Genomic DNA, 115,343 nt, shown 5'->3' on the forward strand with positions numbered 1-115,343 from the left:
GCAATGACCAGGATCTCAGGCCTGATCGCCTATGCCCTTTTTGGTGCATTGGCCCTGTTGTTATTCTCAAACGCATTACAGCATCAATTGGGGCGGAGCACATTGGATGATAAACAGAAGACAATGGTAATGGAACAGGCCGCCAATCTGGGAAATGCCACTACCCCACCCGCGCTTAAAAAGGAAGAACCGGAAATTGAACAGCTGTATCATGAAAGCTTTATTGCTGCCTATTCGAAGATCATGCGGACCTGCGCTGGATTAAGCTTTTTCTCGGCCATTATGACGATTGTGTTTATAAAGAACAAGAAAGTTAACCAGTTAACCAGTTGACCAGGAAGGCAAGTTATTGGGTTATTGGGTTATTGGGTTATTGGGTTTAGACTTGCGACAACTTATAAACTTAATAACTTAAAAACCTAATAACTTAACAAGCGACAGCTTATAACCGTACGGCTTCTTTCATAACCAATTGCCTATTACCTATTGCCATATCTCCCCAAACAAGGCTCCGAAAACAAATGATATCGATCAAAACAATTGGTGCTTTAACGGTTAATCGTCTTTACAACCTATGATCCTGAATAGTGTAGGCATATAGTAGCGACCGATTCTTCTACCTTGTTTTATAAACGTTAATTATGAAACAAAATCTTTCCTCTGTCGCTATCATGCTGATTCTTTCTTTTTTTGTTTCCTGTAAAAAAGACAGTGACTGTAAATTATGTTCACCACCAACGGACAAGAGACCAATGGCTGATTTTACGTTCAGTCTGGATAACAACGGGCAGGTGCCATGCACTGTAACATTCACCAATACGTCTAAAAACAGCAGCGGGTACACCTGGTATTTTTCCAATACCGACAGTTCAAATCTTAGAGATGAACAACGTATTTTCAAAATACCGAGAACCTACTCCGTAAAATTAATAGCATTGAATGCTGAAGGCAGCGATACAATTACAAAACAAATAACCATTGCGCCTATTATGTATTCAGTAGTTGTTTATCTTATTACCCCCAGAGACAAGTCCTTTAATCCCAGCTACTATAAGGCCTTAAAAAATGCCACTACGAACATACAATCCTGGTATAGATCACAAATGGGGAACAATAAAACTTTCGTGCTAAACCCGCTCGTTCTTGATACATTAACAGGGTTACATGACAGCACCTGGTATAATAGCTATGGAAGTACCAGTGGTACAGACCCACGTTATTATGCTTTTTATAATACGCAATATGAATTGCAACAATTATTAGGCAGTTCTTATAATACTACCAACTATGCCTATTTTGTTTATGTGGCTGCACCGGGTGGCGGGGCTGGCATTCCAGGTTTTTGCGCAATGGGTGATCAGGACTTAAAGGGACTTTTAGGAATAAATCCAGAAAACCCAGATCCCAACAGGTGGATTGGTGGTGGTGGTCATGAATTAGGTCATGCATTTGGACTGCCTCATCCGGATAATCAAAATGGATTGGCTATTATGTGGACGGGCTATCTGATCTACCCCAATTGTATACTTCAACAAAGCGACCGGGATATTTTAAACGCCAGTTCATTTTTCAGATAAACTTAAATAAGAACATTCAGAACAAAAAAAGCGTATCATTAACGAAAAAGCTGCCTCAGAAATAAATCTAAGGCAGCTTTATTTTTTACTAACCTATTTTATCACACTGAACTTCCCCGATTCACTCCAGGATGCATTTCCTGATTCTACCAGGAACCGGTAAGTATATATCCCGCTTTGATAAGTCGCTACATTTAAGTCTACGGAATAGGAGCCCGCTGTTTCCACGGCCTCAACCAGCGTTGTTACCTTTCTGCCCATGATGTCGAAGATCGTTATTGACACCCGCCCTTCTACAGGTAGCTGATAGGCTATTTTTGTGGAAACAGACGCCGGATTAGGCGCCACAAAAACCTTGAAGTTAGTTGGGATGACAGGTGGGGGTTCTGTTACGCCTGTAATCAAAGAAGGCGCCGGCGCACCAGGCTGCGTGTATTTAATAGTTGTAATATCGAAACCAGTGCCTATTCCGGTGCTTAATCCGGTTACATATACATTGCCAGCCGCGTCTACTCCTATGGGGTGGGAAGTATAAAAACCAATAAAGACCGCAGTGCCGTCATTGGCATTAGCCGGGCCATTGTATCTTGCCACAGATTGCTGCACCCCGCCCCCATTGTATTTTACCGTGGCAAAGTCGTACCCGGAGCCATTTCCCGTGCTTCGCCCGGTCACATATACATTTCCAAATTTGTCCAGGGCTACAGCAGAAGCCTCGTCATGACCATTGGCCGGGCCATTGTACCTGCTCACCCAGACCTGGCCCCCATTTACACTGTATTTAATAGTAGCATAGTCATAATTTGTTTCGTTGGGCCCGGCAGCACTTAACCCTGTTACATATACATTCTGTAGTGCATCAACCACCACGGAAGTCGCATTATCTATAGAGTTGCCCGGACCGTTGTATCTTGCCGCCCATAGCTGTGTTCCAAACGTATTGTATTTAACAGTAGCATAATCATTGGAACTTTCCTGGCTGCTGGCATTACTCCGACCGGTTACATATACGTTTTTGTATTGATCAACGGTTATATCAAGCGCTTCATCAAAATCATTTGTAGGGGAAGGGCCATCATATCTTTTTACCCAAAGCTCCTGTCCATTATTATTGTATTTAATGGTGGTATAATCCATATCCTCCTCATCAATGTTTACCCCGGCAGGGCTACGTCCGGTTACGTACACATTGCCGTCCTCATCCAGGGCTAACGCATTGGACTCATCGTTAATGCCAGGACCATCGTACCTGGCCACCCATTGGAGGTCTCCATTGGTGTTATACTTAACGGTGGCATAGTCGAATCCGGTACCATTGCCAACACTGCCACCTGTTACATACACATTACCTGCTCCATCTACTTTTATTGACTTGGCCCAATCACTCCCATTTCCCGGCCCATTATACCGTACCGACCATTGTCGAACCCCAGCTGAATTGTATTTTACTGTAGCAAAGTCATTTCCCGATGATCTCCCTGCACTTCTTCCGGTTACATAGGCATTCCCATTGGCATCCACGGCTATTGAAAATGGTTCATCATCACCATTGGCGCCGCCGTTCCAGATGGCTTTCCATATTATCACTCCGGTAGCACTGTACTTGATCGTTCTGTAATCCTTCCCACTTAACGTGCTGGTAACAGTCCCTGTTACATAAACATTTCCATTGTTGTCAAGCGCCAATGATCTGGCGCCATCACTACCATTCGCTGTACCGTTGTACCGCGCCACCCATGCCTGGGTCAATTGTGAGATCCCCGCATTGGTCAAAATAATACATACTGAAAGCAGCAGGAGCTTCCTTGAGTGTAGCATTGTCCTCATACTGTAACTTTTTAGATTGTTTAATGGGATCTTCATAGGACCGTTGACCATTTTTCATGTTCGTATTTTTGGAATATGCCACCAGGGCCTGTATTGGATAATTGGATAGTAGAAATTAAAAGTTGTGACGATTTAAATCAGGCGCTTGCCATTTTGAGAATGGCCATTAAATTTAGAGGTGACCTTCCGCAAGGTGGGAGTACAATACAAATGTAAGGATCAATTGCAAAAAACCTTCATTTAGAAAACTGATTGGCGTCAGTTTTTCAAGTATCACGTAAAAGAAATATATGTGGAAGTTATTACAGAGAATTTGTTGAAAATGTTGCAATTTTCATTATTCTTTTCTTTATTTGTCTGCGCTCAATCTATCACCACTTCCCCATACATTAATCTCCTGAGAAGAACACCCTAACCGGGTTGGCTAATATAAAACCTGTAACATAGTAAACGATACATATGAAAACCCTATTGTTTTTAGCGCTTTTCCCATGCGTGCAAACGTTTGCACAACCGGCAGTTTACACTACGGCCAATGCGCATTCACACAATGATTACCAGCAAACGGCCCCTTTTTACAACGCTTATAACCTGCAATACGGTTCTATGGAAGCCGATGTTTATTTGAACGAAAATGAACTGTATGTAGCTCATACCCTAAAGGATGTTGAGCAAAAACTCACCTTTGAAAAAGTGTATTTGGCCCCATTGGCAGAAATGATCCAGAAAAACGGCGGGAATGTGTATGAGGATACGGCCGCCAAACTGATCCTGATGCTCGATGTAAAAGTAGAAGGAACAGCCACCATTAATAAGCTTATTGAACTGTTGGTGAAATATCCGGCCATTACCAGTTGCCGTTCCCTGACCATCCTGATAACCGGCGACAAACCTCATCCTTCTTTATATGCCACTTACCCTTCCTTTCTGTGGTTCGATGGCTTACTAAGCTCTAATTACAGCCAGCAGGCGCTTTCCCACATTGCAATGCTGAATGATAATTTCATAAATTATTCCACCTGGAAAGGCCACGAAGAAATAAAGGCTGCTGACTGGGAAAAATTAAAAAAAGCGGTAGACAAAGGCCATGCTTTAGGCAAAAAAATAAGAATGTGGAACACACCTGATTTTATTGAAGGGTGGGCCAAATTGATAGAATTGGGGGTTGATTATATTAACACTGATAGTATAAAAGCCCTGGCCGAATATCTAAAAAAGAATGGGGCAAGGAAAAGTTAACCAGTTGATCAGTTGACGAGGTTGATAATTCAAGGCATTCAATAAAGCAAAAAGCTGCCCCACGTTTGGGGCAGCTTTTTGCTTTTGTAATTAAAACGGCTATTGTGTTAGTTTGATCAATTTTACCGTTTCCTTTTTCTGGCCCTGGCTCACTTCAATCGTATACACACCGGGTCTGTACGCACTTCCCAACTGAATGACAGTTCTACCGGCAGCGATCTCTTTTGCTTCGATCACTTTTCCAAACAGATCACTTATTACTATGCGCACATTGCCTTTATCGGCATTGGCATTGATGGTAAGGTTGGTATAGTTTACAGCAGGGTTTGGTGCTACTGTTACCTCCAGTTGCTTACCGGGGGCCTGTCCGGTTGCAGGATCAATGTACTCACTAATAATATCCGTAATACCTGTAATAAAGGCCTCGAGGCCAGTACTGATCCTGATATTCCCACCGGCCAGCACCTGCTGCTCGTTCAGGATACCATTCCAGTTGCTGGCAAACCACAAACCGCCTGATTTATTCCAGATGGTTATAGCAATGGCATCGCCGGTACCTGCATCGTTACGGTCAGTCATTTCAACTTTTACCGTAGCATTGCCATCAACAGATACAGGAGCCAGCGGATTGGTAATGTCCTGTATGCTGGCTTTGCCGCTAAAGCTGGCCCAAGCTGGAATCAAACCTATGCCGGGGATTGTCCACAAGGTGTTCAATACATTTCCTTTTACCTGGTAAACATGTACACCGTCTGCTTGTGTGCGGCGAATAATGGTATTGAAATTACCCTGCAGATTTTTATTGCTCTTATTATATTTCACATTGAACCCGAAATTGGCTTTGCTACCCACATCGCCTGCCATTTGTCCGGCAGAACGCGCAAGCTGGATGGTACCGCCACCACTTACAAATTCTTTCAGTGATTTGGATACGGTAACGATCGTATTATCTTCCGATACTTCGCGTTGGTAATAGCCGGTTACCTGAATGCCAATAGTGAAATCCTTTGCATCGCTGGTACCAATATCAACAGGCCAGTTATAGGTGGCAGTCCCTACTTTGAGATCCCCATTGCTAACCAGACCCACCGGAACGGTTGCGATCACAGTATTGGTAGTGCGGTCGATGAACGTCACTTTTGCCTTGCTGATATCACCTGCAAATGCATCCGTTGAAGCAGTTGTTGTTTCTGCAGTTATATCGCGCAGGGTTGCACTCAACGTAATGGTGGTAGTAGTGCCTGAGCCGGTTGCCCCAAAAAGGGTGCCCGTGTAGTAAGCCCGCGCATCTTCCTGCTTGATCACAAAAGGAACGCTGTCAACAGCCGGTATAAACAAACTGTCACCTGCAAATGTGGTAGTCAGTGTATAGGCCAATGCAGGGTCCTGCGCAATCAGCAGACTTGTACTGGCTTTTCCGGTTGTATCCGTTAATGCGTTGGCCGTTTGGCTGGCAAGACTGAATACAACGGCTTTGCCTTTCAACAGAGTGCCAGTTGCTGAATCTGCCAGTACAGCGGTCAGTATTTGTTTGTCGGAATACTGTTCAGTGCTGTCACCGGTATAGGTAACTATAGCAACCCGTTTTTTTACAGTGACCGTGGTTTTGGCCTGCGCACTATTTCCACTGGCGTCTGTAGCGGTGAGGGTCACTGTATCTATACCCACATCGGCTGTAGTAAATCTGTTGGGCAATACACTCAAAGTTATTGTACTGCTATGGTCATATGAACTGTCGTTCACCTGCGCGGCCGTAATAGCTGCCGTACCATCTAATCCGAGTATAACTTCTATTGGATTAACCCGAACGATCGGTGCTTCTACATCTTTAACAGCGCCTGTTTGTCCAACAGCAAAGTTGCCAAAGCTGGTGTAGCCAGCCGCCGTTGCATAATATGGACTGGCAGCGGTACCTGCGCCTGATACAGTGGCCGGGAATTCTGTCCAGGTATTGTTGGTATACCTTCCCTGCACCATGGAACCAGCCGGGTTCAGGTTAGCGGCCTGGCTTGCAATAAGCCAGCCCAAACCAATGGCGAGGTTGGTTGTTGCCGGTGTGGCCGGTACAACCGTATATAGCCTGTTCACCAGTTTTGTACTGTCTGCAACCGGGAAGTTCACGCCGGTTTTAACCCCCACGCCAATAATGTCGGCCGTACCGGTATTGGTGAGCTTAACGGGAGTATATACATTATCTGCACCGATCTGATAGGTGATGGCACTGGTTGCTACTTTTGTTTTCAGCAAGCCCCCCCCGGTGATATTAAAGAAAACGCCAGGTGAAAAATTACTGTTGGTGGCCACAATATTGGTGGCCGTGTTGCTGCTACCGATCGTTCTTGCCCCTGCATCTGCAACACCTTTGTCCCCAATATTCAGCGCTACCGTTCCCACAGCAGGTGTGGTGGCTGTAGTGATAAAGCGAATGGCATTCCCCATGAGCCAGGTACCATTTACATTTATCGTTACAGCACGTGGTAAGGTTGCATGACCAACCACACAGGAGGTTCCGGTTGAACGCATATCGAGTGTACCATTGATGTTAAAGGTGTAGTTACCAAATTCTGCTATGGTATTAGTGGTTGGACTGCTGCCTGCCTGCAGGTAACCTGAGCTACCCATGGTAACTGTTTTACCTTCCTTAATGGTGATGGTTATGTTATCATCATTTTGCGGAGCTGTTGTCCAGGGCAGCGTAGTGGCGGTAGAATAATTGGCCCGCATATAACTAGCCAGGTTACAATTGTTATCTATTACCACTTCAACTGTTTGAGCAATGCCGTTAACGGTAAATGTATTCAGATAGCAGGTGCCTGTACCGGTAATAAAGATCTTACCGTTGTCGCGATACCCTTCAAAGTTTACTCTGTTGGTAGAAACAGTGCTTGACCCTACGGTGCCAAAATTATTGATACTGCCGGCAACCCGCAGGTTCCTTTGTGTAGCTGTTCCGCTGGCGCCGTCGCTTGTGCCGGAAACAAGGTTGGCCCCTGTTTCTACAACCACGTTGTTAACACCCGTAGTGGCGTTCAAGGCCACTGTATGACCTGTTCTTATGGTTACGGTTGGAGTTGAACCGGAAGGCGGTGTTGCTGTACTTTGCCAGCTGCTGCCATCATACGTTTCCCAAATGTCAGTAGCCACGGAAGAAGTTCCCCAGTTACCAGTGGCTGTTGACCGGTAATCGCCTGCTACCGTTACGGGAATATTGGCCGTTTGGAAATTCCAAACCGTACCGGTGGTAGTGCCATTGCTGTTCCTGGCATCGATGCGCCAGTAGTATTTGGTATTGGGGTCCAGGTTGGCAGCATTAAATGTGGCAGTTTCAGCAGCCACCTCGCCTACTTTCACCAGACTGTCAACGCGGGTACCTATATACACGTCAAAACTATCGGCATAATTGCCTTCCCAATTGAACGATACAGCCTGGTTGTTCAGGAACACATTGGAGGCGTTTTGTAAGGGCGATGGGTTCACCGTTATTAAAGGCAGCGTGCCTTCAACCGGTGTTGTTACGCCTACTATTGCACTATAGGCAGATTCGTTCAGCGGACTGTGCGCTTTAACCCGGTAGTAATATTTCATACCGGATTGCAAACCGCCATCGCTATAGTCAGTAGTATTTGCCGAAACATGGGCTACATCAGTGAAATTCACACTGTCGGTGCTTCGCTCTACTATGAAATAATCTTCGTTATCAGAGTTGTCTGTCCAGCCAGCGTTTACCGAACTGGGCATGCCGGCTTTGGCCACCGGTGCATTCAGGGTAAGGTTGGTGGGCCCCTCTACAAAGTTGGGTGATTGTATGGCCAGTTCACCGGTTGCGGGTTTGAACACCCATAACAATCCGGGGCCGGGCGTTGCAGGGTCAAACTGGGTGATGGTACCTGTAATAGCGCCTGCCACGTTAAAGAGCTTATACTTGTCACCTGAAACCGGTGTTCCGGTGAAATTGATCCTCAGCGTACCGTCATACTTAATATCTTTTGTTACAGCCACTTTATCCCAGGTACTGTTGCTCTTATTGATCTCTATAGCAACCACTGCGGTGGATTGCAGCGAAAGATTGTCTTTACCCGTAAATGTAGCTATGGAGCTATCGCCTGGTTCCAATGTACCGGCTACTTCCACTACACCGGTCACCGATCCCTTACCGGCCAGTGTAGCGCCATCGTTAACGGTCACTTTTCCATTACCACTATTAGCACCGTTCACGATCAGCTTTCCGCCTTCGATGGTAGTGGTACCTATATAGGTATTGTTGCCGTTCAACCGCCACAAACCGGTACCGGTCTTAACAATGGTAGTAGTACCACTGCCATCAGCGGCATTCCCGTACAGGTGGTTATTGATAATCCCATTAAAGGTTTCATTGGTGCCCATACCACCTACCACATACGTGGTGAATCCATTCCCAAAAGTGGGCGATTTTGTTCCCCCACAGGAAAGCCAGGTACCGGCATTGCCACTGAGGCCACCGATAGAAAGCACCTCATTATTGCTGTAAGCGGCAATCTTGGTATTGCCAGTTACTACAAGGCGGTTATTGGGGAAACCTGTACCATTATCAATTGGTAACAGACTATACACATCATCTGTGTTAATACCATTGGCCACCAGCGTACCGGTAAAGTCGCTCCAGTCGCCCTGGATGATCTCCCGCAGATAGGGGATCGTATAGTTCAGGGTGCCACCGCCATGTACCGTCATGTTCAGGTTGGCATTGCGATCGCAGGTAAAACCATTCACGGTGCTATCATCTATATATAGTTGCAGCGGATAGTTCTCATAAATAGTTCCGCTGCCATTGGAAGTAACATAGGAACCATTATGTAGTCGAAGCACGTTGGAAGTACCAATACCCTGGTTGTTATCGATAATATCGCCGGCCAGGGTAGCGGCGCTCACGGGGCTTACTTCCAGGATACCGCCGTTGATAATTGTTTCACCGGCATATGGGTTGGCATTTTTTACCACCATTCTACCGGGGCCGGATTTGATGAGGCCTCCATCGCCCGACAACACCCCATTAAACGTAACGGTGCTGGCTGGGTTGCTTACGTTGAATTCGGTAGTAGCATCCAGCGTGGCATTTCTATCAGTACCTACATTTCCTCCTGTATACAACCAGCTGCCGCCCTTCCAAACCCAGTTGAAGGCATAGTTGGCGGAGGCGCCCATAGCGCTGGCCACTCCCCCATTCGCCAACGTACTGAGCTGTATAGCACCTCCGTGTAATACGGTAGCTCCTGTATAGGTATTATTGGTGAGCAATGACAGTGTGCCGCTGCCTGCTTTGTTCATCGATCTGGTACCGCTAATAATACCCGGACCGGAGAAGGTATAATTACCGTTGCTGTTTACCAGGATGTCACCGGCTGCCATAGGTGCGATAACGTTTATGGTTTTTCCCGCTTGTCCGGCTTCGGGGAAAGTAAGCGAACTACTGTCAGTAAACACCGCTGATGTATTGGTGCTGTCGATCCAGTTTTTTGTTGTTTTATCCCAGTCGTTACTAAGGGCGCCCGTCCAGGTCAGGGAAGGTGTAAAGGTGCCGGGATTCAATACCGGTACTTCCACCGGTTTGCTTTTTGCGATCAGTTCATTGGCGTAACCCGACTCACCCAACGCATTAAACGCTTTTACCCGGAAAGTATCCACTTCTTCGGGTTGCAGGCCGGTTACCGCATAATAGTTTATATCAATGCCCGTGGTGCCAATTTGTGTCCACACCCCGTTGACCATTCTTTCCACTATATACCCCTGTTCTTTCTCCGTATAATCGAGCCAGCTGAGGTATACGGTATTCTGTGTGGCCGAATCCTGTTTCAGTTTCATCGGCGCCCGTAAATAGTCCTGCGAATTGCTGGCGGTAATACTGTTGATGTAGTTTTCAATATTGGTATAACCAGCCGCGGTGATCACCATGGCGTCGTTCGCCGCAGGATTAGTGCCGTTGGCCGTTTCCCAGGCATCGGGCATTCCATCATTATCGCTATCGATGCGTGGCGTACCCGGCCATAAGTTCCAGGAAGTAGGTGCGCCAAAAGGCAATGAGTTCTCATTGGCGATCAGTTCTCCTTTCTTACCAAACGACCTCACTTCATTCACTACATAGTAGTCGGCATAATCCCGGTAAGGCAAACTGGCGCCCACAGCGGGTAATATAGCATTGACCAACGAGTTGGCCGGCAAGGTAGGTACCGCTGGATAAGGATAGGGAGCCAACTGAAAATCTGGCGGCCCTACAAATTGCACCGGCGGTATGGTATAAGGATCGAACAGACCATTGCGGCTGCTGTCGAAAAGATTGTCGGTTTGATAGAGGTGATAATTGAGGTTACCGAGATTAAAAGGCGGTACCCCACGTGACGGCCCCCCAATAAAACAGTTGTTGGTGGCATTGGCATAGCTGTTGCCTTCCGACTCGCCGCCCATAATATAGGCGCCGTCTTTCCAGTTGTAAACGATATTGTTTACATACTGGTTGATGCCTTTTATCTTGTTGTTGCGGGTGGTATTGTCAGCATACAGATTACGGTAGAGGGTAATACTGTCAGCCTGAATGAGACCACCGGCCGAGTGGGTCATTAAGCCCTGGGAGATAATGCAATTCTGAATGGTGATGTTTTTGGCCGTTGTAGAGTTGATGGAAAAGTTCTCATCACGGCCCCAGGATACGGAGCAATGATCGAAGATGATGTCATGGCCATCGGCCAGCCCATTGGCATCTTTGCCATCATCCCCCACAATGCCCATCCTTATTTTAAGGTAGCGGCAAATGGTATTGTCAGCGCCGGAAAAGCTCCAGCCATTGCCATACACGGTAATGCCTTCTCCGGGCGCCGTTTGACCGGCAAGATAAATATTGGCCGATACTACCATTCGGGAAGTGATGCGGATAACACCGGCCACATCAAACACCACGATCCTGTTGGGTGCGCTCACCGCATCGCGTAATGAGCCTGTGCCGGAATTGTTCAAGTTGGTAACGTGGTATACAGACCCGTATCTTCCACCTTTTGCATATTTACCAAAACCTTCGGCTCCGGGGAAAGCCAGTGTTTGGGCATGCAGGCGTTGAATGGAAAAAACAGATAAGACCACGGCAAGATAGGACAGGTACGGTAGCCTGTTAGCGTAGTTTTTTCTCATAGCAAATCACAATTAAACTTTGTTTAATAGTTAACAATCGTTTGGTTGGTCTTTCTGGATTGTGGATTGCAGAAGGTAAGATTGGAAAGACCTGTAAGGTGGACAGCAAAAGGACTTAACTCTTAGAGGGCTAAAGTCCACCTGACAGGTCAAATGGTAATCAATGAGTCCGACCTGTCAGGAGCGCATATACCCTCGAATAAAGCAGGCTCAAATGGCGCACCTTACAGGTCGGTCTTACATACTAGTACATCGGATGTTGCTGCCCGGTTAACCCGGGATTATTATTAATGGTGGTCGTATTCAGGGGGAACAGTTCGGTCTTATTTTTCTCTATCCCTCTGAAGATCGCCTTTATCCAGGGCTGACTGGCGTTTAAAAGCTGACCGCCACTTATGGCTGTTGCACTATACATATCAAGGATGGTCAGTCCATTTGCCTTAGCTGCAGCGCTGTCGGTACCATTCAACTTTGTTTTAAAACCAGTCCCTGAAACGGCTACTACCGGATCATTGAAACCGGTTGCCGTTTCAAGTTTATAGGTCTTGTACAGATCGATACTGGCATATTTACCTGTGTGGTTTGCCATGTCGATCAGGTTTTGTTTACACTTCGTCAATGTTTCATATTCAATACCCCAACGTACCAGATCGGTCCTGCGCCAGCCTTCGAACGACAGTTCAAGCTTTCTTTCATTGATGATGGCATTTTTGAAATCCTGATAAGTGGTGGGCGTAACGCCTATTTTACTGGCATTGCCACCAAACCCGCGTTTTCTTACCTGCTCATACGCAGTTTTTGCTGCAGGGGTGGGTCCATTGTTCAATTCGTTCTGGGCTTCGGCATACATCAACAACACATCGGAGTAACGCAGCCAGGGCCAGTTGATATCGCGCAGGTTGATCCCCGTGCCCGCTGAACCTTTCCAGGTAACCCGGAATTTACCAATGGTATTGGCGCCGTAACTATTCAGCTGGCGGCCATTCGTAGCGGTAATACCATAGTTGGCAATGCTTACATCGCGGCGGGTATCGCCATCTTCAAAATCAAAATAAAAGGTTGGCATAACCCCCATGGCCGGTTGCGCTTTTCCAAACAAAGAACTGGTATGGCTGAACATGCCGTTTGTATAACCAATGGCCGAACCATTTACATCGGGGCCATACTGGCCGAATTCCAGCATAGATTCATTGTTATATCTGCCGTTCACCAGGTCACGAAAAACGGTTTCATAACTGGTGAGCAAACTGTTCTCGCCTTTTTGCATCACTGCATTGCAGGCATCGGAAGCGATCTGGTACAATTCTCTTATACGGGCGGCATCACTCCGCTGCGCCAGTTTTATAGAGGAGGCAGCAAACGTGTTCAGGTCCCAGCGCAATGAATAACCGGCTGCATACAGGGCAGTACGGGCCAGAATGCCATAAGCTGCATTTTTTGTAAACCGTTCAATAGTGGGTACCATGCCTTCGCTTTTCCAGGGCAATAGCTCCACTGCTTTTTGCAGATCGGCCACACAACCATCATAGATCGTATCCCTGCTAACCCGAGAAGAAGTATAGGTACCGGCATCCTGAACAGGAATGGTGGGATATGGAACATCACCAAAATACCGCACCACGTTCATATAACACATGGCCCGCAAAGCATACGCTTCGCCCAGCAGCATATTCAATTTCTTTTGATCTTTATCATCGGTAGCTGTAATGCCGGGCAATTTCTTTATACAGATGTTGGCGTACTCGATGGCCTTGTACATGGCAGCATACGATTCTGTAGGTACAATGTCGGGCGAGAACACATAGTTGGCAAACATGTTTTTGGAGTTATTTTCCGCTTCCGTAGAAATACACTCATCGGTACCCATTCCAAATTGATAATACAACTCCCTGTTAAAACTAAGCGTGTAAATACCATATACAAACATTTCGGCCCGCGAAGCATCCTTAAAAGTTGTTTCACTGTCGAATGAAGCTTCGTTTTTTCTGTCGAGGAATTTCTGGCAGGAAGTAAGCATAACTCCTGACAAAACAACTATAGAGATATTATAAAGGATCTTTTTCATTGTTTTCTTTTTTGGGAAACCGTGTCACGGTTCCAAACCGTGGCACGCTTAACAGTTAGAAAGTTAAGTTCAAACCAACAACAATACTTTTTGCCCGGGGATAAGCAGAGTCATCATAACCGCCTTTTTTCGTAGGCTTGTCTGAATTATTCACCTCAGGATCGTAACCGCTGTAATTCGTAAAAGTGTGTAGATTATTCATGGTTGCATAAAAGCGGGCATTGTATATTCCAGCCTTTTTCAACAGACCATGCGGTAATGAATAACCCAGGGTTATAGTATTTAGCCGGAGGAAAGAACCATCTTCCAGGAAATAATCAATTGCGGGGTCGCTGATAGATTTACTGTTGTCTGAATGCAGGCTCCAGATCTGGTCCTTCGAATATTGATTGGGGTTCAACTCAGCCAGGCGGGCCAGGTTGGTTGTTTCCATACCGGTAACAGGATCAATGAGCCTGAACCTGTTTGTCATAGCCGAAAACGTGTTCTCGTTTGGCAAATAAGGGCCATAGAAACGACGGGCATTGGCATTGAATATTTTATTGCCGCCGGTAAAGTTCATAAAGATGCTCAGATCGAAACCCTTGTAGGTAAAGTTATTGGTGATACCACCGGTATAGTTTGGTTCGCCATTACCCATAATGGTGCGGTCGCTTGTACTGAATACCGGGTTGTTCTTGGCGTCCATTTCGCCGGTAGTGGACGCGAATTTTATATCCCCCGGTTTTACATTGGCCGCATTGCCACCTTTCAATCTGATAACGCCGTCTTTTAATGCATACGTGCCGTTTGCATTCTGAATAAAATCGTCGGTGGTGTATACGCCATCATATTTGTACCCGTAAAACTGACCCAACCGCTGGCCCACCTGCACAATGAAATTACCATCGTACAGAATATTGCTGCCATTGCCATACAGGTCAAGCACTTTCGAGCGGTTGAAAGAGATATTGAAACCGGTTGTCCATTTAAAGTTCTTATTTACAATGTTCTGGGTATTCAACACAATCTCCACCCCTCTGTTGCGTACAGAACCCACATTCTGGATCTGCGAGCCGTAACCGGCTGAAGTAGGGATGGCCGCGTTCAACAACAAATTGTTCGACTGCTGGTTGTAGAAATCAACGGTCAAGTTTACGCGGTTGTTGAGCACCGCCATATCGAGACCAACGTTGAAGGAGTTGGTCTTTTCCCATTGCAGGTTCTCATTGGCCAGGGTATCTTTTGGTTTCAGGGAAACCACTTCCTGGTTGTTGATGGCATAAAAACCTGCCTGGTAACCGGTCACATACATATAGTCACTGATGTTACAGTTACCTGTTGTACCATAGCCCACCCGTAATTTTAACTGATCGAATATGTTATTGCCCTTCATGAAATTCTCTTCTGAAATGCGCCAGGCGGCTGATACCGATGGCAGCATGCCCCATCTGTTACCGGGAGCAAACCGGGAGACGCCGTCGCCACGCAACGTGGCAGAAATGAGGTAACGATCAGCATAACTGTACATCACCCGGCTAAAGACCGATGCAATGGCAAACTGGGTTTTGCCCGAACCTTTGGAAAACAATCTTCCGGCCACGGCCACATTGTTCAAACCAAAATTGCCATCGGGAAAATCTGAATAGGTATTGTCCAGGTTCATGTTCTCACTTAAAAAAGCTTCCTGCCCTACCATCACATTCAGGTTGTGCTCGCCGAAATACTTTTTCCAGTTGAGGGTATTGGTAACCTGCCAGCTGTTCTTTTCACTGTTGTTCCGCTTGCCCCAAGGGCCATTGTATTTTTGCGATTCTTTTGTACGGCCATCGTCCCAGTAATCTTCCCGTGTCTGTTGCCACATATAGGTGCCCTGTGTACGCCAGGTAAGATTTTTCAGCAGATCTATATCTATGCCTGCATTGGTTGTATACTGGCGAACGTAGTTGGTTTGGCTAACCGCATCGTTGGTGATGATGGGGTTGTAAATATCATATTGTGAATCGTCGGCCTGCATCAGTTCGCTCACATCTGTATTCAACAGCTGGTCGTCGCTGAAACGTACCCCGCCGGTGGGCGGTTGCAGCAAACTCAGTTTCAGTTGTCCGGCCAGTGAACCACCTCCCTTCAGCTGCATATTATTATAATTGGTATTGAAATCTACCCGAATGCGGTCATTGATCTTGTGGTTTATCTTAAAACGCAGGTTCATTTTTTGATAACCATGTTTGGCAACAATACCATCCTGACCGGTAAAACTTCCGTTAAGCAGGAATTTTGTTTTGTCGGTGCCACCGCTTACAGACAGTGAATGGTTCTGTAACCTGGCAGTACCGCCAAACATTACATCCTGCCAGTCTATGCCCGATTGACCACCATAGGTATTATGGATATAATCAGCTGCGCCCGTGTAAAAATTGGGATCGGTTATATTGCCCCCAAAGTTCTTGGCCCATTTGTCGGGTTTACCAGCCAGAATTTGAAATTCATACTGGTAATCGGCATACTGCTCAGGGTTCATCATATCGAGCTGTTTCGACAGCTTTTCAAAACTCTGGTATCCATTGTAGGTAACCTGGGTTTTTCCGTTTTTGCCCGATTTGGTGGTGATGAGTATTACCCCGTTTGAACCGCGGGCGCCATAAATCGCAGTTGCAGAGGCATCTTTCATTACATCGATGGTTTCGATGTCATTCATATCGATGTTTTTCAATCCATCGTCCATTTGAAAACCGTCTACAATATACAGCGGTTTATTACCCTGGGTAATGGAGGTACCACCGCGTACCACAATGTTGATATCTGCACCGGGTGCCCCGCTTTGTGTAACTACATTCACCCCGGCAATTTTACCGGTGATGGCTTGCGCGGCTGAGGTCACCGGTATTTTCGAGATCTCGGCCCCGGTTACGGAAGCAGTTGCTCCGGTAAGGTCTTTCTTTCTTGCCGTACCATAGCCAATCACCACCACTTCATCCATCGACTTATCCTGCGCATCCAGGGTAATATTGAAGGAAGTGCTACTGCCTACCGATACGGTGCGGGTAACAAAACCAATGTGAGAAATGGTAAGGGTTGCTTTTTTGTCGGGAACAGTGATGGAAAATTTCCCGCTCTTGTCGGTAAGGGTGCCGGTATTCGATCCGGTTACTGATACATTCACTCCTTCCAGGGGACCTGTTTTGTCTTCAACAGTTCCGGAAACCGGAATCCCATTTTGAGCGAAAGTTGCCTGACAAACCACTAGGGCGGCAAAGAATAGCACAAGTCTGAAGGCAATCGTTTTTTCCTTGTTCATGGCAGTTTAAATTTGGTTCTAACAACTGAGATGGTTACAAACCTAATTATTAGCCAGTACGAGGAGGTTCCGGTTTGTGCAGAAATGGTTTGATTGCGTACAGGACATGGAAATTTCTTATTGATATGCAAGTAGTTATATGAGATCGTGAAACCCCGACAAGTCGGAACAAGCTGTCAAACGTGAAACGTGAAAGGATTTCAAGATTTTGCGGACGTCAGCCATTTTCGCAAACACATTGACCACCACCACTCACAGCTCGGCAGACGGCAATCGGATTTCTCGCCTTCGGCTCGTTGGACCAGGCTGTTAAAAAAGCAACAGGCTGACTGATCTCCTTCTACCCTTTGTATTTTCTGTCTGCCGTCTGCCGTCTGCCGTTTGCCGTCTGCCTTTCTTTCTCTGCCCGTTGCCTATTGCCCATTGCCCTTCCCGCCACTCAATAAAGAAGGCAATTAACCAGCTATACGTTTTTCAACTTTATATAATCAGTAGGCGAAACATGGTACTTTTCTTTAAACAGGGTGCTGAAATATTTGGGATTGCTAAAGCCGGTTAGGTAAGCCACCTCGGAAATATTATGCCCACCGGCATCGAGGTATTGCTTTGCCCGCTGTAACCGCATGTCGCGTACAAACTCCATGGGCGTTAAAGTGGTGAGGCTTTTGAATTTCTTATAAAAATTAGTGCGACTGAAAGCCATGGTTTCCGCAACAGTATCGATATTAAAATCAGGGTCCTCCATTTTGGATTCCACCACTTTAATAACTTCTTTCAGAAAGGATTCGTCTTTTGAAGTGATCACCACCGGTTCGGGACTTAATTCTATCGCTTTCTTTTTTTCTACCAACGCCTCAAACAACTTCTTTCGCTGATGCAACAGGTTATCGATACTCGCGATCAAAAATTCGTTGTTGAAAGGTTTGGGAATGTAATAATCGGCGCCATAACGCAGTCCTTCGATCTGGCTTTCTATGGAATATTTAGCCGATAACAACACAACCGGAATATGGCTGGTGTTCTCGTCATTTTTTATCTTCTCCAGCATTTGCAAGCCATCCATTTTGGGCATCATGATATCGCTGACAACAAGATCAGGTATTAGCTGGATGACTTTTTGCAGCCCCTCCGCCCCATCTTTGGCAGTTTCTACGCGGTAATACTCGCTTAATTGTGCTTTTATAAAAGCGCGGAGTTCGTCATTGTCCTCCACCAGCAACACCAACGGCGCTTCGCTGTTCTGGTGTACTCCATTTCCTTCAATTTGAGAAAGGACCTGTTGTTCTATTGGCCGCTCCACAACAGGGGTGGTTGCGGGCTGCTCAACAAAGGACGCATCCTGCTGCTTATAATGTTCAGCACCGAGTTGTAGTTTTACAGTAACTGTCAATCCGCCACCGGGATTGTTTTCCGCCCAAATGTTCCCGCCATGGAGTTGTACAAACTCACGGGATAGCGCCAGGCCAATCCCCGTGCCTTTGAGCTCACGGCCGTTGGTATGCGCGCCTTCCTGAAACAATTCAAATATTTGTTCCAGTTTATCTTTTGGTACGCCCGGGCCCTGGTCCTGCACAGCAATGGTAAAACTTTGTACAGCCGGATCAGCACTGATCAAGATCCTGATCGATCTTCCTTCGGGTGTGAACTTGATGGCATTGGCCAACAGGTTATAGATCACTACATCCAGTTTTTCTGCATCTACCCAGGCAATACACTCTTTTTGATCAGCTATAATGTCAAGGTCTATCCGCTTGCTTCTGGCAGCTTCAGAAAAATGATCGGCAATTTTTTTTACGAAGGTCACCATCTCCAGCCTTGAAATGCGCAAGGTGGCTTTTTCGCTTTGTACTTTCCGTAGATCAAGTAATTGATTTATGAAACGTACCATACGGCTGGCGTTTCTGCGGGCCACCTCTACATAAGAAGACATTTCAGGCGAAAGGTTCCCCTTTTTTGCCACCTGCTCCAGTGGATTCACAATTAAAGTAAGCGGGGTGCGCAACTCATGCGAAACATTGGTAAAGAAATTCATCTTCAATGCCGCCAGCTTTTGCTCTACCGCAATCTTGTGGCGCAGCCTTATCATGGCAAGGGCATACCGGCGGATAAAAAACAACACCACTCCAATGAACAGCGCATACAACAAATACGCCCATCCCGTTTTCCACGGTGGTGGCAGAATGGTAATGGCCAATTGTTTAAAGGGCTGATTGGAATACAGGTCTCTACTGAGGCTCTTTACTTCAAATACATATTGCCCGGGTGGCAGATTGGTATAAGTAGCCTTTCTGAATTGCCAGTCGTTGTGCCAGGTAGTGTCAAAGCCTACCAGGCGATAAGCAAATCCTTGCCGGTCGCCACTTCCCCGCGGGTCCAGGATAGCGTAATTGATGCTTATGATATTCTGGTTATACCGTAATTGTAACCGGGAAATATAATTGATATCTGTTGGTATTGGCTGGGTATTCGATTTTGGTCCGGCATCTTCGTTATTGATCTGAAAGCCGGTAAAGGCAATAGTTGCATGGATCCGGTTGGCATTGATCTGGCCGGGGTCAAAAGACAAATATCCCGTTACCGTACCAAAAATAAGCTGCCGGCCCGTTTGCGTTTTTGTAACAGAGGCTTCCGAAAAAGTTAATTTAGGCGGCAAGGCGTCATAGGAATCAAAGTTCCTGAAGACATGCGTGTCGGGGTTAAATTTTGACAAGCCATTTTCGGTGGCCAACCATACATTACCGTCGCTGTCTTCTGCACAACTAAGAATATAATCATTGGGCAATCCATCTTTGGCGGTATAGTTTCGAAAGCGTAACCCCCTGAACGGGTCACCCATAGCCTCACAAAAACCACCACCCGAAGTGGCCAGCCACATCCTGTTCTTTCTATCGCGATAGATAAACAGAATATCATTATTGCCCAGGCTTTCCCGGTCGCCGGGAATGGTACTATACGATTTGTATTGATATTCGGTCGCCTGTTGTTCGCCGGCATTCAACACCAGTAAACCGGTTGTGGTGCCCAACCAGATATTTCCCACTTTATCGAGACACATGGTACGGATATTCTGGAAAGCGCCCTGCGGATAATTTGTAAAGACATTCCCCTTGTGTATAAACCTGGGGGTGCCTGAGCTCTGTTCTATTAATGCCAGTCCATTGTCGAGTGACCCGATCCAGATACGGCCCTGTTTATCTTCCAGCAATGAATAGATCTGATTAAATGGCAAGCTGTCTGTAACATCTTTATGCCGTTGAAAATGGCTAAGCCTGTATTTGGTTTGTTCATTATTTACAGGAGTAGCTTTGAAAAGACCGTCACCTTTGGTACCCAGCCAGATATTACCTTTGCTGTCCTGCAAAATGGCGTATACGCCCACTACCCCACCTGCAGGTCCATTTAGAAACAACCCTTTTACCGGCTTATTATTTTGAAAAACAGTAAGGCCACTCATTTTCGTACCCAACCATAACCGGCCCTGCTGGTCATTATACATCACCCGCACTTCATTGCCTGATCTGGCAGACTCCTGGTCAACTAAATGCTGTTGTTCGAAATCATTGTCCTGGATAATAATTTTAACCAGCCCCCCTTCTTTGGTGGTAAGCCATAGAATACCGGCGCTGTCGTAATAATGCCCCGTTATATTAGCGGGTAATTGGTAATGGGAGCCTTCTGGTGTTGTTAAAACATTTTCAATGGTTTTATTCATCGGATTAAAATAACCAAAGCCCCGCCCCTTCATACTTACCCATACAGTTCCTTTATAGTCTTCCAACACCCAGAAATACCGGTTGTTAACATCATTGAGCAGGGTGCCCGTGTTTACCGAGAACAACTGGAAGGAACGGCTTTGCGGATCAAAACGAATGGCGCCCAGTTTTTCAGGTTCTATCCATAAACCGCCGGACCTATCTTCATACAAAGCAGCAAGGTTTTCTTTACCTGGATAATTTACCATAGTAAGCTGCTGGTCGACGAGGTTTATTATTATTATTTCACCGAGCGAAGTACTGGCATACAACACCTCTCTTTTTTTTGATCGCAGTAAAGCATTTATGCGGCCGGTTGCCACTTTACGATCGGTAAATTTTTTCGTGCGCTTTTCAAAGGTGAGCAACCTTCCATCTGCTAACCCAAAGTATACCTGGTCTGTATCTTCTTGTATAGCCGTTATATCGATACCAGTGGCTAAAGCCGGTGAAACTATTTTACTATTCGTAAAAATGCCGCCGGTTGATGCTTCCAGGCAGGCAAGCCCATTGGGCGTTCCGATCCATACACGTTTTTGCTTGTCTATATGGAAGAAACTGATAGTATTGGAAGGTAGTTTAAACCCGGATGACTGAGATGATTGAGATAGCTGGGAAAAAGATAGCTGTGATGACTGGGATATACAAAAGATGCCATCGTTTTTGGTTTGTAGCCACACCCAACCATCAGCAGCCAGCAGGATGTTATTGAATTCAATTTTGTGATCGGGATTCAACAGCGTTGACAGCGGCAGAAATTGTTCCGTTTTTTTATCGAACCGGTAGATCTGATAGTCATACGCCTGCACCCACAAATGATCGTTCTGGTCTTCCACCACCCGTGCTATGCGGCTATTACCCAGTTGATATTTCTCTAAGGGGGAAGATTTGTAGGATACAAAAGCCCGGCCATCGAACCGGTTTATGCCGTCCCAGGTGCCAAACCACATAAACCCCTCCTGGTCTTTCATCATGCAATTTACCCGCCGGTGCGACAGGCCCTGTTCGGTTGCAAAATGCTCTATCTTGTATTTTGGTTGTGCGTGTAGTCCTGTAGTAAATAAGAAGAGCATTGAAAAAACGTACAAAAGACGTTTAATCGCAATCCTATAGTAACAGACGCCAAAAATCATTTCTTTTAGTTTGTACATCCCCCACACAACTTGTGAAACCAAAAGAAACGAAAAATGGCGTATTCAACAAAAATCAAATGAGTTAGTTTCCCCCTGTTGTGAGCAATTGGTGGAAGTATTCTTCCAGCCGGGTATATCCTCCGTTCTTTACGGCAGCGGCATCAGCGGGGTCCTTTGGATTCAGGCGATGCGCCGTTTCCCATTTATCGGGAATGCCATCGCCATCTGAGTCGGCGCCGGCCTTACCCTCCGGCATGTTGGGCTGACCACCGGCATCGGCTTCTGTTTTAAAGATCTGTCCTTCTTTGCCCAGCGATTTAAGATAGCTGATGATGCGTTGGTCAACCGCATCGCGGTACAGGGATGCACCAGCCTGGGCCAGGACGTTTTTGCAGCTGGGCAAAAAGACTATTATACAGAAAGGCAACCAGGGCTGTCAATACGATCTTACAGTTCATACAGGTATCTTATTTTTTTGCTACGGATGGTTTTCTTTCAGGAGCAGGCATGGGCTTACCATTCACCCTTACATTTTTGAAACGCAGGTTTTGCACGTTACCCAACCGGAAGTCGGTGCTTTTTAGTGCTATATCTACATTTTCAACCAGGATATCGCTGATGGTTGCCAGGCTATGCCCGGTTATCTCGCCCAGAGAATTTCCTTTCCCATGCACATTGGAAATTTTGATATTACGCACCAGGGCCTTTGGCGGCGCCTGTCCTTTTAGATCAAAGTACTGTGTCCATGGTGATACTTTGAAAATAGCGCCCCCATCAACCAGGGTTATATCGTTCATGGTGATGTTCTCATATTGCTGCGGCGTATCGGGTCGCAATTTCAACCGCAACACGGTGGGGCGAAGCGTAGTACAGCGTTGAATGGTTACATTGCGCACGATGGTGGCTTCGCTGCCAACTGTTACGATGCCCCCGCCTGCTTCAAAGATGCAATCGCTGATCTCGATATTTTCTACAGGCAAACTGCCGGGGTCCTGCATGGCAAACGGTCCCTTTGAGCCTTTCAGCGCAATACAATCGTCGCCTACAGAAAAAAAGCAATGACGAATGGCAATGCTCTGCGAACCATCTACATCGATGCCATCTGAACTGGGCGCCTGGTTATAAGGTTTGGGACCCGATGGGGCATGGAACCGGCAATATTCTATGATTACATCCTGACAGTTGTAAATATGCAGGTTCCAGAAACCTGAGTTCAGAAAAGTAATGCCACTTATTTTTACGTCTTTGGAATGCTGAATAAAAGTGAGCCGGGGCCGTTCAACGTTCAGGTTGGTAGTTTTGTTATCAGCTTCACGTCGCGAATAGAATTCTTTCCAAAATGGTTCGCCACTACCATCCAGGATGCCGGAACCCGTGATCCGCAAATGGTCAAGGCTATCACCATTGATCAATGCAACACGCCAGGGTTCAAAATGCCCTTCAATACGCGTGTTCAATTTTGGATAATCATTGATGTTGGTTGATCCTTTGAGCACAGCGCCCTCCTGTAACTCTACATTTACGCCGCGTTTCAGGAACAAGGCGCCACTTACAAAAACGCCTTTTGGAAAAACGATGGTGCCACCTCCCTTTTGCGCACACTCTTCAATAACCAGCTGAATAGCCTGGGTATTGAGTGTTTTTCCGTCGCCAATGGCGCCCCGTTCGCTAATGTTATAGCGCGTGTCATTCACTTTTATAAATGGATGTTCCTTGCTATTGGCAACAGCATTGGCCTTTATAATTGAACAAAGTACAAACAGAACAATGAGTCGTTTCATATTCGGGTTATGTATTGTAAACCTATTTACAAGTGGTTATGACGAGGTCGCTGTTTGTACAGAAATGGTTCGAATAAGTACAGTTCTCAAAAATATCTATTGAGTTGCAATCACTTGTACCCGAAAAATAAAAAAGAACCCCTGACGGGAACGTCAGGGGTATTTACTGCTAATATGTAATAAATGTGGTGCGCTGTTAGAATCCAGGATTTTGCTGCGACTGCTTTTCATCTGCCGACAAAGCCTTACCGTTTAACTGTATCCCATCGAGGTAAGTTTGCGGAATGGGTCGCAGATTATGAAAGTCGGTGATGTTGCCTGCTGCCTGGGGATTAAATGCCCTTACGCGTGAAATCAGGGTTTTTGTTCTTGAAAGGTCTTCCCAGCGTTTGTACTCACCAACCAGTTCCCGGGAACGTTCATCCAGTACCAGTGCCAGCATCCTGTCATAATCACCCGATAATTTTAAGGTAGCAATCACATATTCATCACTGGGAGGCAGAGAATTTATATTTGTAATGGCCAGGGAAGCTGACGCTGCAGTAGTAGGTGCGATATTATTCGATTCGTAATAAGAATTTTCAGCGATAAAGGAATTGATAGTGGGGCTTTGACCAGATGTACCTTGTGCGCCGCCGCCATCAAAGTAAGCTGCACGGTCTTCTCCGGCAACGTATTGGGCGCGGGCCCGAACGGCATTAATATAGGTCAATGCATCGGAATAAGCGCCAGTGCCCAGTTTTGCCAGCCTGATCTTGGCTTCGGCTGCCATCAAATAAGTTTCTGCAGACCGGGCCAGGTTCATATCCCGCAACCCTCTGGTTTCATTTAACGCTATTCTGGAACCATCCATATGTTTGCTTAAAGGCGGGAAGCGCGGGTCATTCAATGGAATGTTCCAATCTTTGGTAGCACCCGCGGGCCATGCAACATATACGTTCGGGATCGTTTTGTTTGTTTTGGAATATAAAACCACATCATTCAGTTTGTAAGCAGAAAAGCGGGTATCGCCAGGCTGATTGCAAACATACATTATACCCAGATCGCCATTGACATAATAGTTGCCTGCAGATTTATTCAACCGCCATTTTGTTCTGAAGCTTTTCCAGAACCGGGAGTCATTTACCTGATCGTATAACCTAAGCATGTAGTAGGTTGTACGCAGCCGGCTAAATGGCCTGTCGCCGGTAACATCACGTTGCATCTGCGAAATGTCGTCGTAACGGGACCCCCAATACAGGTGCTGGGTATTTGCACCGTTTGTAGAAACGTCGGCCGTAAATTGGGCAGAAAGGATCAGTTCCGATAACTTTTCATTGGGGGCATCAGAGCCGGTATATTTCCAAAGATCGGCAAAGTTAGTAGTGAGGGGATGGTGTGAAATAACTTCATCACACAAAGGCACTATGGCAGCCAGATCGGCAGCCTTGGTAGCTGAATTCCAGGAATCATTGATCTCACTGGCCCGGAACAAATAGGCTTTTGCCAGATAATGGGCAGCTGCATCTTTGGTGATCTTTGCAGGTGAACTGGTATTAGGCAAAAGATCATATGCCTGTTTAAAATCACTGATGATCTGTTTGTACACCTCTTCGGGTGAAGCCCTGGTAAACTCCCTTTCAACAACTGTACTGGGTTCGGTCTTCAGCGGTACTCCGCCATATTGTGAAACCAGCCGCAGATAGCAGTAGGCCCTGAAAAAATACCCTTCGCCTAACGCAACTTTTTTAATAGCATCGGAGGTAGAAAGACTGGCGGTGGCATTCTTGATCAGCAAATTCGCATCGCCTATACCTGTATACAATGTATCCCACTGAATGTTAGCTGGTGCAGTATTAGTGGTAACTACCGTAACTATTGACCTGAAATTTCCATCATAGTTGTTCCATGGACCGTTGGAACCATCACCCCCTACCATAAACTCATCTACCCCGTAATTGGTAGCACAATAGGCCCACTCCGAACTATATGGCAAAGCGAATACCTGGTAATACGTACCAGTGGACAATGCCTGGATCCCTGCATCGGTTTTAAAATATTCCATATTTCTATCGGTGGTCAGGGTCTCATCCAGAAAGTTTTTTTTGCAGGATGCCATCACCACCAAGCCCGACAAAAGAGATATATTGAAAATTAATTTTATAATGTTCATTGTCTTATTTTTTATCGTTAATCGTTGCGGTTAAAAGGAAGCGTTTATGCCAAAAGTGATCCCCCTGTTATAAGTAGGGCCAACCACATCCATATCCAGCCAGTCGATCTTCGAAAAGATCATTCCCGGGTTTACCACCTGTACATAGGCTTTTAAATTGGAAATAAAGGATGTTTTTAATGCTTTCCCGTTCACATTGTATCCCAACGATATATTGCGGATCTTGAGAAATGAACCATTTTTATAACCAAATATCACATAGTATGGATCGCCGGCTCCCTCTGTATAGAATGGCCGCTGGTAGGCTGCATTCGTATTGTTCTCCGTATAATAATCGATCACGCGTTGCGTACCGCGGGCACCTTGGGATTCGCCCCCTGTGTTATACATATATCCCAACCGTCCATAGATGAAGATGGAAAATTCAAAGTTCTTATAAGAAACCGTATTGGTCATCCCCACTATCCATCTTGGTCTTGAATGGCCAATGAGCACACGGTCGTGGTTGGCATCGATAAGGGTATCGCCATTCACATCAACCGGTCTTGCAGTGCCCGGTGCAAATTTGGCACTCCCTTTTGGATTTCTATTATATAACAGATAAGTGGAGGAGTCTTCCGTATGCCAAAGACCCGAGCCCTGGAAACCGTAGATCATCCCAACAGACTCACCAATGAACCAGTTGTTATTGATATCATCCTGCTTTCCGTTCGACAGGGTCTTGATCTCGTCTTTTTGCCAGGAAACGCTGGCATTTGTTGTCCAGCTGAGGTTCTTGGTGCTTACATTCACAGTGGTTAAACTCAGATCGAATCCTTTATTGGCAGTTTGGCCCACATTAGCAAAAGTATTTGTAAAACCGGTAACCGTAGGAATAGACATTTGCATCAGCAGGTCGTCTGTTCTTGATTTGTATAAGTCCAGGCTACCAAAGATCCTTCTGTTCAGCATGGAGAAGTCGATACCCAGATTATATTGAGTGGTCCTTTCCCAGCCCAATGTTTGGTTGGCAAAAGTCGCCGAAGGAATACCACCAGGAGTAATGGTAGTGGCAGCAGATGTTGTAAACGGATAAAAAAGCGAAGTAGTGGCACCCTGGGTTGAATAGGGTTTGATGGCCGAATTACCGGTAACCCCTATCCCAAACCGTAATTTTAAGTCATTTATCCAGGTTGCATTCTGCATAAAAGTTTCATTGTTCATTCTCCAGGCAAGGGCCATGGACGGGAACCAGGCATATTTATGCCCTTCAGCAAGCATAGAGGCGCCATCACGTCGGGCAGAAACAGTTAGCAAATACTTGTCATTAAAGCTGTAGTTAATGCGGGCCATAAATGACTGCAACTGGCTTTCGGTAATACCCGATGCATACCCCGTTAAATTAGCAGAAGGAATATAGCTTTTTGACAACGCATTCCATTTCTGACTGCCAAATGGGATCCCATTTGCAGCAATATAATTACTGTCGTTGGTCCATTTTGTCTGGCTGCTCAGCAAGGTAAGCCCCAGGTCGTGCTCGCCAAAGGATCTATTATAATAGAGCAAATGATCGAGGGTGTAAGAAAATGTTTGCTGTTTATTAAGTGAAGCGGAATTGGCGCCGCTACTGATCACAGAATTGGCGTCGATGTAGGTGCCATCCTTATAGGTAGAAAAATCAGGCCCAAAATTCAACCGGTATTTTAAATTCTTCAAAGCAGGAATGATGGAACCAAAGTCTACCTGCCCATATATACTGGCAAAAGCACGAAGGGTTGTTCGCTGGTCCTGATTTAAATTCCACTCCTCGGCCACATTTTTAAAAGCGATGTCACCACCCGGGTTATAGATCCTGTTTCCCAAAGAATCGTAAGGTACCGCATAAGGGAACAGCGCCCGGGCAGATTCATACAGGCTGTTTGAGGAAGATACTGTTGTGGCGCCTATTTTAGATTGTCCAAATTCCTGTATACTGTAGGAAACGGTGAGGTTCGTACCAAACTGGAACCACTTGGTGGCATTTAAGTCGGCATTCAGGTTAACGGTGTACCTTTTATAACTCTGGCCTTTTACCGTTCCTTTATTGCTCAAATAACCAAAAGAGCCATACATTTTTGCCTTTTCACTCCCCCCGCTAACACTTAAATTCAGGTTCTGTGTTATGCCGGTTTGGGTTACCATTCCGCGCCAGTCGGTTGTTGGCACTTTTGAGGGGTCCCAGGTTCCAGACTCCCAGCCTTTGGCAATATTTGCCCAGGCCGATGGATCGGCGGTGGCCAGGAAATATTCTTTATCTTTTGCTATAGTGGGCTGATCGCCACGTGGGTTTGTGCCTGGGCTCTGATAATATTTGGCCCAGCGGCGAAACTCTATATAATCCCCTGAATTGAACATGTCTTGTCTGTCGATCAGCTTTTCTGCTGTGGTAGCCACGTTTAAACTAAGGGTGGTCTTACCAACCTTGCCCTGTTTAGTAGTGACGATCACCACCCCATTAGCGCCCCGGGAACCGTATATAGCGGTGGCGGAGGCATCTTTCAGCACGTCTATGGACTCGATGTCATTGGGGTTTATATACTCAATACCACCGGTCATCAGGGGTATTCCATCTACAACGTACAACGGCGTATTGGAGGCTGTTAAAGAACGAACACCCCGGATATTGATAGTACCTACGGTACCGGGACGTTCGGTGGAGCCGATATCAACGCCGGCTACTTTTCCCTGCATGGCCTGCAAGGCATTATCTACCGGTCTTGATTTTATTTCTTTTTCATTGATACCAGTAACAGCGCCGGTTACATCTTTCTTTTTTACCGCGCCATATCCAATGACCACCACCTGGTCCATGGAAGTATCGGCATTGGCCAGTGTTACAGTTATTGTTCCTTTGTTCTCAAGTGCCACTTCTTTGGCATTGAACCCAACAGAACTAAATACAAGCACTGAAGTCCCTGACGGCGCACTGATGGAAAAAGATCCATCTGCACTTGTTTGCGTTACCACTTTGGAGCCTTTCACCTGTACCGTAACACCCTGCAGCGGATTACCCGCATTGTCTGTTATTTTACCGGTTACGGGGAAACTATTTTGCGCAAAGGAAAAAATGGCAAAAAGATTCAATAGCGAGATGAGCAGGGCGTATCGCCTGCAAGCAATCGATTGTTTCATATTAGCAGTTCAAGTTTAATTTATCAAAAGCACTAGTAAGTTATCCTTTCCAGTTGCTAAAATCATCCTGAACCATCCTGTGCTATCCTGAGGGGTACTGACTATATTTACATATTCAATCAAAGGCTAAATCGTAATAACTAAAGTTCACGCTTTTCTCTATGTACCGGGTTCTTTTTGTGTAACCAAAGCGGTTTGAATATTGCCTGTTTTTCCCAATAAAAAGGGCTGCCTCTGTTTAAGAGACAGCCCAGCTTGTCACAACGCTGTATCAAATATTATTTAATAATAACGATAGCCGTTTGCGTAAATGTTCCAACAACCACCTGCACCAGGTACATTCCTTTTGAAGGACATTTCAGCCGGATCTCTTTTTGATACAAATTGCCTTGTTTGCGGTCCGTTAGCTGCTGAATTACGTTACCGGCTGTATTCGAAATGATAATTGTTACCAGCCCGGTTTCCTGACTGTTCAACCGCAGTTTAAAGTTCCCGTCTGAAGGATTGGGGAATATTTTCAGAACTTCCTGTGAAGTATTGCCGCCCCCGTGGCCATTGCTGTTGGTGAACCGGGCCGGCGCACTTTCGGGCGACCGGTTTCCGGCCGCATCCACCGCAATCACCGTATAGGTATATACGATGGGACCGGCCGGCGCATCGGTAATAAAGGAAGTACCGCTCACCGGTCCTGTGTTCAGGGGAATACCGTCCCGGTAAATATAATAGCCGGCCACCCCAATATCATCGGTGGACGCCAGCCAGATCAATTGTACTTTTTCATGCAGCGCCTTCACGGTAGTGAGGGCCTGTGGCTGGCTCGGTGGAGTACTGTCATTCACCGTAAGTGTTTGCATTTGGGGTATGGCTGCTTTATACCTGTTGTCTCCGGGTTGTACTGCGATAATATCCGTAGTGCCTGTTCCGGTTAAATGCACCTTGCCATTAACGATAGCAGCCACCGCCGCATTGGATGAAACATACTCTACCTTCAGACCGGAAGTAGCGATAGCGCCGGGATCGAAGTCGGCATGACCATATGCTTTAATACCGAGTGTATCAAAAGTAATGGTCTGCTCCTGCTTTGCCAGTTCAATATTCGGCATGGGCGGTGTTTGCATATCGTATCCCAAAAAGAAGGAAGGATGCGGTGGCTGGTTGTAGCCTGAATTCTGCCAGGCAACAGCCGTACGGTATTGCGGATCATGCATAAGTGTATAAATGCGGTGGTTGGTAGGAATATTGGTGGTGAATAATACCAGCTGGGTATTATCTGAATAGCGCAACAGTATTTCTTCCCGCCAGTCGCCAAACAGATCGGCAGTAAGACAGGGATTCTTCTTGGTATCGTTATTGCCCGTTACCGGCGCTGCCTGGTAGATGGTGAACAACCGGGCACTTCCATTGAGATCGGGCCGCCATTTGTCCAATACGTTCCCATCTAGCAATTCGCGGGCAAGGTCCCCATCCCACCATACGGCATGGTTATACGTAGGCCGTTTGGTACTGATCAATTCGCCTTTGACATTGTACAGGCCACTGCCTGAAGATCCCCACAATTCATACCCTCTATGCGCAGAATCGAGATCGGCAGCCAGTGCGCGCCCCACATCATCGCTGCCTGTTGGAATGCCAAAGATCGTTTCGCCCGTGCCGGCATCGTTAAACCGTAAGCCGTATGGGGCGTATTCATTGGGGTTTTCCTGGCAGATCCAGATCTCCTGGCCGGGCCGGTCAGGGTCCATATCGGTCATATGCAGGGCATCACCATGGCCATTGCGGTTGGTCCACAGGCGGGTGCCATCATCGTCAATAGCACAGGAACCGCTGATCACCTCATCTTTACCATCGCCATCTACATCGCCAATGGTCATCTGGTGATTGCCCTGGCCGCTGTACGCGTTGTTGGCAGCATCCGTGCTATCCTTACTGTCGAATTTCCAGCGCAGGGTCAGCTGGCCATTGCGCCAGTCGTATGCGGCACGTACCAGTTTGTTATAATAACCACGACCAATGATCACACTGGGGCGGGCGCCATCGAGGTAAGCAACGGCATTAATATAACGTTCCGCCCGGTTGCCATACCCATCACCCCAATCGGTGTAAGCACCGCGGGCAGGTTCGTAATTTATAGTGGCCATGGCCTTTCCGGTAAGGCCATTGAATACAGTGAGGAATTCAGGTCCTTTGTCAACCCAGCCAGCAGCATTGCGATAATCCACCAGCGGATCGCCGATCACAACACCGGCGCCATCCATAGTGCCATCGGCCGTTTTACAGATCATTTCCGCTTTACCATCCCCATCAAAATCATACACCATAAACTGGGTGAAGTGCGGACCGGCATTTATGTTCTTGCCCAGGTTAATGCGCCACAGCCGGGTGCCGTCGAGTTTATAACAATCGATGATCTGCTCACCGGAATAACCACCCGAATTATGGTTTAACCGGGTGGGGTCCCATTTGAGAAAGATCTCATACACCCCATCGCCGTCTACATCCCCTACCGAACAATCGTTGGCCGTATACGTATAGGCAACGCCGTCAACCGTTGTACCGCCAGGGGGAATTTGCAATGGAATATGCAACTGGTTGTTCGCCCAAACCGGTACCGTTTCAGTTTGCACACCCTCTACCCCATTTAAAACCGGTCGAACGAAATAAGTACCATTGGTGGCTATAGAATCAACGTAATTGGTGGAATTGGTAATAGGTATTGCATTTACTTTTATGCTATCCCGATACAAATTGAACGCAATACCGGCCGGGTCGGTCCCCAGCAAACGCCAGCCTACATATACAGTGTTCACATCGCGACGCATGGCCACCACGGCGCGTGTAAGGTATTCCATTTGTTTGGGCGTATTTACCACCGCATCGGCCATTGCCCGGGAACTCAGGCGAACATTGTTCCCATAGTATGTTCCACCGGCGTTGATGGCATAGGCCCGCACATAATAAGCCGTGGCGGGTGTCAGGTTACTGAGGGTAACGCTGTAGGTCCCCGTATCGGCGCTGGCAGCAACCACTTTATTATCGGCAATGGTGGGGTTGATAGAAAGGCTATACACCAACCCTCTTTCCGTCAATGGCGATCCGCCATCGCTGGAAATAAAACCTCCGCCTGTTGCGGAATTTGTAGTGATGTTGCTTACCAGCGTAGTGGTAAGCGTTACTGGTGGCGGTGGCGGAATGAATTTGCGTACAACCGGGGTGGAAAAACCGGCAGTACTTGTTTTTGTGTAAACGATGCTGGCACTGGCGGTGTCGCTTCCAACAGCCATACCCAGATTTCCTACCGGCTGATCAATACCGGTAGCCACAGCGGGATCTTTTAATTCTTTCCACGTGGTGCTGCCAGTAAATAATTTGAACACCCGGGCGGCCGATACAGCAGTTGAAGAAACAGCATCAATAAATGAACAGTACAGGTTGCCGCTGTTGTCTCTTATCAGACTTATGCCAGGTGCATCCCGGCCACTTAGCGCCGTAGAGGAACTCCAGGTGCCCACACTTTTGTCGTACGTAATTATGGTAGCTTTGTTTGAGTTACCCGTATTAAAATAAGCGATGGTCAGGTTACCGGCAGCATTAAGGGCCATGCTGGTATGGCGAATGCCGCTGATGGCAGCGGTAACGGCCGTCCAGGCACTGCCGTTATATTTATAGAGCGCCAGGCTTCCGGTGGTGGCCGTATTACTGGCAAGACTGCAATACGCCAACCAGAGCACCTCATTTTCATCTATCACCAATGACATAGCCACAGCTTTGCCCGCCGAACTAACGGAACTGTCACCCACCGTTACCCAGGCACCGTTATCGAACTTTTTAACAAAGGGCACCAGGTTGCCGTTATCACCAAATGCAATGTAGGGCATATGGTTGGAATCAAAGACCAGTGAACTACGTGGTGTAGAACTGTATTGGGAAACACCATTGTTCACGGAACCCGCAGACACATACAGGTTGGCGCTGTTGTCGCCCAGTGGCTGCCAGGTATCCGTTGCCGCATTATACCTTTTTATGGCCAGCCGGTTACCGGCGGCCCTATCCATATAGGTCACATACAAAGCACCGGCATGATCTGTATAAATGCGGGTATACGAAGTACTGCCTGTACTGAGATTGTTGCCCACCTGCGCCCAGGAGCCGTCGGATTGCTGCTTTTTTACTTTACCTACACCGCTTTCTGTAAAAGCCACATAGGGCACATCAGCTCCGCCTTCACTCACCAATACAATAGTGGTGTAGCTGCTGGCTGCAGCAGTTACTGCCTGTTCATTGCCAAGGACCTGCCATTGCTGGGCATGTGAAACACCGGCAAGAAGCAATAACAGGATTACCATAAAAAACGGAAGAAAAACATTGCCAGATCGGGGCGTTCGGAACGGAGCGGCTTTTTTAGGGCAAGCCTTACCCGTATGGATGGGCATCCATAGCAAGCATGTCATTTTTTTCATACGAAGCGTTAGTTTTGAATAATGGTTATAGCATAAGCATAACAGTAACAACTGAATAAAAGCCAGTTGAACGATGACTGACCTGTAAGGTGCGTCATTTGAGCTTGCAATAATAGCCGGCTTATGCGCTCCTGACAGGTCGTGTTCGAAGTGATGCGAATTAGACCTGTCAGAGCCTGCCCCGCTTTGCGGGGTCTGCTTAGCTCTTGGTTCCGCAAATCTCTGAAGCAGACCTTACAGGTCATCTCAACTTAAAGCTTTAATTCGGTTTGCTATTTCTGATATTCAAATTAACACAGCGGTATGAAAAGGGCGTCACGTACCTACCTGTAACGCCCGTATACAGTGAGTGAGATATAATTTTCTTCCCGTTATTTTACAGCCAGCACATCTTTACCGGGTGCCCATTTCTTTTGCCAGGCGGGATATTTATTCAATGCTTTTTGCGGGGCATAGGTATACCATGCGTAGCCATCCCGTCTTTCGCGGTCTACCTCTGCCAGTGAGTAGACGACCTTGCTGTCCCGGTTACAGAACAGGGGTTTGTGGGTCTTCAGTTCATAATATCGTGTCCAGATGGGCGCGGCTGTTGTATCTTTTACCACCACCCGGTCGGTTGTAGAAACCCGGAAGGGCGTCTCCATTCGGGGTGCTTGAATTACATCGATCCGGGTGTTGTAGATCTTTGAATCCTGAAACCATTTCACGGCATACTGTATGGCATCCACCACGCGTTGATCGGGATGGTCAATACTCATGAGGAAAAGCACCAGATCAGCGCTTTCCGCGTTACAAATACTTGCAGGCTCAAATTTCCTGGCCCAGGCTGGCTGTAACGTATGCTCATCATATTGCTGACACCAGGCCGTAGGAACACCCTGATCGTTGATCTGTGTTTTAACGATACAATCAATGCCTTTGGTAAATGCCTGCTCCACCTGTTGGCGGTCATATGCATCCAGGTAGTCGTATTGCGGCTTTGAGTTAAGTATATCCCGCAGCAATTCCATAATACCGTCAAAGGCGCCATCGTTAAAGGTGATCTCTTTACTATATCCCTTTTCTTCAAGTGGATAATATTGCGGCCAGCCGCCATTCGAATATTGTGCCTTGAGCAAAAAATGAAGTCCTTTTAATGCAGCATCGCGGTATTTGGCGATGCCTGTATTTTTATAAATAACAGAAAGCGCCGCGATATGGGTAAAGCAGGTGCCGTTATCAAAGGTGGTGTTCAATTCGCTGTGCCGGCTGCTTACGGAATCTTTCTGTGCATCGGTGAGAATAGCAAAGAAGTCGTAATTCTTTGGCCAGCCGCCATTGTCTTTTTGAAAAAGGATCATGTTATCACCGATCTCTGCCAACCGGGTGGGCTCATATTTTGGTTTGCCTGGCATGGGATTGATCATCCGTTTTTTATCAGGGCCCATATACCAATGATTTGAATTATCGGCAAATGGCCGGGGATCAATTCGGTCAGGACTTTTTTGCGCGCTGTTCTGCGCAACGGCATCAGCAGCAGCAAACAGGGAAAGGGCTATTAATACTATAGAATATTTCATATGTTTTGCAACGGATTGTTTTAACAAACTTACCTGCGTGTTGGGACGAGTTGGTTCAATTTTTAGTCAAATACTTTTAAAATTCAACCAATCCCGTTAACCAGACGGTTATTTTCCTTTGCAGGTTGTTTGCAGAACAAATGAAATTGTTTTCAGGAATACCGCCAGGGTTAGCCCCCTTTGGGGGGAATCCACCCTTTAGTGTTTAAGCGGACGCTTGCGCCATTATAGGTCCTGACAAATCTTTTTTTAAGAACTACGACCTGTCAGGACCGATTGAACCCACTAGTTGTGCAAGACCCAATGGCGGACCTTACAGGTCTTGTCCTATAATGGCACAAGCTTTCAACTTTAAACTTTCAACTTTCAACCTTCAACTTTAAACTTCCTCCTTCTACCTTTTTGAAGCCAACTCCAAAGCCTTTGTGGTAACAAAATACTTCGCCAGCATATTGGGCACTTCCCAGGAAGGCATGTTCTTATTTTTGAGGTATTGCAAAAAGTTTTGGGTTACCCGGGCAAAATGCTCTTCGTGCCCTTCGCTGTATTTGTCAGTAACAACCTGCCAGCCGTTTGTTGCTTTTACCAGTTCTATACCCGGGAATTTTGCCTGCACTTTTTTAAACGCCTCTATGGGATTGAAGTTTTTGTCGACTGGTTCCAGATACAATACTGGTTTATATTTTTCCGCGTTGCCCTGTCTGATCACAAGCCGGGCTTTGGTACCCTTCATCTGTGCATAGTAATTATCACCACCGGCAGGCGCCTGGTAATCCCACAGCGCGGTGGTCTTTGCATGAACGCCTTTGATGGTATAGTTGATCTCGCCGTTATAGAAAATTTTCAGCAGTGTATCGTTAACCGCGCTGCTTTTTAAATAGGCAGGAAAAGCATTCGCTTTTGTCAGCGTTTTAAATTGGTTCAGACTTAAATCGGTTGTCCACCGTTTTGCCGAATCAAGCTGAAGATCTTTTAAATAATCAATGGTTTGCTCAGGAAAACATTCCCATTGCACCAGGTCAACCAAATGGGTCATTACATCAGCAATTCCCTCTCCCTGTTGTGAAGCATCGAAGAACCACTCGGGTCTGGTAAGTACATTGCCTGAGACAAATTTGTAGAAATAATGGATACTTGTTTTTACAACAGCCGGATCAGCAACGGTACCTTTCACCAATGTTCCAAAAATCTCCGGGTCCTGGGAAAGCTCCCGCAATAACCGGTTAGTGATCTCAAAACGTTCGGTCATGATATCATACAACAGCAGTTTGTTTTTGTCCGCCGCATCAAATGCCAGCTTTAATTGTTCAAACTGACTGCCATTAATAGCCATTGGTTTGTCGGCAAAAACATTAAACCCGCTTTGTAAACTCTTTAAAATATAATCGGCTTTCTTTTGATTGTTACCCGAAAGCACCACCACGTTGCCTTTTTTATCGGCTACCATTTTCTCAAAGAAATCATTTCCTGTATACACTTCTGACTTCCAGGTAGTGGGATTGTCCTTTCTTGTGTTGTAGGCATTGATCTTATCGAGGTGTAATTGCAGGTCCCTGCCCCCTGGTGCATACACCTGCACAACGGAGTCAACATCTTCATACATGGTCTTTTGCACCAACGCTGCATGAAAGTGTCCGGGGTCCAGGGTTATCAGCCGGATCGATTTTTGTGATTGAGTTGGCTGATCGCCACATGATACCATCATTGAGAACAGTATAAGTAAGCCTGTTAGTCTTTTCATTGTATTATACATTAAAATCATAGCCTTTCCTTCTTGGTCTTGACAACAATGCGGTTGCTTCTTTATCGTGATTTTTAAAAGTCTCCTGCTGAGGGTCCCAATAGATCTTTCTTTTTACCTTCATAGCAATGTGATGCAGCAAACAGGCGCTGCAGGACCGATGCCCCACTTCAATCGGCGCCACCGGTTCTTTCCGGGATTTTATACAATCCAGCCAGTTGGCATGTTGCTCGGCACTTTCGTACAGGTGAATTTCATTTGGGCCAATCACTGATTGCAGGATCTTCGGATTGCTTGCATCAATGGGTTTCACACCGTCTTTATCAGCAATAGGATCGCTGTCGGTCACGTAACTGCCACGGGTCACCCAGATCCACCCATCTTCCCCAATGAACTTGATGCCATTAGGCAATTCATTGGAAACGATCATGTGTACCCCATTGGCATATAGAGCTTCTGTGCGAAAGATCCCATGCACATCCCAAAGCCCTTTATAGCCCGGATCATCGGTGGGGAAATTTCCTTTGCCCCAGATCTCTATCGGGCCGCTGTATTCTGTACCCATGGCCCAATGCGCGGTATCGATGTGATGAGCGCCCCAACCGGTTATCATGCCTGCGCCAAACTGTTCGCAACGTAACCAGCCGGGCCGGCTGGTGATCCCCTTCATACTTGCATCCAGCGTATGCACCCGGTCTTCCGTGTAATACACGTCGGGGGTGGAACCCAACCAGGCATCGTAATTCAGGGTGGAAGGAACCACCATTTTAGTGGAATTACCTCCGCCTGGATCGCCCGGCAATCCTACTTCGATCGTTTGTAATTTGCCAATACGCCCATTGCGGACCAGCTCACAGGCTTTTTTAAACTGAGGCCAGGGATTCAGTGATTTTTGCTGACTGCCCATTTGTAAAATACGCCCGGTCTTCTTTACTTCATTGCTTAAGATCCTTCCTTCTTCAACGGTCAATGCAGCAGGCTTTTGCAGATATACATCTTTGCCTGCCTGTACCGCATGAACACCTACAATGGCATGTTGGTGATCGGGTAAACTAATGTGTACGGCATCGATGTCTTTATTCAGCAACAACTCCCGGTAATCGTAATACACTTTTATATCCCAATCACCGGTGAGACCGCCGTTTCGGTCTGCAGCTCTTTGATAATTATTTTTGACTGCCTGCACGCCGGCATCTGCCCTGGCTTTATCCAGGTCACAAACCGCAATGATCCTGGCCCCGCCATACCGGGCAACCAACGTCATGTCGTGGGTAACGGAGATTCTTCCGCAACCAATGGACGCCACATTGATTCGGTTGCTGGGTGCATTTTTCCCAAATACAGAAGATGGAACAATAGACGGTAAACTCAAACTAAGTGCGGTACCTAAGGTTGCTTTTGCCGTATCTGTTACAAACTTTTTACGGCTGATCTTTTTGTTATTCATATGGCATATAAGGTTTAAATTATTCTTTCCTGTTCTAAATTTAAGCAATAGTTGAATCCAGGTTGTATATACTCTTATGCTTTATTCAAATTGAGATGCTGTGCATTCTTTTGCGCTTTCAGGGCCAGCTCTGTGGCCAGGAAACAATGATGTTGGGTCATAGCAGTTTCTGTCCGGTTAATTACATCATCCACCAACTGCTTACCGTACGGCAACTCTACATTATTACAATCGATGTATTGGGTGTCTTTATCATTGACTAAAAAAAGATGGTTGCCGCCGGGATGACCAGCAATATCAATGTTTTTACGAACTTCAATATACCCCTTGGTACCAAGAATGGTCAATCTTCCGTCGCCCCATGTTTTTAATCCGTCAGGGGTAAACCAATCAACCCGGATATAACCGGTACCGCCATTTCCACGCAACATGATATCCCCAAAGTCTTCAAAGCCGGGATATTGCGGATGGGTCACATTGCCAATCTGGGAAGAAACGATCTCGGCTTTATCTGAATTGGTGAAGAAAAGAAACTGATCGAACTGATGCGAGCCGATATCGGTAATAATGCCCCCAAAATTCTTTTTATCAAAAAACCATTGTGGACGGTCTTTTGCACTCATGCGATGGGGAGCAAGAATAACCGTTTGTATAACATTTCCAATGGCGCCGGCTTTTACCAGCTCTCCTGCTTTCACCGTTGCTTTGTTCTCGAACCGTTCGCTGTACATGATGGAATAGATGCGGTTTGTTTGCTTTTGCACCCGGCGCACCTCTTCCAGTTGCTCCAGTGTGATGATCCCTGGTTTATCAGACATATAATCCTTTCCATGCTGCATGGCGCGAATGCCAATACCGGCGCGGTCAATCGGAATAGCAGAACTGAGCACCAATTGAATGGACCTATCTTCCAGAATTTCTTTTTCACTGGCAGCCACCTTTACCTGTGGGTATCGTTTGGTGAATTCAGCAACCAGGTCGGGTTCTTTTGCATAGAGTGATACCAATTGTCCCCCACCCCGTATCACCGCATTTACCTGCCCATAAATGTGGGCATGGTTAATTCCAATGACAGAAAATTTTATGCGTGGTTCATCATAGAGGCTGGCGGCAGATACATCGGTTGTGGAAGGAGATTTATCTGCAGCCATTATTCCCTCAGGGAATGAAGCAAACAAACCCATCCCTGTTACAGTGGCGGCATCTTTCAAAAACTTACGACGATTAAAATTTGATCCTGGCATATCGTTAGATTGAATTACAATAAAGTTATTGCTAAAATAACCAAACTGCTCTTATAAAGGCTATTAAAAAAGTGACTACTAATTTAATGAGTTCACTCCTTTCGAGCTCCACTAACAATTGTTCGGTTTTATAACACTGTCAGTATATTATAGCTACCAGGTGTATTTGTTACTGGCGACTGCTATAAAAACAATAGCCCCGACTAGACTTCGGGGACTATTGACGAGGGTGCTACTGCCTCGTAAACATGAGAAAAATTCAAGGATAAGGCAGTTATTTAGGATTCTGCACTGGCGCACTGCCGGTAACCGGAGGGTTTAAAGACAATTCATCATCCGGCACATCCCAGTAGTCCAAAAAATTATAATTGATGGTGGCTTTGGTGTTCACTACTCCGGTACTGCTTACTACCACGGTATTAGTCCTGCCCCCGCCTGCTGAAATATCATCGAGGTATCCCCAGCGGCGATAATCATACAGGGAAACGTTGCGGAACAGCAATGCTGTTCTTCTTTCCCTGCGCAATTCTTCATACGCCTGGGCCTGATCTGTAATGACGCCCGAAACTGCCGTAATCCCTGAACCCTGATAGGTCCGCACGGCATCCACGCTGGCAAGCCCGGCAGCGATATTATTGAGTTTTATATTGGCTTCGGCCTTCATCAGTTCGTTTTCTTCGTACGTGGCAGCCAGGTATAATTCATACGCTCCTACTGTTCTGCTGGATACTATCTGTACACCGCTTAGGGCATTGCCACCGTCTAACAACCTGTACCTGGTACTGAAAGTGAATCCTCCTTTTTGATTGAGATAGGCGGTTACCTTTGAAAAATTATTTGCCAGCCTTTGATCACCTGTTTTATATTCCTGTATCAGGCGTTCACTGATCTTATAGGTAGTGCTGGTTGGGTCGCCTGTTGTCATTGCTGCTACGCTGCCGGTGGTTGCACTAAGAAAACTTCCTGCTGAAGCCGAACGGCCGGTAAATACAAGATCACTGCTGGTAACACCGTTATTTACCAGGGTAAGAATGTTATTCCAATCGGCAGCGGTCATGTCTTTTACCCTTTTATTTGCCAGTATATTACGTGCTTTCATTGTGTTGATCGTATGGATCCACATGGCAGGTGTGAGCGCGCCGCCCTTGCCCGTTTGGCATTGCGTTGGGATCAGCACTTTTAACACGGCGGTATAATCAGATAGCGTGCTAATGCCGTTCAATGCCTCCATAGCTTTGTTGTAGTTGGCATCGGACTCTGCTATTATTTCAGCGCTTGGTCTGTAAAGTCCACTATTAACAGCAGATTCATTTTTTATAAGACCGGCATAATAAATAGAACCGATCCTGGAATAGGCATATCCCTTCCAGAAATAGGCCCAGGCTTTTAAGGCATTTTTTTTAGTAGCAGCATCGCCGGTAAAAGGTACGCTTTCTACTGTTTCAAGCACCAGGTTGCAGGCATTGTTTAAATAGTACATCCATGTCCATTCAAAATAGAACATATTATTCCCTGCCTTGGTACGCGAATTATTGAGCCGTACTACCTGTTTGGCAGGCGCCGAGTTGGTTACCTTGCTGCCATCGTCAAATACCACGTAATCGGGTACGCTTACCTGATTGGTGATGTTATTAGCTGCTTCAGCAGATATCACATCGGCCATCAGGTCGTGATAGGCAGGCGCCAGGAACCAGAAACTGCTTCCCAGGAACGAACCTGAATATTTCGTATCTGTGATACCGTTAAAACCTGTTTGATATACCGCGCCGAGTGCTAAGGACAGGATCCCTGCTTCTGTTTTTGCGTTTTCCGGTGTGGGCGAATTCGGGTTTTGTACATTTAATTCTTCTTTTCTGCAACCCTCCTGAATAACCACCAGCACACATAGTATATATATTATCTTTACTTTCATTGGAATAATAATTTTTGATTAAAAACCAAGATTCAATCCGATCTGATAGGTTTTGATATTGGGCATTGAATTATGGTCAATACCCCGTTCGTAAGCGGAGTTGCTGGTACCTGCATTGATCTCAGGATCAAGGCCTGTATATTGGGTGGCGGTCCACAGGTTTCTGCCCGACAACACCAGTTGCAGCTTCTGGAAATATTTGATAGAAAAAATCCGGGCTGCATCCACTGCAAGGGACACATTCCGTAACCTTACAAAAGAAGCATCTTCATAAAAATAATCCTTGGTGGAATTGCGTGCCCCGTTTATGCTTCCCCACATATCGGAATAAGCGCTGATGTAATAATTGGAAAAGGCCGCCGTTTGACCGTTTATTGTCACTTTTTCCCCAAAGTCTCCGTGGATCCCATCCCGGTACATCCATTCTTTTGTCTGATTATATAAATGGTTCTTGTAGATCCAATCGAACTGGAATGACAAGGTGATAAAGTCTTTAAACCGTAAGCTGTTGATAAAGGAGGCGTTGAATTTGGGATTAGGATCGCCAATAGCAAAGGTTTCATTGGTGAACATAATGCCCCGGGTTGCGGTATCTACCACCCTACCATTCACCAGTTGGTATTTTCCTACATCGGCTTTACTGATATACTGTGTACCGTCTTTGCGCGTTTGCTCTATGCTTGTAAAGGTTTTCAATCCATAGATCTGTCCTATTTTGTCGCCTGCTTTTAATACCAGGTTGGTACTACCGGCGGAGGCAGTCAATACAATATCCTGGTTAGTGGACACTGCATCAATTTTTGAAGTCTGATGCCCGAAGGTGGTAGTAAAATCCCATGCCAGGTTTTTGGTAGCCGCAACGTTCAAATTAAGCGAAAACTGAAACCCGTTCGAGGACAGGGAGAATGCATTGGTAAGATAGCTTCCGCCACCGGAAGAAGGGGGCGCATCTACTGCATAGATCACATCTTTGCTTTTTCTTTTCCAGAAGGTGGAGCTTACACCCAGATTGGAAAACCATTCTCCTTTATTGAGATTTATAGTAACATCAGTGCCGATCTCGGTCTCTTTCGAGATCTCTACGCGAAGGTCGGGATTGCTTTGAGTATTGGAAGCATAAAAAGCAAGTGCGCTGCCGATGCTTTTGGTAGACAAAACCACATATCTGTCAAAGGCACCGGGCTGTATACCCGCTTCGCCATAGCCTCCCCGCAGTTTGAACTCGGGCAGGATAGCGGAAAGGCCCTGCCAGAACTTGAATTGTGAAACCCGGAGATAGCCGTTGCCGTGGTAAAAGGTTTGTGGAGTGGCGCCACGGCCGAATGCTGATGAGTAATCGCTTCTTAAACCCGCCTTTACACCACCAATGCTGCCATAATCGAACGCCTGGTCTACCAGCCAGCCAAATGTAACAAAAGGTCTTTTTAAATCTACGGTCACCTGCTGGGTATTGGTCTGCCGCATATTGTATACCGGGTATAATTGCAGTCCATCGCCTGTGGTGGTATATTGTTTAAACACATTTTTTCGATAGTCATAAGCGGCGTATGTAGTAGCTGTAATGGGAAGCTTTATGTGAAGGTCCTTCTCAAGGTCGAGATGGATGGTTGCCGATGTTAATGCATTCTGGAAGGTAGTGGTGTAAGAAGTATTGGAAAGCCCGCCGGCATTGGAACTGAAACCACCGATAAATGCGCTTCTGCTAACAGCGTTGATATTCTGTGACTGGTTCTTATAAACATTTGCAATGTCTTCTTTTTCATAGTTTATACCATATTTGGCTTCCAGGTCAATAAATCGATTGATATGGTAGGCTGCCTGGATATTCTGTATAAGATCTACGGTCTCATCTTTGCCGTTGGAATACTGGAAATAATAATTGGGGTTGGCGCCATTGATGCTTACCGGCGATGCATTGAGCCTGTAGGCATAATCTCCATTCGCATCCTTCCAATCGAGATCAAAGAAGGGAGAACTGTTCAACATCTGATAAATAGCATCACTACCACCAGCATAAGAAGGATTGAAATTGTTCTTTTGGTAGATCAGTTGCGTAATAGAACGCAGCCTGAACCCTTTAAAGACCTCTGCACCTACATTGGAGGTAAAATTGTAGCGATTGAGCGCGCCGTTCTTCCTGATAGCACTTTCCTGATAGGAACGGGAGGCCGTTAAGGCAAAATCAGTTTTATTAGCCCCCCCCCGATATACTGATACTGTTATTGATAGTGGCTGCCGAACGGAACAATTGTTTAAAGTGATCATAATACTTCAGGTTCTGGCCATATGGCTTGCTGCCATCTGTGGCGGGAGAGGTACTGTTCCATACAATGCCGCCCTGGGTAACGCCATCTATATTCACTCCCGCCGTATAGGTGCCATCCGGTTTAACCTGGATGATCACCCCGTTATTATCTACCACATTGTTATTGGCATCGGTTTTAAAACCATGGGTCGCGGGCTTGTGCAGATCTCCTGTATTAAGGTAAGTGCCGATACCATAACTGCTTGACACATCAATACTGATCTTACCCGCCTTTCCTTTTTTGGTAAAGATCTGAATAGCGCCATTGGCTCCCTGTGCACCGTAAATAGTTGCAGAAGCTGCGCCTTCCACTACTTCCACTCTTTCTACATTGCTCAAATCAAGGGCGTTCAGATCGGTTGCTCTTACTTCAATACCATCTATCAGGATCATTGGCCGCGTACCGGATTGCAACGAGTTGATACCACGCAGCAGGATATTGGTACGCGCACCAGGCGTTCCATCTATGCTGCTGATCTGCGCACCGGCTATTTTACCTACCAGCGCCTGATCAATAGAACCGGATGGTACCGCAGGAAGCTTGTCTGCAGTAATGGATTCAACGGAGATGCCTATCTTTTTTTTGCTGGTAGCAACCCCCACCCCCGTCACCACTACTTCACTCAACGATTTGGGGTCATAATCCAACAGGATGGAGAGATTTTTACCAGAAACAATTTTTACACTTTTAGTTAAATAACCAATGGAAGAAATTTCGAGCATTACACCGGCAGCCAGGTGCGGCAACGTAAAAATGCCCTCGGCGTTAGAGACGGTAGCACCGCCGCCTTTTACCTTTACCGTAGCGTTTGCAATGGGAGTTCCATCTTTGGAGTCGGTGATCTTACCGGTGATGCCAGTTTGCCTTGCAAAGAGAAGATGGCATATGAGCATAGCTATGCCCGTAAGCAGTTCTGCTTTTCTCATGTGACTTGTGTTTTGGTTTTAATATGAAGAAGGGCCGGGGAAAATGAGATTTTGCATATAGGCGGGCAACCGATAATTCAATTTACCTTTTTTTGCATTTATTCAGCACAAACTAGATAATTTTATTTTTCTTGCATTATTAAAATAAACGATCTGTTTTAAAGCGACCAGGCATAGGCCTACCACAGGAAGCCATCCCGTCTTAGAACACTGACTGTCCGGTTTCGTACAGAATCTTATATATATTATTACTTAACTCACTGATTGGCAAACTATTTAACAAATGGCATACCCATTGTTCCATTCAGCCTGGGTCATACTTCCGTTGAAGGTGGCCGACTAATATCTATCAAACCTGTTATCATGCTGAGAAATTACCTGTTGCTGGCAATCAAGAACTGTAGAAAACAAAAAATGTTTTCGGTGATCAATGTACTGGGGTTAACAGTTGGCATCGTATGCTGCCTGATGATCTTCCTGTTTATTATGAATGAATTCAGCTATGACAGATTCCACAAAAACGGGGAACACATCTATCGCGTCATGCGCAGAAGCCACATGAATGGCGATCTTAGAAACATCCCTTACCTGGCGCCTCCCTATGCCAAAGCCCTGAAGAACGATTATCCCGACGCCATTCAACAAGCAGTAAGGATATTTCCAGACAATGACCTCGTGACCTACAACAATATCTCCTTTAATGAGAAAAAGGTATTTCTTGCCGACAATAATTTTTTCCAGTTCTTTAGCTTTCGCCTGTTGAAAGGCAATCCGGCCACTGTATTGAAAGACCCCAATAGCATAGTAATGACCGCTTCCACTGCCAAAAAATATTTTGGGAAGGAAGACCCTATAGGAAAAGTGATCTCGTTCAATAAAAAGACACAACGGACGGTGACGGGTATTGCGGAAGATGTACCCGCCAATTCGCATCTTGAGTTTGATATAGTAGTTCCAACCGCTAACTGGGAGAATACGCCATTCTTTAATCAATGGACGAATAACGGCGTTTTTGTGTATGTACAATTGAACCCCGCCGTACAACCGACCCATCTTATGAAATTGTTTCCGGCATTTATGGAAAGATACCTGGGCGAATGGTACCGGAAGATGGGTTTTAAGAACGATCTTATTTTACAGCCGCTGCATGGCATTTACTTTGATACCGATTCACCATTCGACCACGAAGTAAAACATGGAAGCAAAAAGATGGTCTATATCTTTATGAGTATAGCCATCCTTATTTTGGTCATTGCCTGCATCAACTTTATGAACCTGTCAACCGCAAGAGCCACAGACCGGTCGAAAGAAGTTGGGGTACGTAAAGTAATGGGCGCCGTACGCACCCAACTGGCCTGGCAGTTCATTTTTGAATCGCTGTTGTTTGCTACGGTGGCAGCCATCAGCGCCTTGTTATTACTGCAATTAATAATGCCGGCTTATACTGGTTTTCTGGGCTATACATTACCGGCTTACTGGACCAATCCCTGGATATATGTATTTACTGTAGGCGTAATACTGGTAATCGGTTTGCTGGCCGGCAGTTATCCCGCTTTGATGCTTTCTTCCTTTTCTCCCATTGAATCACTAAAAGGGAAATTAAAAACAGGAAAACAGGGAACTTTCTTCAGAGAGGCCCTGGTGGTATTCCAGTTTGGCATCTCCGTATTACTGACCGTTTGTGTGGCAGTTGTAATGAAGCAGATGCATTTTGTGCGTAATACCGACCTGGGTTTCAGTAAAGAACAATCGATGATCGTGCGACTTGACAACGGGGCAATATGGGATAAAAAGATCCAGTTTAAAACCCAGGCACAGGCTGATCCTGCAGTAGCAGCCGTTTCACTAATGAGCGGTGAGCCCGGTGGTTTTCATGACAATTACAGCTTTGAAGCAGAAGGCCATCCAGGTGAGAAGCTTATGTTCAACACAGAGTTTGCCGATTTTGAATATGTAAAAACACTGGGATTGAAAATAATTGCCGGGCGGGATTTCTCTCCGGCCTTCATTACCGACTCTACCAGCGCGGTATTGATCAACCGTACAGCTGCTGTTCAATTAGGTTATACCCCACAACAGGCAGTTGGCAAATGGATCAATGTCACCGGCGTGAAAGAACGCAGGACCATTGTAGGCGTGGTAGAAGACTATCATTTTACTTCTTTGAAAACTGAAATTGCGCCGTTGGTTATTTCTACCCAAAAAGATGACCGGCGGCTGGTATTGATCAGATTAAATACCGATAATATTCCCGCAGCCGTAGCCCGTATTAAAAAGCTCTACGATGTTGCTGCGCCTGATTACCCCTTTGCCTTTGATTTCCTAGACGAACGATTTAATAAGCTGTATAAGGCTGAAATAAAGCAGGAATCTTTATTAAGCATATTTTCGATCATTGCCATTGGCATTGCCTGTTTAGGCTTATTCGGACTGGCCTCTTATACTGCCATCAAAAGGACCAAGGAAATAGGCGTTAGAAAAGTGCTTGGCTCGTCAGTTGAAAACATTGTACTGCTGCTCTCCAAAGACCTCCTCAAGCCTGTATTGTTAGGCACTGTTATCGCCATCCCTGTTGGCTTTTTTGTTATGCAGAACTGGCTGCAAAATTTTGCCTACCGCACCACTATTCACTGGTGGTTGTTTCTGGTAGCGGCCACCGTTGCCGTATTCATAGCGCTTCTTACGGTAAGTGTGCAGGCTATCAATGCGGCATTGGTTAATCCGGTAAAGAGTTTGCGGACGGATCAGTAGGTAAACAATGTAGGTACCCCGCTGGAGGCGGGGCGGCCATTATAGAAAAGACCTGTAAGGTCCATCATTGAGTCTTGCACTATCAGCCTGGTGTCTTGGACCTGACAGGTCGTTCTATATTACGTAAGACCTGTCAGGATCGCTTAAACCTACTGAACGTTCAAACTCGGATGGCGAACCTTACAGGTCTTAAACAACCCAATAACCCATTAACCTAACAACCCAATAACCTAATAACTTATTAACTTATTAACTTAAGAACTAACTAACTCTTTTCCCTTCCATCAACAACCGAATGGCATGATCAAATGAACCGGCCTGAATGATCTGTCCGGCATTTACAAAAAATATTTCATCCGACTTTTCAATGGTGTTTAAGCGGTGAGCAATTATTATCTGCGTGGTTTGGGCAGGAAGCTTTGCCAGTATTTCACCCAGCAACTGTTCGGTCACTGTATCTATATTGGCGGTGGCCTCATCGAGGATCAGTAATTCCGGTTCACGCAGCAAAGCCCGTACAAAAGCGATCAGTTGCCGCTGCCCCAAACTCATAGACTCGCCCTTACTTGTTACAGGTGTCTGCAACCCCTTATCGAACCGTTCCAGGATGTGTAACAGCCCTTTTTGCTGTAATACTTCATTCAATTGTTCTGCGCTGTATTGCCGATAGGTATCGTTGCCATACAGGATATTCTCGTACAGGGTACCGGTAAACAAAAAGGGTTCCTGTAAAATAAAACCGATCTTTTGCGTTCTCTCTTCGGTTTTATAAGTGCGGATGTCTTTTCCATCCAGCAATACCTGTCCGCTTACCGGGTCGTACAAACGCGCAATCAGCGAAGCAGTGGTGGTTTTTCCACCACCGGTTGGCCCTACAAAGGCGTAGGTCTTTCCCCGCTCTAAGGTAAAATTCACTTTATGCAACACTTCATTTTCCCCATACTTAAAAGACACCTCCCGAAACTCCAGTAATCCTTTTCCATTAGCCGGTTGCTCCTCCATCACCGGCATATCCGATTCCATAGCCAGCACCGCAGCAATGCGGTCCCAACCGGCCATAGCCACCTGGAAGATCGGCCAGATACCAGCGATCTGCCGCATGGGATCATAAAAACGGGACAGATAAACAAAATAACTGATCATAAACCCAATGGTGAATTCCCCTTGCGTCAGTAAAAAAATGCCAAAGAACAACACAATTATCTGTGCTACATTACCGGCAAGCCCATATGATGGAATAAAGATATTATTGGCAATGCCTGCGCTTACTGCCCGGCGGTAATTCTGATTGTTGATAGCAGCAAACCGTTTATTAAAATAATCACGCCGGTTAAATGCCACTACCACTTTAAAATTATCCAGGCTTTCCTGTATTTCGGCACTCATCCCTCCTACCGATTGCAGACTGGCGGCATTTCTTTTTTTGATCCAGGGTGAAAGCAATTTTGTAAGTATTAACACCACTGCTGCCGGCGCCAATGCGGCCAACCCCAGCTTGATATTCACGGCCAGAATAAAAACAGCCGCACCGATCATCATAAAAAGATTGCCTACGAATTGTAGCAAACCCTGTGAAAAAAACTGATTCAGTTTATCGGTATCATTGTTGATACGCGAGATCAGATCGCCGGCCTTGTTCTGGCTGAAGAAGGCAACCGGCAGCGATTGTAATTTTGAGAACAGCTGGTTGCGCAACGAAAACAGGATATGCTGGCCTACAGCGCCCATCCACCTGGTTTGAAAATAACTGGCAATAAAACCCACCAGGTACAAGGCAAAGATCCATATCGATGCCCTTAGCACACCTGAATAATCTTTGCCAATAATGGAGGTATTGATGGTATGGGCAATAATGATCGGTACTATAAGGGAGGTGAGCGTATTAGCGATCAATGCCACAAAAGCAACAGAAAGGATCTTACGCTCGCCTTTTATAATAGGCATTAATTTTTTTAATGCTGCAAAGGGCCTGGTTGCGCCCGTTTTAAGCTGGTAGTTCATACTGGCTGGTACTCTTTTGTGATTCGAACAGTTGGTTATATTCAGGTGAGCTTTGCAATAATTGCGTATGCGTTCCCGTTGCAATAATTTCCCCTTCCATCAGCAATACACACTGGTCGTAATCGGTAACTGAAGAAATTTTTTGCGTAACCGAGATCAGCGTAATGCCCGGGTACAGCGTGCTTACATTTTCCAGGATCCGTTTTTCGGTTTGGGCGTCCACCCGCGCCGTAAAATCATCGAGCAACAGTACCTTGGGGTTCAACGCCAATGCGCGGGCCAGCATAATGCGTTGCTTTTGTCCACCCGATAAATTCAATCCGCGTTCAGCTATAACTGTTTCCAGTTTATCGGGCAGCGACTCAATAAAATCTGTCAGCTCTGCTGCACGAATGGCTTTCTGCAGATCTTCCAAAGTAACGTTCTCCGAAAAAGCGATATTCTCCCGAATGGTCATATTGAAGATCACACTATCCTGGAATACAAAACCCATTTGGCGATGAAACAATTGTTTATCGATCTCTTCCAGTGATACCTGGTTGTACAACACCTTACCATGCTGCGGCTTAACCAGTCCGCTCAGGACATACAACAATTGTGTTTTTCCTGCTGCCGTGGGACCAATAATGGCTGTTTTTGTACCAGGTTGTAAGGAGAGCGAAATGTCATTCAGGACTTTCTTTTCCCCAAACTGAAGGGTGATATCAGCCAATTGTACCGGTCCGGTCAATTGAACAGGCAGCCCGTCTTCTTTTTTAGGGCCTTCTGCCGATAAGAGCGCAGCTATGCGTTCATACGAAGCCGATGACTGGGCTATGATATTGGCCATAAAACCAATCATGATAATGGGAAAGATCATCATGCCTATATAACTGTAAAACGCCGAAAAATCGCCCAGCGACATACTTCCGGTGATCACAAAATGACCACCTAACATAAGAATGGCCATGGCGCTCAGGCTCGCCACAAAAGTAATTACCGGGATAAAGATTGATAAATATCCGATGATCTTTAACCGGATGCTGCGGGCTTTTGTATTAGCCTCAATAAATTTATTGTATTCCTGTTGCGGTGTATTCAACACCCTGATGAGCGCTGCACCTAAAATACTTTCGTTGATCACTTTATTCAACCAATCGATGATACCCTGCACTTCCCTGAAAAACTTCCTTATCTTTTTCATGATCACCGTACGGGTCACCCAAATAACAGAGATCAGCAACAGCACTACCAGCGCCAGCTTCCAGTTGATAATTATTAACAAGGTACTGGCACCAATGAGCAAACAGTAAGAAGAAATGAGGTTGCCTACCGCCATGCCAACAAACAATTTCACCGCATCTACATCGCTGGTGAGATTAGTAAGTAAACGAGCCGGCGTTACGTTCATTACATATGAGTAGTTCTGCTGCGCGATCTTTTCTGCCAGTTGCTGCCGCAGGTCTCTGGCCACCACTTCAGATGCATAGGATTGCACTACCGATTGCAGATACGTGAAAATAAACACCAGAAAAGTTACGATCGCAAATTCCCACAAGAGCTGTTCGCTTATCGAATGCGCCTGTGCATAGAAGTCTATCGCCCTTGCAATGATCTTTGGGACCAGCAGACCCAACAGGCTGGCGCTGACGGTAAAAAAACTTAACAGGGCAATCAATTTTTTATACCCGAAAACCAACGCATTTATCTTCGGTTTTGCAGGGGGTGCACCACCTTTTGTTTTCATGTTACTCCCGGTATTTTATTCCTGATGAATTGTACTATATAGTATGACGATCAAAGGTCTAAAGAATTGTAGTAAAAACCGATTATTTTAAACCTGACAGGCCAGATTATACATCTTTCTAATATGAGACTGTTTTCTTCGATTATGAAATACTTTCAAGCTTTAGTATAATTGCAAAATGACAAAAAACAACCCACCAGTTCTATTTATTCTTTCAGGTTTGCCGGCCTCAGGTAAATCAACTCTTTCTAAATTCATCTCAAGGGAATATCAGGCTGCTTATTTAAGAATTGATACGATAGAGCAAACGTTGCGTGATCTGTTCCGGCAGGACGTTTATGGAGAAGGATATGGTGTGGCTTATAAAGTAGCAGCTGACAATTTAAAATTAGGCCAGAACGTGGTGGCCGACTCGTGCAATCCCATTATATTAACCCGTAATGAATGGGAAAATGTTGCGAAAAGAAACGGATGTTTATCCGTTAATATTGAAGTGATCTGTTCTGATAAAGAAGAACATAAGGATCGCTTAAAAAACAGACAATTGGAAGTGGAGAATCTTCAGCCACTAACCTGGGAGAATGTAGAAAACAGAGAGTTTCATGACTGGAATGGTCAACGGATCACCATTGATACTGCCAATAAGACCATTGAAGAAACGGTTATTGAATTATTAAATGAGATTAAAAACCTGCTGGACAAAAAGGAATAAATTGGAGATCTTCGTTGCTACAGTAGATCATCTTTATCATAAAATGTGGACTATTTAATGTATTCCTTTTTTATGCCGAGCTTCTTCATTTTTGATTTCAATGTTGAAGGGTTAATATTCAGTATTTCAGCAGCGGCACCGGGCCCCCAGATCCTTCCATTGCATTTCTTCAATACCGAGATGATATAATCTCTTTCATTTTCGACAATCGTTTTCATGGCAGCATCTTCCCCATCTGCGATCCCGGATTTTTTTTCAACTGTCGGCAGCAGCATGTCTTCTATGACCGTTCCTTTTGTAAGCAACACGCTTCTTTCTATCAAATGTTCCAATTCACGAATGTTGCCCGGCCAGTTGTAAGCCATCATTTTCCTGAGCACATTTTCCGATATTCCACTGAGCTTTTTACCAGCTTTATGGCTGTACTGATTCATAAAATAATAAGCCAGCGCGGGAATATCTTCCCTGCGGTCTCGTAAGGCAGGTAGTATAACGGGGAAAATATTCAGGCGGTAGTACAGGTCCAACCTAAAACGGCCTTCAGCCACCTCCTTTTCCAAGTTTTTATTGGTAGCGGCGATAATACGTACATCCACTTTTATGGTATCTCTTCCCCCTACTCTTTCTATTTCTTTCTCCTGTAGTACCCTTAATAATTTCACCTGCAATTCGAGCGGCATTTCGCCCACTTCATCCAGGAAGAGGGTCCCCTTGTCGGCTCTTTCAAATTTGCCAATCCTTTTATCAAGCGCACCGGTAAATGCGCCTTTTTCATGACCGAACAATTCTGACTCGATCAGGGTGGCTGGCAAAGCAGCACAGTTCAGTTTAACAAATGGCTTTTCTTTCCGGGAAGAGAGATTATGTATACAGTTGGCAATTTTTTCTTTCCCGGTGCCGCTTTCCCCCAGTATAAGTACAGAAGTATCTGTAGGAGCTACCTGAGAGATATGATCAAATACATTTAACAAAAGGTGACTTTTACCAACGATCCCCTCAAACCCTTCTTCTGTCTTGGTTCTTCCGGTTGTTTTAGTTTCCCGTTGCAGCGATCTGGCTGCTTCATCGATCTCCTCCTGCATCAAATTCTCAATAGTTTGCATCAATGAGAACTGGATCCTTTCAAATTGTTCAACCTGCTCAGCAGTATAGGCATCCGGCCTTCGGCTGAACAAACAAAAACTGAAAGGCTTTCGATCCATTAGCTTAATAGGCATTTCCAAATGTGAATGTAACTGGAATGTATCGGCGAATAATTTTCTTAAAGAAGGCTGACGGCAGATATTATGAAAGGCAACCCCATTATAAAATGCCGCCATTTCTTCCACCGGGTTTGGCGGTTGCAGCGCCATCAATACTTCCATTGATTTTCCCGTAATGGTGGCCAACTCATGCAAGCCAATCATTTGGTATTCGTCGAAACCTGTTCTTAAAAAGCACCTGCCTTTAAAAAATGGATCTCTAATATTATCAAACCCTACGGCGAGAAAGTCAAAAGGAATAAACGATTGGAGCGCAGTGGCTATTCGCAATAATTTTTCCGTCCAGGTGGCGGTTTCGCTTACAATTGTCTTTAAAAGTTTGCGCACCTCGGTTTCCTTGCGATACCGGGCCTCCAGGCTATGCGCATGACGATACCTGGCAATTTCAAGCGCTACCAGCAAGTCTTTTTCCCGGAAAGGTTTCACCAGAAACCCATAGGGTTGTGTAGCCTTGGCAGCGTTCAGCACTTCTTCGTTTGAATTGGCCGATAAATATACAAACGGAATATTATCAACTGCCAGCAGTTTTGCCAGATCGATCCCTGTTTGTTTCCCTTTCAGAAAAATATCCAGCAGAACAAAATCCGGCTTTTTATCCCTGATCATTTCCTGCGCCTGGAGCACCGAGCGTGCAATGCCAGTAATACCATAACCTGCCTGTTCAAGCAACAAGCGCAAATATTCAGCCTCCACAAACTGGTCCTCTACTATAAGAATTTGTTCTTTCATATTAGTTATTTGATTCCGCTTCACCTGCAAAGCGAAGCAGTATTTCGGTGCCTTTATTACTGTTTACCTGGAAGGTGGCATCGAGGTCATCACTAAGCCCCCGCATCAATTTCATACCCATGGAGGTTTGGCTGATCGGGTCGAATCCTGCAGGCCGGCCAACCCCATTGTCTTTGATTGCAAGGAGGAAATGACCGGCCTCAATTCTTTTCAATGAAATATCGATCATCCCCTCCTTCTTACCAGGAAAAGCGTGTTTAATGGCGTTGGTGACGGCTTCATTCAGGATGAGCCCAAGGGGAATAGAATACGACACATTACATATTACCGGGTCAATTTGAAGATTGAACCGGATGGTATGACCTGTTTGAAAGCTATCTTTGAGGTAATCTACCAATTCATGAATATAGTCGGCCATATTGATGGTTGATAAATTCACTGATTGATACAGCTTCTGATGCACCAGCGACATGGCCTGGATGCGTTGTGAGCTTTCCGTTACTGCCTGGATGGCCTCTTCACTCTGTAGGTACTCAGCCTGCGTACGCAATAACCCCATCACCATATGGAAATTATTCTTTACCCGGTGATGGATCTCCCTCACCAACCATTCCTTTTCGGCTACCAACTGCTGCAGCGAATCATTTTTCTTTTCAATTTGTTTTTGCTGAACCTGTAATTTCCTGTTTGTACGTTGCTTTAAACGGGAATTGTTTATCAGCACCCCAATTAAGACAATAAGTAACAGGGTCACTCCAACGATCCAGTGTCTGGTATTTTGCTCCTTAGCCAATTCGTTTTTCTGAAGTGCTTTTTCATTTTCGAGCAACCGGATGTTCTGCTCTTTTTTTTGTGTTTCGTATTGAATGGTCAATTCTTCAATCTGCCGGCTTTTTCTTTCATTGTAAATGGAATCGTTGAGAAACTGGTATTGTTGCAGGTCTTTTATGGCAGCTGCATTATTATCTAGTGCAGAGTCTGCGGTGAACAGCATTTTGTACAATTCTTTTTGATCTAACAGCCTGTCCTCCGATTTATACACTAAAGCAGAATCCAAATAAGTGCGCGCTTTTTTAAACTGTCCCCGCTGCAAATAAAATCTTCCCATATCCATGGCACAAACGGAAACCAGTTCGCGATCCCAGCGACTGTTCTTTATGAATTCCGTCATTGCAAGAAAATGTTGTTCGGCCTCAGGATATTTTTTCAATGCATCAAAACAATAAGCAAAGTTTCGCGCAACGATCGCCCTTTCAATCTGGGTTTGAGGTGGCACAACAGTAACCAGGCTATCCATCAAGGCAAGGGCATACCTGCTTTTCTTTAGTTTTATCAATTGCCGGATAAGAAAACCTGCGGTCCTGAATATAATTGCCGGGTCTGTCTTTAGTTCCATTCTTACTTCGAGCGTTTTTCTATACCATTGGCTACATTCTACCATACGCCCCAGTTCATCGTACACCAGGGCCAGCTCCCCATAATACGCATCAATATGTGCAGTATCTTTGTTACGCGCTGCATTTTCTACACATTTTGTTGCATATAAAAGTGACTTCTCATAAGCCCCCCGGTATCTATTGACCATGGAAAGATAATAATAGACCTTGGCAACCTTAGTGCTTCCTGCCTGGTGAAGCAGTTCCAGCGCCTGCAGTAATTCTTTTTCCGCAAAATCATATTTCTTTAATAGAAATAGATGATTTGCCAGGAACGTTCGCGCAAACGCTTCTCCTTCGGGTTTATGAACCTGGTTGTATAATGTAATCGCCTTATCATAAAAAACATCAATATCAATTTCGCCTTCCTCTCGTATAGTTAAGTTGTTGGCTAACAATAGCCAGATGCTGGCTTCCTTTTCAATCTTTCCCTTTGCGTGATAAAGAATTGCCAACTCAGAAAGTTTTTTTTTCCCTTCCTCTAAATCGCCTCTAACACAATAGGCAATCCCTTTGAACATCATGCTTTCATATTTAAAGTTTTCGAGCTGAAGCGTATCGCTCAGCCTGATAGCATGATCATAAATCTCAATGGCAGTATCCATCAAATTCACCTTTTTAGGGCTGGATGCTTGATTAAGATAAGTTCCGCCTAAAGCGTGGAGTATTAAGATCCGGTTGCTATCCTGTTTACTTTCCTGCAACAATAACTTTAATTCACCGGGTGATCTTTTGGATAACTGCTGGCCCAATGCCGGCACAACGGCTGTTATAATAAAAAATGAACATATAAGCAGCTTTAGCATACATTAAACCTCTTTGTCTAAAATTAATGATAATAAACCGCGATATTTCGCAACACCGTCAACCAAACCGTGAAATATCACGGTTTGGTTCTATCCAATTATTAACAAAGCTATTGAACTGCATTCACTTATAAAAAAGGCATTGTAATTGGCATGGGCTACCCATAATTGTTACTTATGGGAAAACCACATCAAAAAACAATCGTCTTTATTACCGGCGCTTTTGTTCATCATAGTTGCTGGAATGAATGGAAGACCTATTTTGAAAGCAATGGTTACCACACCATTGCCCCACCCTGGCCGCATAAAAGCGCCTCGGCCGAATCATTGCGTAACAGCCATCCCAACAAGGATATTGCAGGTAACCGGTTGGCCGCATTAACGGATTATTACGACAAAATTGTAAGGCAATTTCCTGAAAAGCCCATCCTTATCGGCCATTCTATCGGCGGGCTCATGGTCCAGCTTTTGCTTCAAAGAGGATTAGGGGTGGCAGGCGTTGCCATTCACTCCGTACCACCCCAGGGCATCATGACCTTCAAATTCTCTTTTCTGAAAGCCGGTTGGGGTCCGCTCGGATTTTTTACTTCGGTGCGAAACTCCTTTTTGATGTCTTTCAAGCAATGGAAATATGCATTTAGCAATGGTATGGATTGCGATGTACAGAAAGAAGCCTATTATCAATTTGCCATCCCCGAATCGAAGTTGATAGTAAGAGATACCATCACCAAAGCGGCCAAAGTAAACTTCGAAAATCCGCATGCGCCTTTGTTATTGACTTCGGGCAGTGATGACAATACCATTCCGGCCTCTCTGAATTACTCGAATTATCAGAAATATAAAAACAGTAATTCCATTACGGACTATAAAGAATTCAAGGGCAGAAACCACTTTGTTTTAGGCCAGCCCACCTGGAAAGAGGACGCGGACTATATCCTGGACTGGCTTAGTAAACTACCATAAATCGGCAATCGGCAATGGGCAATGGGGTCGCGGAATTTGGGCCTCGCTTCCAAGATCGTTACATGTGAAAAAACTTATCCCTCGTTGCACTCGGGTCCGGAAACTCATAAACTAACAAACTATTTAAAGTGATTCTTATTATGAAAAAATTAGTACCAGTACTTTTTGCTGCCACCTTTTCATTAGCAGCCTGTAACAGTGAGCCTGCAAAAACAACAGAAGCTACCAGCATTTCAGCAGACAGCAATCAGAACACGACAACCACTCAACCAGCAAATCCTCCTGCCAACTTCAAACACGCCTCAGCTAAAATAAATGGCGTCGACGTTCACTATGTGATCGGTGGATCAGGTGAGCCTCTTGTGTTAATACATGGCTTTGGGCAGAACTGGTACATGTGGAACCGCCTGCTGCCTGAGTTCTCCAAGCATTTTACCGTAATAGCACCGGATCTTCCAGGCCTGGGCGAATCGGGCAAACCCGATAGTGGTTACGATAAAAAAACACTGGCTACTTACATCCATGGAGTGGTGAAACAACTGGGCTACGACCACATCAACCTGGCCGGTCACGACATTGGCCTGATGGTAGCCTACGCCTACGCAGCGCAGTTTTCGGGCGAGGTAAACAAATTGGCCCTAATGGATGCTTTGCTTCCCGGTGTTGAGCCGGTTTGGAGCCAGGTGAAAGGTTCGGCCTGGTGGTTTGGCTTCTTTTCGTTTCCAGCATCCGGTGAGTTGGTGGCGGGACAAGAACGTTTATTCCTCACCAACTTCTGGCCGGTTGTAGGTCACGTAAAAGATCCATTCACCCCTGAGGAAATCAATGAATTTGTACGGGCCTATTCCGTAAAAGGCGGCACAACCGGTGCGTTCCACTGGTTCGGCGCTTTTGAACAGGATGCGAAGGACAATAAGGTATTTATGAAGACCAAATTAAAAATGCCGTTGCTGGCCATGGGTGGTGAATACTTTGGCGCCGCCTTCCTGGCAGACCACTGCAAACTGGTTGCAGAAAATGTAAAAGCGTCCAATATCAAAGGCGCCGGGCATTGGGTAGTACAGGAAAATACGGCACAGGTTCAAAAAGACCTCCTGGATTTCTTTCTTTCGAAATAACGATAGCTAAACAAGTACGGAAAAATTGTAGCGATGAAAAAGAATATTACAACCACGATAGTGATCTGTTTTTTAATTTCCCTTCACTTCAGAGGTACCGCTCAAATCCCGTTGCCGCCCCAGGTCCCCATCTGGGACGGCAACAAGGTTGAGCTAAAGCTACATAAAATAGCAACCGATGTATATGCCATTCAACCAGCCTCAGTAGAATCGGAAACAACCAAAGGTATTCCGCAGGCCACATCAGGCGGGTTTATTGTAGGTGATAAAGGGGTGATGCTGATAGAATGCTTTTTAAACAAAAGACTATTTGACCAGGAAATAAAACTGATAAGATCAGTAACAGACAAACCCATTCTTTATGCAGTGAACACAAGCGACCATGGCGACCACTGTTTTACCAATTATCTGTTACCACCCAACACCCTGATCATTCAAAATGAATATGCGAAAGAAAATCTTTCCAGTAATTTTGAAGGCATCAAACAGTTTATGATCATGCTGTTTGGGAAAGGACGCGGTATTGAGGAGGCAAAATACCGGCCTGCAGATCTAACCATTGCCAGGAATAATAGATTCAAGGTTGATCTGGGGGGCGGAAAGATCGTTGAATTGATCAATACCGGAACGGCACAATCTCCCGCCGATCTTTTTGTGTGGATGCCGGCAGAAAAAGTATTTTGGGCAGGCAATCCTTTTATTGCAGAAAGTCCCACTATTCCCTGGTTATTCGATGGTTACTTTCTGGAACCTGCCGCCAACCTGAAAAAAATATATGACATGCTTCCTGATGATGCCATCATTGTTCCCGGTCATGGAAAGATCACTAATAAAGCAGGCATAAAATATACCATTGATTATGTACAATCCCTTAGGCAGCAGGTGCAGGATGCCGTACAAAAAGGGTTAACGCTGGAACAAACACAGCAAACAGTTACCATGAAAGAATACGACAAAGGTTATTTGCTTTTCAACTGGCTACATTTCAATTTCAATCTGCCTAACGCATACAAGGATATCAGCCACACCAGGGAAAAATAAAGCACCAACCATACTAATTAAGAAATCGTCATGAATAAATTACTTTTTATTCCGTGTCTGCTATTGCCATTACTGCTGTCAGCACAAAATAAAGCGGACCTGATCATCATTAACGGCAAAGTTGCTACCATGGTGAAGACGGAAGATTTTAAGCAGGCAGTAGCTATCAAAGACGGCCTCATAGTAGACGCAGGCAGTACAGCCTCTATACTTGCAGCATACAAAGGACCTGCTACCAATATTATCGATGCCAAAGGAAGGACCGTTGTACCGGGATTGAATGACAGCCACCTGCATGCGATCCGCGAAGGCCTGAATTATAACGCAGAGCTTCGTTGGGACGGCGTATCATCCCTAAAGCGCGCTATGGAAATGCTTACAGAGCAGGCAGCACGAACACCACCGGGTGTTTGGATAAAGGTAGTAGGCGGCTGGAATGAATACCAGTTTGAAGAAAAAAGACAACCTACTATTGAAGAGATCAACAAGGCTGTTCCGGATAAACCTGTATTTATTACTTACCTGTATGGGAAAGCTTTTGTAAACAAAAAAGGCATCGAGGCTTTACAATACGATAAAAATACCAGGTATGAAGGTAGCCTGATTGAACTCGATTCAACCGGGTCCCCTACCGGTATGTTGTACGCAAAAGAAACACCCAAAGCCATTTATACCACGCTGGCCCTGACAACAAAACTTAACCATGATGAAAGGTTAAACAGCACGCTTCAATATTTCCACGAATTAAATAAATATGGTTTAACCAGTGTAGTGGACGCAGGCGGCGGAGGTCAGTTTTATCCGGATGATTATTCAACTGCTGTGGAATTAGCCAAAGCCGGCAAACTAACCCTGAGAACGGCTTATTACCTTTTTGCCCAGGTATATGGAAAAGAGTTGCAGGATTACCAGAATTGGGTAAAGTCAAAACAACTCAGGCAAAACGACAATATGCTTTTATCAAATGGGTTTGTAGCAGAAGGAGCCGGCGAAAACCTGGTAGCCAGTGCCGCTGACTTTGAAAACTTCCTGGAACCAAGGATTGTCCTTTCCGATAAAATGGAAGCTGACCTTGAACCTATCATCCGGTTATTTGTACAAAACCGCTGGCCCTTTCGACTGCATGCCACCTACGGGGAATCGATAGACCGGATGCTGAACGTATTTGAAAAAATAAACAAAGAAATTCCTTTTAATGGATTGCGCTGGCTGTTTGATCATGCAGAAACGGTGACCGATACGGAGTTGCAGCGAATAAAGAAATTAGGCGGCGGTATTGCAATACAATTCAGAATGTACTACCAGGGTGAGCTGTATAAAAAAATGTATGGCGACCCGGACCATCAAATTCCACCGGTTAAAAAAATGATTCGCATGGGCGTTCCTGTCGGGCTGGGAACAGACGCCACCCGGATCTCCACTTTTAATCCCTGGATGTGCCTGCACTGGGCAACTACAGGGAAAACGATCGGCGGCTATCAATTCTGGCCCAAACAGGATGTACTTAGCAGGTATGAAGCCTTGCAATTGTATACTACAGGTAGCGCATGGGTAAGCGGTGAAGAAAAACTGAAAGGGAAAATAGCGAGGGGACAATATGCCGACCTGGTTATTCTCAACAAAGACTATTTCTCCATTCCCCTGGATGATATCAGGTCCATTCACGCCCTGCTTACCATCGTAAATGGCAAACCGGTGTATGGTGAGGATGATTATTCCAGCCTGAATAGAGCGGTTCCCGCAGTACTGCCAGACTGGAGCCCGGTAAAATATTATGGAGGGTATCAAAATCAATAGCATGAAAAAGTTGATCATAAAAACCCTCGGTCCACATCCCCTGCCGTTTTTTTTTAATGGAGGAATGCTCTTGCTGCGGGTGGCAGTCTCACTGGAAATTGCCATTGTTCACGGGTTCAAAAAAATTGGTATAGGCGTACCACAGTCAGAAAGCATTCCCAATCCGCTGCATTTGCCTGAGGCGTTTAACAACACGTTCGCCATTGCGGCTAACATCGTTTTTCCCTTTTTTGTTTTGATTGGCCTGTTTACCAGGTTGGCCACGTTGCCTACACTTGTTGTTACGCTCACGGGTTATTTCCTGGTGCATTGGAATGATTCCTTATTACAGAAAGATACGCCTTTCATTTACAGCCTGATCTTCCTGGTGATCCTGTTACTGGGACCAGGTAAGTATTCAATTGATAATGCTATTTACAAAAAACGAATTGTATGAAATACATCTGGATCATTATGGCGCTATTATCCGGAGCTTTCCTTCCTATACAAGGAGGCATAAATTCCCGGCTGGGAAAAGAAATAGCAAGTCCTGTACATGCGTCTTTGATCTCCTTTTTGGTTGGCGCGGCTATCCTGTTCATCTACACCATACTCACCCATCAACAGGTACAATTAAGTGGATTGAAAACTGCACCCTTGTACTTATGGAGTGGCGGTCTTTTAGGCGCGTTTTATGTAACGGTCATTATTCTTGCCTTTCCTAAGATCGGTCCGGCCCTCACATTCGGGTTGGTAGTGGCCGGACAAATGATCATCTCTATATTACTTGACCACTTCAATATACTGGTAGCTCAACCTCATCCGGTTAATGTCTGGAAATTATTAGGTGTTTTGTTGGTAATCGCCGGAGTAATTATTATCAGAAAATTTTAAACATGAAAATAGTAATAGCCTTACACCTGTTTCTTTTATTATTTTCCGGACTAAACGCACAAACGATACCTCCATTCAAACAACTCAGATATGATGAGGATTATTCCATTTTGAAACAGGATAGCAGCAGGAACTGGTTTAAAACCACCAAATTCGATCCGATTTCAAAAAACGGCAATACTTATCTCAGCTTTGGTGGCGACATCAGGTACCAGTACCAGTGGTTTAAAAATGAAAACTGGGGTGAATCACCTAAAGATGATGACGGGCTTATCCTTACCCGTTATCTGGCCCATGCAGACTTCCATGCAGGCAAACATTTCAGAACATTTGTGCAACTGCAAAGCAGTTTTGCAAACGGAAAGGTAGAACAACCCTCGCCTGTTGATGAAAACCAGTTAGACTTGCACCAGGCGTTCGCAGACATTGCATTTACACTGCCGAAAGCACAAGCGCTAACGGTCAGGATCGGCCGCCAGGAACTATTATACGGATCACAAAGATTAGTCGCAGTCCGTGACGGTCCCAACAACAGGCAATCATTTGATGCAGTCCGGTTATTATACACCCATCCCGGATGGAAAGCTGATATTCTCTTTTCGCATTTTGTTCAGTCGAAACAACAAATATTCGATGATGGGTTTAAACAAAACACGCAGCTCTGGGGTGCTTACCTGGTTAAAAATAAACTCCCGGTCCTGAACAATGCCGAAGTATACTATTTCGGCCTTTTGAAAAAGAATGCAAAATTTGATGACGGCACCGGAAGAGAATCAAGACACTCCGTAGGCAGCAGGATCTGGACTGCCAACCACTTCTGGCGATACGATATTGAAGGACTTTATCAGTTTGGTCACTTTGCAGATAAAAAGATCTCCGCCTGGACATTCTCCGTAAACACCGGCTATAAGTTTGCCAATGCCATCCTGAAGCCGGAACTGGGAATAAAAACGGAGCTGATAAGCGGCGATGCCAACTATAATGATAACAAACTGCAAACGTTTAACCCATTGTTCCCACGGGGCGGCTATTTTGGTCTGGTATCATTGATCGGGCCGGCCAATCTGTTCGACATCCATCCCTCTTTCGCACTGGATCTGTCACGCACGGTGTTCTTTAATATGGACTATGACATTTTCTGGCGGTACAGCAGAAACGATGGTATCTATGGCCCCAATGTGGCATTGATCTATTCAGGAAAAAAAAGCGGGCAACGATCCATTGGCCGGCAGTATTCCACCCACCTGGAATATGTTCCCAATAACTTCCTTTATTTCCGTTGTGAATTTACCTGGTTTAAGGCCAGCGATTTCTTACAGGATGTAGGCCCGGGAAAAAACATACTGTTCACCGCAACGACTGTTCAACTCCGGTTTTAACTCATCAAATACAATTTAAATTTAAAAATATGAACAAGGGTCTTTATTCCGCTTTACTATTTTTTTCACTTCTAAATATTTCTGTCATGTCAAACGCACAAACTACAACGAACATTAAAAATGTGGTGATCGTTCACGGGGCATTTGCCGATGGTTCCGGATGGCAAAGCGTATATGAAATACTTACCAAACAGGGTTACCATGTTACGATTGTTCAAAACCCTTTAAGTTCGCTAAATGATGATGTGGCAGCTACTAACAGAATTCTCGATAAGCAGGATGGGCCGGTAGTACTGGTAGGCCACTCCTGGGGTGGATCGGTAATAACGCAGGCAGGCGTTCATCCGAAGGTGGCAGCGCTCGTGTATGTGGCCGCTTTTGTTCCAGCTATAAACGAAACTACTTTTGATCTTATCAAAACGGCTCCACCTGCACCGGAGAATGGGATCCTTCCTCCCGATGAAAAAGGATTTGTGTATTATGATAAACAAAAGTTTCATGCCGGTTTTGCCGCTGATCTTCCGAAAGCACAGGCAGACTTTATGTATGCTTCACAAGGGCCTATTGCCGCACAATCTTTTGTGACCCCGTTAACCCAGGCGGCCTGGCAAACCAAACCATCTTATGCTATTGTTGCAGCTGAAGATAAAAGCATTAATCCCGAAATTGAACGGACTATGTACAAAAGAGCCGGTGCAAAAGTTACTGAGTTACATGGCAGCCATGCGATCTATATGTCAAAGGCAAAAGAGGTGGCTGAGGTTATTGCAACTGCAGCAGCCGGAAAATAAAAAACCTTACTTCAAATAAGAGGGGCTGCATCCAGCCTGGCGGATACAGCCCCTGTTTTTAGAACTCCTATAGCTTCTTAAAATTTCAGAATAACTCCTGCTTTGATCTCCAGAATCCTCCCATGGCCATGAAGTGGAAGTATGGTATAAATTAGTTATCTGACAAGGAACTGCATATTGACTACATTTTCCCAGAATGTATAAAATCATGTATATTCACAGTCACCATTCGTTTAGACAGTCTTTCACCTGACAGAATAAAAGTCAATGATTAATAAGACCAATTCACAAAAAGACTTATTTCTAATTGAAGAAGGTTTAACCTATTTGAACTGTTCAAATATGTCACCTATGCTTAAAACAGTGAAAGAAGCAGGGTTGCAGGCACTTGAAACAAGGGCAACACCCTGGAAAATCTCATCGGAAGATTGGTTTACAAATGCAGAGAAATTAAGAACCCTTGCATCAAAAGTATTTCAAACAAATAACAATAATATTGCGCTCATCCCATCTGCCAGTTATGGATTAGCTGTTGCTGCAAAAAATTTTAAACTAAAGGCAGGAAAGGAAATAATAGTCCTTGCCCAACAATATCCATCCAATTATTATGTGTGGGAAAATTTAGCCAGCCAGCAGCATTTAAAAATTGTAATTGTTCAAAAAGAAAGGGGCAAGACTTTGACTGAAAGTGTTTTGGGAAAAATAAATTCAAGCACAGGCATTATAGCACTTCCCAATTGTCATTGGATAAATGGTACTTACATAGACTTACAAAAAATCAGTGATGCTTCAAGATCAAGTGGTTCATATCTTGTATTAGACTTAAGTCAGTCACTAGGTGCTTTACAAATTGATATGGATAAAATTCAGCCCGACTTTGCAGTATCGGTGGGCTACAAATGGTTAATGGGACCATATGGCTTAGGATATATGTATGTTTCAAAAAAATGGCAGGATATCGGAGAGCCCTTAGAATATTCCTGGCTGACAAAAAAGGGCAGTGAAAACTTTGCTGACTTGACAACCTATGTGACAGGATACAGAGATGGCGCAAGGAAATTTGACATGGGAGAATTTCCACAATTCAATTTACTTCCAATGTCAATAGCAGCATTACAGCAAATTGACAATTGGGATATCGGGTTTATTCAAACTGAACTCAAAAAGCTTACAGATAAAATAATTTACTTTAAAAAAGACCTTGGCGTTTTTGACGAAACCGAATTAGGCGTTGGACACATATCGAGTATTCCATTGAACGATCTTAACTTAAACAAACTTAAAGACAGACTGCAAACGAACAAAGTTGTCATAAGTTTCCGAGGAACATCAATTCGGGTATCACCGCATTTATATAATGACATTGAGGATATTGACAAATTATTGTCATGTTTGCAAGATTAAGAACCAGCGGCATCAATTCCCAACTGGAAAATCCAGATCGGGTAAAGGTTGAATTACCGGCTTACCGTTATTATCAAAATCGATGCTCAAATCTGCTGCCATCATTTTTTTAAGATAACCACTTTCAGCAAACCGGCATTCCGAAAGTATGTTGCCTGCCATCCGGTGGCTTTGTGCAGCCCTTACAAGGGTAAGCGTTCCATATTCAGACTCTGAAATCTCATACGGAATGAACACCTTGTTATCCAACACCAGTATCCTGTCGATCCGGCCTGATGTATAAAATCGCCATTCACCAGTAAATATCATCCGGTCAGTAAGATCATTAACAAAGTCGTCTTTGGCTTTCGCACCGGAAGAAACCGGAAACTTTCTTTCAATATCCCGGTTAACCAGCAGGTTGTCTGCCTTTACCATCGTATAATAACCTTCGCAAAACAGTTCCCATTTTTTACCAGCGGGTGTATAATATTTCCAGGTTCCATACGGCGTACCCGTACGATCGCGGTAGCCATACCCAATGATATCAGTGCTGTCTTTATGCCAGGGCATCAACGCAAATCGATTTTCGGGAGTAGGATCTGGTGTATGCAAAGTGTCGCCACTTAAGAAAATTGTGATTTCATCGCCATTGGCATCCATTGCTTTTTTCTGAAGCGGCTGGCCAGCCCAGGGTGGCAGTTGCTCATCCCAGGGTCCATTTGCACGGATGTTGTGCAGGTCAACATAATAGAAGTTCACTCCATCGTCGCTCACTTCAAAAAGATCTTTGACAAAGTACCTTATGGCAACATATTGCATTGGTATTACCACATCACCTTTTTCATTAACCCAGCCCCATTTGCCATTTTTCCGTACAGGAAACAATCCATAGGCAAACTGCTTCACCTCATCGAAACGAGTCATCAGGTTTTTGACAAAAAATGAAAGATCTGCACGCCGCCGCGCGCCGGACCCGATATAGATCTCCCTGTACTCTTTAAGCATCCTGGCCCTGGAGGCGTTTTTTGTGTTGGCAATTGCATCATCGAGGAGATCCAATACGGTACGATTGGTTCCATCAAAGAAATTCAGGTCCAGTTCCCATTCCTTCGCCACGGGAAGCATCAATCGCTGGTAACCTATAGAAAAGGCGTAAGGCAAGAGATCGGCCAGGCGCCTGGAGCTGTCGGTACAAACCGGTTCATTTAAAAAACGGTGCCAGATGAACCCGATCTTTCTCCGCACCACCTCTCTATCTTTTTCATTGGCGGCACATGCGGCTTCCAGTATGATACGGCGAAATCGAAAACCAGCATTTCCCGGTGAATCATGGTAGTTGCTGTCTAATGCTTCTTTCAGCTGCACAAGACCAGCCGCATGCGGCGTGCATTCCTGGGCAGCCATACGGGAGCAGAACGCAAAAAAACAAATTGCTGTTAACCAAAAGGGTTTTAACCACATCTTATTAAAATTTAAAAGCTGCACCAAATTGTTGTGTCACCGACCCGGTATATTTTGCGCTCATTGGCTTGTTAACGCCATAACGAAACACAAAGGGGCCAAGCAAGAGATATAATCCACCTTCCAGATCGAGAGCCGTGAACTTTGCATCCTTGTTCTCTACCAATTCCTCCTCATTGCCCGTTGTGCTTATAAACTGCCTTAATTCGGTATTGGCAGCAACCCCAGCCCCTGCATAGAGCCAGAATGGGTATACGATCCTTTTGGTAAGCCCGAGGTTGGCATGGATCTCACTGGGGATTATTGTACCGGTGAACTTTTTATTTTTATTTACCGATTCTGCCAGGCTGTTCTTACTGTCGGTTTTCCAATCAGATTTCACTTTAAATAATCCCGATCCTGTACGACCTGAGATATACCAATCGAGCTTCCGGGCTTTCAGGCCACCGGTCATAAATCCAATGAGGTTCGTTTTATCGGCATGCCACCCAAAAAAAAGCTCATCTGGCCGCGACCATCGTTTTACTTTACGGTTTAGGGATTTCAGGTGTGATCTGCTAGCGGCATTTTCACATTGTTGTGCGGTGGTATATAGTTCTATGGCGCGTTGTACGCCACCTATCGTCTTTGTTTTTTCTTCTTTTTTTGCTTCAGCCAGATAATACCTGCAAAGCTCCGCATTCACTGTTTCAATTTCAGGGCCATTGGGGTAACGGTTTTGATATGCCTTATAATAGAAAACCGCATGGTAAAAATCGTTAGCTGTTACATATTCCCGGGCCAACCGCAGATAGTTTTTTTGTAGCACAACATCAGCTTCCTGCTTGTGTATGCCTGCAGGGAATTTCGAAAGATAATATTCATAGTCTTCTATCCTGTTCTTTTGCACCGCCAATGCATACGCCTGCTCATCACGTGCTTTGACCAGTTTAACGGCTACTGATGTTTTGTTATATAATTCGAGCGCCCTGGTATAGTTCTCCACTGCCGGGGTCCATCTGCTCGCTTTCAGATCCAGATCGCCATCTGCTACGTACTTTTTGAACTTTATTTCATTGAACCGGGTTGAATGGGGAAACATAGTAAGGAATTGCTCCAATTCATCGGGATCGTTACTGTTTTTATATACTTCATACATCCGGGATTCGCTTGCAGCTTTTTGTTCGCTGAGCCTGCCTGACTCATTGCTCAATTGCTGTTGCTCGAATTCCTTTGCTTCATCCATTCTTTTTTCGTCAAGCTTTTCTTTGAACTTCCGGTCGGCTTCTTTTATCTCCCCATCTACTTTTTCTTTTAGGGCTATCAGGTCCTTATGCGCCTCTGTTCCTTCATTAGAGGGTGGCGCTGTGCGAAAATAAGTAGTGAGCGCAACAGAAGCATTCACCCAATCGCCCATATTGACATAGCACATGGCTTTTAATGATTCAATGCGCGGATTGCTTCTTCTCAGCGTAGCTTCACAATTACGCAGCAACTGCAGGGCGGTGTTGTTTTCTCCATTTTCATAAGCCTCCCGGGCAGATTGGAATAGCTCAGTGGCCGATTGAGCCATAACAGTATAGGAAACTATAGTAAGTAGTATTACTAAAAAGTATTTCATAACAGGGTTTAGGGGGGATTATTCAATTAATAGTGGAATCGGGCAATATATCCTTCCTTACTGGAAAGGATATTTAACTTGCTGCCCGTGACCAGCCGTTTTAATTTTACAGTCTCGTACTTAGTTGAGGCGCCGATCTGAACCGTATTCATCCGCTGCTTTTTTTCGTAGTCGCTTAGCTTCGCCCATTCTTCTTTTTCACGCGCCTCATTACGTTCTATTGCATCTGTAACCACCTGGGCAGCTTCTGCGGGAGAGTTAAAAAAACGGTCCAGGCCACTAACTGTCCAATTGAATGTTGAGCCTTCAATCCGCTGTCTGGGAGAAAGTTCTATTTCAGCGGTTATTTCTCCATTCGTATTTTCATAAAGCCGGTCAAAACTTTGATACCCGCCAATAGTTTGCAGGTTCCCTCTTTTATCAACCAGTTGTTGTTTATTATCATTACCGTTCAGGACGAAATAAGGAGTTTTCCCGAAGGGCTGGATGCTTCTGTACTTATCGGCATCAAAATTCTTTATGATCCGGGTTTTTGACTTCAGAGCTATGAGCTTTTTCTGATAATCATTTACCGCTTCCGATTTCCCTTCATCTTCAAATGCCGAACCCCATTCATCTGCATTATTATATTTACTCAGATCTTTTTGAGCCAGCGCTTCTTCCGCTTCCTTACTGGGTGGTTTTTCTTCGCCCCGTTGATATTTCAGGTATTTCTCCTGGATGGCATCGATCTCCGCTGCAGGCCATTCAAGTCTTATGTAGGTATTACCGGCAGCACGATGTTCGCGTGCAGTCCCGGCCTGTACCTTTATCCAGGCATTGGAAGCGGCATGGGTGGCTGCATTCATAAATTTAGTCCCCATTTCCTTTAGCTCATCGCTGGGCTGAAAGTCTTTGGGTTGCCTGAACCAGTATCTATAGTTTTCATCACTATTTACCCAAATGACCGTAGAGCCCCAGGTAGTAGAAGAAGGAACATCTGCAGTGGGCGTTTTTTCCGAAGCACCGATCAATAAGTCATTGTTCGTGATATTAAAGAATGCGTAGGCGCCAAAATCAAATTTATCATCAGGATTTAGCCCCATCCCTACCACCGCATTAACAGTAGTAGGCCTGATCGCCTTGTACCTTCGGACAAGATCAGGGTATTTCGAAATATCCTGAAAGAAAACAGAGTATTTGTCTCCATGGAGATACTCCATATTAAGCTTGTAGGCAAAAACCGGGTCGATAACAATATCGCCCAGAACAGCCCACACCCTTACTCTTAAAGCCATGGAGGAAACATTCAGGATTGATTCGTCAAGGTCAAGTTGCTTGTTTTTAAAATCCGGGCTGATCACCATTTCGAAAGTTCTATCCTTTGGATAGATGAAATAGTCGAATGGATTTTTGTAAACAAAAGCCACATCGACTTCACCTTTCTTTTTCAGCTTTATATTCTGGGTGTAAGATGACAGTGCGCAAATGCACATGCAAAGGGCAAGGAGGTACCGCTTCATGCTTAGGGTTGTTGGGTTTCGGTCAATTAGGGTCAAAAAGAAAACACAAATAAGTAAATTCTATTATAATATGCAAGCCCTTTAAAAAATAAGCCGGCAACACAAATGCTGAATAATATTAATATGAAAGTCATACTCCTTGGGCAAAAGCATACCATATGATCAAACTCATCTATTGATAGCCCAATATCACTCATATTTGTTTTTGAATATGTTGCTCTGGAAAAATATCATCCGTAAGCCTACCTGAAGTATTTTACTTCCCTGGATTTCTATTCCCCTTTTATTAAACGCGTAACAGTACGTGCAAAACTTCATACATGAAAACAATCATAGAACCCTTCAGAATAAAATCTGTTGAACCAATATATTTCAATACAAAAGAAGATCGACTGCATATTCTTGAAAAAGCCTTTTATAATCCCTTCCTCATTCATGCCAATGACGTATTGGTTGACCTGCTCACCGACAGCGGCACCAGCGCCATGAGCAGCAGCCAGTGGGCAGGCATCATGCAGGGCGATGAATCTTATGCAGGCAGTCCCAGCTTTTCAAATTTTGAAAAAGCAGTAAAAGAAATAACCGGCTTCCCCATTGTAATTCCCACCCATCAGGGACGTGCCGCTGAGAAAATTCTCTTTAGCCTCCTTGGCGGGAAGGGTAAGTATTTTATTAGTAATACCCTGTTTGACACAACGAGGGCCAATATCGAATTCTCAGGAGCAGAGGGGATTGATTTGCTGTGTGAGGAAGGGAAACACCCTGCCACCCCGGCTCCATTTAAAGGAAACATAAATATTGAAGCGCTAAAGAAGACAATAAATGAAAAGGGAGCTGAAAACATCCCAATGGTGATAATAACCGTCACCAACAACAGCGGGGGCGGACAGCCGGTAAGCATGCAGAATATTAAAGAAGTGAGTTCGGTATGCCGGAAAAACAAGATCCCCTTCTTCATTGATGCCTGTCGTTTTGCAGAGAACTGCTATTTCATCAAACTCCGTGAAAAAGGCTTTGCCAGTAAGTCTGTTCCCGAAATCGCCAATGAGCTGTTCTCTTATGCCGATGGCTGTACCATGAGCGCCAAGAAAGATGCGTTTGCCAATATCGGCGGTTTCCTGGCCATGCACAATCAGCAACTGGCGCAGCAATGCAGAAATCTTTTGATCATTACAGAAGGGTTCACCACTTATGGCGGACTGGCAGGAAGAGACCTGGAAGCCATAGCCATTGGGCTGAAAGAAGTAATGGAAGAACAGTATCTCCAATACCGTATTCGCAGCATTGAATACCTTACTGAAAAACTATCAGCGGCCGGTGTACCGGTAATGCAACCCGCCGGCGGGCATGCCGTGTATATTGATGCAAAAGAATTCCTTCCGCACATTCCTGTTGAACAATACCCCGGGCAGGCTTTGGTTTGTGCTTTATACGCCGAAGGCGGCGTCAGAAGTGTTGAAATAGGTTCGCTTATGTTTGGTAAATACGATGCTGACAGGAAACTGATTCCCGCACAAATGGAGCTGGTTCGGTTAGCTATTCCCAGGCGGGTGTACACGCAAAGCCATATTGATTACGTGGCGGAAGTTATAATTGATGTATTCAAAAAAAGAAATGAACTGAAAGGTTTAATGATAACGGAAGAAGCGCCCGTACTCAGGCATTTTACGGCCCAACTTAACCCTGTTAAATAAAATTTTATACTATGAAACTCCCACAAATTGAACCCAAACGCACCTTTAGCTATACCGAATATTTTTCCTTAACTGAACAAACCGCCAATGGAAACTCTCTGCTTACCCATTCGCTGCCACCCGAAAAAATAGAAGCGGTAAAAATGAATGTGCAAAGGATGAAAAGAATATACAAAACATTCCAACCTTCCCAACAGCTTTGCGATCTGTTAAATAAAATACCGGGTAGAATGCAATGGGTCGTGCTTGCTGAACCCTGGTGCGGCGATGGCGCTCAAAATATCCCTGTACTGGCAAAGATCGTTTCAACCTGTAATAATATTGAACTGAAAATAATTCTTCGCGATGAAAACCCGGAGATCATGGACGCCTTTCTTACTGATGGCAAAAAGGCTATTCCAAAATTGATCTGTATTGATCCACAGCAAAATAAATTGTTAGGCACCTGGGGTGCAAGGCCACAAAAATTACAACAACTTTTTGTTCATTGCAAAAATGACAACCATCGTTCACACGAAGATTGTCTTAAGGATCTGCACGCCTGTTATGCCAGCGACAAAGGCGAATCGCTTCAAACGGAGTTAATCCAATTGGTGAAAAGCTGGCTGGGTTCGATGAATTAGGACTCTTTATACAACTTTAATTATACGAACGGGACAGCCTGCAGCAACCAGTCTTGCACTGGTGGCTGCAGTTTCCGTAACTGATAGAACAAAAACATTTTTCTTTTCCGTTCCTTTCAACAACGTTGCTTTACCGTCCTTTCTTGATATGCGCCAAAGCTCGGGCTGCAACTCATGACAAAAGCCACAGCCGATACACTTGCTGCGGTATTGAATTATTTTAGGCATTCACAATTTTATATAGTTTATCACCAGGCATTAGTTTTTCTTTTAAGGGAAATGTTATCTTATCGCCTTTAATTGCCTCCCCCGCTTCGTTGCCATTAACCCAAAGTGTTTCCATTTTTTCTTTTATCATTCCAAAATGCCGGCCGGTAGCCAACAGCGTGTCACCCGTTTTTATATTTCCCGATTCAATTAAAAACTCGCCTACCTTGATCTTTGAATAATACTTAGTTGCCTTTCCGATATAAACTTTTTTCTCTGTTGCAGCCGAACCGGATTGTGAGGCCCATTCGCCTGATTTTCTGCCAAGGTAGTACCCCTCCCAGAAACCGCGATTATACACTTTCTCTAATTCCGTTTTCCATGTAGCTATTTTTTCCGGGGAATAAGTACCGTTGTTTACCGCTTCCACTGCTTCCCGGTAGCAATTGGTTACTACCTGTACATACTCAGGCCCTTTGGTCCTCCCCTCAATTTTCAGCACATCTACCCCACTATCAATTACCTGGTCCAGGATATCAATAGTACACAGATCTTTTGGCGACATGATGTACTCATTGTCTATCAGTAATTCTTCACCAGACTCCGCATCTTTTACAAGATATGAGCGGCGGCAATTCTGCACACAGGCACCCCTATTGGCCGATGCATTGTGCGTATGCAGGCTTAAATAGCATTTACCCGATATGGCCATACATAAGGCACCATGGACAAACAACTCAATTTTCATCAGGTTGCCCGAAGGCCCCTTGATCTTTTTTCGCTTTATTTCCGAACAAATGCTTTTCACCTGCCCAAGCGTAAGTTCTCTTGCCAACACAATTACATCGGCAAAAGAGGAAAAGAATTTTACCGATTCAATATTACTTACATTGGCTTGGGTTGAAACATGAAGCGGAATGTTCATCTGCCGGCAGTATTCCATAACTGCTATGTCAGCCGCAATAACAGCATCAATTTTTTGTTTCTTTACCTCTTTCAGGATGGTCTTCAACAACTGCATGTCGTGTTCATACATTACCGTGTTAAGCGTGATATAGGCATGAACATTATTTGCTTTACAGATGCGGCTGATCTCCTGAATATCCTTAACTGAAAAGGAGTTGGCAGAACGGGTCCGCATGTTCAGTTGTTCCACCCCGAAGTAAACAGCATTGGCACCGGCGTTGATAGCCGCCTGCAAGCTTTCAAAAGAGCCGGCGGGAGCTAATAATTCAATTTGTTTTTTCATTCAAGCTCCCTCACTGTATTTTTTATTACGGCTGCCTTGCGCTTCCGGTTCATCGCTTCTTCATAATATTGCTTTTCAGACACAGTAACCGGTTTTACAGGAATTGCCTTTGTTATCTTTCCACCATTGTCAAGTGCCACAAAGGTGAAATAGGCCTCGCTGATCAAATCGCTTTTCCCGGTCAGGATATTTTTTGCGAGTGCAAAGACAAAGATCTCCATGGAGGTATTAAAGCTCCTTGTAATTCTGGCAGAAATGGTAACAACATCTCCGGGGCCTGCGGCTTCGTAAAAAGCAACAGAGTTGATAGCAGCCGTTACACATATTTTTTCAGCGTGGACCTGCGCACAAACGGCGGCGGCAATATCCATCCATTCCACCAAACGGCCTCCCTTTAAGATGCCCATCGGATTGGTGTCGTTCGGACAAACGACCTCGGTTTTCACGGTTTCAGATTCTGCAGGTGTTTTTTGTCTCATATAAAAGGATTTTAAACATATTCAAAGTGCCTGAAGCATGAGGTGAGATTCAATTTCTTTCAAAACCCTACCCGCCTCCTCCAGATCAAAATCATGGTGTTGCTTTTTGCCAACACCAAATTTTGTCAGTTCAAAATGTACGTCAGGAGAAATATTATGATTGCCAAGACAGGCTTTGCTGCAAGCCAACGGACAGCCATCGATAGCTATTATTTTTCTTCCCGACGAAGCGGTGCGGACCAGCTTTTTTACATTGCCGCCAACGCCAGCTATGCATGACATTTCAGCGATTCCCTCCCGATCCATTTTTATTGCCAGGTAATTGGCCATTTGAGCGGCGCTGGAACAACCTGAGCACGAATACACCAGGGGCTTTTCAGGGGATTCTGTTTTTAGCATAATCTATAATTGTATCAGGTAAATGATAATGGGATCTTTTCACCTTTTGTTTTGTATGCCAAGGTCGATAATACCTTTTAAACGCAATATGATTTTTATCAGGTAGGCCTGTTTAACCGGAAAGATAAGAGTCAGTAAAGGAACCTATGTAGTAACGAGAAAAATTAAAGTCATGGCCCATGCATTCAGGCTATAAATTGAAATATGATCTAACTCATAATAGGAGTGAATATAAATACAGGTTGTTGTATGGATTATTTACCCATTCAATCTCTCATGATCACGTCAACTAACAGGGTTTAATATTTAGGATTAACAATAATCTTGAACTATTATTAGGGAATGGCTATTATAAAATACTATAAAGCCTATTTAAGAATAAGTGTTATGGCGGAAAACGTATTGTTGTCATAAATCAAGAAATTTATAAATTTCAGAGGCAATAGTTCTATTATTTGAAAAACATTGATAATATCGTGTTTCAAATTTCGCATTTCAGAAAAACTCTGAACTTATTTCAATTTCTGTAATTCCCAGCCAAACACAACATTAGATACTTCACTTACAGGGTAAAATAATCGCTTTTCCTGTAATTAAATTTATTAATAAACCATTCGATAAGGGTGTGAATAGGCGAAGCTGTGCATATGCCTAAATATCTAACCGTAATGAAATTTTATCCAACTGACAATGGCTATCATACTTTGGAGACAACATGATAAATCAAATGTTTTACTAAAATGAAATTAAAACTTAAAAACCTATTGTAATGCGTCTCTATCTACAAGTAACCAGAAACAACAAACTAATTCCATTTAATTATCAATCTTATTTAACTGGAGCTATACATAAATGGCTAGGACGTAATGAACATCATGGGGCGTTAAGTTTATACTCTTTTTCCTGGTTTGAGAACGCAACATTAAAAAATAATTCTGGGATAATGTTAAATGACAATTCTTTCTTTTTTATTAGTGCTTTCGAGGAAAATCTGATAAAACAAATTATCAATGGCATATTGAAAGATCCGTCTCTCTGCTTTGGTTCTGAGGTTGCTGAAATTCAAATTTCGAATACACCTGATTTCTCCTCAAAGGAAATGTTTTTTACAGGCAGCCCGGTTTTTATAAAAAGAAGGTTTGACAACAAGGAAAAACATATAACTTATGATGATACTCAATGCAATGATTATCTAACTGAAACACTACAAAAGAAATTAAAGGCAGCCTACTTACCATTTGAAAATATCAAAGTGAGCTTTGACACGTCCTATTCACTCCGAAAAACAAAAGTCATTAAATATAAAGAAATAAGCAATCGAGTAAACATTTGCCCGGTAATTATTGAAGGTAGCCCTGAGCAAATTGCATTCGCCTGGAATGTGGGAATTGGAAATTCCACCGGAATCGGTTTCGGAGCTATAAAATAACCATTTATGAGATACTACGTTGTAAAATATTCTGGCCCATTTGGATTCATTAAACCATGGACAGCCGTAAGAGATGGCGAGACTTTTAGTCAGCAGTTCCTTACTCCTTCAATTGTTGAAGGCATAGAAAAAAAGTTATTTCCAGAATTGTTAAAAGGTAACCATTATGGAAAAATAACCAGAATAATGAGACATAGATTAACCTATCAGGCAATTAGCAGGCAACAGGAAGTAATTCAAACGCGCGGGTTTGAATTTAATAAAAGTGAGAAAAGAATAGTACGACCCCGATCTATTCTCTCCAGAGGAATACTGATTAACCCAAATGTTTACCTGGCTTTTGGAAAAGAAAAGGAAGCAGCAATTGCGCTAGGGCAGCACATTTGTTTATGCAGAAATGAAGACATATTATTTCCAGATGACCGGATGTTAAAATTATCGGAACAGGAATTCAATAAGCTAGACGGATTTGAGCTTCATTTTGAAAAAAATAAAAACACCTTCATGGTAGGATACAATCGCTTTAATAAATTCCGGGAAATGTTTGGGCGGTTAGAAGTTACCAATAATCCATTACATAACAACATAAATGAATATTAAAAAATTCAACCATTTACTAGCCAAAAGCATCAATAATGGTGGATTATCTCTTATTGACCATCTGCTTCAAGTCAAAGCTGCTGCAGTGACGATTGCTAATTATCTTGAAATGGATATAACTATCGCAGTATTAGGTGCAATACTCCATGACATTGGTAAGGCCAGCACTGTATTTCAGGAAAGATTAAAACCTGGCTTTGATTGGACAATTGCACGACCGTTTCGCCATGAATTGGCATCTCTACTCTTTATTTCCCTAGTCGATGAGGCCATCAAACCTCAAATCATAGAAATGATAGTTGCTCATCATAAATCAATAAAGAAGGACTATAAAGGGTTGGGAATACTAGATTTACAGAAAGATTATATCAATCGTGATGAAGCATTCCTATTGCATAGTAAAGATTGGGAAATCTGGAGTAAAGATGCATTAGGTATTTTAGGATGCCTGGGTTTTACCGTAAGGGAAATTAGTTTGCAAGAAGCTAAAGAAAACTATTACTACGCAGTGGCATATTGTCAAAAATTATATAGCAACCATTACGGATGGAGTCCATGGAAAGGTTTATTAATGGCAGCAGATATTTTTGCTTCATCGTTTACTAAAAAAACGGAAAAAGCATGCAGCAAGCTCTTTCAACACCCTGATTTAACATATTATAACAGGAAAGGTGAGTTCCATCCCCTTTCAAATATATCTTCAGTCTCTGAAAAGAGACATACCCTTGTAATTGCACCTACAGGATCAGGGAAAACTGATTTTCTAATAAGACGATGTAAAGGGCGCTTCTTTTACGTACTACCTTTTCAAGCATCAATAAATGCAATGTTTCTACGGATCAAAGATGATCTAAGGTTTCATAATCCTGATTTAAACATAGGATTATTACATGCGTCGTCAAGAATTCAACCAGGCATAACTATTGATGAAAAAATGCTTCAAAACAAAGTGGGTGCCACTGTCAAAGTACTTACTCCACATCAAATTGCCGGAATTGTATTTGGCATCCGCGGGTATGAAGCAATGATTTTAGACTTAAAAGGTTGTGATGTAATAATAGATGAAATCCATTCTTACAATAATGAGACAAAAGTAATTGTTTTAAAAATCATAGAAATGCTGGCTCATTTAGGCTGTAGAGTTCACATAGGCTCTGCGACTATTCCTCGCAAATTGCAGGATAATATGCTAGAAATATTAGGAAGAGCTAACGTTTACCAACCCAAACTATTCAATGTAGTTTTAGACACGTTTGATAGGCACATTGTTCACAAAATACCAAATTGGATTGCTGCTCAACCTATTATTAAGAAAGCCATCGAAGAAAAGCAGAAAATTCTAGTCATTTGCAATCAGGTTGGCAATGCGCAAAAAGTATATGATGAACTAGTCGATACATATGCAAGTATTAAGCAGCTGTTGATACATGCACGGTTTGCCAGAAGTGACAGAGCAGTTAAAGAAAGCAAATTAACTAAGAATTATAATAACTCTAAAAAAACCTGCATTGTAGTATCAACACAGGTAGTGGAAGTTAGCCTGGATATAAACTTCGATATTTTAATTACCGAGAGTGCCCCATTGGATTCCCTTATTCAGCGCTTTGGAAGAATCAACAGAGAACGAAATGAAACCACTATTGGCAAATACAAACCCGTATATGTAATACAGCCACCTAACAATAAAGCTGCAGCACAGCCCTATGAATTAGATATTTTGAAAAGAAGCTTTGCTGCATTACCAGATAATAAACTATTGAAAGAAAGGCATATTCAAAATAAAATAGACACTGTTTTTACAAACTTTAATATTTCAAGCATTGACGGGCATTCGATCTTTAGTAAAGGAGAATTTAATATCAGAAAATTAACTCATGCCCCAAAATCGTATTTTTTGGATATACTAAACATTGATACTGCCACCTGCATTCGTGAAAGTCAGGTGGAAAAATATCTCGCTTTGGATTTATCCGAAGATGAAAAAATGAACATGGAAATACCGGTACACTACGGAACAATAGCAGGAAAAGGTTTACTTAAAATTCGAAATATTGGAACAGCTCCCTTCATTATCCCGGACATAGCTTACACAAGTGAAAAGGGAATCATGATGAACCTAGTCACTCCGAAAAATTATAAACCAACTTATTATGATTGCTTCAAAAATCGGAAAAACATTTTTAACCGCTTATAACACTAAATACAAAAAAAGCTATAGCGCGCGGGATTTTTTTGAACGAATCTACTTTCCACTTTTTTATGATCATGAAAAATATATGCAATGGATCTCAAATTCTCCATACGATCAAATCTCCAAGCAAAAACTAACAGGCGATAAAAAGAAAAGACATGAAGCTAATAAAAAACTTATTACTGCAATTGAGAAACAAGAAATTGGCATGAGCACCTCCGTTGGTTTTCCGAGTTCGGACGTAATGGCTACAACATCGGGTATGGTTAGTAATATTAAACTGCCCTTACATTCAGAAAACATATACTTATCCTGGATTGGAGGCGGTTGTGGGATTGGAGTACAAGGTGGACTGTCTTTGTATATTGATAACGCTGAAGTATTAATGCTTGTTTTCGAAGGCTGGAAATTGTACAGAAAAGAATATTTAAACAAGCTAAAAAAACTTAGAGGAAACCAGATGGACACCTGGAATGGGCAATGGCTTGCACATGCTATGGATACTAATTTTAATCCTAAAAAGCCATTAGCAGAGTTCAATCCAATTGAAACAGATAAAGCAGGCAATATGCAATTATCAACTCAAAACTGGCTTAAAGTTATTTTTGGATTAACAAACAAAATAAAAAATCATATAGTTACTGGATACATTTTTAGTCTTGGCAACACAAATTTCACCGTTGGCTTTATACCATTTAATCTGCCTCAAATTAAACATCCGATAGAATTGTATAAAATAATATTCGGAGAAAATGAGTATTTGAAGAATGCAAAACAGATTGAAGGTTTATTTGGATCGGAACATTCCTTTCTCAAATGCTGTGAAATGGGCGCAATTGGAATAAAAGCACTTGAGCCAAAAGGATTGAAGGGTTACATTTTTCTACAAAATGGAGAAATGAAAATGCCTGATTATAAAAAGCAAACTCAAATTGTAACTTATAACACTTATATAACCTGGATATTATCTATGCTAAACGCAACTGAAACGCTTTGGGAAAAGGCGGGAGCTTATGCCCAAATCTTATTAACATATGAACAAAGTGCTAAAAAGGGAAGCACCAAAAAAGGAAATGAAGTTAGCTTCATTTTAAAATCTTCTTACCCAAAGCAATTTATTGACGCATTAACTGTATTGTTGGAAGATAATAATATCGATCTAAAAGCAATTAATAAAATTGCTGAAGAAGCCGACAGAATGCCTAAAGAAAATTTCCCATACTTTCTGTCTTTAATTCGCTTCAAGTATGCTTATCATAAAAATCTTCTAAAAACTTCAAAACTATAAATTTTATGCAGGCTCAAACAGCTCAAAGTCCTTACTTATTTATCCGAGGATTAAAGAGAGTAGACCATACTGTGTTTTGTGTTCAGGATGGTCAAAAATTTTACTATGACGCGTTATTTAAGGATAGATTCGGCAATTCGCTCCGTTTACCTTACTCAAGTGGACAACAGGTTAAACGTTCAATTCTGCAATCGTTTTTGACAAAATTAAACAAAAACGAGGCCCCCACGACGTTTGTATTTGATGGAGTTAACCTGGAAGAAGGCGAAGTATTATCCGTTTGTGACCCTTCTTATCCCGATCAATTAATCGGCGGATGGATGTCTATCCCAAAAGGGGGAAAAGAACGTGCTGTTAAAAGAAGAAGTCCACTATCTATATCAGCTATGAGGCCATTACATCCCTTATTAGTAGGTTACACTACTGAAAATGTAACTTTTGACAGAAGTAACAAACCAGAGCTGCATAGAGTTATCGTAAGGGATAGCCAAGGCAAGCAATTAACAGACGATCAAATTGAAGATATTCTTGCAGGAACAGCCAGGAGTTTAAGAAGAAAGTGGATCCCCAACAAAAACGGTTCCGGAGCTAGGACAAGTGGCTTATTTGTATACGACGTTGTGATTGATCTGAGAACACTTTTCTGTGTATCGCTTAATTCCAATGAACCAGAGCTAAGAAAAGATGAAAACGAATCAAACCTTGACAAAACAATTTTCAGATTAAAAAAGTTAGGATGGAAAGAAGGAACTAATGATTTCGGAAAATGCCTGATATGTCCAAAAAAAGATCAAAAGGATAAAAATGGTAAAATATTACAGTTAGGTAGAGATTCCATAATAAAAGCCTTGGCAGAAGCATTATTAGACTGGCGAATCACTACAAATCAGGCCAGAACTTTAGATATTCAAAGTACGCTGGCAATTTCAATAAGTGACAATGCAAATAAAATTGCTGCTGCCATTCGCTCTAAACTTGTTGTAGAAAGTGAGGAGCCAAAAGCAGTCCCAATCGTTGCAGAAAAATTACCGGGCATAGAAACGTTTGTTACCCTGGCAGGGGCTGGATATTTAGTCACAACAAATGAAACGTATGATGCACTTGATAAGGCCCAGAAGAGACTTACTGATTTGATGCTCGCGTTTGATTATGAAAATCAATGAGCGCATTAATGGACAATTAGCAAATCTTTTAATTTTCTATATTCCTCGATGTTGTTTACTTCTCCAAATATCTGAACTTTTAATAGCATCAAATAGCGAAACATAGGAAGTGGACGACAATCCAAATCCTCATTGGTTTACATTGGGAATTTAAACACTAAACAGGAAGCAGTTTGGCGTTTGAACTGTACCATAGAGGAATTGAAACTAGGTTGTGATATATTGATCCAGATCCATTGTCGTGTTCCAATCGCACCATATAGGAATTGAAATATTTAAGAGGATGTGATTTGGCGTTTAAATTGCACCACAGAGGAATTGAAACAACTTATTAAACGATAGGTCGAAGACTTATGTGCCAGCTCGTGTCGCACTATGGACGAAAAACGCACAACACCTTGTTTGGGAATTGGCATAGAGCATTGTTTGAACTGCACCTTAAATGAATTGAAATTCGGAAGCTCTTTGACATATAGGAACAAAAATGTTTATTAATTATATCATAGAAAAATTGAAACGAACAGCTTTTCTTTATCAGCAATCAACATCACGCGAGTATTCAAATCAAACCATAGAGGAATTATAACAACAGGAAGCACAGCTGCTTAGTAGACATCTCCTTGCATGAATTGCACCACAGAGGAATTGAAACGATGAACGCGGTATGTGTGACCGAATGTTGGACTTAATAAATTACACCATGATAGAATTGAAACTTACATGATCTTATAGGAAGCACTGTAAATGTTCTTTTTGAATTGCACCATATAGGAATTGAAACTGTCAAACGACAGGGCGCCCTGGATGAAGTTTGGGTTTGATTTGCACCATACAGGAATTGAAACTAATTCACGCGGCCTACCTTGTAGTTGGGTAACCGGGTTTGATTTGCACCATACAGGAATTGAAACTCGGTAGCAACGATCTAACCTTCGCGGCTACATCAAGTTTGATTTGCACCATACAGGAATTGAAACCCTGATACAACTACGAAGGTTATCACTGATTCAGTTGGTTTGATTTGCACCATACAGGAATTGAAACAAGTTTAGGAAATACTTTTCAGTTAGATGCGCCGCCGTTTGATTTGCACCATACAGGAATTGAAACCCATTGAAGTAGCCGCTCCATCGGATCTGCGCTTATCGATTGATTTGCTGCGCGAATTTTCGCGACGGATTTTATAGTTCAAATTGCACCATACAGGAATTGAAACGGTAAGAAGGATAGTATAGCCAGTTGGGTGTTTAGTGTTTGATTTGCACCATACAGGAATTGAAACTACATAACAATGGTTGTTTCTTTTCGAGATGGCTTGTTTGATTTGCACCATACAGGAATTGAAACAGAGAACACGCCAGCTTTAACTTCTCTTTCAGTTGTTTGATTTGCACCATACAGGAATTGAAACTCGCTGGTAGTACAATATTCGTGGGTACGCGAATAGTGTTTGATTTGCACCATACAGGAATTGAAACTTCCCAAGCCCATATTTTCTTTTTTTTGATTAGGACGTTTGATTTGCACCATACAGGAATTGAAACTAAGGTCAGTAAATACACATTACACTTAGCCCCAGGTTTGATTTGCACCATACAGGAATTGAAACATTGGTTTATCATTAAATTGAAGCGTTGCGTTTTCTAGTTTGATTTGCACCATACAGGAATTGAAACTAGTCAGCATCCAACGGGTTTGTAATTTTCAATCTAGTTTGATTTGCACCATACAGGAATTGAAACTTGAATCACCCTCGGTTACTCTGATTCATTCGTTTAGTTTGATTTGCACCATACAGGAATTGAAACTTGAATCACCCTCGGTTACTCTGATTCATTCGTTTAGTTTGATTTGCACCATACAGGAATTGAAACTAGTCAGCATCCAACGGGTTTGTAATTTTCAATCTAGTTTGATTTGCACCATACAGGAATTGAAACATAATTTCGTGGAGCTGCCCCATATGGCCGATGTAGTTTGATTTGCACCATACAGGAATTGAAACTTACTGCTGCATAACAGTCATCGCCATATAGCGAGTGTTTGATTTGCACCATACAGGAATTGAAACAAAGATTTGATTCTTATTGATGGCAATAAGGTACCGCGTTTGATTTGCACCATACAGGAATTGAAACAAGGGAGCCGAACCCTGTAATTCTTTAATCCATCCTGGTTTGATTTGCACCATATAGGAATTGAAACCCATCATTGGGCACTGGGGTCCATGAAGAAAAAAACGTTCCAATTGCACCATAGAGGAATTGAAACCCTTCTACCTGAACTTTGTCTTTTGGAGTAAAGTAGCACCAATCGCACGAAAGAAAAATTGAAACTGCTTTTCTGTTGTTCTATCAACAATAGCGGATTGTTGTTCCAATTGCACCGTATAGGAATTGAAACAAAATTGTCTTTTGTTGTAGTGTATTGAGTTCATCAGAACTGAATTGCACACCATAGAGGATTGAAACCGAGCTACAAAAGAAAATACTATCCAGTTGCTTGAATTGCACCATATAGGAATTGAAACCATTTCACGTTTGAAAAACTTGCCGAAAAATTCGGTATTGATTTGCACCATACAGGAATTGAAACGTGGTGATGTGACGCTGTTTTTCATGACCAGCTTGCGTTTGATTTGCACCATACAGGAATTGAAATATGTGTAAGCGTGCCATAATAAAAAATTTAACAGGGTTCCAATTGTACCATATTGGAATTGAAACATTATGCTTTGCATCTGTGCAATACACAATTGCAAGATTCTAATTGCACCATTGAGGAATTAAAACTGTACTACGCCTTTAGGCGACGGCTAGTATAGTAACACAATTGCACCATACAGGAATTGAAACGTGTATCACTTGCCTATTTCGGGATCGGGCATCTTGGTTTCAATAGCACCATATAGGAATTGAAATAGCACAGTGTTGTAAAAGGCTTTTAGCTTATTGTCAGCCCCAATTGCACCATATAGGAATTGAAACTGGGTTGATGAGGCCGGCATGGTTAAAGTCCTATTGTTTGATTTGCACCATACAGGAATTGAAACCTTACTATTAACCGTGCTAACGTAGTCGTTCCAGTTGTTTGATTTGCACCATTCAGGAATTGAAACGACCATAGCCACCAGGGCAACCAGGGCGCCGCCAGCAGTTTGATTTGCACCATACAGGAATTGAAACCCGAATTGGTGGCAACAGAATCGAAAGGAAATGGGAGTTTGATTTGCACCATACAGGAATTGAAACAATGCAGCCACTAACAAAGTAGCCAAAGCGATTTTGTTTAATTTGCACCATACAGGAATTGAAACTACGTGTCTGCTCAATTATGGCGTCGATGGCTTCGCAGTTCCAATTGCACCACACCGGAATTGAAATCAATTTTAGTTCTTTTATAAGTCACAATTATCAGATTTGAATTGTACCATAGAGGAATTCATCCACTTTTGCGAAACCGTTTGATTTGCATCATACAGGAATTGAAACTTGCAAACGCCTCGATCATAGCATTTGCCGCGTCCGGTTTGATTTGCACCATACAGGAATTGAAACATTGCTCCAGGAATGTAAATACCATCGTTGCCATCGTTTGAATTGCACCATATAGGAATTGAAACCGATATCTGAGAGCAGTGCTTCCCATGTTAGATATCAGTTTGAATTGCACCACATAGGAATTGAAACCGCACAGCAGTCATCGTAATGTCGGCCAGCGGCGCGGTTTGATTTGCACCATACAGGAATTGAAACTGGGCATCAACGGGGCTTTCACTTAAGGGATACAGGTTTGATTTGCACCATACAGGAATTGAAACATGAAATTGTCGTCTGGTGGAAGCTTTACCGAGTTTGTTTGATTTGCACCATACAGGAATTGAAACGTGTGTGATCGTTTTCTTACTCATCTGCCGCCCCCGTTTGATTTGCACCATACAGGAATTGAAACATCATACATACAACCTGAAATGCCGCCGCCAATACAGTTTGATTTGCACCATACAGGAATTGAAACAATAGGGGCTGGATCCAATATACCCGCGTCCATGCCCGTTTGATTTGCACCATACAGGAATTGAAACTTACTTTAGTCTTATTTTTCTTCGGTGGTACAAGCGTTTGATTTGCACCATACAGGAATTGAAACTGATTAAGGATACTTAACTTCCCACCCGGCCAAAGAGTTTGATTTGCACCATACAGGAATTGAAACATGTAGTTTAGGTTGGCAACGGTGTCAGGATTCAGCGTTTGATTTGCACCATACAGGAATTGAAACGGTAACAGTGATGACGTAGTGTGGAGGCAGGATGAAGTTTGATTTGCACCATACAGGAATTGAAACTTGCGAATGGAAATCATGAGTCTGCATTTTAAGTGTGTTTGATTTGCACCATACAGGAATTGAAACTATAGGTTAGAAAGAGGGTCAAGACGAATACCTTGTAGTTTGATTTGCACCATACAGGAATTGAAACTCAACATGGAGGCGGTCATCTCGAACATGAAATTCGTTTGATTTGCACCATACAGGAATTGAAACGGATTTGTACAGCCAAGGCCTCAAAGGGACGCAGGGTTTGATTTGCACCATACAGGAATTGAAACTTAATTATAGTCGCTTTGGTTTATGGGGCAGTAGGGTTTGATTTGCACCATACAGGAATTGAAACTATTTTACTGATGTTTATAATATGTGGAGTAACTCGGGTTTGATTTGCACCATACAGGAATTGAAACAAAGAAGTAACTGCACAACACCCAGACCCATCCATGTTTGATTTGCACCATACAGGAATTGAAACGTTACTCGGGGTAACTTTCATTGCGCTGCGTTGGCAGTTTGATTTGCACCATACAGGAATTGAAACTGTCTGCAGGCTCACCAAAGGCGTTCTCTCCGTACGTTTGATTTGCACCATACAGGAATTGAAACAGAGAACACGCCAGCTTTAACTTCTCTTTCAGTTGTTTGATTTGCATCATACAGGAATTGAAACTTGCAAACGCCTCGATCATAGCATTTGCCGCGTCCGGTTTGATTTGCACCATACAGGAATTGAAACCTATATATATCGAGCAGGTGCCCGCTGATTGTTCTGTTTGATTTGCACCATATAGGAATTGAAACGGCATTGATATAAACGACAGGAATAAGTGACAAAGTGTTTGATTTGCACCATACAGGAATTGAAACCCCTCAACCTGAATTTTGTCTTTTGGCGTGAAGTGTTTGAATTGCACCATATAGGAATTGAAACTTGATGTAGATCAAAAAAGAAAGCCCGTACTGATCGTTTGAATTGCACCATATAGGAATTGAAACTCGCCAAACGTTTTGACCGCTCACTCCCAATTACCGTCTTAATTACACTATAGTGGAATTGGAAACCCATCATTCGGCACCAGAAAGAAGGTCGCTAAAAAAACACCGCGGCTGCATGACACTTGTTATTGTTTGAATTGCACCATACAGGAATTGAAACTCCTGTTCTCACACTACAACGCCACCCGTGCTTGCAAAGTTTGAATTGCACCACACAGGAATTGAAACAAATTAAAAGAATCTGACAATATAGATAAGCTGGCAATCTGAATTGCACCATACAGGAATTGAAACGAAGAACTGCTGAGACGGCAGTTATATAAGGAGTTTGTTTGAATTGCACCATATAGGAATTGAAACGTTATGTAATTGCCTGCCGCCTGTTTGCCGGCTATCGTTTGATTTGCACCATACAGGAATTGGAACTAATACAGGGTTGACATTTGAGAGAAAGACCGTCAGTTTGAATTGCACCATTAAGGAATCGAAACGAAGAGAGTAAAGATATCGTTACTGATTCTTTTGATTTGCACCATACAGGAATTGAAACCTTTTTATGGATGATATTTTTGGCCGGGAGTTCTTTGCTTCAATTGACAGCCAAGTTTGAATTGCACCATGTAGGAATTGAAACTGGAAGCCCTCAGAATTGGAGTAGCGCAAGACCGGTTTAAATTGTACCATATAGGAATTGAAACATTTATAAAAAACCTCGAAACGACGAAGGTCATTGGGTTTGATTTGCACCATATAGGAATTGAAACAACTTGGTTGGCGCGAATGTTCGCGACGGATTTTATAGTTCAAATTGCACCATACAGGAATTGAAACTTTTTAAATGATCCAGTTAACCATTCGTACCCCGTTTTTTGATTTGCACCATACAGGAATTGAAACTACGATGAAAAAAAAGAAATAACACTTAAAAAGTAAGTTCCAATTGGAGCATACCGGAATTGAAATCGATTTTAGTTCTTTTTCTACATCACACTATCGGATTTAAATTGCACCATGGAGGAATTGAAACGACGACCAGGCAATACAGGAAAATATCACAAAGGCAACACAATCGCACCAAAGGGGAATAGAAACTCGAGGATGCGCGTGAGTACAACAACGAGTAATTCACCTGAATTGCACCATTGAGGAATTGAAACAGCACATAATCATTAAAGGCATCCATGATGACTATGCCAGAATTGCACCATAGAGGAATTGAAACGCCATTGTGTTAACATCGTTAACCGATGAAGCAAGTCTGAATTGCACCATACAGGAATTGAAACCATTTCACGTTTGAAAAACTGGCCGAAAAATTCGGCGTTTGATTTGCACCATACAGGAATTGAAACTTGAGAAACCCGTCCTCAATCTCGCTAACGGTCTGGTTTGATTTGCACCATACAGGAATTGAAACCCATTTAACGACGCCGTACCAGATGGGGCACCGCTAGTTTGAATTGCACCATACAGGAATTGAAACACAGTTGACCTGGTATAACCGCCACCGGGTATTTAGTTTGATTTGCACCATCCAGGAATTGAAACAACCAGACGATCGGCATCATAGGCGAGTTAGGCCTGTTTGATTTGCACCATAGAGGAATTGAAACATCTGTAGGACGCCCCTCACCTCACTGGCAGTATGGTTTGAATTGTACCATATAGGAATTGAAACATGTAAAGGTTTAGATAAGGTAATGCCATTTTTTTAGTTTAATTGCACCATACAGGAATTGAAACTGATTTGGACAAGGAAAAATATGCTGAACAGAAAGTTTGAATTGTACCAAATAGGAATTGAATCATAAGGCGCCACTGTAGCTACCGGATTGCTGTAAGGTTCCAATTGCACCATATAGGAATTGAAAGTACCTTGCAAGCCATGAATCATCTTTAACTATCGTTTGAAATTGCACCATAGAGGAATTGAAACGAAGATGAAATTTCCAAATTAGAGCGAATATTCAATTACACCATACAGGAATTGAAACGTCGATTATGTTGAATGGATAAAACGCGAGACTGTGGTTTGAATTGAACCATAATAGGAATTGAAACAACGGTACTATTGGCGGAGCAGAGAAAAGAAAAGCTGGTTTGATTTGCACCATACAGGAATTGAAAAGACAGGAATTGAAAGCCAGTCGGCAAGCCCATATTTTCGTACATCTCGAATCGTACCATATAGGAATTGAAACGATTTGAAGCGTATTTTTAATCTTTTTCAAACAATTGTTACAATGAATTAAAACTGTCAAGCTTATTTTATTTTTTCCTTTAAAAAGAGAGCATAGAGCTCTAAAAAATATGCCAGCCCTATATAAATAAAACTGGCATAATTCTTATGAAATATTTACTTGTTTCTTATTGACCAACCGGGCCGTTTTTCCAATACTTGATATTTTTCCAACGTGTTTCAGATCGAGTACCTGAAATATTGTATACCCCGCATTTGAAATAATGGGTTGCATCGCCTCGGTCTGCGTAAGTCCCTTTTAAGGCATTGTTCAGGTAAACATATATCTTGCCATTGTCTGCATCGTGTTGCACATTTACATGTATCCATTTGTTATAAGCGTTTGTCATGAGTGTTTCATTATCGTACCGTTTAATGGTGCCGCTGCTGGCCGCATGAATTTTAAGCATGATAGCGGTGGCATTGGTGGCACCACCAAATACCTGCATAATGTCTGTGCCTGCCGAGCCTGAAACAATATATACATCGCCTTCAAACTGATGTTTGCCCGATGTGTAATTATTATTCATACGTAATTCTGAACGGGGCCCGGTGGTACAACCTTCAAATTGACAGGCATCGCCGGCATAGATCCAGAAATGATGCTCACCGGCGGAGTAACTATACCTGTTCGATTGGGGCTGGTCCCAGGGTGTTTGAATCCCATAGGTGTAAGAGGTTTGCGTCCAGCCGCTGGTAGGATTGGCTTCAGTGCTGATCTGTCTTTCCTGCTGGATCTTTTCGGTTTGTGTTGCTGTCTTATAACAGGCGCCTAAAAGCGTAGCGATAAGGAATGTGCATACGATTTTTAATGATAAGCGATTCATTTGGCAAGTTTTATTGATTAGTGAAAAGAGTGATGTAACAAATAAACGGCATAACAGTAGTAATACAACCGGGCGCCACGGTTATACGGTACCGGCATAATGCCGTTTACAACAGATACTCAAAAATTAGTGAATCCACTAAAGAAAAGAAGCAATATGATTGGCATTTTATTCGGCTAGGTTAGCAGGTAAAATATATACCAATTGCACCATAGAGGAATTGAAACAATGGTTGGACAGTGAAATGCGCTACTTCTTTAGTGTTTGATTTGCACCATACAGGAATTGAAACCTAATAAAGTGTGCTTAATCGCCGGCTGACACCTGTTTGAATTGTACCAAAGAGGAATTGAAACTTTGTATTGGGATTTGCATTTTTAAATTTCCAAATGGATTCCAATTGCACCATTTAGGAATTGAAACAACTTGTTCACGTAGTTCGACTGATCGAGTAAGATTATCTAAATTGCACCACAGAGGAATACAGAAATTGAAACATTTGGACGAATGCTAAAACCTTCGATGCACGCCCGGTTTGATTTGCACTTACAGGAATTGAAATAGGTCAATTTCACCATAACCGCATTCTTCCAATAATGGTTTGAATTGCACCATGTAGGAATTGAAACTTGGAATGAAAACCGATGGATTCAAGAAACAAATTGTTCCAATTGCACCATTTAGGAATTGAAACGAGTTCACCATGCGAATCACTATCAACAGTCAGCTTATAGGAATTGAAGCCAAACAGCGGCAAGCAATTAGTTGAATTTTCATTGGTGTTTGAATTGAACCATACAGGAATTGAAACATTAGTTGAGATTTTCCTTGCGCACATGATAGCTCGGTTTGAATTGCACCATATAGAAATTGAAAGATGATAAATTATTATTCAACAATGGGAGTTAGAAATCTGCTATACATATTGATTAACAATTACTTGAGATTCTCCTTTCGCTCATACAAGATCGTAATCCCATAAAACACAGCCACTTAACAGCACGCTGACTCATTTTTGTTCGGGATTTGTTTTGGTCTTCCCTGGGGAAACACTGGGTTTTTATTGGGAAAAGCCGAACGTGACCCGAACAAGACCTTGTGCAAACAGGGCCAAGACCCAAAGAAACTGTACCCGTCCCCCCATCCGCATGGGCGTTTGTGTAGGTCTACCTATCTACCTAATAAGTGTGTAAATGCACTAAGATCCCTGGCCAGACTCATGATTAATTCTAGTGATATATATCAGATATAGGCACATACCCGTTCTAAATTGCATCGATATCGCATTGATATCGCATAAGAATGCCACTGAATATGGGGTTTCAGTGGCATTCCAGTGGCATTTCAGTGGCATTCTGTATAGGGAAATGGCCTGTTTTAGTATATCTGGCGAGAATCTGACCAGGATGTCACTACCATCTCATTATTATTTTGACATAACTTTTGATCAACGGGGAACAGAATAACACCGGCTGCGGTAACATTGGCGCAATAATTTACCTTTTACGGACTTCGGCTTAGCTAGCGGAGGTCATCATCGAAAAAACCAAAATAAAGGCTGAAATAGCTTCTAATGACGCCATAAACATACTAAACCTGAACTCATCCGGCTTTCATAATCATGCCGGAAAATAAGGTTTACCAATGTAAGTAAAGAGATTGATGCTTACCTAACACATTGATTGAATTGCACCATAGAGGAATTCTGTTTGGACAGGGGTTCGAATCCCCTCGACTCCACTTCTTTATAAAGCATTGTAATGCAAGGCTTTATTTTTTTCTCCACCGGATATGTCGAACCTTTTAGTTCTATAATGACTAATGGTATTTCTCTCTTACCAGAAAGTAGTTTATATTGAATGTATAAACGCTTTTCGTCATTATGGACAAGCTTTCACGAATTGAACAGGAATATCAAATTTCATTACCGGAAATTTATAAAGACTTTTATAGGCTTTGTTCTTTTTCTATCCCCACAAAATTAATTGGTACAGACCTGCGCAACACACATCCTGAATTAAATCAGTGGGCTATTGAACTTTTGGAAGTGGACGGGATTGAAAATTTTCTTGATGGTAGTGACTTTGTTTTCATGATGCATCAGGGATATATGTTTTGGTACTTCAAGGCTGATGGAAATCCCGATCCAACTGTATACGGTTATTATGAAAATAAATTAAAGCCGGATAATGAGGGACTTCTATCGGAATTTATTAAAGAATATACTGGTTGACAGGTCTGCTACAGAAAGAATATCACGTTATTTAGTTTACCAGATACTCACTGACTTGGCCCGAAAGAAGGAACACCCTACAACATCTTCGTTTACTCCAAATTCAATAACAAATCAACGATTTATGCAGCACACGGAAAAATCCTTACAACGAAAGCTCAATTTTTTATTTTACTACGCCATCATCAGCTCATCGCTATTCCTTGCATTTATACTCACCTCTTTCAGCGGCAAAGATAAAAACGCCAGCATGGACGAACTGACCGTAAAAAAGATCAACCTCACCGGTGAGGATGGCAGCCTTAGAATGGTGATCAGCAACGAAACCAGGCAGCATTCCGGCAGGATTAACGGGCAGAACCTCTCCCAGAGACCCCGGCCCGCCGGCATCATTTTCTTCAATAACAAAGGAGATGAATGCGGGGGCATTGTTGCCGAAGTTTCCAAAGATAAGAATGCGCTGAACTCGGGCATGTCGTTCACGATGGATAATTACCACGACGACCAGGTAATTCAAATCCTCAACGATGAAACCTATGAAAACGGCGCTGCCAGCATCCAGAGAGGGATTATAGTGCGGGAATTTCCTGTAGGATCAGACATGCTCTCAAGAAATAAACAGTTTGAAGAACTGCAAAAAATTAAAGACGAAAAAGAGAGAGAGGAAAAGATGAATGCCCTCTGGGATAAAGATGGCGCCAAGAAAAGACTGTTTGTAGGAAGGACCGCTAAAAACGATTCCGGGTTATTTCTCTACGATTCAAATGGCAAGCCAAAAATGAAGATATACGTGGACAAAAACGGGGATCCAAAGATTGAAGTGCTGGATGATAAAGGAAATATACGAAATATTGTACAGCAGTAATCGCATGTACTTCGGCACGTATCTCCCGAAAGGCACTTGAGCGAATGGCCGGATACAATTAGATCTTGAATTGTATCCTGACACAGCCATTAAAACAAAAAGGCCGTCTCAAAATTATTTTTGAAACAGCCCACTACTACATGGCCGACCTAAACGAAAAAACAATCATTACCTAAGATGGACGTTTTGGATTTATATGTTTACCCCGTATCCTACTTTTACTTTGTCCATCACCACATGAGTATAAAAGTGCTTTAGATTTGGATTATCCAGGAGATTCTTTTTTTGAAACTCTTCAAAGTGACGCATATCTTTGGTATTTACTATTAAAACAAAATCGTAGGTTCCCGTAACATAATAACATTGGGAAACTTCGGGGCATTTGGTCATTGCTTTTTTGAAATTCTCAATGGCTTTAGAACTACCCTCATGCAAAATGACATCTACAACACAAACAATTCCTATGCCTGCCCATTGGGGGGATATTATTGAAACATCGGCTTCTATAATTTTTTCTTTCCTGAGTTTTACTAACCTCCTTTGAATAGCACTTTGACTGAGATTTACTTTTTCAGCAAGCTGTTCAGTAGTCAGCAAATTGTTTTGTTGCAATAAGCGTAGAAGCGCTTTGTCGTATTCATCCAAAGCATGATGCATAATTTACCCGATTTTGTTATAATATTAGCTTAAAAATATCACTTGAAGTTCAATATCGAAAAATTTACCCTTTGGTGTAATAATATTTTTGCATTATTAAACCATTCGATAATGAGTACAGCAAAATCAATTACACTTCCCTTAAACAGTGCATTCTCTGTTGAGGAAGTGCTACATTTAAGAAGCGAAACTACCGGTACAAAGAATGTTATTCATCTGAATAACGCCGGATCTGGCCTGATGCCTGATATAGTCACCAAAGCTCAGTTAGATCATATAATTTTGGAATCTCAGATCGGAGGATATGAAGCTGCAGCTTTGAAAGCAGATGTTATAAGTTCGTTTTATGAGCAATGTGCACTATTGTTTAATTGCAGGCAATCCAATATCGCTTTTACTGCCAGTGCCACTGATGCTTATACGAGGGCACTATCATCAATACCCTTTGAAAAGGGGGATATTATCCTGACCGATTGTGACGATTTCGTTTCTAACCAAATTCAGTTCCTTTCACTTCAAAAGAGGCTAGGGGTAGAAATTGTTCATATAAAAAATGCAACTATTGGAGGCGTAGATTTAGATGATCTGAAAAATAAATTATATAAATATCTCCCCAAACTTTTAGCTATTACTCATATTCCTACCAATTCCGGATTGGTTCAGCCGGTGGATGAAATTGCAAAGATTTACTGCGACTACCTGAAACTATATCCGGATAAAACATGGTATATACTGGATGCATGTCAAAGTGCAGGTCAAATGAGATTGGATGTGGAAAAGCTCTTTTGTGATTTTTTGAGTGTTACCTGCCGAAAATTTTTAAGAGGGCCCCGTGGAACAGGAGCACTGTATATCTCAGATAGAGCACTAAGGGCAGAACTGGAACCAATGTTTATAGACATGAGGGGCGCAGAGTGGATAGAAAAGGACAAATACCTGCAACAACCCGATTCGAAACGTTTCGAGGACTGGGAATTTGCATATTCCACAGTTGTTGGAACCAAAGCTGCGATTGAATACTGCCTGAAAGTGGGAGAAGAAAAAATCAGGCAACAGGTAAAATTATTGTCAGGCATTATGCGACAAGAACTTGAAACTATCGATAAAGTAAGGGTATTGGATCGGGGACCAGAACTGGGAGGTCTGGTGACGTTCCATGTTGAAGGTTCTGAACCGATTCATATAGTAAAAGAGTTACTAAATCGAAAAATAAACGTTGTTCCAAGTTTTAGGGCATTTGGAGTAATGGATTTCGACGAAAAAGGCGTTGAATGGGCTGTACGAGCCTCACCGCATTATTACAATACGTTGGATGAGGTTAAGTTGTTTGTGGAAGAACTAAGAACGATTGTTGGCTAAAGCCACTGCACGGAAATCTTTTATTGGCCTGCGTTTAAGCAACTTGTTCACTCAAAGCTCATTTCATTGCTCGGGCTCGGTGCCATGTTATTTTAAGGCGGGAGGCATTATTGCAGGATGTACAATTGGTTTTTGAGAGCCTCGTTGGAGGATGTGGTCGCCTTAGCTTGTCATCTTGTGGACGATCATAACAACGTTCCACAAAACTTGCAATAGACCGCATTCTTGTCGTGCCCCTCTCGCCCACAGCCCGGACAGACTTCCTGGCCTTGTTTCTTCATGCGTGCTGTATTGGCCATTTCGGTGGTGATAATACCCGTAGGCACTGCAATGATCCCATAACCAATGAACATCATTAAAGAAGCAATGAACTTACCCGTTGCCGTCACTGGGGCTATATCGCCATACCCCACAGTAGTGATGGTGACAATAGCCCAATAAATACTATCGGGAATGCTGGTAAATCCATTTTCTCCATTCTCTACCAGGTACATTATTGAGCCCAGGATAATAACCAGGCTCAATACTACCAGCATAAATATGGCGATCTTTTTTAAGCTGGTGACGAGAGATATTTTCAGGAATTCTATTTCAGTTAAAAAATGCGTAAGCTTGAAAATACGAAACACTCGCAAAAGCCGTAAAGCACGTAGCACCAGTAATGATTGTGCCCCCACGATAAAAATACTTAAGTAAGATGGAATTATGGCCAGCAGATCGATAAAGCCAAAAAACGACAGCACATAGCCTAAAGGCCTTTTAATACTTATCAAACGCAGCATGTATTCCAATGTAAATAAACCTGTGAACCCCCATTCCATTACATAAAAAACATGTCCGTACCGGTAGTGATAACTTTTAATGCTATCCAGCATTACCACTATAATGCTTGAGATTATAAATATTAAAAGAGCCACATCGAAGGCTTTCCCGGCCGGGGTATCTGATTCGTAAATGGTTTTATGAAGCCTGCTTTGCCACGATAAAAAATTGGCTTTGTCCATACACAATCAATTTTTAATACTGCAAAGTACCGGATAATCATAAAAGCCGATCTTCCTACTTTAAAGAATTGATTGTAAGCAACTTTTACATGGAGAGGTCCACTGCCAGCAATTGCAGTTCTTTCGACATAATAGTATGTATGATAGTTACCCCTGATGCCGCACCCATCCCTGGTATTCTTCATTGTTTGTAAAATCCTGGAAATCGGAAAACCCGGGCACCTCTGTAGTGACGCGGTGCACAATGCGGTAAGCCTCCTCTTTTCTATCCAGCTTTAATAATATTCTTACCTGGGTATCATAGATGAAATAGTGTTGTGAAGTCTCTATCTGGTCGATGCCTTGTTGCACAATAGTAAGTCCCTTTTCAAGGAGATCTTTTTGCTGCGTATTAACGGTCATGTGCCAGGCCAGGGCATTACTGGCGGAGCGGATGATGTTATTATAATAATCATTGCCGCTGTTGATGGGTGTTAGCGCAAGGGCCTGTTGGGCATGTTCTATCAATTGCGCTCTAAAATCGTTCACTTCCGCATCAGTTAGTTGTTGTCTATGATTCGCCAACAAACTGCTGCAGGCCCATTGGCACAGGGAATGCGTACTTGCCCAATAATGATCGTCTTTTACCTTTCCTGTTTTTAAGTAGTCTATTGCATGGTTGTATAAACCCAGCGCTTTTATCAGTCGCTCTTTGTCTGCATTTTTTAACAGCTTTCCTGCCTCCTGAATGCTGTGCAGCATATCGGCGCGATCTTTCTGCGCCTGCTCCCCCGCGTCGAATGCCTGTTTATCATATACCCTATCTGGTGTATGCCGGTTGCGGTACGACCCATCGATGATGCTTTGCAATAATATTCTAATATGTTGGGTGAAATTGGGCGCCACCGGCCGAATGATGGCCCCGTCATCAAAATAAGAAACAACGGCACCGTCTCTCTGAAAGGCATAGAACTCAAATATGTCCTGCTTTCCAAATTTCTGAAAGATCGCTATCTCCCGGTTCTGTTCACCCTCGTCATCCATTACATACTCCATATCCTCCACTGCATGGGAAGGCATCAGCATCTCGAAAAGAAAGTCACCCGTTCTTAATAATTCAACCACCAGCAACCCATGCGTTGTAATGAAGTTGACATATTCTGTCGGAAAGGCAACACCCAGCGCGGCTTCCGCCCCCTTTACTTCTTCTACAGCTATAGGTTCGGAAAAGTGAATGGCAAAACCCTGGGCGGCTATTTCTTTTTCAAAGGATAGGATAATGTCGTGGATGTTTCCCATAATATCAGGTGATGATTTTTTTCTATAAGTAGAGCATCGCTCTACTCGTGACAAAGAAGCCTGCGTGCCGCAAAATTAATGCCACAACACCAGTACCGTTGCCCCGGTCGTTTCCCTTGCTTCCAGCCGCCGGTGCGCCTCGGCCGCCTCGCTCAGGGGTAAACGGTTGTGCACCGGAATTTTCACCGCGCCACTGGTTACCACTTCAAATAGTTCTTTACTCATTGCCAGCACATCCTCCCGTTTTCTTAAATGATCGAACAACAATTGCCAGGTGGCGAATACAGAGCCTTTCTGCATCAACGTCATAATATCGAATTTCTCAATGGCGCCTGAGGCGGAACCATAGCTTACGAAATAGCCAAACGGGCGTAGACAATCGAGTGAACCCGAAAAGGTGGCTTTCCCAATACCGTCATACACCACATGACATCCTTCGCCATTGGTAATTTCTTTCACGCGTTTGGCAAAGTCTTCTTTACGATAATCGATCACATAGTCGCACCCATTTTTCAATGCTATCTCCGCCTTTTCCGGCGAACCTACCGTACCAATAACAATTGCCCCCAAATGCTTCGCCCACTGGGTAAGAATAAGTCCAACCCCGCCGGCCGCCGCATGAATAAGGATCGTATGTCCTGCCTCCACCTTGAATGTCCGACGCAGCAGGTACTGGGCAGTAAGTCCTTTCAATAGCATCGCGGCACCTGTTTCAAAATCTATAGTATCGGGCAGGTGTACAAGATAGTGCGCGGGCACCAGGCTTTCTTCGGCATAAGCCCCTAACGTCATTACATACGCTACCCGGTCGCCTGGAGCAAAATCTTTTACATCTTCTCCAACAGCCACCACTATTCCCGCTCCCTCATTACCTGGAATGAATGGCAATGCCGGTGGCGTATAGTCACCATTGCGGAAATAAATATCAACAAAATTGAGCCCTACCGCTTTGTTTCGAATACGGACTTCCCCCCGCCCGGGCTGACCGATAGCTATTTCTTCATAAGTTAGTACGGCTGGACCGCCATGCTGGTGAACACGAACAGCTTTTATAGTTGTAGTTCCGGTTGCAGGCTGCATTTCCTCTTTTAAATTCATAAAAGTTAATTATAGCCGACAAAATTAACTCCCGCTGCAAGGGTAGAATCATGAAAAAGAAAGGTTTCTTCTGTAATTTTACAGGTTATGAAACAGAAACTATTACAACGGCCTTTTGAGTTGTATGTGGCAGACATGGACGACTGGCAATCACGACCATTGATCTATCATTTTTTCGAGATCGTCCAAATACTCGATGGTGAAGGCGTGCGGGTGGTGAACCATAACCGCTTCCCTTATAGCAAGGGCAGCATTTTTCTGTTTACCCCACTCGATTGCCGGGGTTTTGAAATGGAAACCCCTACCCGGTTCTGTTCTATCCGGTTTTCTGAAGTTTTTCTAAGCAAATGCAAAAATGAGCAGGACCGTGAACGCATCTCATCCTGGTTACGGCAACTGGAACACATCTTCTACCACCATAACCGTTTTGAACGGATGCTGATCAAACAACCGGCCGACTGCCAAATGATCGCAACTTTGATCTCAAATATGGTACTGGAATACGAAGGGAAACAACCTTATTATGAAGAGAACCTGCAGCATTTTATTACCCTCGTACTGAATATGATCGCTCGCAATGTGGCCGATGGAAAGCTTACCGTGAACGATGATCCGGTGCCCGAACCACTCATCAATCGGATGTTGTTGCATGTGCGTGAAAATATTAATACCCCTAATAAATTGCGTATCCCTTACCTGGCTAAGGAATTTAATTTGTCGGCTACTTATGTGGGTGAATATTTCAGAAAGCTAACGGGCGAAAGTCTGCAACAATATATAACACAATACAAAATTCAATTGGTGCAACACCGGCTGACAAACAGCGCCCTTACCGTAAGCCAAATCGCCGATGAACTGGGATTCACCGACGAAAGTCATTTGAACAGACAGTTTAGAAAGCACAGCGGCGGTGTTAGTCCTGTCGAATTCCGGAAGAAAGCCAAACGCGCCTAACAACCTATTAAAGTCATTTACAACCTCTAATTATACAGAATAAACCTTTTTTGGTCACTGTTCTACCATCACGCCGGCTGATAATTTTGTTATCAAATATTATCAGATGCAAGCAAAAACTTTATTATCCCCATTAGTTTATAATAATCTCATCTTAAATAACCGGGTAGTGATGGCGCCCATGAGCCGGCGCCGGGCTATAAATGGTATCCCCAATGCCTCCATGGAATTATATTTTGCTCAAAGGGCGGGTGCCGGTTTAATAATAACCGACAATACCGCGGTGTCACCTAATGGTATTGGTTATTTGCAGGTGCCTGGCATTTATAACCAACAACAAAAAGAAGGTTGGAAAAAGGTAGTGGATGCGGTGCATGCAAAAGGTGGAAAAATTGTGGTGCAGTTGGTGCATGCAGGCCGGATAGGCCACCCGCTTAACAATGAAGGCGGAGCACCGGTCGTGGCCCCTTCTGCCGTACAAGCCCAGGGTATTATTCGCATTCCGGGCGATGAGCATGTACCATTGCCCATACCTGAAGCTTTAACTACGGAAGGTGCAAAGGCAATGATAGCGGCGCATGTTCAGGCTGCGATCAGCGCTATTGAGATCGGTTTCGATGCCGTGGAAATACATGGTGCGCATGGCTTTCTGCCCGAACAATTCCTGAACCCGCATACCAATCGGAGAACAGATGAATACGGTGGCAGTATAACCAACAGAAGCCGCTTTTTACTGGAAATTGTGGAAGGTGTTGTTGCGGCAATTGGAAAAGAAAGAACAGGAGTACGGTTATCGCCATTTGCCTATATCAACGAACTTCCACCTTATGATGAAGAAGCCGACACCTATAAATATATAATTGATTCCCTGCAAGAACTGGACATCCTGTATATACACTTGTCGGCTCTTGTAACTAACGAACGATCATCCATCCCACCCGCCTTTCTTCAGAACGTTCGGGACCGGTTTCATAACCTGTTGATCCTTGCTGGTGGACACACCGCTGCTTCTGCAGAAACGATCTTACAGACGGGGCTGGTTGACCTGGTGGCTTTTGGCAAGCCCTTTATTGCCAATCCCGACCTGGTAGAACGGTTCAGGAATAATGCGGCCCTGGCAATACCCGACACTGATACTTTTTATCAGGGCGGGGATAATGGTTACATTGATTACCCGGCGTTATATCCGACAGCAGCTTTCCATAAACAATGTAAAGTGATTGAGTAAAAGACGAGTGCTGTTCAGAATAAAATATAAAAGGGCGCCTCATACTTTGAGACGCCCTACCTACATGGCGTTACGTTTTAGTTTTAATAAGGTCGGTTAACCTAAAACAAAAGATAAAAAAATAAAGAGCATACCAGACGTAAAGGTGGATAACTTATCAAAATTAATTCAGCGGTTATACATTGAGTTTCAACAACTACAGTCATCCGTTATAAACAGGAAAGTTCGTTGCAACTATTACGTAACCGCAAACGAAGGGCCGGCATTTTGTCTGCCGGCCCTATAGTTATTGATCTGGTAAACTGACTGCATGATATTATCAATGTATTACCTTTTTAACCCAATTGCTTTTTTATTACTTACCCACTCTTGATTGCTGCTGATTATTGTCATTGGCCATTTGTTGGGCTGCAAACTCCGGCGTTACCGACATCTGATAACGGTCAGATAACAGCGCGATGGTTTTTCCAAGGCTCATTGCCGCAGCAGGTTCAGCCATTGCCCCTAAAAACCGGAAGTTATTTAATCTGGCCGCCATGGCATTAATTGATGGGGTAGAAATTCCAGGCATTGAGATGCCGGCCTCGGTCAAAATATCATGGGCATAGGTTGTACAATCTTTGTCGAACAATTTATAGGTCCCTGCGTTTCCTAGTCGCTCATTTACCAGTTTCTGCGCTTTTGCCACCTGTTCCGGCGTTACCGGTATTTCTATTATTTTATATTTTGCTTCAGCAGGGACTTTTTCGTATGCCTCTACTATCGCCTTGCCATTTGTAATGATCCCTTTTGTTCTTTCGGCGTCACCGACCACCAGATGCGACCATTTTGTGCCATTGCCTTCATTAATGCCTACTATATTGTGGCCAATAGGACCAGGCCTCGGGGCCAGTTTGCCGGGACGATAGGCCAGACTCACGGTGGTGCGACTTGCTTTCATTTCAACATAGGCGGCCCTTGCCTCCAGCGCCAGGGGTACTACATCCATCAACAGCATGGCGCCTGCTTCCAGCCGGCTGGCCTCCAGCCCGGTAACAGTTTCTGCCGTGGCCAGTCGCATAAAAGGATCAGCAACAGGTAATACACCGGCCCCCTGCTCTGCCCCATATAAACTGCTCATATTGGGGTTTCGCTCAAGCGGTATTAATCGAAACGAAGCGGCCCTTATCATACCACCCGTAAATCCGCCAACTCCGCCCTGCGCCGGATAAATGTTCACTTTATTGGCCACCGGATTTACATAAGCACTGCCTCCAAACATAGAAGACCACATTGAACTCAGCTCGCCGCCTACTCTGTCCCACATCATACCCATGCCAATGTCGTTTGCATCCATTCCCTGTTTTCCATTCTTATCTATTTTCATCAACGGATTGTTCTTACAATACCCAAAAACATTCAACCCATCCTGGATACCCGCCGGATCACCGCTCAGCCATCTTCCCAGCCATGGAAGGTAATACCTGGCACTATGATATTCCAGTCCCGTTTCCTCATCCCGTTCCATGCCGGTGAACCGGTAGCGCTTATAGGCCGTTTTGATGGTATTGTTGTTGGCCTGGTATGCCGTTGTGCCAAACGGATGGTACTCTTCATAACTGATCACATCCCCTACGGCATCCAGTTCCATGGCAGTTGAACCCAACTGGTTGTGCAATTGATAGCGTACAACCTGTTTTTTGGTACCATCATTTACTTCATTACGGGTTTCAATCATCACATATCTATGCCCCTGGTCCATCAGGCTCAGGCTTGCCCTTTCAAGGCCGGCATCAGCGCCGCTGTGTTTTTTATACAACTCATACCCCGCTATATAAATGCGCTCCTCCTTTTTTGCAGGCGTTTGGTTGGCCGGGGCCTGATTCTCGGTAATCTTCCTGATACGCTGGCCCTGGCCATCGTACTGATAATAGGTGGTAACCGGAATATTATCTTCCGTACAATGCTGCCTTGTAGTGAGCACCACCTGCTCCATAAAATTCCACCCTATCTTTTCCAAGTGTGGCAGTTCTGTCATAAATCCATGTGTTGAATGATGGTTATACTTTTCATAATTTTCCGGGGAACTGATATTCCCAATGGCAGTACGCTGCAACCGGTTATTCGTTGTTTCATAGGCATAGGTCCTCGTATAACTTCCCCCATTGGCAACATGCCGCATCTCCAGTATATTGCCAACGTTGTCGTAGGTATATTTCTGACGGTATGTTCTCAATGCTATGGGGTCCCCCGGGTTCAGCCAGTGCATAAATGCTTTATCACACCAGTTATCGCAACTACCAAAGCCGGGTACGCTTTCATGCTCTCTTCCCGTGGCTTCGGTGAGCCGGTATAATGCATCATAGGTGTATTCAGCAACACCGGTGGTCTTATTGTTCCTAAAAAAATCCTGGGGTATGTTTCGGTCTTCAATATGCGTAGTGTTACCTGCTGCATCGAATGTGTAGTACCAGTGCTGTAAGGGATCGTTGTTCTTTCTTTTACTTTCCAAACGCTTTAACCGGAATGTATGCGGGTCATAATACAGACTGGTAACAACATCATTGCCGTACACGATCCTGCAACGCTGGCCTTTCTCGTTGTAATCAATATTCTTGATATACGTGACTGTTTGACCCGGATCACTATGTTCTACCCTTTCGGCATTGAGCAAACCGGCTTCATTATATGCCGGCGTAATAATGCTTCCATCCGGCGCTGTTTGTTGTACAATCCGGCCCAGCGCATCGGTGTGGCTGACAAAAACATATTCTTCCGGTTCAAGGTCGGTCAGTTGGTTGGCAGCTGACCAGTTCACTACCTCTTTGTATTTTTTGAATAATTTTCTTTTTACCGAAACAGGTTTCCCTTTGAAGTCGTATCCATCCGTCATTTCCAGCAATCCGCCGGTATCATAATGCTGGTACAACAGTCCCCGCCGGTTTTTCTCTTCGGCATCCGGTTGTAATTCACCATACACCATTTTATCGAAGATATGGTCGAGTGGTATGGGACCGTCGCCCCCTACTACCCTGCTTTGCACGGGCCGGTGCAGTATGTCGTATTCATACCGGAACTCATGGTCCCGTTCATCCCAGGTACGCAACGGCTTGCCCAGTATGTTGGTTAGCAACCAGCGCTTGCCTGTATCCATGCTTGTTTGATAAACTGAATTCCCCAGCATATCATATTTGTAGCGCATGACCACATTGCCCCGCGCATCTGTAACAGAACGGAGATTACCTTCCGGATCCAGTTCGAACGTGGAATGGTAAAATTGGTTTGCCCCGGTTAGCAGCTCCTTGTTATGTTCAATCATAAGTACCGGGTGGGCAAGCGGATCAAAGTGGTGTTGCGCAGGCGTAGCAGCATGCAGGGCTGCTTTCTGCGCTGCCTGTTGTTCCTTTATGTCATCAATATAATCAGTACGGGTATGGTCGGTACGCCGCTGATACCAGTCACTTTCCAGCACCGTGTCATTGGCATCCCAGTGTACCTGCTTCCAGTTGTCAAATTCAATTTTCGTGAACGTTCCATCCGGGCTATCGGTCCTGACCAGGCGGTTCAGCGCATCGTAATACAGTACAGGCGTAACGCCCGTCTCTACCAGTTCTTTTGTATCTTCAAACCGGTTGGTGATGGAAAAATAAGGTTCATATTGTTTTACCACATTTCCCTTATTGTTTACTACCGTTTTACCATTCCCGATCCACCGCAGCAGCGGGGTGGTATCTAACTCTTCTACTGTAATAGTATTATCAGGCATCACCCGTACCCGCTTAGCCATTCCGGGTTCGGCCTGTACTTTTTTCATCACCACTTTTCCGTTGCCAGCTCCATACTCATAGGCAATCTGTAGTTTACTTTCCGGATTCAGATTACCGTTCTCATCCCGGTAATGGGTTTCCCGCGTTATGGAGGCAACAACAGCAGGTTTTCCTGTTTGCCGGTACACATCCAGGTCGTATACAAACCTGGTACTGGCATGCTGCAATAATGCACCGGCAGTACCCATCAACGTTACAGAGTCAGTTATACCCGCTGTTGTTACCGGCGCATTGAAAAAGTGTTGGACCAAAGCGGTTTCCTGCGCGCTGGATTCCGGTAAACCGACCAGGTCATCTGCCTGATTACCTTTACCCATTACTGCCATCGCCTTTACAAATCCTAATTCATCACACAGTACTTCCGACCGGTTCCGGTTTACATCCTGCATACTGGCGGGCGACAGGGTACGAAAATTAAAAGCCAGCACTTTGCATGTATTACCCAATGCATTCTCTGTTTCTTCAATCATCAGGTTATAGGCGCCGTAGTAGGTTACCTTCGTTGTTGCACCGAAAGGGTCTATAAAGGAAACCGGCATATAAAAACGGCTGGTAGCAGCAGCAGCCTCTTCACCATTGCCAATATATTGTTTTGTACCCGAACGGACCCACCAGTTCTCATCCTCCTTGTTCCATTCGTCTTTGGCGTGCGTAAACCCTCCTTCCAACATCAGCGCATTGTTTATTTTTGACCCCAAAAGATCCGCCAGCAAGGCAGGGGTATAGGCCAGCTGGTAGGTCTCAAACGCAATGCCTTTTGATTCCAGCCGGTACAAGGGTAATGATTGAACCAGGTCATTGCTGTAAAACAGCATCTTTTTATGTGCTGTCAACCGGCGAAGCGCCTTTGTCCCGGTAGGTAGTTTGTTTATTTCGTGGTATGCGGCACCATCGGAGCGGGTATCAAGAAGTATATCATTAAAATCGGAAATGTCGTAATATTCACCGGGTTTCCCTACGCCTTTAAGTTCATAGGTCTTTGTTTCAGCCAGCATCCGGCCTCTGTTCACATCTCTTTCCAGTACATCGTTGGTATAATTATTCACTGTATATAAGATCGCCATTGTTTGTTGAGCTATCCGTACTTCGGCAGAGAGCGTAACATCGGCCTTCTTCCTTGGATATGATACTGAAGCCGTTTCAAGAATATTGCCATATTCATCAAGTCTGATATTAAGGGTATGTGCAATGCGCGGGTCTTCCATACTTCGCTCATAGTTGTAGGAAACCTTTTCGCTTTCCTTAACTACAAAAACAGCATAATTATTCTGTCCTTTAGGCTGCAGCATTTCTATTACGCAATTATGGGTGGAAACTTCATAGGGCAAGCCTTCTTTTTTAACAGTTTCGGGCGTGTTACCGTATTTTGCAGCATCATATGCAAACAGCTCTGAACGCAGGGCCATGCCTTTACAGGCCCGGAAAGCCTGCCGGTATTCTTCATCGCATAATTGCTCTGTATATGATCCTGATACCCCTTTACCAGGAATAATGCGTGCGTCTTCCAGCTGCTTTTCATACTGCACCATGGGAAAACCCCGCCTGGCCATTTCATTATACCAGTACTCGTGTTCAAACTGCGACAAGATAATCTCCTTTCTTAACCAGGCTCCGGTATGAAACCATTGCTTTGAAATAACCGGTTCCTGGTGGAGCTCCATCTCTGTTATATTAGTTGCGCCGGATCTTTTCCAGTGGTCAAAAGTTTCCGCATCTGTTTGTTCCACCATTCCAAATCCTCTGAACTCTCTTTCTGTATGATCGTAGTAACCATGATGATAGGTATATGATGAAGTGAACCGATGGCCGGTGATCCTGTCTGCAACGATCGTTCGGGACAGGCAATGGACCGGAAAATGTAATTTGGTTATCCAGGGACGGCCCTGGAGCCTGTCTGCTATATAATACTTTGTTGAAGCCGTGTATTCCATCGAAATTTCCCTGCCAAGATTGTTTTGGTATTTAACCAGAAGGTGTGGCTTTTTTCCGTTCATCAGGTCTATATATTTCAACGAGGCATGGGCATCTTTTTCAAGCGGGCTCGACCATACTATACACGCTACTCCATTACCAAGTAGATCGGTCACCGTTATAGAAGCAGCCGAATGAATTTCAGGAAAACTTTCAATTTCATAAGGCATTACAGCAAACCTGTTCCCGTTGTAGTTAAGCCAGCAACTAAATCGGTTCTTTCCCAGATAAATGATATCTGTTGTGCCTGAGCCATCGATATCGGCCAGCCTTATCAGAGACGGGTTGAAGGCATCTGAAAGATCAAATACAGGTGCATGTTCCATGGCTATCTTTTTCCCAAACCGGCCATAACCCAGATTCGGCCAGTAACAAACCTCCCCATTACGAATACGAACGATATCTGTTAGCCCGTCTCCGGTCATATCGGCCAGAAATATGGACTGCTTATCATCGGCGAACACCATATACGGGCCATCTTCTTCGCTCATTGCTTTCCCGGTTTTGCGGGCGGAAGCAAAACCATTCCTTCCCGCCGACGGGTACCAGGTGAATGCATCGTCTTCACTGAACACCAACTCGGCTTTTCCATCGCCATTCAGATCGATCATTTTCACAAACGGACTGGTAAGATCAACATTGGGTAGCTGGCTAAAACTTTTGAAAGACTGCCATTCATTGTCATCGTTCAGTTCAAAAAAGCCTTTGGGGCCGCTATTGAAATTGGTGAACTGTTTCCCGCCATCCGCATCCAGGTCGGTCAATTGCATGGAATTACCGAGCCCTTTAAAAGAAGGTTTTGGTGATACCAGTTTTGCGTTTTCAAAAACTAATTTTTCATCACCGGTGGCTGAGGATTGAACACCCAGGTTATGTTTATAATACCAGCCGGTTGCCTGCTCAGCCAGGATCCCTGCGAGCCCTTCATTGTACAGATCGGTGAACAGATAAGAAGGGGACCCGATACCAGCCGGCGCATGTACCAATACATCTGTTGCAACTGTTTGCACGCCCGCATTCCAATCATGCTGCTGGTACATAAATTCCAAAGAAGGTAATTTTTTAAAGGAATACGTATTATCAGGTTGCTTTATGTAACCAACAAGGGTGGCCGATTGCAGGAAGGTAAAACCCTGCTGCACAGACTTATCATATTCAAGATCCAGCAAGCGCACCAATCCGTTATATTCATTGGCCCCATTGAAATGATGGAACAATAAAACCCTTTTGCATAACCGCGTGGTACGGATCTCAAATCCCGCCGTATAATCAGAGAACGCATCCGGCCTGTAATCCCAGTTATTAATAACGCCTGGCTGATCACCTGGGTCCAATGTTCCATAATCAAATGCCGTTTCAAATAAAAAATCATCGACAGCAGGAATTACATCACCAAACTTTTTGTAAGGTTGTTTATTGCAATAAAGCACCTTTTCCAGATAACAATTGGTATAGGTTATAGTGCCATTATGCACCCTGTTCTTATTATGGAGAAGCGAAAGGTCCAGGCCGGTGTCATCTTCCTTTTTATAAATGTACCTGCAGCAATTTCCTTTGTCATCAAAAACGAGTTCTGGCAGCCATTGATAGATCCTGGAAGCGTCTGCCGGATCAGCGATTCTACTGCCAGGCGACCAGCCAAACAGGGTGGTGATATTGTCTTTGCTGATCAGCCGCCATTTTATTTCGCGTTGGTCTTTTGCATACCAACGCTCTATCGTGGCAAAGTTCTGCTCTATACGCGGGCGGTAAAACCGGATGGTAAATGCATTATCAGGTGAATTCCTTTCTTTGATCACATAATCACCCTTATCATCTTTCAAAAAACTGCCATCACCGCTACGGTCAAACTCAGGCACGAGGTCTTCTGCATCGGACAACACAAACACATCCGACTCTTCGCCGTCGAAATACCGGGGTAATTGTTTGGATGTTCTGCGCCTGATGGAAGCCAGGCTCAATTGCCATCCCAAACCAAAGACCCCGTTACCGGAACCGGAGTTATAACTAAGCGTTAATGCCGGGCTACAGCCTCTGGCTGGTGAAACAGGAAGCGGAATAGTAATGCCGGCTGTTCCGTTCACGGCATTTACTGAAAACTTTTCGTCGATATTCCTGATAGCCCCGCCGCCTTTAGGTAATGATATGGCGGGAATATCGATGGAATTAGTTTCCTTTTTATTCGAAACGTTGGTATGTTGGGTTTCCTTATTCATTTGTTACAGAGTTTATTGCTGGTGAAACCGGCAATGGGTGGGAATAATCGAAATTGTGAAATACGGTTCCATGGCCAAAGCCGCTGGTGTTTACCTTCCTGTTGTCAAAGTGGTGGGTTTTGATATGCCGTAACATGTATTGTATTGCCCATGAGCTCAGGCCATCGTCAGCGGTTACCTGGTAAAAAAAGCGTGTGAACTTATCAGATGAAAAGGACAGTATTTGACGTGATTCTCCAGAGCGCAGCTGCCACGTAAAATCCTGTTCAAAGAAGAGTTGAAGGCCGCCTGCGTCCGCTACATACTGTCCTTCATCAACGGCATCCTGCCAGCCGGGTGTGCGTTGACCGTGACCGCGTAAGGTAACCAGTACAAAACGCCCGTTGAAAAAAAGGAACAACACCCGGGAAAAACCATTGGCTTCCGGCATCAGATAACAGGCGGCGATCATTTTAAGCAAGGGCATCTGTCTGATCCTTTCTGTATCGTTGTGCGCAATGGTGTGCAAAAAAGCTGACTCTTCTATGACTACTGTTTCACGGCCCAACCGCATTACCCGTTTGGCAAGGTCTATGTCTTCACCGCAATACAGGTCAATGCATTCATCATAACCATTTACAGCGATAAAATCATCGCGGGTTATGCATACCCTGCCATAAGCATCTTTGGGGGCTAACTGGCGGCTGCCCCCAAAGGTGATCAATACACTTTTCTCATTTTCACAAAACCGGTTGTTCAGGTAAGCTGCGAAGTGGCGGCCCGAATAATTGTCGGCATCCACATTGCACACCAACTGGCCTGTTGATAACAGGAATGCCATATTACGGGAGTGGGCGGGATGATAACAGGCCGGCTCCAATGTATGGTAATATTGAAGCCGCCCGTTATCTATATAAGCCTTCATGTGACTGTTGATCCATTCGCCCAGCCCATCGGTTGAATTATAATCGAGCACCACAAATTCCAGGTGTTCGTACCCTTCATTGTCTGACATATTGCGGGGCAGGGTTTGTTGCAGATGATGCAACCGGTTCATGCACACCGTTACCAGTGAAATGGTCCGCTGCTTCATAGCATCAGTTTGTTACTATTGAATACCTGATCACCAGCCAGGCGTCTTGCAACGCTGCATTATCAGCAGTAAAGTTCCAGGCTTCTGATAAAGCAGGGAAAGCACCGGCAACCGTAAAATGCTTCAGGTCCCCAATCGCTGCAGCCGGATTCAATGCCATTCCATTTAGCTGTAACCCGGTAACCTCACCCTCAACCAGCAGCTCAATGCCTGTAACCTCCACGCGCTGTACCCTTTTGCTCTTTGTAAAGAAAGGCAGCCGGTCTTTCAGCCCGGTAAGCGTCAGTACCCGGTTACCATTTCCGGGATGCTGAAAGCGGTACCATTCGTTCGAGTATTCGGACTTCAGGTTGAATAACCGGTCCATCCCATCTTCCCCGCTTGCATTTTCAAGAAAACTGTTCAGGTTATTTTCCGAAAACTGTTTCAACAAACCACCTCCTTCACGTGCCGTATATTGTAAATGGAAAATGACATCTGAAATGGTATCATAGTCAAACTGGCGGAACCCGGCCGGCAGGTCAAGCCTCCAGCGGCTTACAGCGCCTGCTCCTTCGAACGGAAGGAAGCGGTCGTCGCGGAAATTCAGTTCGAACATGCCATTATCTTGTTGTGCATGGCTGGTAGCAATAGACTGTAACTGCACATAATTATTCACAAAACGCTCGTCGGTGGCCGTTGTATCTTCCCGGTATTGGGAACCGGTAACATTGCTGATGCGGGTCTTATCGTTCAGCAGGGTTAAGGTAGCGCTTATACTGGTGTATGGGCCGGCTACACAGGGTATGGAAACACTCATGCTTTTTATCCTGCGCATATAATGGCCGGGGAAGTCGAGGTCGAACATCGTCTCGGGCAACAGCAACTCACAAGTACCGGTCTCTTTCAGGTTCAGCAATGCAAACGCATCCCATTGTACCAGTGAAATGTGTTTACTGATCTCATATTCCCTTTTATGGGTATCCATATAGGTTCGTTCCATTTGCCGGATGGCGAGTGACAACTGTTCACCTGCCAGAAAACCATCGCGGCTGCCATCCCAGTAGGCCAGTTGTATAAAGTTTGTATTGGCCTCTCCCCTTTCAAAACGATATGCTTTTTCAGCTTTACGGGCCAGGTCATACGCCAGCTGATATGCCTGCCGGTAGGTCGTACGCACCTGTCCTTCCATCCATTGGTACAACTCCTGGTTGGTGTATTTACCAGCCAGGTAATCCTGCATCTCACGGGCCTGTTCAACCTGCATCTTGTGATGCTGTAACTCTTTTTCGGAAATGGCTATACGTATTTTGGCAGTAATGATCTGTTTATCGATCTGCATCAGTTCGTTCCCGGCAGTGTTTGCCTGTAAGATCCAATCCTGCCGCTGCCGCAGGAAACCGGTTTTTTTGGCGGCTGCTCCTGATTCAAACTGCAGTTTGTTTGCGTACGTTTGAACGCCCCTGGCAGCTGCAGCAAGAGCTGCTCCTACATGCTGGCCACCAAAAGTTATGGTAACACCTACCCCAAGCGGTTGACCGTGGCCGCTGGTACTGGGGAAGAAATTGGCCACGCCGGCTGCCGTTTCCAAAATTCCAGCCATCGTTTGCTTCTGTGCTGCCTGTAGCGCCTTCTTCATATCTTCCCTTTCCAGGTCGATCAATTGCAGACCGCCTGATTCCTGCATGCGGCCATACTTGCCATCCAGCTCACTGTACGTGGCGCCTTCCTGCGGTACTTCGGGCGTTATGGCCAGCAACTGTTGAAAATGCTTCAGCCGGTTACCTGTATTTTCGCGGGTCCTGTATAAAGTATCCAGCTGACCATAGGCCTCCTCCAACTGCTGGATTTTTACCGTTTGTACGGCATTTAACAGCACTACCTCCTGGGTTGCCCTCAATTTAGCCAGCGCCTCCGCATCGCGGCGTTCAATAACCGATAACAACTGGCTGCCCAGCACTTTTACATCGGCACACACCTCCAGCGCTTTTGCCGTTAAATGATTGAAGCGGTAATAGGGCATTGGCACATTGAAATCGTTCAGCACACTGCTAAGACTGATGCCATTGGCCGCTGCCTGCACCAGTAAGGCCGGATCAATCGGGGGCTCATATAACGCCAGCTTCTGCACTATGCCATCTATATTCATGCTATGGCGGATCTTGAACAGGCGGTCGGCTACTTTATCCCAATATTGTAACAATTGCGGATTGTTGGGAATATTGAAGTATAAGGATGCGCCAAATCCAAATATATTATTACCACGGTAAGGTTTACCGTTTTGAATACCTCCTTCATAAGTTACCTGTCCGCTATACGGGAAGGCAAGCTCCATTTCAACCATGGCATTGCTGAAATGATCCCATTTATCCTTTAAGGAGTTATAGGTTTGGGCACTTATGGTTCCCCGTTCAGGCACAACCTGCGGACGTGGCCCTAAAATATGACCTGCTATCACGTACAGTATCGAGGCCTGGTTAATGGTCTCCATCGTATTTTGCCGGTACAGCTCATCACCCCAGGCCAGTATATTATCCAGGTATTTCATCACTACCGTTTTCATATAAGCGGCTGGGCGGGAACGGGCAATCAGGTGGGGATTATATGGATCGCTTCGCCATTCATAGATCTCATTATAACCCTGCCATGGCTTCAAACTATACAGAAAGTCCCGCACACTGTCTACCGGACTGGTCTTGAAAGGCAGGAACTGCCAGTAACGCCGTACGGTATTTTCAGGGCCGGTAGCCAGCGGATTGAAAATGTAGTGGAACCAATTCCGGGCCTGTTCATATTGCCGGCTTTTACTTAACCTGTCGGCAATAATAAGCGGAACATGAAAGAACAGTTCCCAGTTATAAATACTGTACGAACCATATGATTCTTTAAACTGATTGTCCGGATTCTTTCCAAAATCCACCCCGCCATCCGGCCATTGGACGACCCTTTCCGCATTATAGGTTTGCGGCGTTGTCGCATACTGCCGGTTTTGCTGGGTAAACGTACTAAGCAGACCCGACAAGCCATTCTGATTCAATTGCTGTAAAAAAGTTCCTACATATGGATGATATAAATTTTCAATGGCATTCTCGGTTGCATAGTAGGGTGCATAGCGGACCATGGTGCGTCTATGTGTACCGTTATTCCCCTCTTCCTGATAAACCATTGTAGTGGACGCATAATTAGGTCCATTGGCAGTAAAATTCTTTTGAAATGTTCTTACCAGCTTGAAATTTGTCAGTGGTTTATTAAAGATCATTCCTCTCTGCACGCCTGCAATGTCAATTGTTATATCTACAGGTGCGGTAGGCCCTGCCGGATAAAAATGCATGTATTTGCTAACCGTATCAGGCGGATAATACATATCAAACGTACAGGTATCTGCGCCTGTAGTTCCAAAGCCAACGCCATCATGGAAGGTAAAGGCACCCACGGGTTTTATTATATTTCCTTCCTCATAGTGTACACTGATCTTTAAGAGTTCAGTTAAAGTATCCTGCATAAAAATAAAGCTGGAGATGGGCACGGCTGTTGCAGCCGCGGGCGTATTCAAAACACAAGGCGAGGTTTGTTTAGCCGTCCATTTGCCATCCCTGTATTCAGAATAAGCCAGCTTTATTTCCCGGTATTCCAACGGATTGAGGTCACCTGATCTTTGAGTGCTCATCTGCGTCATGCTCATTTTCGACAGCGGCGTACCTTGTATCGCGTTCTCTACCGTTTTTTTGGTGAATACCGGCCAGAACAACAGGAGCCTGTCTTTCCATTTAACCGGTATCAGGTAGTTGCCATTCAGGGGTGCTGTTTGCATACCAGGTTTGTCTTCTTCCACCAACTGGATATCCGTCTCAATTTTCTCCCAGGGTGTCCAGACATGTATAAAGTCATACGTTCTATGATAATAAACATACGGGATGCTGCGTGTACGGCCAATGATATGGCTTTTGTCTTCCGGCCATTCCTGGAACACTGCAATGATATCCAGACTGCCAACCTCATTCAGTTTACCCAGGTAATTGCGAACCGCATTTTCCACCACCTCGGGCGTAACGTCCTGCTGCAACAGTTCCGCTTCCAGTTCTTTGAAAAACGGACTCTTGGTATCCCGCAGATCGGGCTCAATCCAGTTCTCCGGATAAAGAAACACCTTGCGGCTGGCTTCCCACGTTCTGTATTGCTGCATCCATTCCCATTTACTGCGGTCAAGGGTGGTGGCTGGTATTGCTTTCTCCAGTCCCAGGAAACAACGCTGTACAAACAATTGCAAGCTCGAGACCGCCTGTCTGATGCGCGAGGTCTCCATAACAGATTCCATCTGCAGATCGATCAAAAAGAATTCAAGCAGTGTATCTGCATCCAACGCCAGGTTCCTGTTTTGCGCCCATTGCTGCAAGGCTGGTTGTACCAACAGGTAACTGATGAGGGCTGTGCGCTGGTTGGTGCGCAACTGGTCATTTACCGGTTTAATGGTTTGCCGCCAGTCTTCTTCTGTATAACGGGCACGTAAACAGCTTCTGATATTTTCTGCCTGTTGATAGCATTTATCAAAATCAGTGAGTGGCACCGCCCAGGCAACCAGGGTGGCCGTATCAAGACCGGTCAGCATTGATAAGGACATCGCCTGATACAGCTTCTCCAGCGGCTTTTCGTTCTGGAAATTGCTTACATAATAATTGAACTGGGTTGAACCCAACAGTGCCTGTACACGCGCAAGGTCCCAATTGGTGAGCGCTACAATTTTATCGGCCAGCGTAGCATTTACGGGGTTGCGCATCCAGGCTAAAAACTCGGCCAGTGAGATGCTCCCGTTCTTATGACGGTTACGTACAACTGTATATTCCCTGAAACGGCGCCAGATAGTAAGATTGAGGCTGTTCAGGCTCATATTGAAAAATCCTGACCTGCTTATATACAGCAGTTTGAGCTCTTCTGCTGAAAAGGAAAACCCTTTAATAAACAATGCCGCTTTATGCAGTTTACGGTAAGTTGCGGCAAACGTATCGTTCACTACTGCCGGGAACAAACAACTTTCAGGTACCTGCATCCGGGGCACGGTAGCAGTTTTCCAGGAAAGCTTCGACAGGTCGCCGTTCAATCCGGTTATTTTTAACCGGTATAACTGCCCGGCTTTTAATGGTTGCGGAGTTGTTTCATATTGCCCGGTGGCGCCAGCTACGGGCTGTACCGTCAACGGCTGGTCATTGAGCAAAAGCGCAGGTTGCTGGGTAGCGGCAATAACAAATGTATAAGCATCATTTGCAGCCGGTATCAGGTAACCATCCCAGCTGGCAACAGGTGGTACCTGCTGCCCTATTTTAAGAAAATCGTTCACCAGTGGCTGACTTCCATCATCATTGGTCAACGACATTGTCAGCAACCACTCGGTAGTACCCGCATCGAGCTGGATCTCCTTCGACAATTTCTCATAGATCAGCCGTTGCGCCAATTGCTTTTTCAGGAAGGGAATAAACTGGTTATAACAAAGGCTGATCTTATAACCGGGCGAGGTTTCACCGCCATCAGGGCCCAGCACGAGGTTTCTTTCAGCGCTGTTCACGGGGAACATGGCAAATAAGGTATCGTTCAGGAACATGGCTGGCTGTGCAGAAAGCTTTGATACACCACCCTGGAATGATTTATCTCGTGATAACGAACCTATTTCACTCCAGTCTTCCTCACTCAGAATACCTTTCGTTGCCATGATGCCGGTTGCCCTGTTGTAAGAAAACCTGTCTGTCAAATGTTCGGGCACTATAACAACCAACCGGTCATTCACCTTTTGGCTAAACACGATGGAACCATCCAGGAACGCCATGATGCGGGTACTGACCTCTTCGTCAAAAACCAGCATCAATTGCTGTTTCAACAGGTCG

Annotated in this window: 63 protein-coding genes and 3 CRISPR repeat arrays (2 of these 66 cut by a window edge); of the genes, 26 read left to right on the forward strand and 37 right to left on the reverse strand. The window is 44.2% G+C overall.

Annotated elements, in window-relative coordinates:
- On the forward strand, nt 1-333 hold the final stretch of the coding sequence (locus J7I42_RS19505; protein WP_209140526.1) for an MFS transporter. Its footprint begins 1,209 nt before the window's first position; the window shows 333 of its 1,542 coding nt (coding positions 1,210-1,542); the start codon falls outside the window, past its left edge; its stop codon occupies nt 331-333.
- Between the two features lie 308 nt (nt 334-641).
- Nucleotides 642-1,577 (forward strand): hypothetical protein, encoded by a 936-nt coding sequence (locus tag J7I42_RS19510; RefSeq protein ID WP_209140527.1) that lies wholly within the window; start codon nt 642-644, stop codon nt 1,575-1,577.
- A 93-nt stretch (nt 1,578-1,670) separates the two neighbouring features.
- On the opposite strand, the gene J7I42_RS19515 is transcribed toward J7I42_RS19510, so the two are convergent.
- The gene (locus tag J7I42_RS19515; RefSeq protein WP_209140528.1) at nt 1,671-3,404 is read right to left on the reverse strand and encodes an SBBP repeat-containing protein; all 1,734 of its coding nucleotides are present in this window, start codon (nt 3,402-3,404) and stop codon (nt 1,671-1,673) included.
- Nucleotides 3,405-3,863: 459 nt separating this feature from the next.
- Here J7I42_RS19515 and J7I42_RS19520 point away from each other — a divergent pair, with 459 nt between their 5' ends.
- Nucleotides 3,864-4,643, forward strand: coding sequence for a PI-PLC domain-containing protein (locus J7I42_RS19520; RefSeq protein ID WP_209140529.1), 780 nt, complete (start codon nt 3,864-3,866; stop codon nt 4,641-4,643).
- A 99-nt stretch (nt 4,644-4,742) separates the two neighbouring features.
- Here J7I42_RS19520 and J7I42_RS19525 read toward each other — a convergent pair whose 3' ends face one another.
- The 16 genes from J7I42_RS19525 to J7I42_RS19600 all read right to left on the reverse strand — a co-directional run bounded on the left by J7I42_RS19525 (nt 4,743) and on the right by J7I42_RS19600 (nt 44,700).
- Nucleotides 4,743-11,798 (reverse strand): autotransporter-associated beta strand repeat-containing protein, encoded by a 7,056-nt coding sequence (locus tag J7I42_RS19525; RefSeq protein WP_209140530.1) that lies wholly within the window; start codon nt 11,796-11,798, stop codon nt 4,743-4,745.
- Between the two features lie 244 nt (nt 11,799-12,042).
- Nucleotides 12,043-13,863, reverse strand: coding sequence for a RagB/SusD family nutrient uptake outer membrane protein (locus J7I42_RS19530; RefSeq protein WP_209140531.1), 1,821 nt, complete (start codon nt 13,861-13,863; stop codon nt 12,043-12,045).
- A 55-nt stretch (nt 13,864-13,918) separates the two neighbouring features.
- Nucleotides 13,919-17,140 (reverse strand): SusC/RagA family TonB-linked outer membrane protein, encoded by a 3,222-nt coding sequence (locus tag J7I42_RS19535; RefSeq protein WP_209140532.1) that lies wholly within the window; start codon nt 17,138-17,140, stop codon nt 13,919-13,921.
- A 463-nt stretch (nt 17,141-17,603) separates the two neighbouring features.
- Entirely contained in the window at nt 17,604-21,965 is a 4,362-nt protein-coding gene (locus tag J7I42_RS19540; protein ID WP_209140533.1) for a hybrid sensor histidine kinase/response regulator transcription factor, read from the reverse strand.
- 142 nt (nt 21,966-22,107) lie between these two features.
- Nucleotides 22,108-22,428: a hypothetical protein gene (locus J7I42_RS19545; protein ID WP_209140534.1), complete on the reverse strand. Its 321-nt coding sequence runs from the start codon at nt 22,426-22,428 to the stop codon at nt 22,108-22,110.
- Between the two features lie 64 nt (nt 22,429-22,492).
- On the reverse strand, nt 22,493-23,806 hold the full coding sequence (locus J7I42_RS19550; protein ID WP_209140535.1) for a glycoside hydrolase family 28 protein: 1,314 nt from the start codon (nt 23,804-23,806) through the stop codon (nt 22,493-22,495).
- Nucleotides 23,807-24,002: 196 nt separating this feature from the next.
- Nucleotides 24,003-25,958, reverse strand: coding sequence for a RagB/SusD family nutrient uptake outer membrane protein (locus J7I42_RS19555; RefSeq protein WP_209140536.1), 1,956 nt, complete (start codon nt 25,956-25,958; stop codon nt 24,003-24,005).
- A gap of 30 nt (nt 25,959-25,988) precedes the next feature.
- On the reverse strand, nt 25,989-29,108 hold the full coding sequence (locus J7I42_RS19560; protein ID WP_209140537.1) for a SusC/RagA family TonB-linked outer membrane protein: 3,120 nt from the start codon (nt 29,106-29,108) through the stop codon (nt 25,989-25,991).
- Between the two features lie 278 nt (nt 29,109-29,386).
- Nucleotides 29,387-33,565: a rhamnogalacturonan lyase family protein gene (locus J7I42_RS19565; RefSeq protein ID WP_209140538.1), complete on the reverse strand. Its 4,179-nt coding sequence runs from the start codon at nt 33,563-33,565 to the stop codon at nt 29,387-29,389.
- A 371-nt stretch (nt 33,566-33,936) separates the two neighbouring features.
- Nucleotides 33,937-35,124 carry a pectate lyase gene (gene pelA, locus J7I42_RS19570; protein WP_209140539.1) on the reverse strand — a complete coding sequence of 396 codons (1,188 nt, stop codon included), beginning with the start codon at nt 35,122-35,124 and terminating at the stop codon, nt 33,937-33,939.
- A 394-nt stretch (nt 35,125-35,518) separates the two neighbouring features.
- Nucleotides 35,519-36,865 (reverse strand): putative oxidoreductase C-terminal domain-containing protein, encoded by a 1,347-nt coding sequence (locus tag J7I42_RS19575; RefSeq protein WP_209140540.1) that lies wholly within the window; start codon nt 36,863-36,865, stop codon nt 35,519-35,521.
- A 4-nt stretch (nt 36,866-36,869) separates the two neighbouring features.
- Complete coding sequence (locus tag J7I42_RS19580) at nt 36,870-38,312, reverse strand: Gfo/Idh/MocA family protein (RefSeq protein ID WP_209140541.1); 1,443 nt, start codon at nt 38,310-38,312, stop codon at nt 36,870-36,872.
- A gap of 74 nt (nt 38,313-38,386) precedes the next feature.
- Nucleotides 38,387-39,556 (reverse strand): Gfo/Idh/MocA family protein, encoded by a 1,170-nt coding sequence (locus tag J7I42_RS19585; protein ID WP_209140542.1) that lies wholly within the window; start codon nt 39,554-39,556, stop codon nt 38,387-38,389.
- Nucleotides 39,557-39,830: 274 nt separating this feature from the next.
- Entirely contained in the window at nt 39,831-41,468 is a 1,638-nt protein-coding gene (locus J7I42_RS19590) for a RagB/SusD family nutrient uptake outer membrane protein (protein ID WP_209140543.1), read from the reverse strand.
- Between the two features lie 18 nt (nt 41,469-41,486).
- A complete protein-coding gene (locus J7I42_RS19595) occupies nt 41,487-43,733 on the reverse strand; it encodes a SusC/RagA family TonB-linked outer membrane protein (protein WP_209140544.1) in 2,247 nt (748 codons plus the stop codon).
- A complete protein-coding gene (locus tag J7I42_RS19600) occupies nt 43,660-44,700 on the reverse strand; it encodes a TonB-dependent receptor plug domain-containing protein (RefSeq protein WP_209140545.1) in 1,041 nt (346 codons plus the stop codon). The genes J7I42_RS19595 and J7I42_RS19600 overlap by 74 nt, the downstream gene beginning before the upstream one ends.
- 363 nt (nt 44,701-45,063) lie before the next feature.
- Here J7I42_RS19600 and J7I42_RS19605 point away from each other — a divergent pair, with 363 nt between their 5' ends.
- Nucleotides 45,064-47,451, forward strand: coding sequence for an ABC transporter permease (locus J7I42_RS19605; RefSeq protein WP_209140546.1), 2,388 nt, complete (start codon nt 45,064-45,066; stop codon nt 47,449-47,451).
- A 261-nt stretch (nt 47,452-47,712) separates the two neighbouring features.
- Here the strand turns inward: J7I42_RS19605 and J7I42_RS19610 are convergent, their stop codons facing one another.
- On the reverse strand, nt 47,713-49,452 hold the full coding sequence (locus J7I42_RS19610) for an ABC transporter ATP-binding protein (RefSeq protein WP_209140547.1): 1,740 nt from the start codon (nt 49,450-49,452) through the stop codon (nt 47,713-47,715).
- A complete protein-coding gene (locus tag J7I42_RS19615; protein ID WP_209140548.1) occupies nt 49,436-51,178 on the reverse strand; it encodes an ABC transporter ATP-binding protein in 1,743 nt (580 codons plus the stop codon). The genes J7I42_RS19610 and J7I42_RS19615 overlap by 17 nt, the downstream gene beginning before the upstream one ends.
- Nucleotides 51,179-51,356: 178 nt before the next feature.
- Here J7I42_RS19615 and J7I42_RS19620 point away from each other — a divergent pair, with 178 nt between their 5' ends.
- Nucleotides 51,357-51,890 carry an AAA family ATPase gene (locus J7I42_RS19620; protein WP_209140549.1) on the forward strand — a complete coding sequence of 178 codons (534 nt, stop codon included), beginning with the start codon at nt 51,357-51,359 and terminating at the stop codon, nt 51,888-51,890.
- A 50-nt stretch (nt 51,891-51,940) separates the two neighbouring features.
- Here J7I42_RS19620 and J7I42_RS19625 read toward each other — a convergent pair whose 3' ends face one another.
- On the reverse strand, nt 51,941-53,881 hold the full coding sequence (locus tag J7I42_RS19625) for a sigma 54-interacting response regulator (RefSeq protein ID WP_209140550.1): 1,941 nt from the start codon (nt 53,879-53,881) through the stop codon (nt 51,941-51,943).
- 1 nt (nt 53,882) lies between these two features.
- The gene (locus J7I42_RS19630; protein ID WP_209140551.1) at nt 53,883-56,123 is read right to left on the reverse strand and encodes a histidine kinase dimerization/phosphoacceptor domain -containing protein; all 2,241 of its coding nucleotides are present in this window, start codon (nt 56,121-56,123) and stop codon (nt 53,883-53,885) included.
- Between the two features lie 177 nt (nt 56,124-56,300).
- Here J7I42_RS19630 and J7I42_RS19635 point away from each other — a divergent pair, with 177 nt between their 5' ends.
- From J7I42_RS19635 to J7I42_RS19675, 9 genes are all read left to right on the forward strand, one after another.
- On the forward strand, nt 56,301-57,086 hold the full coding sequence (locus tag J7I42_RS19635) for an alpha/beta hydrolase (RefSeq protein ID WP_209140552.1): 786 nt from the start codon (nt 56,301-56,303) through the stop codon (nt 57,084-57,086).
- 140 nt (nt 57,087-57,226) lie between these two features.
- A complete protein-coding gene (locus J7I42_RS19640; protein WP_209140553.1) occupies nt 57,227-58,204 on the forward strand; it encodes an alpha/beta fold hydrolase in 978 nt (325 codons plus the stop codon).
- Nucleotides 58,205-58,237: 33 nt separating this feature from the next.
- Nucleotides 58,238-59,245 carry a hypothetical protein gene (locus tag J7I42_RS19645; protein WP_209140554.1) on the forward strand — a complete coding sequence of 336 codons (1,008 nt, stop codon included), beginning with the start codon at nt 58,238-58,240 and terminating at the stop codon, nt 59,243-59,245.
- Nucleotides 59,246-59,275: 30 nt separating this feature from the next.
- Complete coding sequence (locus J7I42_RS19650) at nt 59,276-61,042, forward strand: amidohydrolase (RefSeq protein ID WP_209140555.1); 1,767 nt, start codon at nt 59,276-59,278, stop codon at nt 61,040-61,042.
- Nucleotide 61,043: 1 nt separating this feature from the next.
- Nucleotides 61,044-61,478: a DoxX family protein gene (locus tag J7I42_RS19655; RefSeq protein ID WP_209140556.1), complete on the forward strand. Its 435-nt coding sequence runs from the start codon at nt 61,044-61,046 to the stop codon at nt 61,476-61,478.
- Nucleotides 61,475-61,915 carry a DMT family transporter gene (locus tag J7I42_RS19660; RefSeq protein ID WP_209140557.1) on the forward strand — a complete coding sequence of 147 codons (441 nt, stop codon included), beginning with the start codon at nt 61,475-61,477 and terminating at the stop codon, nt 61,913-61,915. Before J7I42_RS19655 ends, J7I42_RS19660 begins: the two co-directional genes overlap by 4 nt.
- A 2-nt stretch (nt 61,916-61,917) precedes the next feature.
- Nucleotides 61,918-63,294, forward strand: a complete 1,377-nt coding sequence (locus J7I42_RS19665; RefSeq protein ID WP_209140558.1) for an alginate export family protein — start codon at nt 61,918-61,920, stop codon at nt 63,292-63,294.
- 86 nt (nt 63,295-63,380) lie between these two features.
- Nucleotides 63,381-64,085 (forward strand): alpha/beta hydrolase, encoded by a 705-nt coding sequence (locus J7I42_RS19670; protein WP_209140559.1) that lies wholly within the window; start codon nt 63,381-63,383, stop codon nt 64,083-64,085.
- Between the two features lie 267 nt (nt 64,086-64,352).
- Complete coding sequence (locus J7I42_RS19675; protein ID WP_209140560.1) at nt 64,353-65,489, forward strand: aminotransferase class V-fold PLP-dependent enzyme; 1,137 nt, start codon at nt 64,353-64,355, stop codon at nt 65,487-65,489.
- Nucleotides 65,490-65,501: 12 nt separating this feature from the next.
- On the opposite strand, the gene J7I42_RS19680 is transcribed toward J7I42_RS19675, so the two are convergent.
- From J7I42_RS19680 to J7I42_RS19690, 3 genes are read right to left on the reverse strand one after another with little or no spacing between them, the layout of a single operon-like run.
- Complete coding sequence (locus tag J7I42_RS19680) at nt 65,502-66,932, reverse strand: WG repeat-containing protein (protein WP_209140561.1); 1,431 nt, start codon at nt 66,930-66,932, stop codon at nt 65,502-65,504.
- A 4-nt stretch (nt 66,933-66,936) separates the two neighbouring features.
- Entirely contained in the window at nt 66,937-68,532 is a 1,596-nt protein-coding gene (locus J7I42_RS19685) for a hypothetical protein (protein ID WP_209140562.1), read from the reverse strand.
- A 26-nt stretch (nt 68,533-68,558) separates the two neighbouring features.
- Complete coding sequence (locus tag J7I42_RS19690; protein ID WP_209140563.1) at nt 68,559-70,034, reverse strand: hypothetical protein; 1,476 nt, start codon at nt 70,032-70,034, stop codon at nt 68,559-68,561.
- Nucleotides 70,035-70,354: 320 nt separating this feature from the next.
- On the opposite strand from J7I42_RS19690, the gene J7I42_RS19695 reads away from it, so the two are divergent.
- On the forward strand, nt 70,355-71,728 hold the full coding sequence (locus tag J7I42_RS19695; RefSeq protein WP_209140564.1) for a tryptophanase: 1,374 nt from the start codon (nt 70,355-70,357) through the stop codon (nt 71,726-71,728).
- A gap of 11 nt (nt 71,729-71,739) precedes the next feature.
- Nucleotides 71,740-72,351, forward strand: a complete 612-nt coding sequence (locus J7I42_RS19700) for a thioredoxin family protein (protein WP_209140565.1) — start codon at nt 71,740-71,742, stop codon at nt 72,349-72,351.
- Between the two features lie 6 nt (nt 72,352-72,357).
- On the opposite strand, the gene J7I42_RS19705 is transcribed toward J7I42_RS19700, so the two are convergent.
- Genes J7I42_RS19705 through J7I42_RS19720 form a run of 4 tightly spaced genes read right to left on the reverse strand, consistent with a single transcriptional unit; the run spans nt 72,358 to nt 74,685 of the window.
- Complete coding sequence (locus J7I42_RS19705) at nt 72,358-72,579, reverse strand: ferredoxin (RefSeq protein ID WP_209140566.1); 222 nt, start codon at nt 72,577-72,579, stop codon at nt 72,358-72,360.
- The gene (locus tag J7I42_RS19710; RefSeq protein WP_209140567.1) at nt 72,572-73,807 is read right to left on the reverse strand and encodes a peptidase U32 family protein; all 1,236 of its coding nucleotides are present in this window, start codon (nt 73,805-73,807) and stop codon (nt 72,572-72,574) included. Before J7I42_RS19710 ends, J7I42_RS19705 begins: the two co-directional genes overlap by 8 nt.
- Nucleotides 73,804-74,286, reverse strand: a complete 483-nt coding sequence (locus J7I42_RS19715; protein WP_209140568.1) for an acyl-CoA thioesterase — start codon at nt 74,284-74,286, stop codon at nt 73,804-73,806. The genes J7I42_RS19710 and J7I42_RS19715 overlap by 4 nt, the downstream gene beginning before the upstream one ends.
- A gap of 21 nt (nt 74,287-74,307) precedes the next feature.
- The gene (locus J7I42_RS19720; RefSeq protein WP_209140569.1) at nt 74,308-74,685 is read right to left on the reverse strand and encodes a putative zinc-binding protein; all 378 of its coding nucleotides are present in this window, start codon (nt 74,683-74,685) and stop codon (nt 74,308-74,310) included.
- 769 nt (nt 74,686-75,454) lie between these two features.
- Between J7I42_RS19720 and cas6 the strand changes: the two genes are divergently transcribed.
- Genes cas6 through J7I42_RS19745 form a run of 5 tightly spaced genes read left to right on the forward strand, consistent with a single transcriptional unit; the run spans nt 75,455 to nt 81,356 of the window.
- The gene (cas6, locus tag J7I42_RS19725) at nt 75,455-76,114 is read left to right on the forward strand and encodes a CRISPR-associated endoribonuclease Cas6 (RefSeq protein WP_209140570.1); all 660 of its coding nucleotides are present in this window, start codon (nt 75,455-75,457) and stop codon (nt 76,112-76,114) included.
- Between the two features lie 6 nt (nt 76,115-76,120).
- Nucleotides 76,121-76,714 (forward strand): hypothetical protein, encoded by a 594-nt coding sequence (locus J7I42_RS19730; RefSeq protein WP_209140571.1) that lies wholly within the window; start codon nt 76,121-76,123, stop codon nt 76,712-76,714.
- Complete coding sequence (gene cas3 / locus J7I42_RS19735; protein WP_209140572.1) at nt 76,704-78,908, forward strand: CRISPR-associated helicase Cas3'; 2,205 nt, start codon at nt 76,704-76,706, stop codon at nt 78,906-78,908. Before J7I42_RS19730 ends, cas3 begins: the two co-directional genes overlap by 11 nt.
- On the forward strand, nt 78,865-80,193 hold the full coding sequence (locus J7I42_RS19740) for a hypothetical protein (RefSeq protein ID WP_209140573.1): 1,329 nt from the start codon (nt 78,865-78,867) through the stop codon (nt 80,191-80,193). Before cas3 ends, J7I42_RS19740 begins: the two co-directional genes overlap by 44 nt.
- 5 nt (nt 80,194-80,198) lie before the next feature.
- Nucleotides 80,199-81,356 (forward strand): hypothetical protein, encoded by a 1,158-nt coding sequence (locus J7I42_RS19745; protein WP_209140574.1) that lies wholly within the window; start codon nt 80,199-80,201, stop codon nt 81,354-81,356.
- A gap of 751 nt (nt 81,357-82,107) precedes the next feature.
- A CRISPR array of direct repeats spans nt 82,108-82,467; the repeat unit is 30 nt; unit sequence GTTTGATTTGCACCATACAGGAATTGAAAC.
- Nucleotides 82,468-82,542: 75 nt separating this feature from the next.
- Nucleotides 82,543-83,628: a CRISPR direct-repeat array (repeat unit 30 nt; unit sequence GTTTGATTTGCACCATACAGGAATTGAAAC).
- 588 nt (nt 83,629-84,216) lie between these two features.
- Here J7I42_RS19745 and J7I42_RS19750 read toward each other — a convergent pair.
- Both J7I42_RS19750 and J7I42_RS19755 read right to left on the reverse strand, forming a co-directional pair.
- Nucleotides 84,217-84,633 (reverse strand): hypothetical protein, encoded by a 417-nt coding sequence (locus J7I42_RS19750; protein WP_209140575.1) that lies wholly within the window; start codon nt 84,631-84,633, stop codon nt 84,217-84,219.
- A gap of 184 nt (nt 84,634-84,817) precedes the next feature.
- Nucleotides 84,818-86,685: a CRISPR direct-repeat array (repeat unit 30 nt; unit sequence GTTTGATTTGCACCATACAGGAATTGAAAC).
- Nucleotides 86,686-89,051: 2,366 nt separating this feature from the next.
- Nucleotides 89,052-89,750, reverse strand: a complete 699-nt coding sequence (locus J7I42_RS19755) for a polysaccharide lyase family 7 protein (protein ID WP_209140576.1) — start codon at nt 89,748-89,750, stop codon at nt 89,052-89,054.
- 1,882 nt (nt 89,751-91,632) lie between these two features.
- Here J7I42_RS19755 and J7I42_RS19760 point away from each other — a divergent pair.
- Together J7I42_RS19760 and J7I42_RS19765 are read left to right on the forward strand one after the other, a co-directional pair.
- Nucleotides 91,633-91,983, forward strand: a complete 351-nt coding sequence (locus J7I42_RS19760; RefSeq protein ID WP_209140577.1) for an SMI1/KNR4 family protein — start codon at nt 91,633-91,635, stop codon at nt 91,981-91,983.
- A gap of 124 nt (nt 91,984-92,107) precedes the next feature.
- A complete protein-coding gene (locus J7I42_RS19765; protein WP_209140578.1) occupies nt 92,108-92,848 on the forward strand; it encodes a hypothetical protein in 741 nt (246 codons plus the stop codon).
- 192 nt (nt 92,849-93,040) lie between these two features.
- On the opposite strand, the gene J7I42_RS19770 is transcribed toward J7I42_RS19765, so the two are convergent.
- The gene (locus J7I42_RS19770) at nt 93,041-93,505 is read right to left on the reverse strand and encodes an Lrp/AsnC family transcriptional regulator (RefSeq protein WP_209140579.1); all 465 of its coding nucleotides are present in this window, start codon (nt 93,503-93,505) and stop codon (nt 93,041-93,043) included.
- A 111-nt stretch (nt 93,506-93,616) separates the two neighbouring features.
- On the opposite strand from J7I42_RS19770, the gene J7I42_RS19775 reads away from it, so the two are divergent.
- Nucleotides 93,617-94,864 carry an aminotransferase class V-fold PLP-dependent enzyme gene (locus J7I42_RS19775; protein ID WP_209140580.1) on the forward strand — a complete coding sequence of 416 codons (1,248 nt, stop codon included), beginning with the start codon at nt 93,617-93,619 and terminating at the stop codon, nt 94,862-94,864.
- A 185-nt stretch (nt 94,865-95,049) separates the two neighbouring features.
- On the opposite strand, the gene J7I42_RS19780 is transcribed toward J7I42_RS19775, so the two are convergent.
- The 3 genes from J7I42_RS19780 to J7I42_RS19790 form a co-directional block, all read right to left on the reverse strand.
- Entirely contained in the window at nt 95,050-95,868 is an 819-nt protein-coding gene (locus J7I42_RS19780; protein ID WP_209140581.1) for an ion transporter, read from the reverse strand.
- Between the two features lie 147 nt (nt 95,869-96,015).
- Nucleotides 96,016-97,146, reverse strand: a complete 1,131-nt coding sequence (locus J7I42_RS19785; RefSeq protein WP_209140582.1) for an SMI1/KNR4 family protein — start codon at nt 97,144-97,146, stop codon at nt 96,016-96,018.
- Nucleotides 97,147-97,221: 75 nt separating this feature from the next.
- Nucleotides 97,222-98,244 (reverse strand): quinone oxidoreductase family protein, encoded by a 1,023-nt coding sequence (locus tag J7I42_RS19790; protein WP_209140583.1) that lies wholly within the window; start codon nt 98,242-98,244, stop codon nt 97,222-97,224.
- Between the two features lie 87 nt (nt 98,245-98,331).
- On the opposite strand from J7I42_RS19790, the gene J7I42_RS19795 reads away from it, so the two are divergent.
- The gene (locus J7I42_RS19795; RefSeq protein WP_209140584.1) at nt 98,332-99,198 is read left to right on the forward strand and encodes a helix-turn-helix domain-containing protein; all 867 of its coding nucleotides are present in this window, start codon (nt 98,332-98,334) and stop codon (nt 99,196-99,198) included.
- Between the two features lie 106 nt (nt 99,199-99,304).
- A complete protein-coding gene (locus tag J7I42_RS19800) occupies nt 99,305-100,426 on the forward strand; it encodes an alkene reductase (protein ID WP_209140585.1) in 1,122 nt (373 codons plus the stop codon).
- 355 nt (nt 100,427-100,781) lie between these two features.
- Here J7I42_RS19800 and J7I42_RS19805 read toward each other — a convergent pair whose 3' ends face one another.
- The 3 genes in view from J7I42_RS19805 to J7I42_RS19815 are tightly spaced (at most 4 nt apart) and all read right to left on the reverse strand, a layout consistent with a single transcriptional unit that may run on beyond the window.
- Nucleotides 100,782-108,419: a SpvB/TcaC N-terminal domain-containing protein gene (locus tag J7I42_RS19805; RefSeq protein ID WP_209140586.1), complete on the reverse strand. Its 7,638-nt coding sequence runs from the start codon at nt 108,417-108,419 to the stop codon at nt 100,782-100,784.
- The gene (locus tag J7I42_RS19810; RefSeq protein ID WP_209140587.1) at nt 108,412-109,491 is read right to left on the reverse strand and encodes a glycosyltransferase family 2 protein; all 1,080 of its coding nucleotides are present in this window, start codon (nt 109,489-109,491) and stop codon (nt 108,412-108,414) included. The genes J7I42_RS19805 and J7I42_RS19810 overlap by 8 nt, the downstream gene beginning before the upstream one ends.
- A gap of 4 nt (nt 109,492-109,495) precedes the next feature.
- A protein-coding gene (locus tag J7I42_RS19815) for a Tc toxin subunit A-related protein (protein ID WP_209140588.1) crosses the window boundary here: on the reverse strand, nt 109,496-115,343 show its 3' portion. The gene runs 2,846 nt beyond the window's last position; 5,848 of the gene's 8,694 nt are visible here — the last part of the coding sequence; its start codon lies beyond the right edge, outside the window — the gene reads right to left on this strand; its stop codon occupies nt 109,496-109,498.

Origin of the sequence: Niastella soli (genome assembly GCF_017742245.1) — a bacterium.
Taxonomy (GTDB): Bacteria; Bacteroidota; Bacteroidia; order Chitinophagales; family Chitinophagaceae; genus Niastella; species Niastella soli.

Coding starts and splice junctions, on each gene's coding strand:
- J7I42_RS19585 (WP_209140542.1), bottom strand. CDS start 39,556: ATGCCAGGATCAAATTTTAATCGTCGTAAGTTTTTGAAAGATGCCGCC.
- J7I42_RS19710 (WP_209140567.1), bottom strand. CDS start 73,807: ATGAAAAAACAAATTGAATTATTAGCTCCCGCCGGCTCTTTTGAAAGC.
- J7I42_RS19610 (WP_209140547.1), bottom strand. CDS start 49,452: ATGAACTACCAGCTTAAAACGGGCGCAACCAGGCCCTTTGCAGCATTA.
- J7I42_RS19645 (WP_209140554.1), top strand. CDS start 58,238: ATGAAAAAGAATATTACAACCACGATAGTGATCTGTTTTTTAATTTCC.
- J7I42_RS19530 (WP_209140531.1), bottom strand. CDS start 13,863: ATGAAAAAGATCCTTTATAATATCTCTATAGTTGTTTTGTCAGGAGTT.
- J7I42_RS19635 (WP_209140552.1), top strand. CDS start 56,301: ATGGGAAAACCACATCAAAAAACAATCGTCTTTATTACCGGCGCTTTT.
- J7I42_RS19600 (WP_209140545.1), bottom strand. CDS start 44,700: ATGAGAAAAGCAGAACTGCTTACGGGCATAGCTATGCTCATATGCCAT.
- J7I42_RS19715 (WP_209140568.1), bottom strand. CDS start 74,286: ATGAGACAAAAAACACCTGCAGAATCTGAAACCGTGAAAACCGAGGTC.
- J7I42_RS19770 (WP_209140579.1), bottom strand. CDS start 93,505: ATGCATCATGCTTTGGATGAATACGACAAAGCGCTTCTACGCTTATTG.
- cas3 (WP_209140572.1), top strand. CDS start 76,704: ATGAATATTAAAAAATTCAACCATTTACTAGCCAAAAGCATCAATAAT.
- J7I42_RS19565 (WP_209140538.1), bottom strand. CDS start 33,565: ATGAAAAAAATGACATGCTTGCTATGGATGCCCATCCATACGGGTAAG.
- cas6 (WP_209140570.1), top strand. CDS start 75,455: ATGCGTCTCTATCTACAAGTAACCAGAAACAACAAACTAATTCCATTT.
- J7I42_RS19590 (WP_209140543.1), bottom strand. CDS start 41,468: ATGAAAGTAAAGATAATATATATACTATGTGTGCTGGTGGTTATTCAG.
- J7I42_RS19525 (WP_209140530.1), bottom strand. CDS start 11,798: ATGAGAAAAAACTACGCTAACAGGCTACCGTACCTGTCCTATCTTGCC.
- J7I42_RS19520 (WP_209140529.1), top strand. CDS start 3,864: ATGAAAACCCTATTGTTTTTAGCGCTTTTCCCATGCGTGCAAACGTTT.
- J7I42_RS19805 (WP_209140586.1), bottom strand. CDS start 108,419: ATGAATAAGGAAACCCAACATACCAACGTTTCGAATAAAAAGGAAACT.
- J7I42_RS19775 (WP_209140580.1), top strand. CDS start 93,617: ATGAGTACAGCAAAATCAATTACACTTCCCTTAAACAGTGCATTCTCT.
- J7I42_RS19700 (WP_209140565.1), top strand. CDS start 71,740: ATGAAACTCCCACAAATTGAACCCAAACGCACCTTTAGCTATACCGAA.
- J7I42_RS19575 (WP_209140540.1), bottom strand. CDS start 36,865: ATGAAAAGACTAACAGGCTTACTTATACTGTTCTCAATGATGGTATCA.
- J7I42_RS19630 (WP_209140551.1), bottom strand. CDS start 56,123: ATGCTAAAGCTGCTTATATGTTCATTTTTTATTATAACAGCCGTTGTG.
- J7I42_RS19705 (WP_209140566.1), bottom strand. CDS start 72,579: ATGCCTAAAATAATTCAATACCGCAGCAAGTGTATCGGCTGTGGCTTT.
- J7I42_RS19580 (WP_209140541.1), bottom strand. CDS start 38,312: ATGAATAACAAAAAGATCAGCCGTAAAAAGTTTGTAACAGATACGGCA.
- J7I42_RS19790 (WP_209140583.1), bottom strand. CDS start 98,244: ATGAATTTAAAAGAGGAAATGCAGCCTGCAACCGGAACTACAACTATA.
- J7I42_RS19510 (WP_209140527.1), top strand. CDS start 642: ATGAAACAAAATCTTTCCTCTGTCGCTATCATGCTGATTCTTTCTTTT.
- J7I42_RS19685 (WP_209140562.1), bottom strand. CDS start 68,532: ATGAAATACTTTTTAGTAATACTACTTACTATAGTTTCCTATACTGTT.
- J7I42_RS19540 (WP_209140533.1), bottom strand. CDS start 21,965: ATGCTCTTCTTATTTACTACAGGACTACACGCACAACCAAAATACAAG.
- J7I42_RS19760 (WP_209140577.1), top strand. CDS start 91,633: ATGGACAAGCTTTCACGAATTGAACAGGAATATCAAATTTCATTACCG.
- J7I42_RS19690 (WP_209140563.1), bottom strand. CDS start 70,034: ATGAAGCGGTACCTCCTTGCCCTTTGCATGTGCATTTGCGCACTGTCA.
- J7I42_RS19660 (WP_209140557.1), top strand. CDS start 61,475: ATGAAATACATCTGGATCATTATGGCGCTATTATCCGGAGCTTTCCTT.
- J7I42_RS19560 (WP_209140537.1), bottom strand. CDS start 29,108: ATGAAACAATCGATTGCTTGCAGGCGATACGCCCTGCTCATCTCGCTA.
- J7I42_RS19795 (WP_209140584.1), top strand. CDS start 98,332: ATGAAACAGAAACTATTACAACGGCCTTTTGAGTTGTATGTGGCAGAC.
- J7I42_RS19655 (WP_209140556.1), top strand. CDS start 61,044: ATGAAAAAGTTGATCATAAAAACCCTCGGTCCACATCCCCTGCCGTTT.
- J7I42_RS19780 (WP_209140581.1), bottom strand. CDS start 95,868: ATGGACAAAGCCAATTTTTTATCGTGGCAAAGCAGGCTTCATAAAACC.
- J7I42_RS19675 (WP_209140560.1), top strand. CDS start 64,353: ATGATTAATAAGACCAATTCACAAAAAGACTTATTTCTAATTGAAGAA.
- J7I42_RS19765 (WP_209140578.1), top strand. CDS start 92,108: ATGCAGCACACGGAAAAATCCTTACAACGAAAGCTCAATTTTTTATTT.
- pelA (WP_209140539.1), bottom strand. CDS start 35,124: ATGAAATATTCTATAGTATTAATAGCCCTTTCCCTGTTTGCTGCTGCT.
- J7I42_RS19665 (WP_209140558.1), top strand. CDS start 61,918: ATGAAAATAGTAATAGCCTTACACCTGTTTCTTTTATTATTTTCCGGA.
- J7I42_RS19785 (WP_209140582.1), bottom strand. CDS start 97,146: ATGGGAAACATCCACGACATTATCCTATCCTTTGAAAAAGAAATAGCC.
- J7I42_RS19555 (WP_209140536.1), bottom strand. CDS start 25,958: ATGAACATTATAAAATTAATTTTCAATATATCTCTTTTGTCGGGCTTG.
- J7I42_RS19650 (WP_209140555.1), top strand. CDS start 59,276: ATGAATAAATTACTTTTTATTCCGTGTCTGCTATTGCCATTACTGCTG.
- J7I42_RS19695 (WP_209140564.1), top strand. CDS start 70,355: ATGAAAACAATCATAGAACCCTTCAGAATAAAATCTGTTGAACCAATA.
- J7I42_RS19730 (WP_209140571.1), top strand. CDS start 76,121: ATGAGATACTACGTTGTAAAATATTCTGGCCCATTTGGATTCATTAAA.
- J7I42_RS19745 (WP_209140574.1), top strand. CDS start 80,199: ATGCAGGCTCAAACAGCTCAAAGTCCTTACTTATTTATCCGAGGATTA.
- J7I42_RS19640 (WP_209140553.1), top strand. CDS start 57,227: ATGAAAAAATTAGTACCAGTACTTTTTGCTGCCACCTTTTCATTAGCA.
- J7I42_RS19535 (WP_209140532.1), bottom strand. CDS start 17,140: ATGAACAAGGAAAAAACGATTGCCTTCAGACTTGTGCTATTCTTTGCC.
- J7I42_RS19755 (WP_209140576.1), bottom strand. CDS start 89,750: ATGAATCGCTTATCATTAAAAATCGTATGCACATTCCTTATCGCTACG.
- J7I42_RS19605 (WP_209140546.1), top strand. CDS start 45,064: ATGCTGAGAAATTACCTGTTGCTGGCAATCAAGAACTGTAGAAAACAA.
- J7I42_RS19620 (WP_209140549.1), top strand. CDS start 51,357: ATGACAAAAAACAACCCACCAGTTCTATTTATTCTTTCAGGTTTGCCG.
- J7I42_RS19720 (WP_209140569.1), bottom strand. CDS start 74,685: ATGCTAAAAACAGAATCCCCTGAAAAGCCCCTGGTGTATTCGTGCTCA.
- J7I42_RS19615 (WP_209140548.1), bottom strand. CDS start 51,178: ATGAAAACAAAAGGTGGTGCACCCCCTGCAAAACCGAAGATAAATGCG.
- J7I42_RS19800 (WP_209140585.1), top strand. CDS start 99,305: ATGCAAGCAAAAACTTTATTATCCCCATTAGTTTATAATAATCTCATC.
- J7I42_RS19670 (WP_209140559.1), top strand. CDS start 63,381: ATGTCAAACGCACAAACTACAACGAACATTAAAAATGTGGTGATCGTT.
- J7I42_RS19550 (WP_209140535.1), bottom strand. CDS start 23,806: ATGAAACGACTCATTGTTCTGTTTGTACTTTGTTCAATTATAAAGGCC.
- J7I42_RS19625 (WP_209140550.1), bottom strand. CDS start 53,881: ATGAAAGAACAAATTCTTATAGTAGAGGACCAGTTTGTGGAGGCTGAA.
- J7I42_RS19810 (WP_209140587.1), bottom strand. CDS start 109,491: ATGAAGCAGCGGACCATTTCACTGGTAACGGTGTGCATGAACCGGTTG.
- J7I42_RS19680 (WP_209140561.1), bottom strand. CDS start 66,932: ATGTGGTTAAAACCCTTTTGGTTAACAGCAATTTGTTTTTTTGCGTTC.
- J7I42_RS19515 (WP_209140528.1), bottom strand. CDS start 3,404: ATGAGGACAATGCTACACTCAAGGAAGCTCCTGCTGCTTTCAGTATGT.
- J7I42_RS19740 (WP_209140573.1), top strand. CDS start 78,865: ATGATTGCTTCAAAAATCGGAAAAACATTTTTAACCGCTTATAACACT.
- J7I42_RS19595 (WP_209140544.1), bottom strand. CDS start 43,733: ATGATCACTTTAAACAATTGTTCCGTTCGGCAGCCACTATCAATAACA.